General features: G+C 65.8%; 108 protein-coding genes, 4 tRNA genes, 1 pseudogene and 1 riboswitch (1 of these 114 only partly in view). Of the genes and pseudogenes, 62 read left to right on the plus strand and 51 right to left on the minus strand.

Annotation, left to right across the window (positions count from 1 at the left end; genetic code table 11):
* The first annotated feature begins 4 nt into the window (after positions 1-4).
* A tRNA-Gly gene (locus tag WEB52_09620) sits at positions 5-80 on the plus strand.
* A gap of 67 nt (positions 81-147) precedes the next feature.
* Positions 148-993, plus strand: a complete 846-nt coding sequence (locus WEB52_09625) for an MBL fold metallo-hydrolase (GenBank protein MEX2226694.1) — start codon at positions 148-150, stop codon at positions 991-993.
* Here WEB52_09625 and WEB52_09630 read toward each other — a convergent pair.
* A complete protein-coding gene (locus WEB52_09630) occupies positions 990-1,856 on the minus strand; it encodes a VOC family protein (GenBank protein ID MEX2226695.1) in 867 nt (288 codons plus the stop codon). The genes WEB52_09625 and WEB52_09630 overlap by 4 nt on opposite strands.
* A gap of 235 nt (positions 1,857-2,091) precedes the next feature.
* Between WEB52_09630 and WEB52_09635 the strand changes: the two genes are divergently transcribed.
* A complete protein-coding gene (locus WEB52_09635; protein MEX2226696.1) occupies positions 2,092-2,934 on the plus strand; it encodes a slipin family protein in 843 nt (280 codons plus the stop codon).
* On the opposite strand, the gene WEB52_09640 is transcribed toward WEB52_09635, so the two are convergent.
* Complete coding sequence (locus tag WEB52_09640) at positions 2,927-3,154, minus strand: hypothetical protein (protein ID MEX2226697.1); 228 nt, start codon at positions 3,152-3,154, stop codon at positions 2,927-2,929. The genes WEB52_09635 and WEB52_09640 overlap by 8 nt on opposite strands.
* 67 nt (positions 3,155-3,221) lie before the next feature.
* Between WEB52_09640 and WEB52_09645 the strand changes: the two genes are divergently transcribed.
* Positions 3,222-3,692, plus strand: a complete 471-nt coding sequence (locus WEB52_09645) for an SRPBCC family protein (GenBank protein ID MEX2226698.1) — start codon at positions 3,222-3,224, stop codon at positions 3,690-3,692.
* Here the strand turns inward: WEB52_09645 and WEB52_09650 are convergent.
* Entirely contained in the window at positions 3,681-4,460 is a 780-nt protein-coding gene (locus WEB52_09650) for a biotin--[acetyl-CoA-carboxylase] ligase (GenBank protein MEX2226699.1), read from the minus strand. The two genes, WEB52_09645 and WEB52_09650, sit on opposite strands and share 12 nt — an antisense overlap.
* A 247-nt stretch (positions 4,461-4,707) precedes the next feature.
* Here WEB52_09650 and WEB52_09655 point away from each other — a divergent pair, with 247 nt between their 5' ends.
* The 10 genes from WEB52_09655 to WEB52_09700 all read left to right on the plus strand — a co-directional run bounded on the left by WEB52_09655 (position 4,708) and on the right by WEB52_09700 (position 17,088).
* Entirely contained in the window at positions 4,708-5,244 is a 537-nt protein-coding gene (locus tag WEB52_09655) for a hypothetical protein (GenBank protein ID MEX2226700.1), read from the plus strand.
* Positions 5,245-5,609: 365 nt separating this feature from the next.
* Positions 5,610-7,394 carry a Z1 domain-containing protein gene (locus tag WEB52_09660; protein MEX2226701.1) on the plus strand — a complete coding sequence of 595 codons (1,785 nt, stop codon included), beginning with the start codon at positions 5,610-5,612 and terminating at the stop codon, positions 7,392-7,394.
* A gap of 1,735 nt (positions 7,395-9,129) precedes the next feature.
* Positions 9,130-9,837, plus strand: a complete 708-nt coding sequence (locus WEB52_09665; protein ID MEX2226702.1) for an acetate--CoA ligase family protein — start codon at positions 9,130-9,132, stop codon at positions 9,835-9,837.
* 368 nt (positions 9,838-10,205) lie between these two features.
* Positions 10,206-11,645, plus strand: coding sequence for a CoA-binding protein (locus WEB52_09670; GenBank protein MEX2226703.1), 1,440 nt, complete (start codon positions 10,206-10,208; stop codon positions 11,643-11,645).
* A 1,334-nt stretch (positions 11,646-12,979) separates the two neighbouring features.
* Positions 12,980-13,399, plus strand: coding sequence for a RidA family protein (locus WEB52_09675; GenBank protein MEX2226704.1), 420 nt, complete (start codon positions 12,980-12,982; stop codon positions 13,397-13,399).
* A gap of 170 nt (positions 13,400-13,569) precedes the next feature.
* Positions 13,570-14,562, plus strand: coding sequence for a beta-galactosidase (locus WEB52_09680; GenBank protein MEX2226705.1), 993 nt, complete (start codon positions 13,570-13,572; stop codon positions 14,560-14,562).
* 123 nt (positions 14,563-14,685) lie between these two features.
* Complete coding sequence (locus WEB52_09685; GenBank protein MEX2226706.1) at positions 14,686-15,033, plus strand: HIT domain-containing protein; 348 nt, start codon at positions 14,686-14,688, stop codon at positions 15,031-15,033.
* A gap of 175 nt (positions 15,034-15,208) precedes the next feature.
* Positions 15,209-15,790, plus strand: a complete 582-nt coding sequence (locus tag WEB52_09690) for a hypothetical protein (GenBank protein ID MEX2226707.1) — start codon at positions 15,209-15,211, stop codon at positions 15,788-15,790.
* A 41-nt stretch (positions 15,791-15,831) separates the two neighbouring features.
* Positions 15,832-16,401 (plus strand): hypothetical protein, encoded by a 570-nt coding sequence (locus tag WEB52_09695; GenBank protein MEX2226708.1) that lies wholly within the window; start codon positions 15,832-15,834, stop codon positions 16,399-16,401.
* Between the two features lie 87 nt (positions 16,402-16,488).
* Positions 16,489-17,088, plus strand: coding sequence for a hypothetical protein (locus WEB52_09700; protein MEX2226709.1), 600 nt, complete (start codon positions 16,489-16,491; stop codon positions 17,086-17,088).
* A 28-nt stretch (positions 17,089-17,116) separates the two neighbouring features.
* On the opposite strand, the pseudogene WEB52_09705 reads toward WEB52_09700, so the two are convergent.
* Together WEB52_09705 and WEB52_09710 are read right to left on the minus strand one after the other, a co-directional pair.
* Positions 17,117-17,506: pseudogene (locus WEB52_09705) on the minus strand (SRPBCC domain-containing protein).
* Positions 17,507-17,545: 39 nt separating this feature from the next.
* Positions 17,546-17,881, minus strand: coding sequence for a metalloregulator ArsR/SmtB family transcription factor (locus tag WEB52_09710; protein MEX2226710.1), 336 nt, complete (start codon positions 17,879-17,881; stop codon positions 17,546-17,548).
* A 157-nt stretch (positions 17,882-18,038) separates the two neighbouring features.
* Here WEB52_09710 and WEB52_09715 point away from each other — a divergent pair, with 157 nt between their 5' ends.
* Together WEB52_09715 and WEB52_09720 are read left to right on the plus strand one after the other, a co-directional pair.
* Positions 18,039-19,256 carry a hypothetical protein gene (locus tag WEB52_09715; protein MEX2226711.1) on the plus strand — a complete coding sequence of 406 codons (1,218 nt, stop codon included), beginning with the start codon at positions 18,039-18,041 and terminating at the stop codon, positions 19,254-19,256.
* Positions 19,257-19,952: 696 nt separating this feature from the next.
* The gene (locus WEB52_09720; protein MEX2226712.1) at positions 19,953-20,972 is read left to right on the plus strand and encodes a nucleotidyl transferase AbiEii/AbiGii toxin family protein; all 1,020 of its coding nucleotides are present in this window, start codon (positions 19,953-19,955) and stop codon (positions 20,970-20,972) included.
* Positions 20,973-20,976: 4 nt separating this feature from the next.
* On the opposite strand, the gene rpe is transcribed toward WEB52_09720, so the two are convergent.
* From rpe to WEB52_09740, 4 genes are read right to left on the minus strand one after another with little or no spacing between them, the layout of a single operon-like run.
* Positions 20,977-21,648 (minus strand): ribulose-phosphate 3-epimerase, encoded by a 672-nt coding sequence (rpe, locus tag WEB52_09725; GenBank protein MEX2226713.1) that lies wholly within the window; start codon positions 21,646-21,648, stop codon positions 20,977-20,979.
* A complete protein-coding gene (gene argH, locus WEB52_09730) occupies positions 21,645-23,153 on the minus strand; it encodes an argininosuccinate lyase (GenBank protein MEX2226714.1) in 1,509 nt (502 codons plus the stop codon). Before argH ends, rpe begins: the two co-directional genes overlap by 4 nt.
* Entirely contained in the window at positions 23,078-24,760 is a 1,683-nt protein-coding gene (locus tag WEB52_09735; protein ID MEX2226715.1) for a hypothetical protein, read from the minus strand. The genes argH and WEB52_09735 overlap by 76 nt, the downstream gene beginning before the upstream one ends.
* A 3-nt stretch (positions 24,761-24,763) precedes the next feature.
* Positions 24,764-25,603: an HAD family hydrolase gene (locus WEB52_09740; protein ID MEX2226716.1), complete on the minus strand. Its 840-nt coding sequence runs from the start codon at positions 25,601-25,603 to the stop codon at positions 24,764-24,766.
* Between the two features lie 51 nt (positions 25,604-25,654).
* Here WEB52_09740 and WEB52_09745 point away from each other — a divergent pair, with 51 nt between their 5' ends.
* Both WEB52_09745 and WEB52_09750 read left to right on the plus strand, forming a co-directional pair.
* Positions 25,655-26,167 (plus strand): plastocyanin/azurin family copper-binding protein, encoded by a 513-nt coding sequence (locus WEB52_09745; protein ID MEX2226717.1) that lies wholly within the window; start codon positions 25,655-25,657, stop codon positions 26,165-26,167.
* Between the two features lie 123 nt (positions 26,168-26,290).
* On the plus strand, positions 26,291-27,688 hold the full coding sequence (locus WEB52_09750) for an HD domain-containing phosphohydrolase (protein MEX2226718.1): 1,398 nt from the start codon (positions 26,291-26,293) through the stop codon (positions 27,686-27,688).
* A 69-nt stretch (positions 27,689-27,757) separates the two neighbouring features.
* On the opposite strand, the gene WEB52_09755 is transcribed toward WEB52_09750, so the two are convergent.
* From WEB52_09755 to WEB52_09770, 4 genes are all read right to left on the minus strand, one after another.
* On the minus strand, positions 27,758-27,970 hold the full coding sequence (locus tag WEB52_09755) for a hypothetical protein (GenBank protein MEX2226719.1): 213 nt from the start codon (positions 27,968-27,970) through the stop codon (positions 27,758-27,760).
* A 127-nt stretch (positions 27,971-28,097) separates the two neighbouring features.
* Positions 28,098-29,111 carry a P63C domain-containing protein gene (locus WEB52_09760; protein ID MEX2226720.1) on the minus strand — a complete coding sequence of 338 codons (1,014 nt, stop codon included), beginning with the start codon at positions 29,109-29,111 and terminating at the stop codon, positions 28,098-28,100.
* A gap of 150 nt (positions 29,112-29,261) precedes the next feature.
* Positions 29,262-30,866 (minus strand): alpha-amylase family glycosyl hydrolase, encoded by a 1,605-nt coding sequence (locus tag WEB52_09765; GenBank protein MEX2226721.1) that lies wholly within the window; start codon positions 30,864-30,866, stop codon positions 29,262-29,264.
* A gap of 105 nt (positions 30,867-30,971) precedes the next feature.
* Positions 30,972-31,688, minus strand: a complete 717-nt coding sequence (locus WEB52_09770; protein ID MEX2226722.1) for a Vms1/Ankzf1 family peptidyl-tRNA hydrolase — start codon at positions 31,686-31,688, stop codon at positions 30,972-30,974.
* A 71-nt stretch (positions 31,689-31,759) separates the two neighbouring features.
* Here WEB52_09770 and WEB52_09775 point away from each other — a divergent pair, with 71 nt between their 5' ends.
* The 5 genes from WEB52_09775 (at position 31,760) to WEB52_09795 (ending at position 37,134) form a co-directional block, all read left to right on the plus strand.
* Positions 31,760-32,566 carry an alpha/beta hydrolase gene (locus tag WEB52_09775; GenBank protein MEX2226723.1) on the plus strand — a complete coding sequence of 269 codons (807 nt, stop codon included), beginning with the start codon at positions 31,760-31,762 and terminating at the stop codon, positions 32,564-32,566.
* Between the two features lie 164 nt (positions 32,567-32,730).
* Positions 32,731-33,744 carry an iron ABC transporter substrate-binding protein gene (locus WEB52_09780; GenBank protein MEX2226724.1) on the plus strand — a complete coding sequence of 338 codons (1,014 nt, stop codon included), beginning with the start codon at positions 32,731-32,733 and terminating at the stop codon, positions 33,742-33,744.
* A 2-nt stretch (positions 33,745-33,746) separates the two neighbouring features.
* Positions 33,747-35,333 carry an iron ABC transporter permease gene (locus WEB52_09785; protein MEX2226725.1) on the plus strand — a complete coding sequence of 529 codons (1,587 nt, stop codon included), beginning with the start codon at positions 33,747-33,749 and terminating at the stop codon, positions 35,331-35,333.
* Positions 35,330-36,355: an ABC transporter ATP-binding protein gene (locus tag WEB52_09790; GenBank protein MEX2226726.1), complete on the plus strand. Its 1,026-nt coding sequence runs from the start codon at positions 35,330-35,332 to the stop codon at positions 36,353-36,355. Before WEB52_09785 ends, WEB52_09790 begins: the two co-directional genes overlap by 4 nt.
* A 77-nt stretch (positions 36,356-36,432) precedes the next feature.
* Positions 36,433-37,134 carry a metal-dependent transcriptional regulator gene (locus WEB52_09795; GenBank protein ID MEX2226727.1) on the plus strand — a complete coding sequence of 234 codons (702 nt, stop codon included), beginning with the start codon at positions 36,433-36,435 and terminating at the stop codon, positions 37,132-37,134.
* Positions 37,135-37,257: 123 nt separating this feature from the next.
* Here the strand turns inward: WEB52_09795 and WEB52_09800 are convergent, their stop codons facing one another.
* The gene (locus tag WEB52_09800) at positions 37,258-37,416 is read right to left on the minus strand and encodes a hypothetical protein (GenBank protein ID MEX2226728.1); all 159 of its coding nucleotides are present in this window, start codon (positions 37,414-37,416) and stop codon (positions 37,258-37,260) included.
* On the opposite strand from WEB52_09800, the gene WEB52_09805 reads away from it, so the two are divergent.
* Both WEB52_09805 and WEB52_09810 read left to right on the plus strand, forming a co-directional pair.
* Positions 37,415-38,203 carry a hypothetical protein gene (locus tag WEB52_09805; protein ID MEX2226729.1) on the plus strand — a complete coding sequence of 263 codons (789 nt, stop codon included), beginning with the start codon at positions 37,415-37,417 and terminating at the stop codon, positions 38,201-38,203. The two genes, WEB52_09800 and WEB52_09805, sit on opposite strands and share 2 nt — an antisense overlap.
* Before the next feature lie 142 nt (positions 38,204-38,345).
* Positions 38,346-39,209 carry an aldo/keto reductase gene (locus WEB52_09810; protein MEX2226730.1) on the plus strand — a complete coding sequence of 288 codons (864 nt, stop codon included), beginning with the start codon at positions 38,346-38,348 and terminating at the stop codon, positions 39,207-39,209.
* A 41-nt stretch (positions 39,210-39,250) separates the two neighbouring features.
* Here the strand turns inward: WEB52_09810 and ybeY are convergent, their stop codons facing one another.
* From ybeY to dnaX, 5 genes are all read right to left on the minus strand, one after another.
* The gene (gene ybeY / locus WEB52_09815; GenBank protein MEX2226731.1) at positions 39,251-39,709 is read right to left on the minus strand and encodes an rRNA maturation RNase YbeY; all 459 of its coding nucleotides are present in this window, start codon (positions 39,707-39,709) and stop codon (positions 39,251-39,253) included.
* A gap of 225 nt (positions 39,710-39,934) precedes the next feature.
* On the minus strand, positions 39,935-40,459 hold the full coding sequence (locus tag WEB52_09820) for a hypothetical protein (GenBank protein MEX2226732.1): 525 nt from the start codon (positions 40,457-40,459) through the stop codon (positions 39,935-39,937).
* Between the two features lie 355 nt (positions 40,460-40,814).
* Positions 40,815-41,426 (minus strand): recombination mediator RecR, encoded by a 612-nt coding sequence (recR, locus tag WEB52_09825; protein ID MEX2226733.1) that lies wholly within the window; start codon positions 41,424-41,426, stop codon positions 40,815-40,817.
* 73 nt (positions 41,427-41,499) lie between these two features.
* Entirely contained in the window at positions 41,500-41,823 is a 324-nt protein-coding gene (locus tag WEB52_09830; protein MEX2226734.1) for a YbaB/EbfC family nucleoid-associated protein, read from the minus strand.
* A gap of 13 nt (positions 41,824-41,836) precedes the next feature.
* A complete protein-coding gene (gene dnaX / locus WEB52_09835) occupies positions 41,837-43,615 on the minus strand; it encodes a DNA polymerase III subunit gamma/tau (protein ID MEX2226735.1) in 1,779 nt (592 codons plus the stop codon).
* Positions 43,616-44,152: 537 nt separating this feature from the next.
* On the opposite strand from dnaX, the gene WEB52_09840 reads away from it, so the two are divergent.
* The gene (locus WEB52_09840; protein MEX2226736.1) at positions 44,153-45,964 is read left to right on the plus strand and encodes a sensor histidine kinase; all 1,812 of its coding nucleotides are present in this window, start codon (positions 44,153-44,155) and stop codon (positions 45,962-45,964) included.
* A gap of 249 nt (positions 45,965-46,213) precedes the next feature.
* Here the strand turns inward: WEB52_09840 and WEB52_09845 are convergent, their stop codons facing one another.
* From WEB52_09845 to WEB52_09860, 4 genes are all read right to left on the minus strand, one after another.
* Positions 46,214-47,584, minus strand: a complete 1,371-nt coding sequence (locus WEB52_09845) for a glutamine synthetase family protein (protein MEX2226737.1) — start codon at positions 47,582-47,584, stop codon at positions 46,214-46,216.
* A 203-nt stretch (positions 47,585-47,787) separates the two neighbouring features.
* Positions 47,788-48,810 (minus strand): NYN domain-containing protein, encoded by a 1,023-nt coding sequence (locus WEB52_09850; protein MEX2226738.1) that lies wholly within the window; start codon positions 48,808-48,810, stop codon positions 47,788-47,790.
* A gap of 3 nt (positions 48,811-48,813) precedes the next feature.
* A complete protein-coding gene (locus WEB52_09855) occupies positions 48,814-49,866 on the minus strand; it encodes an Mrp/NBP35 family ATP-binding protein (protein ID MEX2226739.1) in 1,053 nt (350 codons plus the stop codon).
* A complete protein-coding gene (locus tag WEB52_09860; protein ID MEX2226740.1) occupies positions 49,863-50,522 on the minus strand; it encodes a hypothetical protein in 660 nt (219 codons plus the stop codon). The genes WEB52_09855 and WEB52_09860 overlap by 4 nt, the downstream gene beginning before the upstream one ends.
* 202 nt (positions 50,523-50,724) lie before the next feature.
* Between WEB52_09860 and WEB52_09865 the strand changes: the two genes are divergently transcribed.
* Positions 50,725-50,958 (plus strand): hypothetical protein, encoded by a 234-nt coding sequence (locus WEB52_09865; GenBank protein ID MEX2226741.1) that lies wholly within the window; start codon positions 50,725-50,727, stop codon positions 50,956-50,958.
* 118 nt (positions 50,959-51,076) lie between these two features.
* On the opposite strand, the gene WEB52_09870 is transcribed toward WEB52_09865, so the two are convergent.
* The 10 genes from WEB52_09870 to WEB52_09915 form a co-directional block, all read right to left on the minus strand.
* The gene (locus WEB52_09870) at positions 51,077-51,733 is read right to left on the minus strand and encodes a hypothetical protein (GenBank protein ID MEX2226742.1); all 657 of its coding nucleotides are present in this window, start codon (positions 51,731-51,733) and stop codon (positions 51,077-51,079) included.
* 158 nt (positions 51,734-51,891) lie between these two features.
* Entirely contained in the window at positions 51,892-52,197 is a 306-nt protein-coding gene (locus WEB52_09875; GenBank protein ID MEX2226743.1) for a putative quinol monooxygenase, read from the minus strand.
* A gap of 358 nt (positions 52,198-52,555) precedes the next feature.
* Positions 52,556-53,746 (minus strand): aminotransferase class I/II-fold pyridoxal phosphate-dependent enzyme, encoded by a 1,191-nt coding sequence (locus WEB52_09880; protein ID MEX2226744.1) that lies wholly within the window; start codon positions 53,744-53,746, stop codon positions 52,556-52,558.
* Between the two features lie 12 nt (positions 53,747-53,758).
* Entirely contained in the window at positions 53,759-54,079 is a 321-nt protein-coding gene (locus WEB52_09885) for a hypothetical protein (GenBank protein MEX2226745.1), read from the minus strand.
* A complete protein-coding gene (locus WEB52_09890) occupies positions 54,076-54,612 on the minus strand; it encodes a dihydrofolate reductase family protein (GenBank protein MEX2226746.1) in 537 nt (178 codons plus the stop codon). Before WEB52_09890 ends, WEB52_09885 begins: the two co-directional genes overlap by 4 nt.
* Before the next feature lie 67 nt (positions 54,613-54,679).
* Positions 54,680-54,979 (minus strand): hypothetical protein, encoded by a 300-nt coding sequence (locus WEB52_09895; GenBank protein MEX2226747.1) that lies wholly within the window; start codon positions 54,977-54,979, stop codon positions 54,680-54,682.
* Positions 54,980-55,052: 73 nt separating this feature from the next.
* Entirely contained in the window at positions 55,053-55,601 is a 549-nt protein-coding gene (locus WEB52_09900; protein ID MEX2226748.1) for a hypothetical protein, read from the minus strand.
* A gap of 150 nt (positions 55,602-55,751) precedes the next feature.
* Positions 55,752-57,212 (minus strand): Asp-tRNA(Asn)/Glu-tRNA(Gln) amidotransferase subunit GatA, encoded by a 1,461-nt coding sequence (gene gatA / locus WEB52_09905; protein ID MEX2226749.1) that lies wholly within the window; start codon positions 57,210-57,212, stop codon positions 55,752-55,754.
* Positions 57,212-57,499: an Asp-tRNA(Asn)/Glu-tRNA(Gln) amidotransferase subunit GatC gene (gatC, locus tag WEB52_09910; protein ID MEX2226750.1), complete on the minus strand. Its 288-nt coding sequence runs from the start codon at positions 57,497-57,499 to the stop codon at positions 57,212-57,214. The genes gatA and gatC overlap by 1 nt, the downstream gene beginning before the upstream one ends.
* Positions 57,500-57,621: 122 nt before the next feature.
* Complete coding sequence (locus WEB52_09915) at positions 57,622-58,176, minus strand: hypothetical protein (protein MEX2226751.1); 555 nt, start codon at positions 58,174-58,176, stop codon at positions 57,622-57,624.
* A gap of 256 nt (positions 58,177-58,432) precedes the next feature.
* On the opposite strand from WEB52_09915, the gene WEB52_09920 reads away from it, so the two are divergent.
* Both WEB52_09920 and WEB52_09925 read left to right on the plus strand, forming a co-directional pair.
* Positions 58,433-59,182 carry a class I SAM-dependent methyltransferase gene (locus tag WEB52_09920; GenBank protein MEX2226752.1) on the plus strand — a complete coding sequence of 250 codons (750 nt, stop codon included), beginning with the start codon at positions 58,433-58,435 and terminating at the stop codon, positions 59,180-59,182.
* Positions 59,183-59,185: 3 nt separating this feature from the next.
* Positions 59,186-62,026 carry a transglycosylase domain-containing protein gene (locus tag WEB52_09925; GenBank protein ID MEX2226753.1) on the plus strand — a complete coding sequence of 947 codons (2,841 nt, stop codon included), beginning with the start codon at positions 59,186-59,188 and terminating at the stop codon, positions 62,024-62,026.
* A 54-nt stretch (positions 62,027-62,080) separates the two neighbouring features.
* Here the strand turns inward: WEB52_09925 and WEB52_09930 are convergent, their stop codons facing one another.
* On the minus strand, positions 62,081-64,090 hold the full coding sequence (locus WEB52_09930) for a hypothetical protein (GenBank protein ID MEX2226754.1): 2,010 nt from the start codon (positions 64,088-64,090) through the stop codon (positions 62,081-62,083).
* Between the two features lie 159 nt (positions 64,091-64,249).
* Between WEB52_09930 and WEB52_09935 the strand changes: the two genes are divergently transcribed.
* From WEB52_09935 to WEB52_09945, 3 genes are all read left to right on the plus strand, one after another.
* Positions 64,250-64,334: transfer RNA gene (locus WEB52_09935), tRNA-Leu, on the plus strand.
* Between the two features lie 75 nt (positions 64,335-64,409).
* Positions 64,410-64,483 (plus strand) — tRNA-Cys (locus tag WEB52_09940).
* A 346-nt stretch (positions 64,484-64,829) separates the two neighbouring features.
* Positions 64,830-65,273, plus strand: a complete 444-nt coding sequence (locus WEB52_09945; protein MEX2226755.1) for a hypothetical protein — start codon at positions 64,830-64,832, stop codon at positions 65,271-65,273.
* Between the two features lie 109 nt (positions 65,274-65,382).
* Here the strand turns inward: WEB52_09945 and WEB52_09950 are convergent, their stop codons facing one another.
* Both WEB52_09950 and WEB52_09955 read right to left on the minus strand, forming a co-directional pair.
* Positions 65,383-65,550, minus strand: a complete 168-nt coding sequence (locus WEB52_09950) for a hypothetical protein (protein MEX2226756.1) — start codon at positions 65,548-65,550, stop codon at positions 65,383-65,385.
* 8 nt (positions 65,551-65,558) lie between these two features.
* Positions 65,559-65,963 carry an NYN domain-containing protein gene (locus WEB52_09955; protein MEX2226757.1) on the minus strand — a complete coding sequence of 135 codons (405 nt, stop codon included), beginning with the start codon at positions 65,961-65,963 and terminating at the stop codon, positions 65,559-65,561.
* A gap of 109 nt (positions 65,964-66,072) precedes the next feature.
* On the opposite strand from WEB52_09955, the gene WEB52_09960 reads away from it, so the two are divergent.
* The 3 genes from WEB52_09960 (at position 66,073) to WEB52_09970 (ending at position 67,895) form a co-directional block, all read left to right on the plus strand.
* A complete protein-coding gene (locus WEB52_09960) occupies positions 66,073-66,327 on the plus strand; it encodes a hypothetical protein (GenBank protein ID MEX2226758.1) in 255 nt (84 codons plus the stop codon).
* A 108-nt stretch (positions 66,328-66,435) separates the two neighbouring features.
* Positions 66,436-67,038: a hypothetical protein gene (locus WEB52_09965; protein MEX2226759.1), complete on the plus strand. Its 603-nt coding sequence runs from the start codon at positions 66,436-66,438 to the stop codon at positions 67,036-67,038.
* Positions 67,039-67,049: 11 nt separating this feature from the next.
* Positions 67,050-67,895 (plus strand): enoyl-CoA hydratase-related protein, encoded by an 846-nt coding sequence (locus WEB52_09970; GenBank protein MEX2226760.1) that lies wholly within the window; start codon positions 67,050-67,052, stop codon positions 67,893-67,895.
* Positions 67,896-67,969: 74 nt separating this feature from the next.
* Here WEB52_09970 and WEB52_09975 read toward each other — a convergent pair whose 3' ends face one another.
* The gene (locus tag WEB52_09975) at positions 67,970-69,109 is read right to left on the minus strand and encodes an acyl-CoA dehydrogenase family protein (GenBank protein ID MEX2226761.1); all 1,140 of its coding nucleotides are present in this window, start codon (positions 69,107-69,109) and stop codon (positions 67,970-67,972) included.
* Positions 69,110-69,326: 217 nt separating this feature from the next.
* Between WEB52_09975 and WEB52_09980 the strand changes: the two genes are divergently transcribed.
* From WEB52_09980 to WEB52_09990, 3 genes are all read left to right on the plus strand, one after another.
* Positions 69,327-72,581: a VWA domain-containing protein gene (locus tag WEB52_09980; protein ID MEX2226762.1), complete on the plus strand. Its 3,255-nt coding sequence runs from the start codon at positions 69,327-69,329 to the stop codon at positions 72,579-72,581.
* Positions 72,582-72,917: 336 nt separating this feature from the next.
* Positions 72,918-73,196 (plus strand): hypothetical protein, encoded by a 279-nt coding sequence (locus WEB52_09985; GenBank protein MEX2226763.1) that lies wholly within the window; start codon positions 72,918-72,920, stop codon positions 73,194-73,196.
* A 1,319-nt stretch (positions 73,197-74,515) separates the two neighbouring features.
* On the plus strand, positions 74,516-76,519 hold the full coding sequence (locus WEB52_09990; GenBank protein ID MEX2226764.1) for an ATP-binding protein: 2,004 nt from the start codon (positions 74,516-74,518) through the stop codon (positions 76,517-76,519).
* 23 nt (positions 76,520-76,542) lie between these two features.
* Here WEB52_09990 and WEB52_09995 read toward each other — a convergent pair whose 3' ends face one another.
* From WEB52_09995 to WEB52_10005, 3 genes are all read right to left on the minus strand, one after another.
* Positions 76,543-77,505: a nitronate monooxygenase gene (locus WEB52_09995; GenBank protein ID MEX2226765.1), complete on the minus strand. Its 963-nt coding sequence runs from the start codon at positions 77,503-77,505 to the stop codon at positions 76,543-76,545.
* A 67-nt stretch (positions 77,506-77,572) separates the two neighbouring features.
* Positions 77,573-77,905, minus strand: a complete 333-nt coding sequence (locus WEB52_10000) for a Rieske 2Fe-2S domain-containing protein (protein MEX2226766.1) — start codon at positions 77,903-77,905, stop codon at positions 77,573-77,575.
* Between the two features lie 439 nt (positions 77,906-78,344).
* Positions 78,345-78,605, minus strand: coding sequence for a hypothetical protein (locus WEB52_10005; GenBank protein ID MEX2226767.1), 261 nt, complete (start codon positions 78,603-78,605; stop codon positions 78,345-78,347).
* Between the two features lie 95 nt (positions 78,606-78,700).
* Here WEB52_10005 and WEB52_10010 point away from each other — a divergent pair, with 95 nt between their 5' ends.
* From WEB52_10010 to WEB52_10025, 4 genes are all read left to right on the plus strand, one after another.
* Complete coding sequence (locus WEB52_10010) at positions 78,701-79,312, plus strand: pyridoxal-phosphate dependent enzyme (protein MEX2226768.1); 612 nt, start codon at positions 78,701-78,703, stop codon at positions 79,310-79,312.
* A 1-nt stretch (position 79,313) separates the two neighbouring features.
* On the plus strand, positions 79,314-79,835 hold the full coding sequence (locus tag WEB52_10015; GenBank protein MEX2226769.1) for a pyridoxal-phosphate dependent enzyme: 522 nt from the start codon (positions 79,314-79,316) through the stop codon (positions 79,833-79,835).
* Between the two features lie 82 nt (positions 79,836-79,917).
* Positions 79,918-80,751, plus strand: coding sequence for a nickel-binding protein (locus WEB52_10020; protein ID MEX2226770.1), 834 nt, complete (start codon positions 79,918-79,920; stop codon positions 80,749-80,751).
* A gap of 61 nt (positions 80,752-80,812) precedes the next feature.
* Complete coding sequence (locus tag WEB52_10025) at positions 80,813-80,962, plus strand: hypothetical protein (protein ID MEX2226771.1); 150 nt, start codon at positions 80,813-80,815, stop codon at positions 80,960-80,962.
* Between the two features lie 74 nt (positions 80,963-81,036).
* A riboswitch (cyclic di-AMP (ydaO/yuaA leader) is annotated at positions 81,037-81,173 on the minus strand.
* Between the two features lie 317 nt (positions 81,174-81,490).
* Here WEB52_10025 and WEB52_10030 read toward each other — a convergent pair.
* Together WEB52_10030 and WEB52_10035 are read right to left on the minus strand one after the other, a co-directional pair.
* Positions 81,491-81,733 carry a hypothetical protein gene (locus WEB52_10030; GenBank protein MEX2226772.1) on the minus strand — a complete coding sequence of 81 codons (243 nt, stop codon included), beginning with the start codon at positions 81,731-81,733 and terminating at the stop codon, positions 81,491-81,493.
* Positions 81,734-82,260: 527 nt separating this feature from the next.
* The gene (locus WEB52_10035; protein MEX2226773.1) at positions 82,261-83,268 is read right to left on the minus strand and encodes an IS1595 family transposase; all 1,008 of its coding nucleotides are present in this window, start codon (positions 83,266-83,268) and stop codon (positions 82,261-82,263) included.
* 199 nt (positions 83,269-83,467) lie between these two features.
* Between WEB52_10035 and WEB52_10040 the strand changes: the two genes are divergently transcribed.
* The 4 genes from WEB52_10040 to WEB52_10055 all read left to right on the plus strand — a co-directional run bounded on the left by WEB52_10040 (position 83,468) and on the right by WEB52_10055 (position 91,108).
* The gene (locus WEB52_10040; GenBank protein MEX2226774.1) at positions 83,468-85,225 is read left to right on the plus strand and encodes a patatin-like phospholipase family protein; all 1,758 of its coding nucleotides are present in this window, start codon (positions 83,468-83,470) and stop codon (positions 85,223-85,225) included.
* Positions 85,222-86,331 (plus strand): FtsX-like permease family protein, encoded by a 1,110-nt coding sequence (locus WEB52_10045; GenBank protein MEX2226775.1) that lies wholly within the window; start codon positions 85,222-85,224, stop codon positions 86,329-86,331. Before WEB52_10040 ends, WEB52_10045 begins: the two co-directional genes overlap by 4 nt.
* Positions 86,332-86,333: 2 nt before the next feature.
* Complete coding sequence (locus WEB52_10050) at positions 86,334-87,101, plus strand: ABC transporter ATP-binding protein (GenBank protein MEX2226776.1); 768 nt, start codon at positions 86,334-86,336, stop codon at positions 87,099-87,101.
* A gap of 101 nt (positions 87,102-87,202) precedes the next feature.
* The gene (locus WEB52_10055) at positions 87,203-91,108 is read left to right on the plus strand and encodes an adenylate/guanylate cyclase domain-containing protein (GenBank protein ID MEX2226777.1); all 3,906 of its coding nucleotides are present in this window, start codon (positions 87,203-87,205) and stop codon (positions 91,106-91,108) included.
* Positions 91,109-91,111: 3 nt separating this feature from the next.
* On the opposite strand, the gene WEB52_10060 is transcribed toward WEB52_10055, so the two are convergent.
* Positions 91,112-91,981, minus strand: a complete 870-nt coding sequence (locus tag WEB52_10060) for an alpha/beta hydrolase (GenBank protein ID MEX2226778.1) — start codon at positions 91,979-91,981, stop codon at positions 91,112-91,114.
* A 47-nt stretch (positions 91,982-92,028) separates the two neighbouring features.
* A complete protein-coding gene (locus WEB52_10065) occupies positions 92,029-93,282 on the minus strand; it encodes an alpha-L-fucosidase (GenBank protein ID MEX2226779.1) in 1,254 nt (417 codons plus the stop codon).
* A gap of 140 nt (positions 93,283-93,422) precedes the next feature.
* Between WEB52_10065 and WEB52_10070 the strand changes: the two genes are divergently transcribed.
* A complete protein-coding gene (locus tag WEB52_10070; GenBank protein ID MEX2226780.1) occupies positions 93,423-93,869 on the plus strand; it encodes a DUF1232 domain-containing protein in 447 nt (148 codons plus the stop codon).
* On the opposite strand, the gene WEB52_10075 is transcribed toward WEB52_10070, so the two are convergent.
* Both WEB52_10075 and WEB52_10080 read right to left on the minus strand, forming a co-directional pair.
* A complete protein-coding gene (locus WEB52_10075) occupies positions 93,847-94,437 on the minus strand; it encodes a maleylpyruvate isomerase N-terminal domain-containing protein (protein MEX2226781.1) in 591 nt (196 codons plus the stop codon). The two genes, WEB52_10070 and WEB52_10075, sit on opposite strands and share 23 nt — an antisense overlap.
* Entirely contained in the window at positions 94,434-95,213 is a 780-nt protein-coding gene (locus WEB52_10080; GenBank protein MEX2226782.1) for an MOSC N-terminal beta barrel domain-containing protein, read from the minus strand. Before WEB52_10080 ends, WEB52_10075 begins: the two co-directional genes overlap by 4 nt.
* Positions 95,214-95,339: 126 nt before the next feature.
* Between WEB52_10080 and WEB52_10085 the strand changes: the two genes are divergently transcribed.
* Positions 95,340-96,191: an SDR family NAD(P)-dependent oxidoreductase gene (locus WEB52_10085; protein MEX2226783.1), complete on the plus strand. Its 852-nt coding sequence runs from the start codon at positions 95,340-95,342 to the stop codon at positions 96,189-96,191.
* Positions 96,192-96,359: 168 nt separating this feature from the next.
* Complete coding sequence (locus WEB52_10090; GenBank protein MEX2226784.1) at positions 96,360-96,893, plus strand: cupredoxin domain-containing protein; 534 nt, start codon at positions 96,360-96,362, stop codon at positions 96,891-96,893.
* A 73-nt stretch (positions 96,894-96,966) separates the two neighbouring features.
* On the opposite strand, the gene WEB52_10095 is transcribed toward WEB52_10090, so the two are convergent.
* From WEB52_10095 to WEB52_10105, 3 genes are all read right to left on the minus strand, one after another.
* Positions 96,967-97,809 carry a transglutaminase-like domain-containing protein gene (locus tag WEB52_10095; protein MEX2226785.1) on the minus strand — a complete coding sequence of 281 codons (843 nt, stop codon included), beginning with the start codon at positions 97,807-97,809 and terminating at the stop codon, positions 96,967-96,969.
* Between the two features lie 98 nt (positions 97,810-97,907).
* Positions 97,908-97,994: transfer RNA gene (locus WEB52_10100), tRNA-Leu, on the minus strand.
* Between the two features lie 47 nt (positions 97,995-98,041).
* On the minus strand, positions 98,042-98,239 hold the full coding sequence (locus tag WEB52_10105; GenBank protein ID MEX2226786.1) for a hypothetical protein: 198 nt from the start codon (positions 98,237-98,239) through the stop codon (positions 98,042-98,044).
* Between the two features lie 203 nt (positions 98,240-98,442).
* On the opposite strand from WEB52_10105, the gene WEB52_10110 reads away from it, so the two are divergent.
* From WEB52_10110 to yvcK, 4 genes are all read left to right on the plus strand, one after another.
* A complete protein-coding gene (locus WEB52_10110) occupies positions 98,443-99,024 on the plus strand; it encodes a hypothetical protein (GenBank protein ID MEX2226787.1) in 582 nt (193 codons plus the stop codon).
* Positions 99,025-99,050: 26 nt separating this feature from the next.
* Positions 99,051-99,443 (plus strand): hypothetical protein, encoded by a 393-nt coding sequence (locus WEB52_10115; GenBank protein ID MEX2226788.1) that lies wholly within the window; start codon positions 99,051-99,053, stop codon positions 99,441-99,443.
* A gap of 45 nt (positions 99,444-99,488) precedes the next feature.
* Positions 99,489-100,979 (plus strand): Asp-tRNA(Asn)/Glu-tRNA(Gln) amidotransferase subunit GatB, encoded by a 1,491-nt coding sequence (gene gatB / locus WEB52_10120; protein ID MEX2226789.1) that lies wholly within the window; start codon positions 99,489-99,491, stop codon positions 100,977-100,979.
* Between the two features lie 61 nt (positions 100,980-101,040).
* A complete protein-coding gene (yvcK, locus tag WEB52_10125) occupies positions 101,041-102,393 on the plus strand; it encodes a uridine diphosphate-N-acetylglucosamine-binding protein YvcK (protein MEX2226790.1) in 1,353 nt (450 codons plus the stop codon).
* Between the two features lie 58 nt (positions 102,394-102,451).
* On the opposite strand, the gene WEB52_10130 is transcribed toward yvcK, so the two are convergent.
* Entirely contained in the window at positions 102,452-103,132 is a 681-nt protein-coding gene (locus WEB52_10130; GenBank protein MEX2226791.1) for a MarR family transcriptional regulator, read from the minus strand.
* A gap of 515 nt (positions 103,133-103,647) precedes the next feature.
* A complete protein-coding gene (locus WEB52_10135; GenBank protein ID MEX2226792.1) occupies positions 103,648-104,529 on the minus strand; it encodes a tetrahydrofolate dehydrogenase/cyclohydrolase catalytic domain-containing protein in 882 nt (293 codons plus the stop codon).
* Between the two features lie 95 nt (positions 104,530-104,624).
* Here WEB52_10135 and acpS point away from each other — a divergent pair, with 95 nt between their 5' ends.
* Complete coding sequence (gene acpS / locus WEB52_10140; protein MEX2226793.1) at positions 104,625-105,062, plus strand: holo-ACP synthase; 438 nt, start codon at positions 104,625-104,627, stop codon at positions 105,060-105,062.
* A complete protein-coding gene (locus tag WEB52_10145; protein MEX2226794.1) occupies positions 105,059-106,678 on the plus strand; it encodes an NAD(P)H-hydrate dehydratase in 1,620 nt (539 codons plus the stop codon). The genes acpS and WEB52_10145 overlap by 4 nt, the downstream gene beginning before the upstream one ends.
* A gap of 83 nt (positions 106,679-106,761) precedes the next feature.
* Positions 106,762-107,955: a cysteine desulfurase family protein gene (locus WEB52_10150; protein MEX2226795.1), complete on the plus strand. Its 1,194-nt coding sequence runs from the start codon at positions 106,762-106,764 to the stop codon at positions 107,953-107,955.
* A gap of 37 nt (positions 107,956-107,992) precedes the next feature.
* Entirely contained in the window at positions 107,993-108,775 is a 783-nt protein-coding gene (locus WEB52_10155) for a hypothetical protein (protein ID MEX2226796.1), read from the plus strand.
* Positions 108,772-109,458 carry an aminoacyl-tRNA hydrolase gene (gene pth / locus WEB52_10160; GenBank protein ID MEX2226797.1) on the plus strand — a complete coding sequence of 229 codons (687 nt, stop codon included), beginning with the start codon at positions 108,772-108,774 and terminating at the stop codon, positions 109,456-109,458. Before WEB52_10155 ends, pth begins: the two co-directional genes overlap by 4 nt.
* 384 nt (positions 109,459-109,842) lie before the next feature.
* Positions 109,843-113,388, plus strand: a complete 3,546-nt coding sequence (gene mfd, locus WEB52_10165) for a transcription-repair coupling factor (protein ID MEX2226798.1) — start codon at positions 109,843-109,845, stop codon at positions 113,386-113,388.
* Between the two features lie 61 nt (positions 113,389-113,449).
* Positions 113,450-113,812: a DUF488 family protein gene (locus tag WEB52_10170; protein ID MEX2226799.1), complete on the plus strand. Its 363-nt coding sequence runs from the start codon at positions 113,450-113,452 to the stop codon at positions 113,810-113,812.
* Positions 113,809-114,309 (plus strand): DUF488 domain-containing protein, encoded by a 501-nt coding sequence (locus tag WEB52_10175; GenBank protein ID MEX2226800.1) that lies wholly within the window; start codon positions 113,809-113,811, stop codon positions 114,307-114,309. Before WEB52_10170 ends, WEB52_10175 begins: the two co-directional genes overlap by 4 nt.
* Positions 114,306-114,309, plus strand: partial view of a hypothetical protein gene (locus tag WEB52_10180; GenBank protein MEX2226801.1) — the beginning only. Its footprint extends 698 nt past the window's final position; only the first 4 of its 702 coding nucleotides appear in the window; the start codon lies at positions 114,306-114,308; the stop codon falls past the right edge of the window. The genes WEB52_10175 and WEB52_10180 overlap by 4 nt, the downstream gene beginning before the upstream one ends.

Below are 114,309 nucleotides of genomic sequence, written 5' to 3' on the forward strand. Positions count from 1 at the left end.
GCGAGCGGGGGTAGCTCAATTGGTAGAGCGCTAGCCTTCCAAGCTGGATGTTGCGGGTTCGAGACCCGTCCCCCGCTCCACTTTCCCGTCGCCCGTTGACCGCACCGCCTGAGCCTTCTATCGTCACGCAACCACTTGGAGGTGCGCATGCCGGACAACGTGATCAAGATTGGCAAGGTCGAAATCACTGCCGTCATCGATGCGGCGCTGCCGCGCGCGCCGCGCGAAGCCTGCTTCCCAGCGATCCCTGACGAAGCGTTCGCGCCTTTCCGCGAGTTCATGGCGGACGATGGCGTTTCGGTGCCGATCACGATCACGTCGTTCCTGGTGCGCTCGAGCGGCAACACCATCCTGGTCGACACCGGTATCGGCGGCAAGACGCGGCAGTACTTCCCGACCGGGCGCCTGCCGGACGCGCTCCGCGAAGCCGGTGTCGAGATGGGCGACATCGATATCGTGCTGGCGACGCACATCCACGTCGACCACGTCGGATGGCACACGGTCGCCCGCGGCGACGACTTCGTGCCGGCGTTCCCGAACGCGGCGTACGTCTTCAACCGACCGGAATGGGACTTCTTCACGTCACCGGAGGAGTCCGCGGGCGACGACCGCGTGTACGTGCGCGACTCCGTGCTGCCGCTGCGCGATTGCGGCGCCAACATCGAGCTTGTCGAAGGCGAACACCGGCTTACCGACGACCTGACCTTGATCCAGACGCCGGGACACACACCCGCGCACGTCTCCGTAGCAATCGCTTCGCAGGGGGAGGCGGGCGTGATCATCGGCGACGTCTGCCATCATCCGGCGCAAGTGACGAACACGGACTGGTGCCCGATCTTCGACATGAACCCTGTGCTCTCGGCGCAGTCGCGCGAAACGCTCATGCAGAAGATCGAAGATGAGCGCATGACGATGCTCGCCGGTCATTTCGCGACGCCGGGGTTCGGCCGCATCGTGCGCATGGAGGGACAGCGCTTCTGGCGCGGGCTCTAGTGCGGCGCGCGGGCGGCGGCCGGCGCCAGGTCGGGCCGGCCGGACCACGTCCAGGCGACGTCGGTGCGGCTCACGCCCATCAGCACACCGTGGAGCGTCGACGGGTGAAAGAAGAGGCCTTCGCTGAAGCCGCCATCGCGGTCGTGGCCGGCGAATCGCATGTCGCGCGCCTTCGCTCGCTCGACAATGGCTTCGATGTCCTCCGCTTCGATGAAGCACATGTAGAGCGTCTCGCCGCCGCGACGCTTCATGAAGCGGCCCATCGGGCGCTCCCAGTCTGTGATCTGCGATAGCTCGATGCGGCTCAGGCGGTCAGGCGGGTTGAAGAGCGTAAGCTGTCCTGCGTACCCGTAGTGCTTGCTGACGATCGGCGAAAAGCGCGTGGCATCGAGCCCGAACGCGTCGGCGTAGAACTTCGCGGCGGCTTCATGGTCGTCGATCAGGTTCGTAACTTCGTACAGGTATCCGACGAGCCCAACCGGCTGGCGCGCGACATCCTGCGAGATGACGATGCGCAGCCCCGGCGTCTGTTCCGGCGCGATGCACAACTGCCCGCCTTCATCGGCGAACTCGATGCCGCGATCGCGAAGGCGGGCAGCAAGTGCCGGAACGTCCGGTGTCGAGAAGCCCGCGGCGAAGAGTCCCTCGCCCCACTCCGACAGAAAATCCTGCACCGGCCCGGCGCCCGAAGGCGACAGCAGTTCGAACTCGCTGCGCCCCGCGTGCATCACACGGCGGTGGGCGCCGGCGATGCGAAGCTCGTCGTCTCGCACCTGCTGCGCCTCGAAAACATCGCGAAACGTCGCCGCCGCGCGATCGATGTCGTTTACGGCTATCTGGACACGGTCGACCTGCTCCAGCATGCAGTCCTCCATCCGGCGCGTTCAGGCGGTCATCGTAGGCAGCGGACTGTTCGTGTGCAATACCGCCCAGCCCCTAGAATGCACTCAGCCTTGTATCCGTCATCGCCTCGAAAGGAGATGCCCCGTGGCTACCCAGATCCCTCCCGAACTTCGACCGCCTCCGGCAGACGAGCGCGCGCGCGACGAAGGGGGCCTTTCCTCGGTCGTGCGCGTGATACTGACGGCGTTCTCGTTCCTGCTCCTGATTCCACCGTGGGGGTTCATCGTCTGGTTCTACTCCGTGAAGATCGTGTCGGAGTACGAACGAGGCGTGATCTTCCGGCTCGGCCGGCTCGTCGGCGCGAAGGGGCCGGGACTATTCGTGATCCTGCCGATCGTCGACCGCATGGTGAAGGTCGACCTGCGCACGGTGACGATGGACGTGCCAAGCCAGGAGTGCATCACGCGCGACAACGTGACCGTGAAGGTCAACGCCGTGATCTACTTCCGCGTCACCGATCCCGAGGACTCGGTCGTGGCCGTGCTGGACCATTTCCGCGCGACGTCCCAGATCTCGCAGACGACGCTGCGGAGCGTGCTCGGCCAGTCGAACCTGGACGATCTGCTCTCGGAACGCGAGCAGATCAACGCGCAGCTTCAGCAGATCATCGACGAGCAGACCGAGCCGTGGGGCGTCAAGGTCTCGACCGTCGAAGTGAAGGACGTGGAGCTGCCGCAGAGCATGCAGCGGGCGATGGCGCGCCAGGCCGAAGCCGAGCGCGAGCGTCGCGCCAAGATCATCCACGCCGAGGGCGAGCTGCAGGCGTCCGAGCGTCTCGCCGAGGCGGGTCGCATCATGGCGGCGGAACCGGCGACGATGCAGCTTCGCTTCCTGCAGACGCTATCGGAGGTGGCGGCCGAGAAGAACAGCACGATCGTGTTCCCGGTGCCGATCGATCTCCTGAACCTGGTGATCAACACTAGTCGCGCGAACGACGGCGGCGGCGACGGCGGCCGGCCGCGCGTCCGCGTCGGTGGCGGCGGCGGCGAGAGCCGTCCGGAGAGCGAGCCGCCGAGCCGCGAAGGTACGGTCAGTTAGCGCGCCGCGGCGGCGCCCACCGTCGCACTGCCAGTGCGGCGCCGAAGCAGATCGCGATGCCGGCGGCCATAAGCAGCGTCAGGCCCCACGTCCACGCGACGGCATCGCGCTCGACGAACGTGATGATGATGATGCCGGCAAGCAGGCGCGCGATCGCGAAGACCAGCAGCACGCGCAACGCGAACTGCAGCTTCGAGACGAATCCGCGCCACATACCCATGCGTCGATTCTATCGCGATCTCGCCGCGAGACGATCGCGGCGAACGCCGGACGGAGGGCGCTGAGACATGGCACGGCTTGACGTCCGCACGTTCATCGCCGCCGCGCCCGAGGTGGTGTGGGACGTCGTCACCGACCTGGAGCGCCAGCGCGACTGGATGGTCGACCTGCGCGCGCTGGAGATCGTCTCGGAGGCGAAGATCGGCGCCGGCGTCGTGATGCACGTGACGAGCGAGTTGTTCGGCATGCCCGTCGTGAAGGACGTGATGACGATCACGGCGTGGGAGCCGCCGCACCGCATGGACGTATCGCACAGCGGCCAGTTCTCCGGCACCGGCGCGTTCATCCTCGAACGGATCGACAACGGCACGATCTTCACCTGGATCGAGGAGTTCGCGCCGCCGCTCGGGCCGCTCGGCGAAGCCGGATTCGCGCTCGTCGTGCGGCCGCACATGGCGCGCGTCTTCCGGCGGTCGCTGGCCAACGTCAAGCGCATCGCGGAAGAGCGCGCGGGCGGCGCAGGGGCGTCATCGCCGTAGGGTGACATCGCCGGCCTCTACCATGACGAGTTGATTGTCCGAGGTGCGCACGATCAGCGCGCCGTGCTCGTCGACGTCTTCCGCAAGGCCTTCGACGATGCGGCCGGGCATCGTCGCCTGCACCTGCTGGCCGAGCGTCACAAGGCGCGCTCGCCACGCGTCGCGCGGCGAAGCGCCGGCCTTCGCTTCGTTGTAGAGCCGCTCGAAATGGAGCAGCATCGATGCCAGCAGCGGCTCGCGCTCGACCGTGCGGCCAAGCTCGACCGCGAGACTCGTGGCGATGTCGCGGATGTCTTCGTGGGCGCGAGGGTCGAAGTTCACGTTGAGGCCGATGCCGGCGAGCACCGCGCTGGCGCCGCCGTCGTCGATCTCCGACTCGATGAGGATGCCGGCGATCTTCCTGCCGGAGACTTGCACGTCGTTGGGCCACTTGATGGCCGCGCGGACGTCGGTCTCTTCCACGGCATCGGCGACGGCGAGCGGCGCAATCATCGCGACCTGGCGGAGGACGGGCGCGGGCGGCCGCAGGAGCAGCGTGAACGTCAGGTTAGCGGCCGGCGGCGTCACCCACGAGCGTCCCATGCGTCCGCGCCCGGCGGTCTGCTCGTCGGCGACGGCGACGGTGCCTTCGACGGCGTTGTGATGGGCGGCGGCGCGGGCGAGGTCCATCGTCGAGCCGACGACGGGCTCGAAAATCAGGTTGCGGCCGAAGGCTTCGGTGCGGAGGAGGTCGTGGAAGCGCGTCACGTCGAACGGCGGGTGGGTCATCGCCTGCCTCTCGCAACTTGATTGATCTGAAAAACGATTTTGCAAATCGGGGTCATCTGAACCTGCACGTGATTGTGTCGTTTTGATTGAGACGGCCGCGCGGCGTCCGGCGCGGGACTGCGGCTTCCCGACAACCCAAGACGAGCAACGACTACCATGGGGCGATCGTAGCATGGGGCGCGAGCCCGTTCGCAGCGTGGGTGTCACCGGGAACAAAGCGGCGCGGCGGGGCGTCAGGATGGGAGAGATGGTGAGCGGAAGGGGAGATGTCGTGGGGCCGACGGCAGACAGCAAACGGCAAACAGCAAAGGTCGGCTGGGAGACAGCTAACAGCAAACGGCAAACGGCAAAGCGCGTTTCGCTGCTGGTACTCGCTCTGGGCGCGGCGCTGGCGCTCGTGGCGTCCGCGTGCGGCGGTGACGACGCGGATAGCTCCGACGTGCCCGCCGCGACGCCGACACCGGGGCGCATCGTCGTCGACGCGCCGATCGACGAGGCGGAGCTGATCACGCGCGAGAGCTTCCCGCCGCAGTACGCCGTGCGCGTCGTCGTCGGCATCACCGACGGCTGCCACGAGTTCGAGAGCGTCGAGGCCGTGCGTGCCGCCGAGACGATCACGATCGTTGCGAAGGCGACGACGATCGACGACCGGGAGGCGGTCTGCACGCAGATCTACGGCACGCACGAAGAGACCGTCGAGCTGGGCAGCGATTTTGATGCCGGCGTAACGTACACGGTGGTCGCCGGCGACTTCACGTTCGAGATCGTCGGTGAGGGGGAGTAGAGTACTGTCTAACCGCGAGCGAGCGCCTTCGTGCTCGCTGACCTTTGCCATTACGGAGTGAACGATAAGGGCCAACAACGGCAGGTGGCTAGCATCGTTAGCGAGCCATCTTGTAAAATCTCCTCCGAGAGGGAGCATGGCCCATAACTCACACGGTTCAAGACCCGCGCCACCCCCAGCCTGTGTGCGGGCTGGCGCGAGCTCAATGAAAGACCGGTGCCAACAGGGCGACTCGTATCGGCGCGCGATTAATCAGCCGCTCGCAGCCGCGAGTTGTAGGAGAGCTGCGGATCACAATGGTAACTAACCGGACGCTGGCTAAGATCGTTTCGCGGCCGCCCGTCAACGACAGGTACAAGAGGCAGTTGACGCGCGTTAAGAAGCGGGGCGAGCAAATCGATAAGATTCACGCCGCGGTCGAGGAGGTCATCGTAAACCTCCCAGCTGCCACCCCCGGATCGTTAGTTGTGTATGGGGACCCCCAGAGTGGCAAGACGGAGATGATGATTTGCCTGACTGCTCGGCTTCTTGACAAAGGGCATAAAACGATCGTTCACCTCATGAATGACAGCGTCGATCTCCTCATGCAGAGCCTCGATCGATTCAAGTTGGCCGGACTTGCTCCAGCTCCCCGTAATGCGGCCGACCTCGCGAACTCGCCATTGGTACCGGGTCACAGCGCTGTTGTGTTCTGCAAGAAGAATCCGAAAGATCTGGAGAAGTTGATTGGACAACTCAAGCATTGTCGTCCTGTGGTGATCATCGATGACGAGGCGGACTATGCAACGCCCAACGCCAAGATCAACAAGAACGAGAAGACGCGTATCAACAGCTTAGTTGGGGACTTACTGGGAACGGACGGCAGATATATTGGCGTTACAGCGACACCCGCTCGGCTTAATCTGAATAACACCTTTGACAACAAGGCGGAAACGTGGGTCAACTTTGGACCGCACGATGCCTACACCGGACAAGATACGTTCTTCCCGGCGACAACCGCGGCGGCGTACCGCCTAATGCTGATCAAAGGGATTGGAACCGCGAATGACGCCCGGCGAGCTCTTGCCAGATTCCTTGTCACAGTCGCGTATCTCAATATCTTGGCTATGCGGAAAGGCGATGACGAGGGAAATTACAGCTTTCTCGTCCATACCAGCGGCAAGACGGACGATCACGCCGCCGACAGGAAGAACGTTGAAGCGCCGATGCAGGCTCTCATCAGCGGAAAGGGTCCTGCTTTCCACGCCTTCGTGAAGGTGATTTACGACCAGGCGACGGCGTTATACCCAATGGCTAACCCCGAGAAGCTGACCAGCTACGTCCTCTCCAACGCATCGCGCAGTTCATTCGTGGTCCTGAATAGCAAGCGAGATCGAGCCTCTGCCGGGGACAAACCAACCCTGCCAACCTGCCCGTTCACGGTGATTATAGGAGGAAACATCGTTTCTCGAGGAGTCACTTTCCCGAACCTCTTGGCCATGTTCTTCACACGTGACGTCCAAGCCAGACTCCAGCAAGACACGTACATCCAGCGCGCAAGAATGTTTGGGGCGAGAGGCGAATACTTGGAGCACTTTGAGCTCACGATCCCCGAACGCCTTTACGGCGACTGGCACCGCTGCTTCGTATTTCATCGGCTCGCACTTCAATCGATCAAGAACAATAAGGTCTCGCCCGTCTGGATAGGCGATGCCAGGATCTCAATCGCGGCCTCGTCTAGCATCGATCGCGGAACGGTGGACCCTAACAAGGGCGAGATGTCCTTTCAGATCTTCGTCTGTCCCGATCTTGCGAAGTTGGACCAGATCGTCGGGATCGATCCGACGAATCTCGAGACGCTTCGCCGTTTGGCTAGGGAAGTGGGCGAAGGCTTGCCGCCCTTCCTGATCGAGTATCTAAAGGCTGCTCTCAAGGTCGCGCCGGGCGCTTTGGCGATACACACGTCTAGTTCTATCGAAGGCTACAAGGCCGGAGCTGACCAACGGGCCATATCCCGAACGAAAGGATTCTTTGGGAACCCTCAACTAGAGCCGGCGAAGTTTCCTAATGCGATTCACCACGTAAAGATCTTTCACAACGGCAAAGGCAAGGCGCGCCTTTTCTATAAGAACCTAGGAGGTGTGCAGTTCGTTCAGAATCTCAAAGGATGACGCGCTTAGAGAGCGATCCAAGGTGTCCCTTGCCCCGCATGAAGCTCCCAATCGCGGGTGATATGACGAGATGTTGAGTGTCCATAAGCAGACCGTGTTTGAGGCGCTTGGGCGCAACCCTATCCATCCATTTCCCGCGCGAATGGCTCCCGGAATAGCGATGAAGGCGCTCGGCCAAGCTGGCCCCACGCTTAGGGTTCTTGATCCGATGGCCGGCTCTGGCACCGTGCTCGCCGTGGCGAGAGCCCAAGGGCACAGAGCCTTTGGAGTGGACCTAGATCCCCTCGCGGTGCTTCTTTCAGACGTCTGGACGCGGAGCATTGAGCCCGAGGACATTCGCGGTAGCGCGAGAATTGTGTTGCGCCGGGCAGAACGCGAACTCGTAGAGACGGGATCCGCGCGTGCGTATCCACGCCGTAGCGACCGAGAGACGCGCGATTTCATTCGTTACTGGTTTGACGCTCACTCACGCCGACAGCTAACGGCCCTCTCGCTCGTGATCTCTCGGATCCGTGAAGAGACGACACGAAAGGTACTTTGGTGCGGCTTCTCACGTTTGATTATCACGAAGCAGGCTGGAGCCTCGCTGGCGATGGACTTGTCCCACAGTCGCCCGCATAAAAAGTTTGACCGAGCTCCGATCGAGCCTTTTAGTCGGTTTGTCGCCGCAGTGGATGCGGTTGTTGCTAACTGTCCGCAAGTGGGCCGAGGACAAGTTGGACCCCCTGCAGTCGTTCGGGAAGGCGACGCCCGAAACCTTCCGATTCGCGACCGGTCGATCGATCTTGTGTTGACCTCTCCGCCCTATCTAAACGCGATTGATTACCTGCGTTGCAGCAAGTTTGCCCTGGTATGGATGGGTTACACAGTCGCCGACTTGCGCAAGATCCGAGGCATGTGCATAGGGAGTGAGGTGTCGCTAAGTGCGGGACGCGAGCCGGACTGGATGCCTGCTTTGTTAGACGAACTTCGTCTGCGCCCGCCACTATCGGATAGAAATCGAGCGATAATGGCGCGCTATATTACGGATATGGATCGTGCCGTGGCCGAAGTAGCGCGCGTGTTGAGGCCAGGCGGGCGCGCGGTCTATGTCGTCGGTGATTCAACCGTTCGAGGAACCTTTGTCCGCAATTCGACGGCCGTAGCCAGCCTTGCACGGCGACATGGCCTCTCGCTGATATCGCGTCAGTCAAGGTCTTTACCTCCGAATCGCCGCTACTTGCCACCGCCCACCAGTGATAAGGCATCACCGACACTCAGCGCCCGCATGCGTCGAGAGGTGGTGATGGTTTTTAGTCAGCCCGGCGAACAAACGGCGACCCGTCGCGTTATGCAAAAGCCATTGAAGCGCCACTCGCACAGCGCCTAGTACGAGAAAGTCGTTCCACAAGCCGGGGTCGGGTCGCTTCGTGGGTACGTGTACGCGCTCAGCTACGTCTACCGTCGCCGTCATGCGATAGGCACCCTTCTCCATGCACGGTCAGATACCAGACACCCCGTCCGCCTCGTGCGGCTGCCGTCGCATTCGGCAATGAACAGCGACCCTTCGATGCGTGATCCGCGCGTGGGAGTGTTACGCCCGTGATCCTTCGCGTGCGCTCAGGACGGACTGTCGCTTTGGCCGCTCAGGATGACTCGGCTTCGGCGCCGTCTGGCTCATGTTGCCGCTGTCGCATAGCATGTCGCCGGTTCGAGGCGAATCTGAGCGCCGGCGCGTGGCGCGGGTGAGGTGCGCATGGCGGGAAGTTCTATCGTGGAGAAGGCGCGGGCCGAAGGGCGCACGCTGCTGACGGAGATCGAGGCGAAGCAGATGCTCGAAGAGGCGGGGGTGCCGGTGTCGCCGGCGCGGCTCGCCACGACGCGCGACGAGGCGATGGCCGTCGCGCGGGAGCTGGGCTTTCCGGTCGTGCTGAAGATCGTGTCGCCGCAGATCACGCACAAGAGCGACGTCGGCGGCGTGGCGCTCGGGCTGACGTCGGCGGCGGAGGCGGGCGAGGCGTTCGACCGCGTGGTGGCATCGACGAAGCAGCACGTGCCGGACGCGACGATCGAGGGCGTGGCGGTGCAGCGGATGGAGCGCCAGGGCACGGAAGTGATCGTCGGCGTGACGAGGGACCCGCAGTTCGGGCCGGTGCTGATGTTCGGGCTCGGCGGCGTGCTCGTCGAGGTGCTGAAAGACGTCGCGTTCCGCGTCATCCCGATCAACGAGCGCGACGCGCGGCAGGTGATCCACGAAATCAAGGGCTACCCGCTGCTCGAAGGCTATCGCGGCAGCGAAGCGGCGGACATCGGCAAGCTGCAGGAATTGTTGCTGCAGGTATCGTCGTTCGTCGAGGCGCATCCGGAGATCGCGGAGTTGGACCTGAATCCCGTGTTCGCGTACGCGGACGGGGCGATCGCGGTGGATGCGCGGATCGTGATTGACGAGACAACAGACAACTGACAACAGAGGGAACAGCAAACAGCAAACGGCAAACGGCAGACGGCAAAGGGTTGGAACGGCACCGCGAACGTGCGAACTGGTGAGGGCTGATGCATAACGTCATCCTGAGCGAAGCTACGTCCCTACGATCGGCGCGCAACGATAGACGACTGACAACAGAGGGAACAGCAAACAACAAACAGCAAACACCAAATGGTTAGAACGACACCGCGAACGTGCGAACTGGTGAGGGCTGATGCATAACGTCCCTACGATCGGCGGATCGCGGCGGTGGGCGTTACGCACCGAGAGATGCTTCGCTTCGCTCTGCATGACGGGGCATGGTGTGTGCAGCACGCCAACGACGTAGAACTGATAACTGAGCACTTATGACTCAATCCTTCGATCTCAAGCGCGCATTGAACCCGAAGACCGTCGTCGTTGTCGGGTCGAAGCGCGCTGACGGGTATATGTGGCTGCGCAACTACGCGCCGTTCGGCGAGAACGGCGGCGCCCTGTACTCGGTGCAGATCGACCCGAACGAGATCCCCGGCATCGAAGAGATGGGCGTGAAGAACTTCACGTCGCTGATGGACGTGCCGGGCGACGTCGACTACGTGATGCTCGCGGTGCCGCGGCCGGTGGCGCCGCGTGTCATGGCGGACTGCGCGAAGAAGGGCGTGGGGGCCGCTGCGCTGTTCACGTCGGGGTTCGCGGAGACCGGCGAAGAAGAGGGCATCAAGCTGCAAGCGCAACTGTTGCAGATCGCGCGCGAGGGCTACATCGCGCTGATCGGGCCGAACTGCATGGGCCTGTACAACCGCAAGCTGGGCATCCGGCAGAGCGGCGAGCAGGGCGCGGGCGAGGCGGGCGACGCCGGCTTCATCTCGCAGAGCGGGACGCACGCGATCAACTTCGGGCTCGTCGGCGAGGCGCACGGCGTGCGCGTCAGCACGTCGATCAGCATCGGCAACGCAATCGTGCTCGATGTGCCCGACTATCTCGACTACCTAGCCGACGACGTCGACACGAAAGTGATCGCGATGTACGTCGAGGGGTTCAAGGACGGCCCGCGCTTCGTGCAGTCGCTCAAGCGCGCGACGGCGAAGAAGCCTGTGGTCGTCTGGAAGGGCGGCGTGACCGACGCGGGCGCGCGCGCGACGATGTCGCACACGGGATCGCTGGCGGCGTCGAACGCCGTGTTCAGCGCGATCGTCAGGCAGGCGGGCGCGATCGCCGCCGACAGCCTCGAAGACACGATCGACGTCGTAAAGGCGCTGCTGTACACGAAGCCGGCGACGGGGCGGCGCATGGGGCTGATGGCGATGACGGGCGGCCAGTCAGTGGTGATCACCGACGCGTTCGTGAACGCGGGGCTCGAAGTGCCGCGGCTGTCCGACGCTTCGTACGAGCAGCTTGCGTCGTTCTTCAACATCATCGGCGGCAGCTACCAGAACCCGCTCGACATGGGCGGCACGATCGGTTTCGGCGGCGCGCCGGGAAACTTGCAGAAGCTGCTCGACATCCTCGACGCCGACCCGAACGTCGACGCGATGGCGATGGAGATGGCGTCTGGCTTCCTGGCGCGGATGTGGCGCGCGAACCCGGCGAGCCTCGACAGCATGCTCGACACGCTGACGGCGCATCGCGACCGCTCGTCGAAGCCGTTCCTGGTGATCTTGCAGCCGCAGCACGTCGAGGACATCGTGCGGGAGGCGCGGCTGCGCGTGCAGGAGCGCGGGCTGGCGGTGTTCGCGTCGTTCGAGCGCGCGGCACACGCGCTGCGGAGGGCTGTGGAGTACCGGCGGTTCGCGGCGGGGATGGATTAAGTCCCGGTAGTGGCTCGAAGTCTGTCAGTTGTGCGTTGATGCGCCGGCCGGTGGGGTGCGACGGTACACCCGCGCGAGTGCCAAACTCGAGGCCAACGGAAGCGCGATCGATAGAGCGCCGACGCTCGCGAACGCCACCCGGTGGGACGTCTGACAGAGAAGGGCGTCTGCACTAGCCCCTGAGCATTCGTGGCGCGATGTTTCCGGCGAAGTAAACCAGACTACGGATATAGCGAGCACGCCTATAAGAATGGGCCGCAACGCCCCGTGGATGAGCGTGACTATGAATCCCAGCGGTGGGTTCCACATGAGCCAGCCAGCGCCCGGTGCCAGTGCGAGGAGGCTAGCCCAGAGAATCCAATTGGGTGCGGACCCTGGGAGTAACACCCCGGTTAGGACAACGCCGGTTACAAGCGCCGGAAGCAATTCAAACGTGAGTGCGAAGCGAAGGAAGGGTCTGCCCTCGGGATTCAGGAGGCCCTGCGCACGAAGGGCAAGCAGGACCCCCGACAATACGGGTATCAGCACAAGGATGCCAGCCAGTGCGAAGTAACCCCAGGCATCATCCTGCATCGCGGACAGACACTCTGCCTGACCGGCAGCTGTATCGCCGTAATCGAGGCAGATTGGGTCGCCTTCGATGTCGGTTGCACGCGCGCCAAGGGCCAATTGTTGAGCGTAATACAGCAGAAGTGCCACCATCATGAACCGATAGACACCGTGAACAACGGTAAACGGCATGCCGTACCGCAACGGCCGAGACACGAGCCAACCGATTCCAGGAAGTATCGCAACGGCGGCGAAGGAGATGGCAACGGGTTCAGGGATATCACCCGGAAGCAGAGCCGTGAGAACCAATAAGAGGAGCGCAGCACCCGGGAGCACTTCGAGCGCTACGGACAGTGTCACCGGGACGGGCGTGGGAGCCCCGACCGCCGGGCGCCGTGCGGCCAAGCCGCAACCGAAACACGGGGCGCCGTTGTCGTCGATGGGGCGACCACACAGGTGGCAGTGGACGCCATCGACACTCGCGGCCGGAGTGTCGCATCGCTGCCGCCGTGTGTGGCGCATACTGCATCCAAGCTCGTGCCGGTACTCCATCCTGCAAAGCGTAGGCACCTAGAAGCCCGATGACAATACCAAGCTACCGGAGGTTTGGCGCCCTCGACCGTGGAGCGTAGGTTAGGGCCCCCTAGGCTCCACGGCGGGCGCTGGTGCCGGCGATTGCGAGAGAGACCCTTCGCTTCGCTCTGAGTGACGGTTGATGGCACCCGCTTCGTCTGCGCGCGAAGCCGTACAATTCGCCATCGGCGGCGTAAGGGAGAGCGGCAGCTATGCGACGAAACATCAGCAGCGGATCGAAGTGGGAGCCGATCGTCGGGTATGCGCGGGCGGTGGTGGCGGGCGGCTACGTGCACGTCTCGGGCACGACGGCGACCGGCGCTGACGGCGAGATCGTCGGCGCGGGGGATGCGTACGCACAGGCGATGCAGGCGCTGCGAAACATCGAGGCGGCGCTGGCGCAGGCCGGCGCTTCGATGCGGGACGTCGTGCGGACGCGGATGTACGTGACGGACATCGAGCGCGACTGGGAGGCCGTCGGGCGGGCGCACGGCGAGTTCTTCCGCGACGTGCTGCCGGCGACGTCGATGGTGCAGGTGGCGCGGCTGATCGACGAGCGGATGCTCGTCGAGATCGAGGCGGACGCATTCGTTGGAAGCGGGATGCGGGAGGCCGGAGGCGGGAACTCGTGATTCGGCGTCAAGTTTGCGTTCGACCACGGGTCCCGCAACCGATGTTGCGATTGCTATCCCGTCCTGTGGCTTAGAATATGTTCAGTGGCGGCCGCGCGATCCAGACTGACCGCCGACCCGCTGACCGCTGACCGCTCGCCCCCGCAAGCGTGAAGGACTCTGCCTTGCACATGCCATTTCTGCCATCGCCCGGTGGGCGCTTCCGGATGCCGCTGTTCGGGTTGGCGTTGCTGCTGCCGCTGGCGTTCATCCCGCTGTCGCACTGCAAGTCGGACAAGCCGCCGCCGCCGCCGGGCCCGGTCGGCTACGGCGTGCTGGAGTTCGCCGGCAGCGAGGACAGCGACGCGCTCGAGCACGTCAACTCGCTCGGCATCAACGTCTTGTTCAACTGGTCGGAGCTGGAGCCGGAAGAAGGCGTGTACGACTGGGGCGAACTGGACGACGCGCTCGCCATCGCCGAGATACACGGGAAGCGCGTCGCGCCGCGCGTGTACACCAGCGCCAGCGACTTTGGCGAAGCGACGCCGGACTGGGTATTCGATGCCGGTGCCGAGGGTTACATCCCGGACGACGACAAGGAAGTCGTGCAGCCGGTGCCGACCGACCCGGTGTTCACGCAGAAGTTCGGCGCGTTCCTGCAAGCGCTCGGCGACCGCTACGACGGACACCCGGCGATCGAGTTCTTCCAGACGAACGCGGGCATGGGCACGTTCGGCGAGATGGTGTGGGGTGTGCCCGATCACAACAAGCCGGACGGCTGGTCGCCTGACGTGCAGATCGAGACGTCGAAGTACTGGATCGACGAGTGGCGCGAAGCGTTTCCGAATACGCCGCTCGTGTTGATGGAGAACTTCGTCGGATTCGGGATCCTCGAGGAAGTAGCGGAGCACGCCGTCGACCGCGGCTTTTATCTGCAGGCGAACGACCCGGACCAGCCCGACGAATCGATCGACGTCATGCGCGAGTACGACGGCGACACGAAGATCATCATGGAGATCGAGGACGCCGGCTGCCAGTCGGCGCTGGGCGACGAGTTCGACGAGACGGTCGAAGAGGTGTTCGCGATGGACTTTTCGATCGACTATCTGACGATCTGCGGCGAGACGTTCGAGTTCGAGTCGGAGCGCGTAGACCGGGCGATCGCGAAGCTGCGGCGGCCGTGAGTTTGGCGGCCGGATGCTGGATGCTGGATGCTGGCGCAGCACTTAGAGCCTCGAACCCGGAACCTGACTTAAAACTGAGAACTTAAAACTGACGCCTTAGCACTGCGACCGAAGGGAGCCACCATGCCCAACGACGCCTGTCTGTTCTGTCGCATGGCGTCCGGCGAGATCGATGTCCCGAAGTTGTACGACGACGACCTGGTGTTCGCGATCCGCGACATCAATCTCCGCGCGCCGGTGCATCTGCTGATCATCCCGAAGAGTCACATCGACGACGCGCGCGTCGTCGGCGACCGGCAGTCGGCGACGCTGGGCCGCATGTTCGCGGTGTCGTCGGCGCTGGCGGAGGGCGAGGGGCTGCGGGAGCGGGGGTATCGCATCGCGTTCAACGTCGGCGAGGACGCAGGCATGACGGTGTCGCATCTGCACATGCATGTGCTGGGCGGGCGGCGGTTGGGGGCGGAGGGGTAGGTGGCAGGGAGTTCGGAGGGCGGAGTTGGGAGAGAGAGCAAACGGCAAACGGCAAACGGTGAACAGCAAAGTGGACGACGGACAACAGACAACAGACAGCAGACAACAGACAACAGAGGGTACGTCGCTGACACCTGACACCTGACACCTGACACCTGACACCCTGGAGTGCACGATGCGGATCTCGTTGTTGTGGCTGTTCGTATTGGCGGCGCTGATCCTTCACGCCGGGCCACAACAGGCGTTCGCGTGTTCGTGCGGCGGCTCGCCCCCGACGGACGACGAGTTGATGCGGGCGCGGCTGGCATCATCGGAGCGCGCGCTGGTCGTCGCGATCGTCGAGGGGCCGGTTGAGGCGAAGCCGATCGATGGCAGCCGATATGCCACGCTTCCAGGCGCCGCCTTCCGCGCCGAGCGCGTGTATCGCGGCGACGTGCCGGCGCGCTTCGAGATGGGGTACGTCACATGCACGAGGCCGCCCGAGTTCACCCGCGGCAGCCGCTGGCTCGTCGAAATGACGCAATTCGAGGGTCGGTGGCAATCTGACCTCTGCTCAATCACGACCGAGGTCGGATCACGGCAGGGGCAGCGCTACGTCCCTTCGATCAATCGGATCCTGGGAACGCCGCCGCTGCTGCCGAACGATGACGGCGGCGCGTCGATGCTCACGGTGGCACTCGCAGTCGCCGGATTGGGCGCGGCCGCGGGTGCGGCGGGGTACGTTGCGCGGCGGTGGCAACGGGAACATCATTCGTGAGCGGGGCGTCATACTCGTAGGCAAGGCGGATGAGGTGGGCTATGCGCGTCCTCATGCCATTGGTGGCGGCGATCAGCGCGGTGGCGGTGCTGTTTCACGCGGGACCGCAGCAGGCGTTCGCGTGCATATGCGAAGAGATGCCACATGACGACGCAAGGACGCGAGAGGTACTGGCGGACGACCGGCTGGACACGAACTTCATCGTCGCACGCGTCGTTGAGGACCTGACGGTGCCCGGCGACGCGGCCGCCGCTGTGCGGACGCAACGCGTCTATCACGGCGGGACGCCGCCGTCGTTCGAGGTGCACCTGGTGGGCTGCAGCGGCGGCGCCGGGCCCTTTCGCGCAGGCGATGAGTGGCTCCTCGACGTGTGGCACGCGAGGGGCGAGTGGCGAGCGAGCGACTGCTGGTCCGGACCCGTGCAGTCCGGCCGTACGCAGCGATTCCTGGCGTCGCTCGACCGCGTGTCGCCGTCGCGACCGTTCGTGTGGACGGGAGAAGACGACGGCTGGCCGATGCCGGTCGCCGCCTCGGTCGCGGCGGCCGTCGCCCTGCTGACACTCGCGGGCGTATGGCGTGGCAACCGGGGTCGGCCGGACAGCGAGCGTTAGGGCGCAGTCGTCGTGCCCGAAGCGGAACTTCCGTCGCGACGTATTCGTCCTGCTCGCGCGGGCATCAGACGTCTCAGGAGGAACGCGATGCGATTCGTAATGCCGATGGTTGCGACGATCGCCGCGGTGGCGGTGCTGTTTCACGCGGGACCGCGGCAGGCGTTCGCGTGCACGTGCGCGCCGTTGCCGGACGGTCCAAGCCGCGCCCGGGAAGTCATGGAGTCCGTCGACGTGCTTGTGCTGGGCGAGGTCGACGAACGGACGAATGGCGAGCATGATCCGTATCCAACAGCGCGCGTGCGCGTCGAGCGGGCGTATGCGGGAAACATCGCGTCAGATGTTGCCGTGAGATCGGCGAACTGCAACGGGATCATCGTGGACTTCAAGAAAGGTCAGCGATGGTTGATGGCGTTGTCGGAGCGCGACGGCGGCTGGCAGGCGCATGGATGCAGCGCAGGCCTGGTAGACGGCGTACGGACCGGGCGCTACAACGACGGCGACGTGTGGCTCGCAGCGCTCGACCAGATCGTCCCGCCTCCAACCGTCGGCGATACCCCGCTGTCAGCGACAGTCATCGTGGATGACGAGGATGACGCACCCACTCTCGCGATCGCATCCACCGTGGTCGGGTTAATGACCGTGATGCTCGGGTGTGTGTACCTGGCGGGGCGGCGCGCGCGGGTGTGAGCGCTCCGCTGCGCCTTGCACCAGATCGCTAGCTGCGCGCAGCCAGCCCTGCCACCACCTTCGGCAGCGCGGCGAGCATGCGGTCCCATCCGTACTCGGCGCCGCGCAGCGCCTGCGTGCCCCACGGCTGCGTCATGTCGAAGCCCGACTGCTCGAAGAAGAGGCGCGTGCCGTCGCCGTCCGGCTCGAGCCGGTAGCTGACGCGGGTGTCGATGCCGCCGCCCGCCCACGAGTACGCGAGACGGCTCGGCTGCGCGCACTCGAGCACCTCGCAGCGGACGATGCCGTCGAAGCCGGCCTGCGGGTTCGGGTCCGTCTTGAACGTGAAGCGATGCCCGACGCGCGGCTCGAAGTCGTTCGGTATCAGCCAGCCAGCGAGCGCGGCGCTGTCTGTGAGCGCGCGCCAGACGTCTTCGGCGGGCGTGCGGGACGACGATCTCTCGTTGAATGCTGTCGGTCATTGTTCGCTCCCTTTCGTCAGTTGTTGCTGAAGACGCTGCAGGTGTTCGTCCCAGAACCGCTCGTAGTGCGCGATCCAGTCCCGCACGGCGCCGAGCCCCTCGGGCGCCAGCCGATAGCGACGCTCGCGGCCGTGACGTTGTTCGCTCACGAGACCGGCATCGAGCAGGATGCGGAGGTGCTGCGAGACGGCGGGCCGGCTCATGTCGAAGTGCCCGGCGAGCGCGTTGACGGGGCGGTCGCCCTCTGCGAGGAGATCGAGCATGCGACGCCGCGCCGGATGGCTGATCGCGCCGAAGACCTCGGGTTGGCGCTCGGCAGTCGCAGTGGCCATGCGGAGATTATAGGTAAGGCTTTGCTTACGTGTCAGCCGGCGTGCGGCGCCGTCTTCGCATGGCTGGCGCTGGCCCGGTGCCCGATTGAGGCGCCGCCGCGCCGCGTGCCACACTGATCTCGCGCACCACACCCGCGCCCGGTAAGCCATGACTCACGTGCTCTCCCGATTCGTCCCGCACGCGATCCTCGCCGCCGTGGCGGCGCTGTGCGTCGTCGTTTCGGCGGCGGTGGCGGCCGCGACGCCGCTGCCTTCGGGCGACGATTACAACTCGGCGGGATTCATCGTCCGGCACGCGTGGCAGAAGTTCGCCTACCAGGCGACGGACATCTTCCGCGACGACCTCAGCCGCGCCGGCGAAGATGCGCGGCTGGCGCGCTTCTTCGAGTTGAACCGGCTGATCCGCGACGGCGAACGCGTCGCCGGCGACCCCGCGACATCGACGTCGGCGGCGGCGGCGACGCACGCGCAGCTCGAGACGTGGCGCGACGAGCGCGCGGGCATCGAGAACAGCGTCGAGGTGATCCTCGAAGGCCGGCTGACGGCGACGGTCGAGGACCTCGGGCTGACGCGCCGGTTCGGCGGCGAGATCGTCTGGCCACCGGTGAACATCGAGTTCGAGGGCACGCCGTCGGTGCTGGTGCGCTCGCCGCGGTCGGAGATCCGCAAGGATTCGCAGCGGCTGCTGCAGGGCGACCTGCCCGTCGAGCGCGTGCAGGAGATCGAGGCGGCGGCGGAGCGCGACGGCGCGACGTCGGCGCTGGTCGTGCGCATCGGCGGCATCGCTATGTACCCGGCGATCATCCCGCCGTCGGAGGACTATCGCTTCGTGCTGCAGGACATCGCGCACGAGTGGCTGCACCACTACCTGTACTTCGCGCCGCTGGGGCGCCGCTACTACGAGAGCGGGGAGCTGACGACGCTGAACGAGACCGTAGCGAACATCGCCGGCAACGAGATCGGCGAGTTGATGTACGAGCGCTATCCGCTGCCGGAGACGCAGGCGAGCGCCAACGCGCAGCCGGCGCCGCCGGTCGCGCAGGCGCCCGCGTCGACGTTCGACTTCACGTCGGAGATGCGCGCGCTGCGTCGCGACGTCGAGGCGCTGCTCGCTAGCGGCGACGTCGTCGGGGCGGAGCGGCTGATGGAGGAGACGCGGCTGTACCTGGCCGAGAGCGGCCGCTACATCCGCAAACTCAACCAGGCGTACTTCGCGTTCCACGGCTTGTACGCCGATGGCGCCGCGTCGATCGACCCGATCGGCCCGAAGCTGGAATCGTTGCGCCAGCGCAGCGGATCGGTGGGCGCGTTCGTGCGTGCGGCGCAGGAGCTGCGTTCGGCGGGGGAGTTGGACGAGATGCTTCACGGGCCGTAAGGCCTCGCAGAAGGCTGGGCGTGAAAAAAATGGGTTGCTTTTTTCACGAATTAGATTCACAATGCCTCATGGGTGGACAGTGAGCACTACGGCGACGATCTCACATCGGATTCGAAAGCGCATTGATCAGCACCGTCCTGGCTGGGTCTTCACCCCGTTCGACTTCATCGACCTAGGATCACCAAGCGCCATCGGGATGACGCTGCAGCGGCTTCGACAAGAGGGGAGCATCCGTCGCATCGCACGGGGAATTTACGAGCTGCCGAAGTCGCACCCACGCCTTGGCAAACTCGCTCCCACTCCTGATGCGGTGGCCGAGGCACTTGCCCGCCGCAGCGGTGCGCATTTCCAGCCGTCGGGTGGGGCGGCGGCGAACATACTACGCCTGTCTGAGCAAGTCCCCGCCCAGCATATGTATGAAACTGACGGCAGAGGCCGGACGCTTCACATCGGAAACCAGACCATCACGCTTAGAAAGGCCGCGACGAAGAAGCTAACGGCTGCGCCGACAAGCAATCTGGTATTCGCTGCTCTTCGAAGCATTGGAAGACAGAACACAACGAAGAGGCGCGTCTCCCACCTGCGTTCAACATTATCTCCACGAGATCGGAGACAGCTACTCAAAGATCTCCCACGGGCTCCGGTATGGATGCACGAGCTGCTGCGCTACATCGCGATCGACTCCGGCGATGAACGATGAATTTTGCTCAACTGCCAATAGAGGAGCGACAGACCTTCATCGCCGAGGCAGCAGCCCGCCTTGGCGTCTCCGAGGTTCTTGTTGAGAAGGACTTCTGGGTTTGCTGGACTCTGGCGCGGATATTCGGCGTTCCTGAGATCGCTCCGCACCTCGTGTTCAAGGGGGGAACGTCGCTTTCCAAGGTCTTCAATGCAATCAAACGTTTCTCTGAAGATATAGATCTCTCAATCTCGCCTGGGATTCTTGGAGTTGAGGAGAGCACCCTATGGGAGGCACCGTCAAAGAAGCAACGCCAACAGCGCGTGGAAGCATTGGAGATTGCATGCATCGCCTACGTCCGGGACGACGTGCAGCCGAAGCTAAGGGCGGCGTTCCGGGACGTGCTGAACGGCTATAGCGAACAGTGGGAGTTGAGGTTCGAACTTGACGGCGCTGTCGGATCGCCGAACCTCTTGTTCTCATATCCCTCCGCCGGGACAACACCCGTCTCCTACTTTCGGAAGAGCGTCAAACTTGAGTTTGGCTCTCTCTGCGATCAGATTCCGTTCGACAAGCACGCCATCACTCCTCTGATTCAGCGGGTAATTGATGAGCCATTCGACGACTTCGAGATCCTAGTGATCGCGCTTGAGTTCGGGCGCACATTCTGGGAAAAGGCAACGATACTTCATGCAGAGAACCATAGACCAACGGATCGTCCATTCCGCGATCGGATCGCACGTCACTATTCAGACTTCGCGGCTCTTTGGAGCCATCCGTTGGCGGGGCGGGCTGTTGAGAACCGCGAGATGCTGAGATCCGTGGTTCGACACAAGCAAATGTTCTTCCCGTCGGGCTGGGCGAGCTACGACACGGCTCAGTCACCCACGATGCGGTTAGTCCCACCGAAACGTAGGCTTCGCGAACTAGAGACTGATTACCTCGCTATGCAGGAGATGTTCCTGAAGGCGCCTCCTGGCTTTGCCTTGGTTGTCGAGGAGTTGCAGCGCGCAGAGATCGCGATTAATTCGTCCTAACCGTCTACGCCCGCACCTTCGATGCAGCTTCGCGGAGCATCCGGAGGTTGGTTTGCGGCGAGGCTTCGCTGTTGAAGACGCTCGAGCCGCAGACGAGGATGTCGGCGCCCGCTTCGATGCAGGTGGCGACGTTGTGCGCCTTGACGCCGCCGTCCAGTTCGACCTCCGGCGCGACGCCGCGCATGGCGAGCATCGCGCGCAGGCGGCGCACTTTGTCGAGCATCGACGGCAGCAGCTTCTGGCCGCCCCAGCCCGGGTTGATCATCATCACCATCACCTGGTCGGCGACGTCGAGCACGTCTTCGATCGCGGCGAGCGGCGTCGCGGGGTTGATGCAGATGCCGGCGCGCTTGCGCATGGCGTGGATGCTGCGCAGCAGCCGGTCGGCGTGCGCGGTCGCTTCGACGTGGAAGTTGATCGTGTCGCCGCCGGCCTCGATGAACGCTTCGAACTGGCGCTCGGGGTTCGCGATCATCAGGTGGATATCGAGCGGCAGGCGCGTCACCTTGCGCACGGCCTCGACGACGATGGGGCCGAACGTGATCGGCGGCACAAAGTGTCCGTCCATGACGTCGAGGTGGATCATGTCGGCGCCACCCGCCTCGGCGGCGCGGATCTGGTCGGCGATCTGGCCGAAGTCTGCGGTGAGGACCGACGGTGCGAGCTTGATGCTCATCGCGGGCGCGATCGCTTCTTCTTCGGCGCGACGGCCGGCTTCGGGGCGAGCGCATCGATGCGCTTGCGGGCGCGGCGCAGCGCGGCGGCGACCTGTCGCGGCGCCGTGCCGCCGGGCACGTCGCGCGAGCGCAGCGACGCCATGACGTCGATGCCGAGCGCGTCCTTGTCGAACAGCGGCGAGAAGCGTCGCATGTCTTCGAGCGTCAGCATCTGCAATTCGACGCCGTTGCTCTCGGCGTAGCGGACGAGCTTGCCGACGGCCTCGTGCGCGTCGCGGAACGGCAGCCCCTTGCGCACCAGGTAGTCGGCGAGGTCCGTGGCGAGCGAGTAGTTCGCGACTGCGGCCTTGCGCGCGCGCTTCGCATCGACCTCGATGCGCGGGAGCATCGCGGCGAGCACGTCGAGCGTCGCCAACAGCGTGTCCTCGGCGTCGAAGAGGGCTGGCTTGTCTTCTTGCAGGTCGCGGTTGTAGGCGAGCGGCAGCCCCTTGAGCATCGTCAGCACGTTGACGAGCTGGCCGGTGACGCGGCCAGTGCGCCCGCGCGCCAGTTCGGCGACGTCGGGGTTCTTCTTCTGCGGCATGATGCTCGAGCCGGTGGCGAACGCATCGGGCAGGCGGATGAACGCGAACTCGGCGCTCGACCACAACACCACCTCTTCGGCGAGGCGCGACGCGTGTACCATTGTGAGCGCGGCGGCGCTGATGAAGTCGACGACGAAATCACGGTCGGACACCGCGTCGATGCTGTTCGCCGTCACGTCGCTGAAGTCCAACTCCTCGGCGACGGACGCGCGGTCGACGGGATACGGCACGCCGGCGAGGGCGCCGCTGCCCAGCGGTGACTGGTCCACCATCAGGTGCGCGAAGCAAAAGCGCGTGTGGTCGCGCGCGAACATCTCGACGTACGCGAGCATGTGATGCGCGAAGAGCACGGGCTGCGCGCGCTGCAAATGCGTGTAGCCGGGCATGACGGCTGTGCGGTTCGCCTCGGCGAGGTCGAGCAGCGCGGACTGCAGCGCGAGGAGCCCCGCCGCGGCGCGTTCGACGGCGTCCTTCGCGTACATGCGGAAGTCGGTCGCGACCTGGTCGTTGCGCGAACGCGCGGTGTGCAGCTTGCCAGCGACCGGGCCGATCTTCTCGGCAAGACGCGTCTCGACGTTCATGTGCACGTCTTCGAGGTCGGGGCGCAGCACAAACTCGCCGCGCGCGTACTCATCCATGATCTCGACGAGCCCGCGGACGATCGCGTCGGCGTCTTTCTTCGGGATGATGCGCTGGCGTCCGAGCATGCGGGCGTGCGCGATCGAGCCGGCGATGTCGTACGGAAGCAGGCGCGCATCGGCGGCGATCGACGCGGTATACGCTTCGACGAGCGCATCGGTCGGCTGCTCGAAGCGGCCGCCCCAGGGCTTCTGGCGGGCGCCGTTCAGGGACTGCGGGGCGGACTTGCCACGCTTGCCTGCACCGCGACCGGCTGGCGGCGGACCAGCATGTTGAACCAACGCCCCTCCTCGATCTCGACGCTGCGCGCTTCGTACTCGGCCCAGAGCCGCGGCCGGCTCAGCAGGTCGGCGCGCGCCGCGATGAGCGTGCCGCCCAGCGCGCTGTATGCCCCCTCATCGAAGGGATAGTCGGTGAGGGAGTCTGCGAGGATGATGATATCAGGCCGCCGATCGAGGACGTATTCCGAGTCGTACTTCTCGTGGCCGGCGGGCAGCAGGCCGACCTCGATGTCGCGGTGCGCGATGTGCTCGTCGTTGAGGCCGAGCATGTCGATGGTCTCGAGCCCCGATTCGTACGGGATAGCGCCCGCCGCGACAACGGCGATCAGCGTCTCGTCGGGGACGTTGTCGCGCAGCCAGCGGCCGATCTCGATGCGGTCGCGCATGGCGTCGCGTTCGCCGGTGAGCGCCGTATCGCGCGACGACGGGTGCAGCGTGAACGCCAGCAGGCCGGCGAACGCCACGGCGACGGCGACTTCGGCGAACCAGCGCGGCGGCCGGCGCTCGAAGTGCGCCTCGACGATCAGCGCGGCGGCCGCAGCGGCGACGGCGCCGTAAAACAACGGCGATATCGACGAGAAGAAACGCAGGCGCACGAGCGAATCGCCGCCGACGTAGACCACGTACGCGAACCAGGCGAGAAGCAGCACGAAGCTGTAGAGCGCGGCCATGCGGCGTATCGACGTCAGCGTGCCGGCGAGCGGCAAGAGCAGCACGAGCCACGCCGCATACTGCTGCGCGAACGCTTGCAGGTACTGGATGCCGCGCTCGTACTGGTCGACGCCGGAGCCGACCTTCGCGTAGTAGGTGTTCGGGAAGAACCAGTCGTACGCCGCGTAGCGCCAGGCGAAGTACGGCAGGTAGAGCACCGCGAAGCCGGCGAGCCAGAGCGCGAAGCGGCCCGCCTCTCGCAGTACCGCGCCGCGGACGTACGAACGGCGACGCAGCGCGTAGACGCGCGTACTTGCTTCGAGGATCTTGAAGAGGACCGACACGCCGAAGAGCAGCACGCCTTCCGGTCGCGTCATCGCAGCGAGCGCCCAGACGGCGCCCGACGCCGGCGGCCAGCCGTGCTCGAGCTCGCGGATGTGCAGCAGCACCGCGACGATGATCAAGAGCGCGAACATGCCGTTTTCCAGGCCTGCGCCGGACCACGCCGCGAACGGGCCGGAGGCAGCGAGGATCAACGCCGCGCCGATGCCGGCGATGCGCCCCGCGTCGCCTTCGAGCAGTTCGCGGGAGAGCGCGTAGGCGCCGCCGATCGCGCCCAGGCTGAGCGCGAAGCCCAACCAGCGCGCCGAGTCGGCGATGTCAGCGCCGGCCTTCGCGAGACCGGCGAGCGACACGACCCAGAGAAAGTTCGTGTAGCCCTCGACCCACTCGCCGCGGTTCCACACCAGGCCCATGCCGTCGGCGAAGTTCTGCGCGTAGCGATACGAGATGTACGCGTCGTCCGACGTGTAGTCGAAGTAGACGATGCCGTGCAGCCACAACACCACGCCGCCCCCGACGACCGCCGCGACAGCGTAGAGGTTCGTGACGCGCGCGAACGCCCACGCGATGGCCGCGATAGCCATCGTGAAGGCCACGAGTGCGGGGAAGGGCATCGGTTACGGAAAGATCGGGAGCTGTGTCAGCTCCGTGAGGGTCCAGATTGTGTAATCGGGCGTGACGCCTTCGCCGCCGCCCCACTCGCCGAGCGCGCGGCCGGTCTCGGCGCGAGTGGCGCCGGGCTTACCCTGCTGCGGCGGGCCTTCGCCGACCTGCTCCTTTTCGTGCGGCGGGTCGGCATTGTGGACGCGTCGCCAGATGGCGGTCATGCCGAGCGTCTGCGCCGCGGCGACGTCGGCGCGGAGCGAGTCGCCGACCATCGCGGTCTCCCTTGGATCGATCTTCATCTCGTCGATGACGTGCTGGAAGATCTGCGGATGCGGCTTCATGTAGCCCAGGTCGCACGAGACCGCGACCGACTCGAAGTAGGTGTCGAGGCGCAGTTCGCGCATCTCCTCGGCGAAGCGCGGCCCACCGAACACGCGGTTCGTCACGACGCCGAGACGGATGCCGCGGTCACGCAGCCAGTCGAGCACCGGGTAGGCGTCATCAAACATGGTGCGGCCCAGCATCAGGCCGCCGAGGTTCCAGGCGTCCCAGAGCTGCGCCGCCTGCTCGTGCGTGATATCGACCCCCTTGCCGGCGACGATCTGGCGGACCGCCTCGTTGAAGTCGGGGCTGACGCAGTCGGACTCGTAGGCGGCGCGGTCGGCCTTCTCGATGCCGAGGCGGATGTCGCGGCCGAGGAAGCGCAGTTCACCTTCGAAGGGCACGCCCCACGACTTCACGGTGTCGCCGACGCGCCGCACGGTCTCCATGCGGATGTGGTCGGTCGACGGCATCTTCGGGAAGTGCCAGAGCGTGTCGCCGAGGTCGAACAGGACGCTTTTGATCGCCATGGTGTCGAGGATAACGCGTCCGGGGGTTAGACGCTGCCTGCCGCCGGGGACGTGACGTTCCGTCTGGAGGATGATGCAGCGCATGGACGAACCCGTATCATTGGCGCACTGGGAGGCGCAGGCATGCGTAAGGTCGTGATCGGAATCGCGCTGGTGGCCGGGTTACTCTTCGCCGGATGCGGTGGTGTCGACGTGCCGGATCATCCCGATCCCCTGGGTCATCGACCTGAGACCACCCACGAGCTGCGCGTTCAGGCCAGGGCGGCGACGTTCATTCCGGCGGAACTCACCGTGAAGGTCGGCGCGACGACGCAGCTAACATTCGAGAACGTCGATGAGGCCGAGCACGACTTCCAGATTGACCAGATCGATGTTGATGTGATGGAAGGCGAAGTCGAACACGAAGCCGGGCACGAGAGCGGCGACCTGGTGGTCCACACGCAGGGCGGCGAAACGGATACCATCACGTTCGTGATCAACGAGCCGGGCACGTATGACTTCTACTGCACCCTCCCGGGCCACAAGGACGCAGGTATGGCAGGGACACTCGAGGCGACATCGTAGCTGCACGAGGTAACCGGAACGACCAACCTTGAAGCAGCCGTGCTGGCACGTAGGGAAATCCATACTCAAAAGTCCATACCGCCTGTCGATACTCCCGAAAGCGACGATTGGGAGGAACCTGCGATGGCAAGCGGACGCATATGGATTGTGGCTGGTGCTGCCCTGCTCGCACCGCTGGCGCTGCTGGCGGTGTTCCGGGCGTTCACCGAAGCTGACCGCCTGATCATGGGCGACGGCCTGCACTTCTGGTCGGTCGGCGTTACGGCACTCGCCGCAGCCGTCGCGTGCGCCATCGTCGTGGCTTCCGCGCGGTCGCTTCGGGAGACGCGGCTGCTGTTCCTGGCGCTCGCATTTATGTCAATCGGCGGCGTCTTCTCGATTCACGGCCTGCTGACGCCGGGCGTCCTCGTACACCAGTTCCACCCCGCGCTTGTCGTTTCGAGCTGGGTGAGCATCCTCTGCGGCTCGGTGTTCGTCGCGATGAGCGCGATGACGCTGCCGCAGGCCTTCGACCGCGGCGTCCGCCGCGCCGGCACGACGATCTTCGCCTGGGCGACCGTCGCCATCGCCACCTACATTGCGATGAGCTTCGCGTACCCGGGCTGGCTCGACTGGGCGCCGACCGACGACCGCACGGTGCAGTACTTCCTGACGGCGCTCGCGACCGGGCTGTTCGCGTTTGGCGCGCTGCGCTACTGGCAGGCATACCAGTTCGCGCGGCTTCCATCGCAGGGCGCGATGGTGGTGGCGCTCGTGCTGCTCGCGCAGGTGCCGGCGATCCTGCTCTGGGGCGTCGTCTGGCACGCGTCGTGGTGGATGTATCACGTCGTCTACGGCGCGGCGTTCTGCGTGCTGTTCGCCGGCTGGGCGGTCGAAGTGCGGCGCGCCGGCTCGCTGAAGGTGATCTCCGAAGGGCTTTCGATGCGCGACGCGCTCTCGCAACTGGCGCGCGGGCAGGACGCGCACGTGCTGGAGCTGGTCGACGCGATCGAGGCGAAGGACCACGCGACGCTCGGCCACGTCCGGCGCGTGAGCGCGTACGCACTCTCGATCGGTCGGAAGCTCGGGCTTTCGGCGCCGGAACTGCGCTCGCTGGCGATCGCGGCCGAACTGCACGACGTCGGCAAGATCGGCGTGCCGGACTGGATCCTGGGCAAGCCGTCGAAGCTCACGGAAGAAGAGTTCGCCGAGATCAAGAAGCACACCGGCCGCGGCTACGAGATCGCCACGCGCATCGACGTCCTGCGCGAGATCGCGCCCGTGATCCGCGCGCACCACGAGCGCATGAACGGCAGTGGCTACCCGGACGCCCTGCGCGGCGACGACATTCCGATGGCGGCGCGCATCATCGCCGTCGCCGACACGTACGACGCGATGACGTCGACGCGGCCGTACCGCCCGGCGATGACGCACGACGCAGCGATCGCCGAACTGCGGCGCGTCAGCGGCGTGGAACTGGACGCGCGGTGCGTCGATGCGTTCCTGTCGTCGTTGGATGAAGAGTTGGCGGCCGCGGCGTAGCGCGCGAGTTGTTATTTGTCGGTCTCAGCTTCTCGTTTTTGACTACGTTGGCGCTTAAGTCAATTCAACCTACGCGCCTACAAGCAAGTCCGAAGTTAGGCGTCCCTGCACTATCCATGCGTTGTCCCATCCGTCACCCATAGGCAGGTGCGGCGTGAACTCAACGAGATAGATGTGCATGGGGTCGGGGATGTCCACCACGGTCGCGGGAGCATCTCGGTGTTTTGTACGCGGGTCGATCTTCTGAAGCTGTACGGTCACCTTGTCGCCGATTTGGAACATCTGAACCTCCATCTCGATTATGTCGCGATGTGCTTCCAGTATGCCAGATTGGTGAGACACGAGTGGCGGAACTCGTCACCGAACGTGCGGTTAGCCGTAGCTCGAAGAGCGGCGAGAAGCGCCGGGACTACAGGCCCTTACCGTCGTCGTCATCGAACTCGATCACCATCGGCAACGTTGCGTCGTACCTTGGGTGAATCCGATCGAGCTTGGCCTGAAAGTCTTTCCAGTCTCCACTCAACTTCATGAGTGTCACAACCGAGCCCAAGTGCTCGCGCAACTTGGGATAACCGAGATTGGATGTTAGTCGCTGAAAGTAGCGATGCTTGGGTCGCCCGTCCTCTGTCCTGGGCGTCACCTTCTTGAGTTCGTCGAGCACGCCGGGTGCTAGGCGCTTGTAGATAAAATCGTTCGTGAGGTGCCCGAAGTATTGTGGTCTGCGCACCGAGTCAGCCGGGTAATCCAACCCTCGAAGTCTGAATAGATGCCGGTAGTAGTCGTCGGGGAAGGTTTGCACCCACGCTTGAATCTCCTTCGCGACGAACGCCTCCAGAATGCGCGCCAATGCATCCTTAGCGCGGAGTTCTTGAAATCCGGTGGCCTCATCGACAAGTGCGATGATCCCGGTGTGGGCCAGACCTCGAACGAGGATTTCGGCCTGCCGTGCAACAGGCCGTTGCTGATGGGGCAGGGCCCCGGCATCGTTCGCTCGCAGATAGATGTCACAGACCAAAGGCAGCAACTCGGCGCGATAACCACTCGCGCGGCTCCCACTCGGCGTGTGAAACGTGATGGGCCTGCTTTTCTCCACAACCTCGTCGGGGATGAACGGACGGATCGCCTTTCCTTGTAGGATTGCCGGTAGCTGCTCTTCTCCTTCCTTGCGGACGTTGGCCTTTCGGTGGCGACCGAGCGCCTCAAGGAACCCCGCCTGGGATAGGACACGTGTGCCGTCCTCCAACACGTAGCACTGGATCTCGACTTCTCCGATTCTGATCGGTCGGTCCGGCGATCCACACACGGCCTGCGGCAGCTCTTGCTGCCACCTGGCAGCCGCCGCCCGCCGTGCGATCTTGTTGCGCTCCTCTTGTGTAAGGCTCTTCGCTCTCGCGACTCCGCCCCTCGCTCTTCCGACCACCATTGGCATTCCCTCCTTGTGCTTGCATTATCGCCCTGGTAAGCGGATCTTGCAAGCATGACATGGCCCATGCTTGCATTTCTCTCCTCTCTGCCCCAACAGGGGCGAAGTCTGTGGGCCTTCGGGAACCAGGGGGCTCACGCTGGCCGGGCGTTATGCCCGCAACAGCCGTCCTTCGTTCGGCGCCAGTTCGATCCGGCGTGCAGCCGGCGCATTGCCGTGCGTGCTTGCGATCATCTCCGCCCGCGTCATTCCATCCGGCAGGTCGAAGGTCGCCGCATCGTTCGTGAAGTTCAGCGTCACGAGCAGCCGCTCATCGCCGTGCGTGCGGGTGTACGCGAAGACGCCCTCGGGCACGCCGTCGACTGCGGCGTAGTCGCCGTGCGTCAGCGCCTTCGACGAGCGGCGGAACCAGATCAGCCGCCGGTACAGCGACAGCAGCGAGCCGTCATCTTTCGCCTGGTCTTCGACGTTCACGCGCAGGTCGCCGTACGGAAGCCACGTCGTCGCGCCGCGGCTGAAGCCGCCGTCACGTGACCATGGCATGGGCGTGCGCTCCGGATCGCGCCCTTTCGCGAAGAAGCGCGCCGGATCCTGCAATTGCGCCTCCGGCACGTCGACGTCCTCCATGCCGATCTCTTCGCCGTAGTAGATGAATGGCGTGCCGCGCAGCGTCAGCAGCAGCATCGCGCCGACCCGCGCGCGCGCCTGCCCCAGCCCGTCGCCGTCGACGCGCGATGCGAACCGGGAGACGTCGTGGTTGCCGAGCACGTAGTTCGGCCACAGCGACGGCGGCAGCGCCGCCTCGAACTGGTCGATGCGCTTGCGCACGTGGTCGGCGCGCCAGCGTTCGGTGAAGATGCGCACGAGCGGAAAGTTGAAGGCCAGGTGCAGGCCATCGGCGGCCTCACCGCCGTAGTAGCGCACGATGTTCTCCGGCGGCCCGAACACTTCACCGATGGTCATGCGCTCCGGGAACTCGTCGACCGTCCTGCGGATGCGCTTCACCGCGTCGAAGGTATCGGGCCAGTCGCGGTCGTAGATGTGCCGCTGCAGCATGGTCTGCGCCAGCACGCGGAAACGCTCGTCGGTCTCGGGCGGGTTGTCGCGCAGTTGCTCGTCCTTGATGATGCGGTCCATGACGTCGATGCGGAAGCCGTCGATGCCGCGTTCCATCCAGAAGCGCAGCACGTCGTGCATCGCGCGCTCGACGTCCGGATTGCGCCAGTTGAGGTCGGGCTGCTCGACGAGGAACGAGTGCAGGTAGTACTGCTGCGTCTTCTGGTCCCATTCCCACGCCGGACCGCCGAACGCGGCGATCCAGTTGTTCGGCGGACTGCCGTCGGGTTTGGCGTCGCGCCAGACGTACCAGTCGCGCTTCTGCGAATCTTTCGACGAGCGTGACTCGATGAACCACGGATGCAGGTTCGAGCTGTGATTCGGCACGAAGTCGAGCAGCACGCGGATGCCGCGCTTGTGCGCCTCTCCGATCAGGCGGTCCATCGTCTTCAGGTCGCCGAAGTCGGGGTGGACGCCGCTGTAGTCCGAGACGTCGTAGCCGAAGTCCTTCATCGGCGAAGGAAACGTCGGCGAGAACCAGATGGCGTCGACGCCCAGCGACGCCGGCGTGCCGTCGTTCAGGTAGTCGAGACGCTCGATGACGCCCGCCAGGTCGCCGATGCCATCGGCGTTCGAGTCCATGAAGCTGCGCGGATAGATCTGGTAGATGATGCCGTGCTTCCACCACAGGTAGTCCAAGCGGTTCTCCCGTGCTCGTTGGCGTTCCGTTGGGGGCAAGTGCATCAGGTTGGGAGCGGAAGCGCAACGGTGGTGGAAGCGGGAAGCGAGAAGCGGGAGGCGGGATCAGGTTGAGACGGTGTAGACGTCTGACGACGTGACCTCGCGGGGCATGGATTCGAGCATCGCGAGCCGCGGGTCGCCGTGCGCCGCCAATATGCGCGACAGCAGGCGGTCGCCGAAGCGCTCGAAGTAGGAGCACTCTTTGCGAAACGCGAGCAGCGTGCGACGGTCGCCGCCCAGCAGCACATGTTCGATCTCGTCATCGTACGGCGTCAGCTTCTCGTGCGACGTCTCGCACGCCTTCTCGAACAGTTCGTGTACCTGCTTGTCGCGGATGCGGGCGAAGCGCGTCGAGGATTGGCCGCCCTTGCGATGCTTGTTCTTCACGAAGCGCTGGTCGACCTTCGAGTCGACGAGCTTGTTGCCGCGAAAGAAGCCGACGGCAAAGCCGCCGAGGCGCAGCAGGAAGACCGCGTACGCCCGCTGGCGCTCAAGCGATTCGACGAGCGGCGCGACGTGGACCTCGTCGAAGGCGCCGTCGCGGTCGAGCCGGAAGGGCGGCACGACGAGCGTCACGCCGCCCGCATGTTCGAACAGGACCGATCCCGTGTCCGACGCCGCAGCGATCTCCTCGAGCCGGGCAGCGTCGTCGGGATCGATGACGGCCGTCAGCGAGAGAGCGTCGCCGGGATTCGCATACACGGTGCGGCCGGCGCTGCCGTCGGGGGGCAGTGTCGCCAGCACGCGCTGCTTCGGCTCGTGAGTGCGCTCGATGGCCATTGGCGGCAGCGTACCGGTCGCGCCGCGCGGCTGCTCGCCGCTAACGGCGGCTCGCTGTACGGTAGCGCGACATGGCAAGCGAAACGAGCGGAGGTGCGCGCGTGCGGACGTTGGTGAGGGACGGCGTAGGCCTGGCCGTCGAGGAGGCGGGTGCGCCTGACGCGCCGGTGCTCGTCTTCGTACACGGCTGGACGTGCGACCGGTCGCACTTCGCGCCGCAGGTCGCGCACTTCTCGCCGGCGTATCGCTGCGTGTCCGTCGACCTGCGCGGCCACGGCGAAAGCGACGCGCCGGAGCAGGATTACACGATCGAAGCGCTCGCGGATGACGTCGCGTGGATCTGCGACAGCGCGAATGTCGCGGACGCGGTGTTCATCGGGCACAGCATGGGCGGGACGATCGTGCTGGCGTTATCGCACGCGCGTCCGGACCTGGTGCGCGCGCTTGCGCTGTTCGACCCGGCAATCCTCTTTCCGCCCGACGTGCAGACGCTCGCCAACCAGCTCGCCGATGCGTTCGCCGCGCCAGGCGGCATGGACACGGTGCGCCAGTTTGAAGATCAGCGATTCTTCACGTCGACGAGCGACGCGACGCTCAAGCAGCGCGTCGTCGATGCCGCCTGCTGCACGCCACAGCACGTGGTGGCGTCGGCGTTCAGGAGCGTCGCGACGTGGGATGCGCGGCCGGCGCTCGAAGCCGTGCGCGTGCCGATGCTGTACGTCGGTGCGGAGCCTCAGACCGCCGATATGGCGGTGCTTCGCGAACTGGCGCCGAAGACGATGATCGGCAACACCGTGGGTTCGGGGCACTTCCACCAGCTCGAGGTGCCCGAGCAGATCAACGCGATGCTCGCGCGGTTTCTGCAGATCGCCGGGTAGGAAGAAGGCCGCCACCGTCTCCGAAATTCGCACATATGCGCCTGAATCCGCGTAAACCTCGCGGCGCGGGCGCGACGGTTGACGTACGGCCCTTGTCCTAAGCCTCTGCACACCCAACACTTAAGTACATACTAATACTTGAGTGCTTTGGGACGGTTTACCCTATGAAGAGACTACGAATCCTGGCGGCGGCCGGCGTGGCGCTGCTTACGCTCGCAGCCGCCGCCGCTTGCGGTGGCGACGATCGCTCGACACTCACCGTGTACTCCGGCCGCTCGGAGAGCCTCGTCGGGCCGCTGCTCGAGCGCTACGCCGACGAGACCGGCGCCAGGGTCGAGGTCCGATACGCCAGCACGGCCGAACTCGCCTCGACGATCCTCGAAGAGGGCGGCAACAGTCCGGCGGACGTGTACTTCGCGCAGGACGCCGGAGCGCTCGGCGCGCTCGCGAAGGAACGGCGGCTGGTGGCGCTGCCGCAGTCCATCCTGGACCTCGTCGACGCGCGATTCCGCTCCGACGATGGTCGCTGGGTCGGGATCTCGGCGCGGGCGCGCGTCGTGGCGTATAACACGAACAACGTCGATCCGGCGGATCTGCCGGCTTCGATCCTGGACTTCACGGATCCGAAGTGGAAGGGCCGCATCGGCTGGGCGCCGACGAATGGTTCGTTCCAGGCGTTCGTCACGGCGCTGCGTCTCACGCAGGGCGACGCCGGCGCGCGCGCATGGCTCGAGGGCATCGAGGCCAATGACCCCGTCGCGTTTGACGGCAACCTGCCCGCGCTCGTAGCCGTCGCGAGTGGCGAACTCGACGTCGCGTTCATCAATCACTATTACCTGTACCAGCTTCGCAGCGAGACCGACGGGAACGTCGATGCGGCGAACTACTTTCTGCCGGGCGGCGACGCGGGCGCGCTCGTCAACGTCGCCGGCGCCGGCATTCTCGATTCCGCCGACAGCAGCGAAGAGGCGGAGCGGTTCATCGAGTGGCTGCTGACCGACGAGTCGCAGCAGTACTTCGCGTCGGAGACGCACGAGTACCCGATCGTCGACGGCGTGCCGGCCGAAGCTGAGCTGGTCGCGCTGAGAGATATCCAGACGCCGGCCATCGACCTGAGCGACCTGGATGACCTCGAGGGCACGCTGGAACTGCTGAGGGATACCGGAGTCATCCCGTAGCGATGGCCGCAATCACCGTACGCACCAGGCGTCCGCTCGACATCCCGATCGCATTGATCGGGACGTCCGCGCTTGTGGCTGCGGCGATGCTGCTGCCCATTGCGTACCTGGTCGTGCGCGTGTGGAACGCCGGCGTGTTCTGGGATGAAGTGACGGCGCCAGCAACGCGCGACGCGATCGTGCGCACGGCACTTCTGGCTGCGGCGACGACGGCGGGTGCGATCGCGATCTCGCTGCCGCTGGCGTGGCTGACGACGCGCACCGACCTGCCGTTCCGGCGCGCCTGGTCCGTGCTGCTGGTGTTGCCGCTCGCAATCCCGTCGTACGTCGGGGCGTTCACGTTCATCGCGGCATTGGGACCGCGCGGGATGCTGCAGGATGCGCTGGAGCCGCTGGGCGTCGACCGCTTGCCGGAGATCTATGGCTTCTGGGGCGCGTGGGCGGCGTTGACGCTCTTCACGTTCCCGTACGTGATGATGCCGGTGCGGGCGTCGTTGCGCGGCATCGACCGCTCGATCGAGGAAGCGGCGCGCGGGCTTGGCGCGGGCAGTCTTCGCGCATTCGCGCGCGTCACGCTGCCGCAACTGCGGCCGGCGATCGCGGCGGGCGGGCTGCTGGTGGCGCTGTACACGTTGAGTGACTTCGGCGCCGTGTCGCTGCTGCGCTTCGATTCGCTGACGCGCATCATCTACGTGCGATACACGTCATCGTTCGACCGGTCGTCGGCGGCGGCGCTGGCGTTGCTGCTGGTGGCGTTGACGCTCGTCGTTGTGACGCTGGAGAGCGCGACACGTGGCCGCGCGCGGTACCACGCCACATCGCGCCATCAGCCGCCTTCCGTCGTGCGGCTGGGGCACTGGCGCTGGCCCGCGCTGGCGTTTTGCAGCTTCATCCTGACGGTGTCGCTGTTGCTGCCCGTCTCGGTGATCGCGTACTGGCTCTTCCGGGGCATCGACGCCGGCGAGCCCGTAGGCTTCGTCCGCGAAGCGGCGTACAACTCGGTCTACGCGTCAGGGTTCGCGGCGGTGGCGGCCGCGATCGCGTGCATGCCGGTGGCGATCCTGGCGGTGCGCTATCCGAGCATGCTGAGCAGCGCCATCGAGAAGATCACCTACTCGGGATTCGCGCTGCCGGGTATTTCGATCGCGCTGGCGCTGGTGTTCTTCGCCGCGAATTACGCTGAGCCGGTGTACCAGACGCTGCCGCTGCTCGTGTTCGCGTACGTCGTACGGTTTCTGCCGCAGGCATATGGCGCCGTCCGCGCGTCGCTGTTGCAGGTCAACCCCAACACAGAGACGGCGGCGCGAGGGCTCGGGCGCGGCAAGGCGTACGTCTTCTGGCGCGTGACGCTTCCGCAGGTGCTGCCCGGGGTGTCCGGAGGGGCCGTGTTAGTCTTTCTTACGGTCATGAAAGAACTGCCTGCGACACTCATTCTCAGCCCGATCGGCTTCGATACGCTCGCCACCCGCATCTGGTCCGCGACCTCGGAGGGGTTTTACACGCGCGCCGCATTGCCGGCGCTGATCCTTGTGGCATTGTCGTCCTTGCCGATGCTGTTCAGCGTATTGCGCGAGGAGCGCCGCGCATGAGCGACGGCTTCCTGCGCTGCGAGGCTGTGACGAAGCGCTTCGGCAGCGTGCCTGCGGTCGATGGCGCCTCGCTTGACGTCGAACGCGGCCACACGCTGGCCCTGCTGGGCGCGAGCGGCTGCGGCAAGACGACGCTCCTGCGCCTGATCGCCGGATTCGAGCGCCCCGATGCCGGCGTCATCGAACTGGGCGGGCGCAGGTTGAACGGTCCGGGCACCTTCGTCGCGCCCGAGAAGCGGCGCGTCGGGTTGGTGTTCCAGGACTTCGCGCTGTTCCCGCACCTGAGCGTCGCGTCGAACGTGGCGTTCGGCATGACGGGCCGCAACGGTCGCCGCGCGCGCATCGAGGAGTTGCTGGCGCTGGTCGGGCTCGAGGGCCTGGGAGCGCGCATGCCGCATCAACTCTCGGGCGGACAGCAGCAGCGCGTGGCGCTCGCGCGTTCGCTCGCGGCGGAGCCAGAGCTGATCCTGCTCGACGAACCCTTCTCGAACCTCGACTCGGCGCTGCGACAACGCGTCCGCGCCGAAGTGCGGCAGATCATCGAGACGCTCGGCACAACGGCGATCTTCGTGACGCATGACCAGGAGGAGGCGCTGAGCCTCGCCGAGCACATCGCCGTGATGATCGAGGGCCGCATCGAGCAGGTCGGGCGCCCGGAAGAGGTCTACGGCCGCCCGGCGACGCGCGCCGTCGCCGAGTTCTTGGGCGACGCTAACTTCCTGCGTGGGGAGGCGCGCGAAGGCGCCGTCACGACGTCGATCGGCGTGATTTCGGCTCCCGAATCGCCGGCGGGCGCCGTAGAAGTGATGGTGCGCCCCGAAGATCTGCTCCTGTCATCCGAAGGTGGCGCGCCCGTGGAAGTCGTGAGCCACGAGTATTACGGCCACGATCAGATGGTCACGGTGCGCCTCCAGGGCGGCTCACTCGTGAAGGTGCGCGAGATCGCCGGGCACGCGTTCACGTCGGGCCAGAAGCTCGGCCTGCAGGTGCGCGGCCGCGTCGTGGTGTTTCCGGACCGCTAAAGCTTAGACGCACTCCGGCTTCTCCCCAAGACGATCGATTAGCATATACTCATCCCCAACCCCCAAGGAGCGCATCGATGGCGAACGCAGCCACGACGAACGATCACCCCACCGACACGATCGAGGACTATCTCCAGACGATCTACAGCCTGGAGACGGAAGGCGAGAAGCCGATCTCGGCGCGGCTGGCGCGCTGGATGAACGTGACGCCGCCGACGGCGTGGGCGACCGTGCAGCGCATGCACCGCGACGGGCTGGTGGAACTGGACGAAAAGAAGGTGATCCACCTCACCGAGCACGGGCGCGAGCTGGCGATGAGCGTCGCGCGGCGCCACCGGCTCGCGGAGCGCTTTCTGACGGACGTGCTAAAGCTCGGCTGGGCGGAGGCGCACCACCAGGCGCACCAGTTCGAGCACGGCATGACGCCGCTCATCGAAGAGCGGCTCTTCAAGCTGCTCGATAATCCGATGACGTGCCCGCACGGCAGCCCGATTCCCGGCACAGGCGCGGTGCTCGGGCCCGACTGGGTGCCGCTCGACACGCTCGCGCCCGGCGATGGCGCGGTGATGAAGTTCATCTCGGAGGAGCTTGAAGAGGACACGGAACTGCTCGGCTACTTGGACCGTCACAACCTGAAGCCGGGACAGGAGATCCGGATCGTCGAGAAGGTGACGTCGACGGGGCTGATCTCGATCGATAACGGCAACGAAACGGTGTCGCTGGGGTTGGCGGTGGCGGGGCGGATGCGGGTGTTGCCGGTCGACGGGACGAGCGAATAGCGGATGAGGGACGACGAAGCAAAAACGCAAACGGCAAGAGCAATCGGGAATCATCAAGGCTACCTCGATGAGCATGCTTGGCGGTACAACCATCGCTCTGACGAGCGGGCGCAGTTTGGGACGTTACTTCGGCGGGCACTTGCGCGGTGACGCTTTCGACACCTTCCGCAAGTCCTTCATGAAGTCGCTGCGCTTGGGAACGGGAATCTCCGCGCCCTGCTTCGTGCGCTGCTTCGTCTTGTCTTCGCGCTTGCCGTTGTTCATGAGGTGAGTTGACTCCATGCCCATAGCAGAGTTGGTCGGCGTAGCGTTGCGGCTCGAACGAGCGTACGAGCACATCGATGCTCTCAAGCACGAATCGCGGATGTTCATGATGGAGCTTCCGCAGCCCTATGCCATCACCATCGATAGTGAACTCGAAGGCGGAGAGCATATCGTGAGGGCCAAAGTGTTCCGTCGCCCGCCAGCGCGTCTCGGCATCCTGGCCATCGATGCTGCGCACAACCTCCGCGCGGCACTCGACATGGTTGCGTGGGAGTTGGCCCTCAAAGGGGATGATCCGCCGCCCCGAGACGATAGCCACACAGCGTTCCCCATTTGCACTAAGCCAGAGTATTGGGAATCGAATGGCACAAAGCGGAAGATCGAGCGAATCCCCTCTGAAGCGGTTGAGGTCATCAGGTCGTTTCAGCCGTACAACCGCTCACACACCGAGCCGCCCCGTCTCAGAGTGGTGCAATCGCTGGATAACTGGGGCAAGCACAAAGCTATACCAGAGATCACGAGTTTCTACATCGGACGCCTCACCATCCTGTCCGGATATGAACTCATCTCGTTCAACACCCGTGCGTTCGAGGACGGCGACGAAGTAGGCCGCGTCCGACGGATTGGCCCGCGGAATGATACGAATGAGCGCTTCCACGCGGAGGCCCTGTGCCACGTAGGGTTCTCTGTTGATGGCCCCGCGTATGGCTGGCCCATCGACTTCCTTGAGAACGCCTACAAGACGATCAGTGACGAGATAGTGCCAGCCTTCCAGCGATTCTTTGAGATCGTGCCGGGTAACTAGCCTGCCAAGCGTTTGCATGTTGACTCCTTAGTCCTTATACAGACAAAGGATAATTGCAACAGCCAACCGTCAATGGCGAACAGCGAAACAGCCAACAGCACAACAGAAAGACCACAGAGGCGCACGTCACAGGAGCTACGCAATGATTCCTGCGCAGCCTTTCGGGAAGACCGGGCACCACAGCACGAAGATCATCTTCGGCGCGGCGGCGATGTGGGGCGCGAGCGATGCTAGCGAGACGGCGCCGGTGCTCGACGTGCTGCTGCGATACGGCATCAACCACATCGACACGGCCGCGAGCTACGGTCGCTCGGAGCGCCGCGTCGGCGAGTGGATGGGCGCGCATCGCGACAAGTTCTTCCTCGCGACGAAGACCGGCGAGCGCACGTACGAAAAGGCGCGCGACCAGTTTCGACATTCGCTCGAGCGGCTGCAGGTGCAGAGCGTCGACCTGCTGCAACTGCACAATCTCGTCGATCCCGGCGAATGGGAGACGGCGCTGGCGCCCGGCGGCGCGCTCGAAGCGGCGGTCGAAGCGCGCGACGCGGGCCTGACGCGCTTCATCGGCGTGACCGGGCACGGCGTTACGGTCGCGGCGATGCACCTGCGCAGCCTCGAGCGCTTTCCGTTCGACTCCGTGCTGCTGCCGTACAACTACGTGATGATGCAGAACCCGCAGTACGCCGCCGACTTCGAGCAGCTCTCGAAGCTGTGCGCGGAGCGCGGCGTCGCCATGCAGACGATCAAGGGCATCACGCTCGGCCCGTGGAGCGATGAGCAACAGCGCACGCACACGACGTGGTACGAGCCGCTGACGGAACAGCGCGACATCGACCTCGCAGTGAGCTACGTGCTCGGCCGCGACGGCATCTTCCTGAACACCGTCGGCGACCTCTCGCTGCTGCCGCGCGTGCTCGACGCCGCGTCGCGCGCTTCCGGGCGGCCGGCGGACGCCGACATGCGCTCGCTCGTCGCGAGCCGCGCCATGACGCCGCTGTTCGTGTGAGTGGAGTTCCAAGTCTTAGGTTTAAGTTCTAAGTGCGTCGTTCAATGATGATGCGCTTCGCCCAGGATCGCGTCTTCGCGCACGCGCATGTTGCGCTCGTCATCGGCGATCTCGTGGTCGTAGCCGAGCAGATGCAGAATGCCGTGCACGAGAAGATGCGAAACTTCGTCCTGCAGCGACAGTCCGTACTCCTCCGCCTGGCGACGCGCCGTATCGATCGAGATGATGACGTCGCCGAGATGCGGCGACGCTTCAGCCGGACGCGCGAAGCCGTCGCCTTCCGTCTGCGAGAATGACAGCACGTCGGTCGGCGCGTCGATGCCGAGGTACTCGCGGTTGAGCGCCTGCACCATGGCGTCGCCGGCGAGCACGATGCTCAGTTCCGACGGCTTCACGACATCCTCCGCCTCGAGCACACGATGCGCGAGCCGCTCCAGTTCATGCGCATCGACGCCCGCTTCGCGCGCGTCCGACTGGAACTCGATGACGTAGCCGCTCATGCACGGATCGTATGTCGTGGGCGTGAGCGGAGCCAGTGCGGGGCGGTGCGGGCGCCGCCCGTTCGTCGCGACGCTGAAGCGGCCGCCGCCGGCCGCATCAGCCCACAATCGGTGAGAAGGAGGTGGATACTCCGCATCCGCGCCGGCGCCCGCACGGACGATCTACGTGCGGGTGAGTGCGCCGGTTCTTGAGCCGCGTGCCCCGGCACGATGTGGAGGGCCTCGCTACGGGGCGTCCGCCGCGTGCTGGGACCGGCGCGATGCAGAAACGGTCTGCCCGAGGTTCTTCGGGCCATCGCTGAGCGTGGCGGCCTCCGCGGCGGAGAGTGACTTCTTCAACTGGCCAAACGCGAAGTTGTGCTCACCCGTCGTCGCGTCGACCGGGATCGTCGCGAGCAGTTGTTCGACGGTCATCGCCTTCGCGCCGGCGATGGCGTAGAGCTTGAAGATCGCGCCCAAGCCGATGCCCCGGGCGTGCAGTGCGGTGACCTCGTCGGGTTGCACGCCGTAGGCTTCTGCGATGATCGCGGCCATGTCGACCGGCGTCTCGCCGTCCTCCTGCTGCTCCTGGAGGTTGCTGCTTACCGCCGTCTCGTGATCCGCCGCGTCGCTGCGCCGTTCCAGCGCCACCGCCGCTGCGTGCTCATCGCTGCGCCCGCGGTCGGAGAACGCGTAGGCGCTGCCGCCCGCGAGCATCGCGACGAGCGCGAGCGCAGCTACGCCGCTCCCGATGATCCAGCCCTTGGTCATGAGCATCCTCCGTTTGGTTAACGACTCAAGTGTCGGATCCGCGACGGGCGCGCGTCAACCCCGGATGGCGCGCAAAAGCCGGTTCGGCGTGTCGCGAGTCAAGAAACGAGGCTGGCGCGCCGGTCGCCTCACCCCGCCCCTCGCGCGGGAACATCCGCGTCGCGGACGCAGCTAAGGCGGCAACTCGCCACACCCCACCCCCCTGTGCGCGGGAACATCCGCGCGCGGACGCAGCTAAGGCTACGTCCCTACGATCGGGTCGATCGCGACGATGGCGTGGGACAACGACTTGCTGGAGCTACGTCCCTACTATCGCGTTCGATCGCGGAGACCGCGTGGGGAATGACTTGCGCGATCAGACGTCCTGGCGGTTTTCGATCGCGCGCGAGAGCGTGACGTCATCGGCGTACTCGAGGTCGCTGCCCATCGGCAGGCCGCGCGCGAGCCGCGTCACGCGGACGCCGAGCGGCGTCAGCAAGCGGCTCACGTACATCGATGTCGCTTCGCCTTCCAGGTTGGGGTTCGTCGCCATGATCACTTCGTGCACGGAGCCGCCTCGAATGCGCGCCAGCAACTCGTTGATCTTGAGATCGTCGGGGCCAATGCCGTCCATCGGGGAGATGACGCCGTGCAGGACGTGGTAGCGCCCGTGAAAACCCCGCGTGCGCTCGACGGCGAGAATATCGAGCGGCTCCTCGACGACGCAGATGACCGAGCGGTCGCGGCTGTCGTCGCGGCAGACGGAGCAGGGGTCCTCTTCGGTGACGTTCTGACACGTCGAGCAGAGGACCGTGCGCTCCTTCAGGTCGATGACGGCCTGGGCCAGCGCGAGCGCTTCGTCCGGCGGGATGCGCAGGAGATGGTACGTGAGGCGCTGTGCGCTCTTGGGGCCGATGCCCGGGAGCTTGTGGAACTCTTCGATGAGCTTGGCGACGGGTGCGGGTGCGGCGGTGAGCGGTTCGTTCATCGGATGCGGCCGGTTCCGGCGCTCCGATGCGCGGGTGGCGCATGTGGCAGGCCGGTCGCGACGCCGTCTCTTCCTAGGGCTGCAAACCCGGTACGCCGCCGATGCCGAGGCTCCCCGCGAGTCCGGCAAGCTGCGACATCTGCATCGACTGCACCTTCGCGAGCACCTCGTTGAGCGCCGCCGTCAGCATGTCCTCTAGCATCTCCGGGTCATCGGGATCGATCACTTCCTTATCGATGTGGAGCGAATCGATCTTCATGCCGCCGGTCACGGTGACCTTCACCATGCCGCCACCGGCCGAGCCTTCGGCTTTCTGCTCGGCCAGATCCGACTGCGCCTTCACCAGGCGCTCCTGCATCTGCGCGAGCTTCGCCATCATGTCGCGGTTCATGGCCATGGGCCGGGGCTCCCTACTCGTCCGTCACGATCTTTGCGCCGTGGTTCTGCACGGCGTGCTGCACCAGCGGGCTCTTCGATACCGGCTTCGCGGACTTCTCGACAATGATACATCGCAGCGTCACCGGCGCGCCGAGCAACTCCGACGCGATCGCTTCGTATTGCTTGCGGTTCGCCGCCTGTTCGACTTCCTTCTTGTGATGCGCATCCTGGTAGAAGCCGAGCGTAAGCACGCCGTCCTCGAACGACACCGCGTGGCACGAACCGTTGAGCAGCGCGTCGAGCTTCACCGTGCGCTTGCGGGCTTCCGGCCGCAACTGCGCATCGACGAACGAAGCGAGATCGATGCTGCCGTTCGACGTCTTGCCATTCGCAGCCGCGGGCGCGGCGGCGTGCGTCGTCGGAGCCGCAGGTTCGACGGGCTCGTCCGCCGCCTCCGGGATCACCGGCGAGGTGCTGCCAACCATCTTCGCGATGTCTTCGGGCGAAGCGCCCGTGATGTTGTCCTTGCGCAGGTCGGCCGGCACACGGTCGGCGGCGGGCTTCGTCGCGGGCGCTGGTGGCGTCGGGCGCGCGGGCGCGGGACGCGCGTTTGCCTGCGGGCGGTTCGAGAACTCCGGCACCCGCGTCGGTGGCGGCTGCCGCTGCGCCTGTGGGCGCGCCGCCGGCTCCGGCGCCGAGCGCACCGATACGTCGGGCGCCACGGTCGATTCGGCGAGCGCGATCTCGAGCGGCAGCGGCGACAGCGGGTCCTGTCGCAGATCCGCCTGGCTGAGCAGCTTCAATACTTGCACGATCTTGTCGCGCGACACGTTCTCGACGCTCGCGCGCGCGTCCTGCACCTGCTCGGGCGTCAGCAGGCCGCCTGCCTCAGCGCCCGCTTGCACGAGCAGCAGTTCGCGGAGGCGCAAGAGCACTTCCTTCTGGAACTGGATCAGGTTGCGCCCATCGTCGCGCACGGCGTTGACGATCTGGAGCGCGCGCGCCAGGTCGCCCTTCACCGCCGCGAGCGCGACATCGCTCGAACGTTCGTCGGCGACGAGACCGAGGCCTTCGCGCACCGCTTCGAGCGACGCGTCGGCGCCGTAGGAGTCGCAGATCTGTTCGAGCAGGTTGATCGCGTCCCGCAGGCTGCCGGTCGCGGCGCGCGCGATCAGCTCGAGCGCCTCGCGCGGGATGTGCAGGTCTTCCTGCTGCGCGATGTACTCCAGCCGGTCGGTCGTCGCCGACAGGGGGATGCGTTTGAAGTCGTGCCGCTGGCAGCGCGATACGATCGTCGCCGGCACCTTGTGCGCGTCCGTCGTCGCCATGATGAAGACGATGTGCGGCGGCGGCTCTTCCAGCGTCTTCAGAAGCGCGTTGAACGCCGGGTCGGTGAGCATGTGCACCTCGTCGATGAGGTAGACCTTGTGCGCCAGCGCGCCGCCGGTCGGCGCGTAGCCGATCTTGTCGCGGAGCTGGCGGATCTCTTCGACGCCGCGGTTGCTGGCGCCGTCCATCTCGACCAGGTCCAGCGCGCGTCCCTCGTCGTACGCCACGCACGATGCGCAGGCGTTGCACGGCTCGCCGGGGCTTTTCTTCTGGTCGACGGCGTTCTTCTCGCAGTTGATCGCCTTCGCGAGCAGCCTGCCGACAGTCGTCTTGCCGGTGCCGCGCGGCCCGGAGAACAGGTAGGCGTGCGACACCTTGTGCGATGTCAACGCGTTGATCAGCGTGCGCGTGACGATCTCCTGACCGGAGACGTCGGCAAAGCGCTGCGGGCGCCATTTTCGATAGAGAACTTCGGTCGGCATGCGGGCTCCGAAATGCGGTCAACCGATGGGGTACGGGCAGTATAAGTCAGCCCGCCGCGAGGTGGAACGCCTGTGCGAAAACCCGCCATAACGTGCGATCGGGAACGATGTGCGACGGGCGGCGCCGTTCGTTACTTGGGACGGCGAGGGCACTGGCTGGAGTCGTCGAACTCGCCGGTGGCCTGCACGAGGCCGCAGGCCGAGCAGATGCGGCCGAGGGCGATGGCCGTCCAGCGGTGCGGGTTGGCAGGGAGCTTCCTCGGCGGCTTGGGGTCAGCGGGCACCGGGCGTCCTCTCGGGTAAGCGGGTGACGTCAAGTACAGGATTGCGATTTCATCGCAGTATCGCAAGTAGACATTGCGATTCCGTTTCACGGCCATCCAGGTTGAATCCGCGGTTCCACGAGGCAAATCGTGCCTGCAATGCAGCCGAATGCTCTCCGATGTTGCTGTGATGGTTTTGAGATGGTGTCGAGGGCGATGATCCCGCAAGATGCGGCGTAACGCTCTTTTGATAGGCGGTGCTGGATCGGCAGGTATGACCCTTCCCACACCCTTGCGCAGCATCCGGGCGCGCCTCGCCGTCATCATCGTGCTGGCGATGACGGCGCTCGTCGGATTCTTGGTCTACCAGGCGGTGCAGGACCGCTCGGACGAAAAGGTTCGCGCGCACGATGATCTTCAGCGTCTCGCGGTGTTCGCGGCGCACGCGGAGCGCGAACGCTTCGAAGCGACGGAACGGCTGCTGAAGCTCGTGACGGCGGCCGAGGCCCTGCGCAACGTCGCGCAGGATCCCACCAACCAGGAATACTTCGATGGCTGCACGCGGTCGCTGTTCATCATCGACCAGTTGTTGCCGGGCACGCGCTCGTCGCTGTACGACACCTCCGGCAACGTGCTGTGCTCCAGCCGCGCCGCTGAGCGCGGCGAATTCAGCGCCGCCGATAGCCCCTGGTTCACGACAGCCGTCGAGCGGCAGGACTTCGCCACCGGTGGCTTCGAGTTTCATCCTCAGACGGGCGAGCCGGGACTGACGTTCGGCCTTCCGCTGCAGGATGCAACCAGGACAAACGTCGTTGCCTACCTCTCGTCGCAACTCGAGGTGAGCGAGACGGCGGAACTGCTCGAAGGCAACAACCTTCCGAACAGCGGCCGGCTCTCGGTGGTCGATGCGAACGGCATCGTCATCAACTCCTCGGGGTTCCCACCCGGCGAGGCGCTGCCGTGGTTCCCGGCGGCGTTCGGCAATCTGTCTACCTACCTGGATGCGGAAGTACTGGAAGGTCAAGGCCGCACAGGCGCCGGCGTCCGCATCACGGATGGAGGCGACGCGCTGGTCGCGGTCGTTGTTTCCGGCGATACGGACGCCCTGGTGACGCCGCTGTTCGAATCGTTGAGGAACGACCTGCTGCCGGTGGCGATCGTCACGCTGTTGACCCTCATCGCTGTATGGATGCTCAGCCACCAGTGGATCGTGCGCCCCGTCGGCTCGCTGGTCCGCGCGAGCGATCGGCTGGCCGCCGGCGAACTGGGCGCGCGCGCGGAAGTCGTCGGAGGCGTGAGCGAATTCCAGCGACTGGCGGCGGCGTTCAACGAGATGGCCGATACCCGCGAGCGCGCCAGCGAGGCGAAAGACGAATTCCTCGGCCTCGTGTCCCATGAGTTGAAGACGCCGATCACGACGACGCTGGGCAACGCGGAGATCCTGCGCTATCGCGGCGAGCAGCTCGACCCGGAGTTGCGCCAGACAGCGCTCGACGACATCCACGAGAGCGCGCTGCGTCTTGCATCGCTCATCGACAACTTGCTGGTGCTGGCGCGGCTCGAGCGCGGCGTCGCGCTGGAGACCGAGCCGCTGGCGTTGATGCGCATGGCGCAGGAAACCAGCGACCAGCTATTGCGAAGCCATCCAGACCGGCACGTCGTCGTGCGCGGCGAGAGCAAGGTCCTCGCGCTCGGCGGCGAGACGTACGTCGAACAGGTGGTGCAAAACCTCATCGCCAACGCGGTCAAGTACAGCCCGCACGATGAACCCGTCGAGGTGGTCGTCGAGGACGACGGCGGCATGGCGGTCGTGCGCGTGCTCGACCGCGGCCCCGGCATCGAGGAGGCAGAGCGAGAGGCGATCTTCGAGCCGTTCTACCGGTCCGAGCGCACGGCGGCGGCGGCGGAAGGTATCGGCATCGGCCTGTCCGTATGCCGCAGACTGATCGAAGCCATGGGCGGCACGATCTGGTATTCGGAACGGCCCGACCGCGGCGGCGAGTTCGCGTTCAGCCTGCCGCTCGTCCCGGTGGAAGAGAACCTGCGCGTCCTTGACGACGAGCAGCTCAAGGTCGTCACTGCGTGACGGACGAGTCGTAAGTGTTCAGTGTTGTAAGTTTTAAGTAGGACGTCGGGGCGGTCACACCACCACGCGTAGCAACCCGAAGCGCACGCTCCGAAAGCGGAAAGTAGGGACGTAGCTTTAGCTGTGTCCGCGCGCGGATACTCCCGCGCGCACGGGCGGGGGCGACGTGCCTCGATTGCCCGACTTCACTTAAGACTTACAACTGAAAACTGACAACTAACTGCAGACTTACAACTGACAACTCGCCCCTCACACCTGCTCGAAGTAGCGGCGGCGCTCCCATTCGGTGACGGCGCGGCTTCCCTTGTCCACCTCCCACCGCCGCATGGCGACGTAGTGGTCGACGAAGGCGTCGCCGAAGCAGTCGCGCGCCAGGCTGCTCGCTTCGAAGAGCGCTATCGCCTCGCCGAGCGTGGCGGGCAGCGGCGTAAGGCCTTCTGACTTGTACACGTCGGACTGCATCGGCGGCGGCGGCGCCAGGTTGCGCTCGATGCCGGACAGGCCGCCGGCGATGCACGCGGCGAACCCCAGGTACGCGCAGACGTCGGCGCCCGGCGTGCGGTTTTCGACGCGCATGCCGGTCGCGTTCGGCGCGATCGCACGGATCGCCGCCGTGCGGTTCTCGATGCCCCACGTCGCTGCCGTCGGCGCCCAACTGCCCGCGACGTAGCGCTTGTACGAATTGATGTTCGGCGCGTAGAGCGCCATCAACTCCGGCAGAGTTTCGAGCAGTCCGGCGGCAAACGACGACATCACCGGCGCGATGTGGTGCTCCGCCGCACCGTCCCAGAACGCGTTCGCGCCGTCGCGCCAGAGACTGACGTGCAGGTGGCCGCTGCATCCGTCCATGTCGTCGGCGTACTTGGCCATGAATGTCGGAGTACAGCCTGACTGCGCGAGGATCTCCTTCGCGCCGGACTTGAAGAGCATGCCGCGGTCCGCCGCTTCGAGCGCCGGCGCGTACCGCATATTCATCTCGTACATGCCTTCTCCGTGCTCGCGGTTATAACCTTCGATCTCGATGCCGTACGCGTCCATGTAGCGCCGCACCGCGCCGACGACCGGCTCGTCGATGCTGGCGTGGCTGATCGAGTAGCAGTTGAGGCCGGGATTGAGCGGGCTGATGCCCTGCGGCGCAGGGGCGTAGTCCTTCTCGCGCAGGGACTGCTGGTCCTCGCGGAAGATGCGGAACTCGTACTCGGCCGCCATCTCGGCGCTGTAGCCGAGTTGCGCGGCGCGGTCGACCATACGGCGCAGGACGGCGCGCGGCGACTGCTGCACGACGTCGCCGTGCTCGTCGTAGACGTCGCAGATGACGGCTGCGGTCGCCGGCTCCCACGGCACGATGCGGAACGTCGCGAGGTCGGGGCACAGCAGCACGTCGGCGAAGCCCGTATCGGCGCTGCCGAGCGCGAGCTTGCGGCCCGTGATCACCTCTTCGGCGATGTCCCAGCCGAAGATCACGTCGCACTGCGCGAAGCCGGGGCCGTCGCAGCCGGCGAGGAACTGCTTGGTGGAGACGCGCTTGCCGCGGTAGACGCCATCCATGTCGGGTGTACCGATCTTCACGGTCTCGACGCCGTGGTCGCGGATCAGGCGAGCGATGTCATCGCGGGTCATGGTGGGGAGCATGATATACGGTTCGTCAGTTGTCAGTTGTCAGTCGTCGGTCGTCAGTCGTCAGTGGAGACGGGGCCGCCGACTCTTCGAGCCACGCCGCAGCCGCAGCGCAGGTGGAGAACAGCCGCCCTCGGCTGTTGCGCGGCGCAGCCGCGAATCCGCGACCACTTACAACTGATTACTGACCACTGAAGACTAAAAACCTACTTCTGCGCCTTGAAGGCCTCGAGTTCGGCGCCGATGTCAACGTACTTGTCGGCGACGGCTTTCAGTTCCGCCGATGCGGTCTCGCTGAAGGCGGCGACCTCGACGCGGACGCCGCGGCTCGCGATCAGCTCGACGAGGCGCCGGAAGTCGCCATCGCCCGACATCAGCACCACGACGTCGAGGCGGTCCGACATCGTCAGGATGTCGATCGCCAGTTCGATGTCGAAGTTCGCTTTCATCGAACCGTCGGCGAAGCGCTTCAGCGGCTTCGTGACAATGCGATAGGGGTGCCCCATGAAGTGGTGCACAAAGCGCTGCTGCTCGAGCTTCGCCTGCGGGTCGTCGGTGATCGGCGCGTAGGCGCTCGCGCGTACGAGTTGGCGGTCGCGCGTGAAATAGTCCAGCACACGGCCGAAGTCGAGCGTGACGTTGCGGCGCTCCGCCGCGTAAATCACGTTCGGGACATCGACGAACAGCGCGACGCGCGGATGCGACGTCATTGCCGGGCGGTGCGCCACCTGGCCCTGCAGGTCGCCGACGGTCTGTTGCAGGTTGCGGATCGCGGCGGTGACGTCTTTCGCGAAGGCCTCGAGCGTCGACACTTGGCGGGCGATCAGGATTTCGAGCGTCGCCGGCTCGGCGAGCGCGTCTGCCTCTTCGACGTCGACGCCGTCTACTTTGGCGCCGGGCTTCTTGCGGCCGCGGCCGCCGCGCGTGCCACGGCGGCGCTTCGTGGGGGCCGCGCCGTTGGCGTCGGAATCTGCGTCCTCGGACTCAGAGCTTGCTTGCGAGGAGGCCTTCGGCGCCGGGACATCCAGCGGCAGCGATGCTGCTTCGGCGGCCCAGTCGCGCCGTGGCGGGCGCGCGGGTGCGCGTCGCGTGCGGGTGCGCGGTGTTTTTTCGGTAGTCGTGGCGGGTTCCTTTTCGATTTTGGGGGGCGCCGGGGGCGCCTCGTCCGCGGTCTTGGACTTCCGCGTATCGCGGATCGTCTTGCGCGGCCTGTTGAAGAATTTGACCAATGCTTATGCCCCTGCGGCGTACTCTAGCACACTGCACCGCGCCGCCACTTGCTTCGCGACGGCGAGGAATGCCTGCGCCTGCAGGCTCTCCGGCGCGGCGTGTACGATGGGCTCACCCTCATCCGAGGCCTTGCGCGTCGCCGGGTCGATCGGCAGTTCGCCGAGGAACTCCAGCCCGAGATCTTCGGCGGCCGAGCGGGCGCCGCCGTGACCGAAGATCTCCGTGCGCTCGCCGCAGTGCGGGCAGGCGAAGTAGCTCATGTTCTCGATGATGCCGAAGATTGGCACGTTCAGCTTGTCGAACATCGACACGGCCTTCGCGGCGTCTTCCAGCGCGACGTCTTGCGGCGTGCTGACGACGACGACGCCGGAGATCGGCGCTTCCTGCGCCATGCTCATCGAAGCGTCGCTGGTGCCCGGCGGCAGGTCGATCAGCAGGTAGTCCAACTCGCCCCAGTCGATGTCGTGCAGCAACTGGCGCACCGCCGTCCCGATCATCGGGCCGCGCCAGACGACGGGCGTGCCGCGCGGCAGCACGAAGCCGATCGAGCAGACCTTCACGCCGTAGCGCTCTTCGACGCGCAGTCCGCCGGCCTCGACCTGCGCGCCCTGGCCGATGCCCATCATCGTCGGGATGTTCGGGCCCGTGATGTCGGCGTCCATCAGTCCGACGCGCGCGCCGAGGCGCGCCATCGCCACGGCGAGATTCGCCGCCACCGTCGACTTTCCGACGCCGCCCTTGTTGCTGGCGACGGCGATGATGTTGCGCACGCCTTCGATCGGGTGCTGGCCGCCGGGGCGGTGCTGCGCGACGTTCGCCTCCATCGTGACGTTCGCCTCGCGCACGCCGGGAAGTTGCAGCAGCAGTTCGCGCGCCTCGGTCTCCATCTTGTCGCGCACCGGGCACGCCGGCGTCGTGAGGACGATGCGCACGCTGACGGTGTCGCCATCGATGTCGGGCTTCTGCACGAACCCGAGCGAGACGATGTCACGGTGCAGGTCCGGGTCTTCGATCTGGCTGAGCGCGCGCAGGACGTCCTGTTCTGTGATGCTCATGCGTTACCTCTGTTCTGGGCGAGCACGCTGGCGGCGATCACGTAGCGGCAGCACATGGCGCAGCCGTCTTCCGGCCGCATTTCGAGGCGCACCTCCGCGCCGAAGACCTCCGAGAGGAAGGTCTGGTGCCACTCGCAGGGGCCGCTGCCGACGTTCTCGCGAATGATGCAGTTGAAGTCCCGAAGCTCGAATCCGTCCTCGTGCTCGTGGAACTCCGCGAAGCCCCCGTACGTCTTCAGGATAGCGACCACGCGCTCCATCTTGTCCAATCCGACGGCCGCAGCGACATCGGCGCGGTGCCGGTTGGCGAGGGCGCGGGCGGCGCGGCGGACCAGGGCGTTGCGGCGCTCCACCGGTGCCGGACCGGCGACCTCGCCGGGTTCCAGCGCTCCCGCCTCTTCGATGAGCAATGCGACGAGGCGGTCGTAGCCGTCGGAGATGCGGCGGTGACCCTCGTCGGTGAGGCGGTAGCGGAAGTGAGGGCGGCCCGTCGCGCGGCGCACCTCATCCGCCTGCACCAGGGCGTCGCGCTCGAGGGCCACCAGGTGCTGGCGGACGGTCATAGAAGCGAGGCCGATGGAGGTGGACAGATCGTCGACGGTGGCGCCGTCGGAGCGTTTTAGGAGGGTGAGGATCTCGGTTTTGGTCGAATGCATAGATAGAAATCGAACGTTTGCGCTCCCAGTATAGCTACGATTCAGCTTAGCAGGGATGGAAATGTGGCTAATTTGTAAAGGTTTTCCAGTAAAAACCGGAGGTAGCTTGACGGGGTAAAAAGTAGTGCGCCATAATAGGGCTCCAGAACCCGCTCCAGCACGTAGGGAAGGTGACGAGCGTTGGGGGATGGAAGGAGGCGCGATGAGTGACGTGGCAGTGCAGGAGACCCAGGAGACCGGTGAGGTACAGGCGGTCTGCGTCCATCGCTGGGTGATCGAGAGCCCGAACGGGGCTACCAGTCACGGCACGTGCCGGAACTGTGGCGCCGAAAAAGAGTTCCCGAACTCGGCTGAGGACTACCTCTGGGAGCGCGACGTCCCGCAATCGCGCTGGACCGGGCGCTCCGACTGGAAGCCCAGCTCAGAGGGATTCTAAGCCGCCAGCGTCACAATCGAATAGCACCGCCAGGGGCCGCGCTCGCGCGGCCCCTTTGGCTCCCCATCGGCCACCGCGCGGTTCAAGGCGCCAGCGGCCGACCGGGAAGTGGGGACGCTTAGCGGCGCGGGCGCGCGACCCTTACCAACGCGAGCGAGCCGGCACCAACCACCAGTGCGGCGGCGGCCAGTCCTAGGAATGCAATTCGGTTGATGCCCGTGTCCGTTGCACCGCCGCCCGTGCCGGGTAGGACGTCCGCCGAAACACGCGTCCCAGTGGCAACAACCATGCAGCTCTCGGCGCGAAAGTTCGCGCTGAATCCGGCGACCACGACGCCGTCGGCGTCCCGCGCCGTGATCTCGAGCGGGTCGTAGCTGATCACCAACCACCGATCCGCGACCGGGAGCGACGGAAGCGGGAGAACGAACGATGTCGCCGTTCCCGGCAGGGTCTCGTCGAGCGTGAGTTGCTCTCGCCGGACCTGCGAAACAGGTCCGCAGACGTTACTTGCGTTGATGTTGATCGCCGAGACGCGGCCGGTAATCGATATCGATGCAGCTCCCGGAACCGGGGGCCATGTGATGCCCTCGTTGGTCAGGGCGGCGTTGATTTTCGCGATAGGCGGAGGCGTAGCCACCGTGGTCGGGGTAACAGCCAGGCTGGGAGTCTCAGCCTGACCAGCTTCCAAGCGACCAGGCGCAGCGGCTTGCGCGAGTGCTATCAATATGGCCGCGAGCAAGGTAATCGAGAAGATCGCCAATAGCGGCGCCTTCATAGGTGTGATGCTCCTACTTCAAAAGATTAGGGATTGACAAACTGAATGGAACGCGGACACACCTGTTGATTCCCTCACGAGACTTGGCCCCGATAACGAGACACTGGGCAGATAATCTCGCGCCTGAACCGCCGCGGATCGGGGCAGCTAACGCCAGTTCACGAGCCCCAGGGTTCCGAGGAGGAGACATGAAAGAGCGTCGCCTCCGGTTCTGCAGCGAGAACCTCTTCGAGGAGCGCGATCGCCTTCTGGACCGTCGGCAGCGCCTCCTGACGCTCGAGTGCGGCCCGGTCCTCGAACACCTCAAAGGCAATGAACGAATCGGGGTCAGAGAGGTCGCGGCCCATGTCGAAGCTGACAACGCCGTGCAGAATCCGGCTCGCGGCGACGACTTCGCGGAAAGCCGCCATCGCTTCTTCACTCTTGTCGGGCTGACACTGCACCTTGAAACGGACGACGATCACTGCCTACCTCCAGACCTGAGCTTACCCCAGTTTCCCGGACTGCTTGCTTCTTGGCGCATCGTGCCGCACTGCTCCTGCTCGTGAGCGCAGCAATGATAGCCCAGTATCCTCAGGCTGGGGGAGCAGCCGAGGAGGAGCCAGCCCCTACTCCTGCTGAAACACCCACCGCGCTGGCCGAACCGCCGGAGCCGAGCCCAGCGAAGGTCTGCGATTCCCCGCGGCCAGACAGGATAGATCCCAACAGGTTGACGGCGGCCCAGCGCGGCCCTCTTACTACGCCTATCGAGGAATCTCAGGCAAACAAGGGCCGGACTTGCGGCGCACGCAGGGTTGGCCGCACCAATCAGTTGAACAGAGCCTACTTCGAGCTCAGCCGGTGGCGCGAGACGAAGTTCCGCATACGCTCCATGGCCTGCTCGATCTGGTCGTAGCTCTGCGCGTAGCAGATGCGCACGTGGCCGGCGCCGCCCTCCCCGAACGCCGAGCCGGGGATGACGGCGACGCGTTCTTCCATCAGCAGGCGTTCGGCGAAGGTCTCGTCGTTCATGCCGGTGCCGCCGATCTTCGGGAAGGCGTAGAAGGCGCCGTGGGGCTCGGCGCACGGCAGGCCCATGGCGTTGAGCGCGTTCACGACGAGTTTGCGGCGGCGATCGTACTCGCTGACCATGCCGCGCACGTCTTCTTCGCCGTGATTGAGCGCCTGCAGCGCCGCGAACTGTGCCGGCGTCGGCGCCGACATCATGACGTACTGGTGTACCTTCATCATCGCTTCGGTCAGTTCGTTGCGCGCGCAGGTGTACGCCAGGCGCCAGCCCGTCATGGCGTACGCCTTCGAGAAGCCGCCGAGCAGGATCGTCCGCTCACGCATGCCCGGCAACGACGAGAAGCACACGTGCTCGGTCTCGTAGACGAGGCGGTCGTAGATCTCGTCGGAGATCACGAACAGGTTGTGCCGCTCGACGATCTCGGCGATCCGCAGCATGACGTCGCGCGAGAGCACGGCGCCCGTAGGATTCGCCGGGTAGCCGATGAGCAGCGCCTTCGTGCGCGGCGTGATGCGCTGCTCCAATTCGGACGGGTGCAGCGTGAAGCCGTCGGCGGCGTGCGTCGGGACATGCGTGTACGTGCCCCCGGCGATCTGGACGCACGGCAGGTATGCGACGTAACCGGGATCGGGGCTCAGCACCTCGTCGCCGGGGTCGATGATCGCTTCCAGCGCGATGTTCAGCGCCTCGCTGACGCCGGCCGTCACGATGATCTCGGTGCCGGGGTCGTAGCGGACGCCGTACAGGCGAGAGAGGTGGCGCGAGATCGCCTGCCGCAGCGCGACGATGCCGTAGTTCGACGTGTAGTACGTCTCGCCGTCCTCGATCGACTTGATCGCTGCCCGCCGGATGTGGTCCGGCGTGACGAAGTCGGGCTGGCCGACGCCGAGTGAAATGACGCCGTCCATGCTGGCCAGGAGGTCAAAGAAGCGTCGAATGCCGGACGAGGGAATCGCCTGGACGTGCTGGGAGATGTTTCCCCGGTGGGTGACGCCTTCGTGCATGCGCTCAGGCCGTCAGGCCCGGTCCTTCCTCCTGGCGGCTCGATGTGGCGCCGGCGCAAAGGGGATGCCGGACCAGAGATCGAGTTCCGGCACATAATACAACAGCAACAGCGAACCATCCTGAAGCCGCACGCGGAAGCCGATCCGCTCCTCTTCGCGCCACGCGGCGAGCACTTCTTCGACGCTCAGGCGCTGCCCTTCGCGCAGCACCCATTCGGGGCGCTCCGGGTACGACGCGCCCGCGTAGGCGCCGACTTCGACGGCGAACGCACGCAGGCCCGCTTCTTCGCCGTTGTCGATGGGTGGAGCGCCCTGCGCGCCGCGATCCGTCATCCCTTCGGGCCGTATTTGAGCACGACGATGCCGGTGCTGAAGGTGGTCGTGTCCTTGAGTGTCAGGTGCGTGGTGTCGATCCCTTCGAACAGGCGCTGACCGCCCCCGACGGCGACGGGAAACAGCCAGAAGTGAAACTCATCTACCAGGTTGTGTTCCATCGGCGCGCGGTCGAACACGCCCGTGCCGAACTTCAGCAGATTCTTCCCCGGCCGCTCCTTGAGCGTTGCGACCTCGCCCGCCACGTCACCGCCGATGATGCTGGCATTCCACGTGGCGTCCTTCAGCGTGTTCGACGCCACGTACTTCGGCATGGCGTTCATCTTGTCCGCCATTTCGTCGCCGCTGCGCGATGGCCACGCCTGCGCAAAGACCTCGTACGTCACGCGCCCGAGCAGCAGCGCATCCGCATCGAAGAGCAGGCCGCGCGCGTAGTTCGCGTGCTCGTCGTTCCAGTACGGCGGCCCCCATTCCTGAGGTGAGCCAATCACGCCGTCGAGGGTCACGAACGTCGATTCAACCAGTTTTCGCACTTCAGGGCTCCTTCATCCGTTGCAAACACCGCGGCTGTCCTTGCATCCCCAACGCCGACAACATCCGTTACGCGTTGGCGATCGTGTATGCCCCGTCATCGATGCGCACTTCGACGATAGATCCCCGCTCGAAGTCCATGCGGTCGCGGAAGTGGTTCGCCTCGAGATGATAGTGCTGGTGCGGCGGCGGCACGCAGTCGCAATCTTCGGCGACGATGCGCGTGAGAAAGCGCGCGCCGCCGACGCTCACCGCGAATTCGCGCATGGGCGGCGGAAAGCGGTGCCAGCGGGACTTCTCGATCAGGATGCTGCCGGTGGCGGCGTCTTCCGCCGAGAGATTGCGCCGGTACGTAATCGTCGGGGCCACGCCGCAGTATAGGCGGACGCGAAGACGGACGGCCGTGATGGCCGCCCGTCTCTACGGAGGTGAGGCCTCTGCGTTACGGCTCTGCGACGAACCAGACGCCGGCGACTTCGTGGCCGTTGGTGTCCCCCGGCGCGGTATCGCTGGCGAAGTAGTACAGCGGCATGCCGTCATACGTCACCTGCGTCGTGCCGTCCGTGCGCTCGATCGTGGCGATCTCGCCGTCGACGCCTTCGCCTGCCGTCGCATCCCCATCGACGGTGAGCGCCGGCCACAATGTAGCGCAGTTGTCGTAGCAGGCGCTCTCGCCGCTGCCCGCCGTGTCGGTCGTGAACGTGTACAGCGTGAGGCCGTCCGGCCCGACGAGGATCGTGCCGAGTTCGGCATCCTCCGCCGTGGACAGCGTCTCGTCGCCGCCGGCTGCGGGCGCCGTCGCATCGTCCGCCGGCTCTGTCGGTTCGTCGGCCGGTTCCGTCGCGGTCGTGGCCGGCGTGTTCGCGGCGGGCGTGGTGCCGCCGTTGTCGTCATCATCGTCGTCGCCGCACGCCGCGGCGAAGATCGCCCCGATCGCGAGCACGGCGACGGCCAGCATGGCGATCCATCGCCAGTTGTTATGTTGTGTCATCCATTCCTCCTCGGTACTCAACCTCTGTGGTCTCTCCAACCACAAAGGTACGGCTGCTATCGCTATGTGGATGTTTCGGGATGGTAACGGCGCGTCGCCCACGGCGTGGCGCACCGCAACGCGACCTTTCAAATTCGCGTACACATTGAATTACAACGCTGGACGCTGATGCCGCCACTCCGTCGTCTGCTCGTAGGCATACGCTGCGCAGAGCACTGTCGCTTCGTCGAACGGCCTGCCGATGATCTGGAGGCCGACCGGCAGCCCATCGACGAATCCCGCCGGCACCGACACGCCCGGCAGGCCGGCGATATTTACCGGCAGCGTGAAGACGTCGTTGAGATACATGGCGTACGGGTCTGCCGTCTTCTCGCCGATCTTGAAGGCCGGCGTCGGCGTCACCGGCGCGGCGATCACGTCGTACCTTTCGAACGCGGCATCAAATTCGCGCCGGATCACGGTGCGCACCTTTTGCGCTTTCAGGTAGTACGCATCGTAGTAGCCCGACGACAGCGTGTACGTGCCGATCATAATGCGGCGTTTTACTTCGGCCCCGAAACCGAGTCCGCGTGTCTTCTCCATGTTCTCCCACATCGTCGCTCCCTGTTGATATGAGAGTCCGTACTTCACGCCGTCGTATCGGGCGAGGTTCGCCGAAGCCTCGCTCGGCGCGATGATGTAGTAAACGGCGAGCGCCGCCTCCGTGCTCGGAAGCGCCAGGTCGCGGTCGATCTCCGCGCCCTGCGCCTGCAGCGCCGCCAACGCGTCTTCGATGCGCGCGCGCACGCCGGCATCGAGCGTGTCCGGCATGTACTCCTTGGGCACGCCGACGCGCAGTCCTCGCACGCCCTTCTTGAGGTCCGCGGTAAAGTCCGGCGTCTCCACCGGCGCCGACGTGGAGTCGCACGGATCGTGGCCGCAGATCGCATTGAGCACGATCGCGCAGTCCCGCACGTCGCGCGTGAACGGGCCGATCTGGTCGAGCGAGCTCGCGAACGCGACGAGGCCGTAGCGGCTGACGCGGCCGTACGTCGGCTTCATGCCGACGACGCCGCACAGCGCGGCCGGCTGGCGGATGCTGCCGCCGGTGTCGGAGCCGAGCGCATAGATCGCTTCGCCCGCTGCGACGGCCGCCGCACTGCCGCCCGATGAGCCGCCGGGCACGCGGTCGAGGTCCCAGGGGTTGCGCGTCGGGAAGAACGCGGAGTTTTCGGTCGACGAGCCCATCGCGAACTCGTCCATGTTCGTCTTGCCGGCCATCACGGCGCCGGCGTCGAACAGGCGGCGGACGACGGTGCCGTCGTACGGCGGCACGAAGTTCTCGAGCATCTTCGAGCCGCACGTCGTCGCGACGCCCTTCGTCACCATCAGGTCCTTGATCGCGACGGGCACGCCCAGCAGCGCACTCCGTTCACCCTTCGCGAGCCGCGCGTCGGCGGCATCAGCCTGCGCCAGCGCAAACTCCGGCGTCGCGCGGATGTACGCGCGCACCTTCTCGTCTACCGTATCGATGCGGTCAAGCACGCCCTGCGTCAGTTCGCGCGAAGAGACTTCGCGCGCGGCGAGCTTCTCCGCCGACTCGTGGATCGTGAGCCAGTGCAGGTCGGGCATTACTCGAGCACCGCCCTGACGCGCAGGTAGCCGTCCTCGACGTTCGGCGCCATCTCCAGCACCTCGTCCTGCGTCAGCGACGGCCGCGAAGCGTCAGCGGCGAGCACGTTGCGCAGCGGCAGCGTGTGCGCTGTCGGCTCAACGCCGTCGGTGTCGACCGCGTTCAGCACATCGAAGTGACCGATGATCTCCGAAAGCTGGCTCGCGTACGTCTCGATCTCGTCGTCCGTGAGGTCGATGCGGGCGAGGCGCGCGATGTGCTGGACGGATGCGCGGTCGAGTTTCATCGGCGACAGCGTAGCGCATGGCCCGGATTCGGGCAGCCGCGGCAAGTTAACCAAACAGCATCGCCCGGTGTTCTATCAGCACAGCGATCCGATGCGAAAGGGACGTAACTGTCATGGGGATCTCACTCGTTGCACTCGGGTGCGCGGCGCTGCTGCTGCTGGCGGTGTCCACGGCGCACGCCGGCGAAGAGACGCCGTCTCCGCTGCCGACGATGATCCCGGTCGCGGAGGGGGAAATTCGCCTGCGCGTCGTCAACGATGCGAATGGCGATGGCCTGGCGCAGGTAGACGAAATTGGCATCAGCGGCGTCGACATCATCGGCGGCTGCAGCGACGCGCTGTCTCTCTATACCACGGGCGACGGCGGATACGTAACGGTGTCGGCGAGCGTGAGGTGCTTCAGCCTCGAGCGCGCGTTCGGCTGGTTGCCGACAACGCCGGCGCGTATCGAAGTCGACGCAGCGCAGATCGATCGAGACTTCCCTGTCTTGTTCCTGATCCACGACCTCGGGACAACCGTCATGGAACTGCACGGCGAAGTGATCGTGGATGGACTCCCGGGCGACCCCGCGGGCCTCGGCCAGCAAGCGCCGCCGTTCAGCGGCGCGGCAGGGTGCGTTGAGCGAGCGGACGATCCGTTCGCGCCGTCGGTGCTGATCGTCGTCGGCGCCGACCAACGCACGGGCTGTCCGACGGGAGGGTCGTCGTTTGGCATTGTGCTGAACGGCGAGACGATCGCGAGGAGGTTCGCATTCGCCCCCGCACACACGCTGGTGACGACCTTCGTCCTCGGCCCCGACTCGATGCGATTCTTCGCGATAGACGTCGACGCGGCGGCGGTGATCGATGCGGGCGGATATGGTGTAAAGGCACCATCTGAGGCCGCCAGGGCATCTGTTACCATAGTCTGCGGCAGGGGTACTGGAAGGATCTATGGTCAACGCGCCCGACAGGGCGGAAGTAGCCCTCGGGAACCCGAGTTTCGTGTGGCGGTTCGGTCAGGACCGCCGGCTCAATCTCATCCGCCACTACGCACCGCTCGAAAACGCGCGCATCCTGGACATCGGCTGCGGGCTCGGCGTCTACGTGCGGAAGTTCCGCGAGTTCAGCGACCGCGTCTGCGGCATCGACATCGATGCCAAGCGCCTGCGCGAAGGGGCCCGCACGACGCCGGGGCTGATGCTGGCGGTCGGCGAACACCTGCCGTTCCGTGACGGCGCCTTCGACGTCGTGGTGCTGAACGAGGTGATCGAACACGTGAACGATGACGCCGCGACGATGCGGGAGGCGCTCCGGATCCTGGGGCCCGGCGGCCGCGTCGTCGTGTACGCGCCGAACAGGCTTTACCCGTTCGAGACGCACGGCATCTATATCGGGGAGAAGTTCATTTTCGGGAACATTCCGCTGATCAACTGGCTCCCGGACCCGCTGCGCAACCGGCTGGTGCCGCACGCGCGCGCCTACACGAAGGGCGGCATTCGCAAGACGTATCGCGGCCTCGGCGCGCGCGTGCTCGCGGAGACATACGTCTATCCGGGATTCGACAACGTGATCGCGCGGAGGAAGCGCCTGGGCGGCGTGCTGCGTTCGGTGCTCTACCGCGCGGAGCGGACGCCGCTGAAGATGTTTGGGCTGTCGCACTTCGTGGTGCTGCAAAAGCACGACCAGGCGGCGGGGAGGTAGGGAGTGGCGAAGAACATCGCGACGCGGCGGCTGCTGCGGAGCAGGCTGCGGGGGCAGGACAAGGGCTCGAACCATCGCCCGAGCGCGCCGCGTTGGGCGCAGCTCTTGATCGCGGCGGCGGGCATCTTCGTCGTCATGTTCGCGATCGCCGGCGCGACGGGCTATGGCGTCTACCGGTCGTACGCGAACGACCTGGAACCGCCGGATGAGGTGATCGCGTCGCAGCCTTCGGGCGGTGCGAAAATCTACGACCGCAACGGCAAGCTGCTCTACGAGTACGTCGACGACAAGTCGGGCCTCCGCTCGCCGGTCAAGCTCGAAGACATCTCGCCCTGGATGATCGCCGCGACAATCTCGACGGAGGACTGGAGCTTCTGGGACAACCGCGGCGTCAACGAGAAGGGCCTGGCGCGCGCCGCGCTCGAGACGCTCGGCCTGCGCGATTCCGGATCCAGCAACACGACGGGCGGCTCGTCGATCACGCAGCAACTCGTCAAGAACATCTACATCCCCGTCGAAGAGCGCTACGAGCGTTCGTACGAGCGCAAGCTCAAGGAGACGATCTACGCCGTCGAGCTGACCAATCGCTACTCCAAGGACCAGATCCTGGAGTGGTACCTGAACCAGATTTCGTACGGCGGCTTGTACAACGGCGTCGAGGCCGCTTCGCTCGGTTACTTCGGCAAGCAGGCGAAGGACTTGAACCTCGCGGAGGCGGCGCTCCTGGCGGGCATTCCCGCCAGCCCCACCGAGTACGACCCGATCAACAACCCGCAGGCGGCGGTCGACCGGCGCAACCAGGTGCTTCGTCTCATGCACCGCCGCGCGGAAACGACGGAGGAGATCGACGGCCAGAACGTGACGGTCTCCGAGTTCCAGGTGAACGACGACGGTACGAAGATCACGGCCAGCGACCCGGCGTTTTATCTCTCGACGATCGCGCCGGTGAACATCGTGCCGCAGCGGTTCCCGGTGCAGGCGCCGCACTGGGTCTTCGACTACGTCGAGAAAGAGTTGATCCGGTTGTTCGGCCGCGACGCGCTGTACAGCGGCGGCCTGCGCGTCACCACGACGCTCGACCTCGACTTGCAGCAGAAGGCGCAGGTTGCGCTCGAGACGTGGATCAGCGAGTTCGAAGTCTCCGCCGACGGCCACAACGGCGCGCTCGTCGCCATGGACCCGCGCACGTCGGAGATCCTGGTGATGGTGGGGTCGCGTGACTACTTCCGCGACGACATCGAGGGGCGCAACAACAACGCGACGTCGTACAACTCACCGGGCTCGACGCTCAAGCCGTTCGCCTACGCGGGCGCCTTCGAACAGCTCGGCTGGGGCACCGAAACGCCGATCCTCGATACGCCGATCAGCTTCCAGGACGGCGACAAGGTGTTCACGCCGCGAAACCCCAACGGCGGCTTCGTCGGACAAATCAGCATTCGCAACGCGCTGGGCAACTCGCTGAACATCCCGGCGTTCAAGACGGCGCTCTACCTGGGCGTGCCGAACACCGTCGCGGCGTACAAGAAGTTCGGCCTCACCGGCCCCGCCGAAGACGGTGTGACGCCGGCGCCGCTCGATTCGCGCACGCTAGGGCCGTCGCTGACGATCGGCGGCATCGACATTCGTCTCGTCGACGTGACGTACGCCTACACCGTACTGGCGAACAACGGCGTCATGCGCGGCGTCCCGACGACGCTCAACCTGGATGACACCAACCGCAAGCTCGATCCCGTCTCGATCCTGCAGGTGACGCGCGAGATCAGCGGCGACGTGCTCTACCCGACGACGGAAGATCACCGCGTGAAGGTGCAGGAAGAGCGCGTACTCGACGCCCCGTACGCGTACATGATCAACGACATCCTCTCCGACCCGAACGCGTTCTGCATCACGTACGGCTGCGGCTCGCTCTCGATCGGGCGGCCGTGGGGTGTGAAGACCGGCACCAGCGAGCCGTTCGAAAACAGCCGCGCGATCGGCGAGACGTGGACCTACGGCTACACGCCGGAACTCGTCGCCGGCGTCTGGGCCGGCAACTCCGACAACTCGCCGATGTTCAACATCACGTCGACGTCGATCTCCTACCGGGCGCTGCGCGACTTCATGGTGGCAGCGCTGGAAGAAGTGCCGGCGAGCGACTTCACGCGGCCACCGGGGCTCAAGGAAGTCGAAGTCTGCATACCTTCGGGCATGAAGCCCGACGCCGACTGCGCGCGAAAGGTCAAGACGCTGCTGCCCGACGCGAAGGCGCCGAAGGACGATGACGACTGGTGGCGCCGCGCGAAGATCGACATCCGCGACGGCCTGCTGGCGACGGAACTGACGCCGCCGCAGTTCGTGCAGGAGCGCTTCGGGATCGTGATCCCGGACGGTCTCTCGGAGTTCGCGATGGGGCAGGCACAGGAATGGGCGCGCAGGCTCGGTGCGGGCTCCGTACCGACGCAGCGCAGCACAGGCGAAGCGCCGGTGCGGATCGTCACGCCGCGCTCCGGCGAGCGTCTCGATCAAATCGTCGAGATCACCGGGCAGGCGGCTTCGGAGGGGTTCATCGCGTATCGGCTCGAGTTCGGTCTCGGCGATCCGCCCGCCGGATGGACGCTGATCATGCGCTCGGAGACGCCGCAACCAGGTGGTGGGCTGGGGCTGTGGAACACGGCGGACCTGCCGGCGGGCGAGTACACGCTGCGCCTCGTGCTCGAAGATCGCGATCGCGGCGAACTTTCGACGTACGTCGTCGTGCGCGTCGGCAACGCCGGCGACAACGGCGGCGATGATGAAGATGACGACGATGACGATGACGACGACGACGGACCGGGGCGAGGGCCGCCGAACCTGCCACGTAACTGATGTTCCAAGGACGGCGCGTGTACACGCGCCGTTCTTGCTTTACGGTTGCCGCGACTACGGGATCGTCTGGATCTTCGACGGATCGTCGGCGTTGATATCGTAGCCGTGCTCGTCGTGTTCAAGGTTCGCGACCGCGGCCGTGAACGGCGGTTCGGCGGCCAACGCGCCGCCCGCAATCGTCGCGAGGCAACTGCCATCGGCGCCGGTGACGCATGCGCTCGTCGTCAGGGCATCCTCGGGCAGTGCGTCTTCAAGCGGCACGCCTTCCCACAGGACGATCACGCGCACGGCCGGTAACGGCGCGCCTGCGGCGTCCTGCACGCGCACGAGGAGTTGCAGCGTGCCGCCGGTGCTCGACGCGTCGGCCGACGCGACGTGCATGGCCCGGGCAAACGGCGGCAGGCCGTCGGGGGCCGGCGAGCGGCGCGCCGGCTGCAGGAAATCTTCGTAGGCGGTCATGGCGTAGAGCCACATGCCGTCGTTCGCCAGCGCCGTCTCGCCGGCGGCGAACCCGTCATCATACGCAAAGTCTGCGCGAAAGCCGTTGACGATCGTGCCGTGGCGCCGCGGGCGCAGCCATTCCCATATGGCCCACGGCCGGGCGGTGCTCACCGGCAAGCCCGTCAAGAATGAAGCCGCTTCGACCTCCGACGCACCGTCCGTCGTCCGCACGCGCTCGACGGGGACGCCGGGATTGAGGCCGGTGATCCATCCGATGCCTGCGGCCGCCATCACGCCGAGGTTCGCATCGCCGGTCATATCCGCGAGGTGCGCCGCGTCGATCGCGCGCGCCATGAACCACGTGTTGAGGAGCGCGCCGTCGTCGCCTGCGCCCGGCGGCGGCTCGGTCGCGACTTCGTCCCACTCGGCGATAGCGTTGGTGTCGAACTCCTCACTGGTAATCCCGGGCGGCACGATCGCAAACGGATTGGCCTGGAAGATCTGCATGTACTGCGCGGCGATCGCCGTGGCCGCGTTGGCCCAGAGCTGACGGTCGGGATGCGACGTCAGGTCGCGCCACATGCGGTACAGGCCTTCGACGTGCGGCAGCGAGTCGTCGCTCGGGCGCTCCATCGTGCGCAGGTCATACGTCCCGATTTGCTCGCGCAACGCCGCCGCGGCGACGTCCATGTACGTATCGATGAGGGCGTATCGGTAGAAGTCGTAGTTCACCGTCGCGCGCAGTGCGGGCGGATACGCGTCCGGTGCGTTCGCCGCCAGCCACAACTCTGCGACCAGGGAGCGCCGATGCGCGCGCTCGGCCTTCACCGGATCTTCGTTGTGGAACGCGACGGCGTATCGCGCCAGCGCGCGCATGCCCATCGCCGTGTTGTGCGGCCCGGTGATGCCGGCTCCGCGCGTCGGCGATGTGGACCGAAACTCGCCCGTCGCCGGATCCGCGAGCAACAGCAGGTAGTCGACCGAGCGTGAGATCGCGTCGCGCATCTGCCGCCGCTGCTCCTCGGTGATGACGTTGCGCCGCCGCTCGTACGCCTCGATCAGCCCGACGAGCCAGTCCGCGTGCGCGGCGGCGGAGCCCGTCTTGCCGTTGCTGTCGTAGAAGCCGTAATCGAGTTCGATCGGCGCCTCGCGCGCGGCCGCGTTCTGGATCGCGACGGCGTCGAACGTCGTGCGGAACAGCAGGAACTCGTCGACAGCGAACTCCTGCGTCGCCAGCCGCACCTCCGGGGCTTCGACGACGATCCGGTAGCGTCCGGCTTCATCGAGCGCGCTGAAGTCGACGGTCCAGATCGGGATGCCCCAGCCGGTGCCGCTGTACGCCGCGCGGCCTTCGAGCGCGACGCCGTCGCCGTCATCGACCAGGCGCCACGAGAAGGAGAGGCCCTCGCTGACCGCCGCATCGACGTCGTTCTGGCGAATCAGGACGCGCTTCGCGCCGGCGAGTTCGTAGCCGAGCGTGCTGTACAGCAGCGTGTATTGCGCGTCCGAAGTCTGGTACGACGCCGGGATCTCGAAGCTCTTGCCTTCGCTGCACGAGGCGGCGGAAAGGAGGACGGCGGCCCCGGCGAGCAGCGCCAGGCAGCGGCGGGCGAAGCAGCTCATACGATAGTGTCGGCTCCCCGTGCGGCCCGCGGCATGGCGTCGGGGCCGGGGCGAGCGCATGGTAGCGGAGGCGGCGGCGGCGGGCGACGCGCGCTTTATCGCGCCGGTGCCGACGGGGTATACTGGGTGGCGGAACGCGCTGGCGCAGCGCGTTCTTTCGCCGAGGTGGTGGAATAGGCAGACACGCGGTCTTGAGGGGGCCGTGCCGCAAGGCGTAGGAGTTCAAATCTCCTCCTCGGCACCACAGAGGATACGACCGTACCCGCCCGGCGCCTCCGGGCGGCTCGTTTTGCGAGGCGGCGGGGCGGCGGACACACATGGCGACGTGGCCAAGTGGCAAGGCAGGGGTCTGCAAAACCCCGATCACCGGTTCGAATCCGGTCGTCGCCTCCATAGAAAACAGATTCGGGATCGGCTATTTCGGCCGGTCCCGATCTCGTTTCCGCGACGCGACTTCTGACGATCTTCTAACGGCGCTCTCGATACAGCCCCGTATACCGCTGTACAATCGCGCCGATGCCGATCCCCAGCGGATAAACCTTACTTCGTGGCGCAATCGCACACTGTAGTCCGTTGGCCACCGACGAGGGGTTCGCGGCTTCAGTTGGCGCTCAAGGACTTTTTTGCTCATGGAGTGAGTTTGAGCCATTCGCGGGAATCGCTGGGCGCGAAGAGGTGATCGATGCCATCACGTATAGCGAGCCACCATAACTGCAGTGACTGTGCGCTGCTGGCCCTGATGGAAGACGATAAAGACAGCGCGCGCATTGATAGTCGCGAGGTGAATCCATTCGATCGGTTCGATGGTGCAACGTCATTTCCCGTCTGCATGGTCTCGGCCTTTGACCTAACGGGAGAGCTTCCGGATCTTCCCGCGGCGGAGCCTGACACACATGCATGGTTTAGACGAGAGACCAAGAAGGTGTTCGGAGTCGACCGTACCTGTGACGAGTGGATTGAATTCAGGCCGGGTGAGACACCGCGAGGAGGATTGCGGAGGCGCGACGAGATGCGGCAAGATCGATTCAATGCCATGTATCAGCGCCGGCTCCTGATCTTGACCGTCGCAACGGCTGGGGTGGCGGTGGCCGCGCTGATCGCGGCGCTGCTACCTCTTGCGTACCCTGATGGCATCGGATACTTCGTTGACCACACGCCGGGTCAAGCTCAATCGCGTCCTTGACTAGGCAGCAGAAAGGACTGCGACAGTCGCGCCCTAGTCGTCACTCGAATAAACTTTCGGGCAACCTCGCCCCGCCATGGTTACAACTCCCGGCGGTCGAACGCGACGATCACCGCAACCACACGACCCGCACAGGATTCAACTGCACCCCACCCGCCTGCGCCGTCCACGACGTCGTGAGCGGCAGCAACGTTCGCACCTGGAACACCAGTCGTCCCTGCTGGTCGGTGCTGGTGGCCCGCGGCACGATCGACGTCAGCAGGCTGCCGCCGCCCATGAGTATCGCTACGCATCGAACCGGTCCAGCCGTTCGAGCAGCGACAGCGCGCCGTGCACGCCCGCCCCGAGCGCCGTCGCGCGGCCGGTGAGATCGCGGTCCGACGTGATCACTTCGAACGCGCGCGGATCCGACTGCGCGCGCAGGAACTCGACGATGCGGTCGTCGGCGGCGTTGCGGCCTGAGCGCGCCGCGTAGAGCACCTCCACGCCCTCGTGGTCGCCCTCGGGCAGTCCGGAGATCGGCCGGCCATCGACGATCACCGTGATCCCGTGTGCGTCGGCCGCAGCCAGCGCGCGCAGCCGGTCGACGAGCGCGCGCACGGCGCCGTCGCGGTCGCGCCACCAGCCCGTTGGGCGCGCGCCGATCACGTTCATGGCGTCGACGACGAGGTCTAGCGGGCGAGCAGACAAGGATTACTCCGTCGGTACGGCCATCGCAGCCGTCCGTGCGAGCGATGGCTCGGGCGGCTGCCAGGATCTGTCAGTAGGCGGGAATCCGTAGTCAAGATAAGATCGGCGCATGAAGCACGCTACACCGATCGCGCTCGACGCGCTGGAGCCGCTGCTCGATCAGCTACGCGCGCTCGACGGCGTGACCGAGCGCAAGCGCGGCGTGTTCTATCGCAAGTCGCAGGCCATGCTGCACTTCCACGAGGATCCGGCGGGCTTCTTCGCCGACCTGCGCCTGCCGCCCGGCTGGGTGCGGCTGCCGGTGAACACCGCGGCGGAACGTAAGCGGCTGGTGGCTCAGCTTCGAACGGCGCTCAAGGCCTGACCGGCTGACGCCTGAAAGGATGGACGACCCAACGGACGCACGGTGACCGGCGGCCGTCCGACCATCGCCCGGGACGACAGCCCGCGACCGGCGGCGTATGCTACGCGCGTGGAAGAGACCTGGGACGACTACGAGGACGAAGGCCCCCACACGCACTCGGCGTTCGAGACGCGACTGGGCCTGATCTTCTATCACGACGCCCGCCCCGACGCAGGCGCCGGCCACCCTGTCTACATGCGCTTTCGTACGGCCCCGGTGCTCCTGGCGGCGACGGTCTGGTTCATCGTTGCGTGTGCCGTGCCGTTTTACGGCGTGCGGGACGGCGCCATCGACGCCGCCGCACTGGTCATCATCGTCGCGGCGCCGGTCGTGCTCGCGAACTTCTGGTGGTTCGACTACGTGCGCATCGACGAGACGACGGTCGAGCGCAGCCACCTGTTCGGCTTCGTGCGCCATCGCGGTCGAATCGACGTACTGCGCGATGTGCAGTCGCGGCCGCTGCGCGGCCTCTACGGCATCACCACGCCGTCGATGCGCTTCGTGTTCCCTGACCAGCGCTTTGAAGTACGCGCCGCGGCGTATCACTGGGTCGACGGCCGCAAGCTGGCGATGCGGCTGCACAAGCGCGGCATCGCGATCGCGCCGAAGCTGATCCAGCACTTCGAACTCGACGATCCGCCGCCAACAGCCGGCGCGGAGGACTGGAAGTAGGAGGCACGCGTATGCGCACAGGCACCTTCCGCGGCTTCGACGTCGAGATGCACGACCGCGGCATCTGCGTCATCACGTTCAACCAGCCGGAACGTCTCAACGGCATGACCCAGACGATGAAACGCGACCTCGTCGAGACGATCGCGCAGTCGCAGATGCACGACGACGTGCGCGTCGTCGTCGTCACCGGCAGCGGACGCGCGTTCTCGGCCGGCGACGACATCAGCGGCCACGGCCGGGGCGGCGGCACTGACGCCGAGGCCGAGGCGCTGGCGCAGGACATTCCGGGCGGCCATCGCGACGCGGTCGGCACGTACGAAGGCCTGCGCTGGATCTCACAGCCGCTGAACGCCGCCATGCGCGCGCTCGACAAGCTCTCGATCGCGGCGATCAACGGCGTCGCGGTGCAGACCGGCTTCTCGCTGGCGCTGTCGTGCGACTTTCGCATCGCATCGAGCGAAGCGCGCGTCGGCAGCGGCACGCTGCGCTTCGGGCTGCTGCCGGACGAAGGCGGCCAGTACCTGCTCGTGCACCTGCTGGGCGTCGCGAAGACGATGGACTTCCTGATGCGCAACCGCCTCGTCATGGCAGACGAAGCGCTGGCGCTCGGCCTCGTGCACGAAGTGACGCCGCCGGACGCGCTGATGCCCCGCGTCATGGAACTTGCGCGCGAACTCGCCGAAGGGCCGCAGGCGGCGCAACGTCTCCTCAAGCGCTCGATCTACAACGCCGCGCACCAGACCTTCGAGCAGGCCTGCGACGACATCGCGGCGAAGACGGCGATCACGGACCACCTGCCCGACGCGCGCGAGGGTGTGCGCGCCTTCCAGGAAAAGCGCAAGCCGAACTTCAGCTAAACACGGCGCGGCCTGCTACGGCGGCGCCGATGCACGGTTAACGGCCGTGCGTTCGCGTCCGCGACCAGCGCCGATCAGGCGTCCGCCAACCCCTCCCGCACGCGGCTGCCGATGATCTGGTGCGACACCGGCGCCGACGGCGGGTGAAAGCGGCCCGCTCGCACATCGCGCGCCAGGCGTTCGAGCGGCGACTTGCGGAAGTACGCCGTGCCGCCGGCGATCGCGACGGCCTTCTCCACCGTCTCGATCGCGCGGTCCACGACGATCTCCTTGAGCGTGATGCTCAACGCCACTACTTCTTCCACCTCTGCCTCGGCGAGGCGCGGCGCCAACTGGTTGCGCACGGCAGACGCCGTCGTGAACGCCACCTCCATCTCGCCGAGCAGCACGTCGGTGAGCACGGGGTCGCGGAAGTTGCTGTTGCGCGCCTTCTGCAGCGACTGCAGCGCAAAGTGGCGCGCCTCCTCCGCGACGCCCAGGTACACGCTCGACATCAACGGGTAGAACCAGCGCATGATCGCCGCGTACTGCGGCGTGCGCAGCGGCTCCTTGCCGGCCAGCCGCGCACCGACCGCGCTCTCGGGCACGGTCACATTTTCGAACACGACCTCGTGGCTGGCGGTCGCGCGCATGCCCGTCGTGTCCCACGTCGGGTCGATGCGCACGCCTTCGAGGTTGCACGGCACGGCGACCACGATCAGTTCGCCCGTCTCCGTGTCCACGGCGTTGACACGCAGCACGTTCACCCCGGGCGCCTGCGACACGAAGTACTTGCGGCCGTTGATGACGTAGTTGCCGTCCTTCTTCTCCGCCCTTGTCGGCGTGCTCCATTCGCCGGCGACGATGGCCTCCGCGCCCGCCGAGCCGAGCACGATGCCCTCATCCGCGACGCGGCGCAGCGGCGCTTCATTGGCGCCGGTCTTCAGGAAGCCGTCGCGGGCGGCGCCGACCTGGAACAGGTGCATGTTCACCGCGAGCGCCGTCGATGCGCAGCCCCGCGCGAGCGCCTGCTGTGCCTGCGCCATCTGAGGCAACGTCGCGCCGAGGCCGCCGAGCTGCTCGGGGACGGGCGCGCGCAGGTAGCCGGACTCCCGCATGCGGTCGTAGTTCTGCTTCGGAAACTCGCCCGTGCGGTCGTACTCGGCCGCGCGCTCCCGGAATTCGTCCGCGAGGTCCTTCGCTATAGTGACTGCGTCTTTCGTCATCGTGGTCATCGTCGACCTCCCTACTGCTCATACACGCGCCGATTGTTACGAAGTGCGGCGGCGCGGCGCTATGAACGCGTTCACAGAACGCGTTCACACGTCTACGTTACGCCGATCGCGGTGGCGTATTCCAGCCCCAATTCGTCCGCGCGCGTCGCTGGCGCCGGACGACCGAGGCGGCTGATCGCAGGCTCGTTCGAAGCTAAACCGCTGGCTATACTCAACGGTGGCCCTCGACCAGCAGTTTCTCGACGAAGTTGAGCGAAAGCTCACGCAGCATTCGCCTTCGCTGGCGACCGAGTTCCGCCGCGCCTCCGAGGAGCTGATGCCGCTCCTGGACGAAGCCGACTTCCGCACCTGGGCGGACGAAGGCGTCGAGCTGGCTGGCCACTCTCTGCGGTCCTGGGAGGCCGCCGTCGACTACTTTCGCGTCTCGCCTGAAGTGCTGAAGGTGCTGCCTTCGGCCGGATTTCGGCGCTGGGCGCATGCCGGCCGCTCGCTGGCCGAGTACTCCTCGGTGGTCGCCGCGGCGTTCCTGCGCGCGAGTCCGGACACGGTGCGCTACCTCGACGAGCATCAGATCGTCGAGTGGGCGACGCTGGGCCAGCGTCTGTACAAGGGGCACTGGAAGTCGATCTCGCTCACGACGGTCTATTTCAGCGCCAGCCCCGGCCTGCTGACCAGCATGACGATGGGCGAACTGGCCCGGCTCGTGACGCTCATCGAATCGGTGGCCGAGCGCTCGTACGAGCTGGCGTCGGCGTGCCTCGATGCGGCGCCGCACCTGTTCCGCTCGCTCGACAAGTCCGACCGCGGCGCGTTCCTGACGCTCGCGACGGCGGTCGGCGATGCGTCGTGGGCCGACGTGCGCATCTGCTTCGAGCGCGCGCCGAACCTGCTCGCACCGATCGACGCGTCGGCGCGCAGCCGCTTCCTCACGCTCGCGTCGAACGTCGCACGGCAGAGCGGGCGCCACGCCTACTCGCTCTTCGCCGAGGGCGCGATGGCGCTCGAATCCGTGCCGCAGGACAGCCACCACGACCTGCTGTCGATGGCCGAAGAGCTGGCGACTGCGTCGCCGACGGCGGCGATGGAGTTTCTGAAAAGCTCGCCCGAAGTGCTGAAGCGCATCCGCATCGCCGAACTGGCGCGCTGGCACGAAGCGGGCACGCGCATCCTCGGCCAGAGCGTCGAGGGCGGCGAAGCGTACTTCCGCCTCGAGTCCGGCAAGGGCGAGGAAATGCTGCAGACGCTGTCGTCGCGCGTCGAACTGACGCGCGTCGGCGAAGTGCTGCGGCTCTACTGCAAGGCGCTCACCGGCACCAACGTCTCGATCCATCCGGTGTCGTATCTCGCGGAAAAAGGCATCGGCTGGGTGAGCGAAAATCGTCCGAGCACCGAGGGCACGACGGTCTACCTGCCGGAGTTCGTCGAAGAGTACGTCGAGCGCGCGCAGAACTTCTCCGTGTACAAGGTGTTCGCGACGCACCAGGCGGCGCACCTGGAGTTCGGCAGCTTCTTCTTTCGCTGGCTGCGCCCCGGCTCGCTCGTCGAGACGAAGCGCCAAGAGCGCGAGCGCGCGCGCATCGTGTCCGGCGCGCAACAGGCGCGCGAGCGCGGCTATCTCACCGACATGGAGCGCTTCTTCGACCTCTTCGACGACCGGCTGCTCGCGTCGGACCTCTTCGCCGTCGTCGAAGATACGCGCATCGACACAATGGTGCGGCGCGAGTACGGCGGCATCCGCAAGGCGTGGCAGCGCACGCAGGAGAACGAACTGGAGACGCGGCGGCTGCCGAACCAGATGCCGCTGCGCCAGGCGCTCGTGGAAAACCTGATCCGCGCCAGCCTCGACGGCGCCGACACGATGATCTGGCCGCGGCTCCTGCAACCTGTGCTGCAGAGCGCGATTCAGGCGCTCTTCGTCATGAAGGAGAAGGGCGCGACGATCGAAGACGCGTCGGAGACGACGCTCGCGCTGTACGAGATCGTCGCGAAGGTGCCGAACATCGCGCCGGACGACCTCGACGACTTCGACTGGGAGACCGTGTCGGAGGAGGCGCTGCAGATGATGATGTCCGCCGGCGGCGAAGGTGCGGAGGGCGGCGAGCCCTCGCCGATGCCGCAGGGCATGGAGCAGGACTACGAGAGCCCTGAGGCCGTCGACTTCCGCGGCGACTTCAAGCCCGAACTGGTGCAGCTTCTGATGCGCTTGCGCCTCAAGGACGGCGAAGTCAGCCAGGACGGCACGCTCTCGCCGCTGACGCAGGAGCAACTGCAGGAGTTGTTCGAGAAGAGCGTCGAGATCACCGTCGGCGCCATGGCCGAAGGCGATCTGGCGTCGACGATGGGCCTGTTTCTGTCGAACCTCGAGAAGGAAGCGGGCACGCCGATCGGCGACCAGCAGCAGGGTGAACTGAAGGACGGCACGCCGGGCGTCGAAGACGGCGCCGACGACCAGGAGTTGCCCGTCGAAGTGAAGTCGTTCTACTACGACGAGTGGGACTTCCGCGCCGCCGACTACAAGCCGAACTGGTGCCGCGTCCAGGAGCGCGTGCTCGACGAGGGCGAGGACACGTACTACGAAGAGACGCTGCGCGAGCACGCCGCGCTCGTCAACGAGACGCGCCGCCAGTTCGAGCTGCTGAAGCCGGAGCTGTACCGCAAGATCAAGAGGCTGCTCGACGGCGAGGAGTTCGACCTGGACGCGGTCGTCGACTGGGCGATCGAGCGCAAAGCCGGCACGTCGTACACCGACAAGGTGTACTGGCGGCGCAACAAGATCGAGCGCGACGTCGCCGTCGCGTTCCTGCTCGACATGAGCGCATCGACCGACGAGGAGATCGAAAAGCGCAAGCAGAAGTACGCCGACGACGATGACTTCGATGACGACCCGCGCAAGTACTTCCAGTGGCTGGCACAGCGCCGCGCCGCGCAGTCGATCGCGCCGCCCAAGCGCATCATCGACCTCGAGAAGGAGAGCATCGTGCTCTTCATCCGGGCGCTGGAGACGATCGGCGACAGCTACGGCATCTACGGATTCAGTGGCTACGGGCGCGACAACGTCGAGTTCTACGTGATCAAGGACCTGGAAGAGACGTTCAGCGACAAGGTGAAGAAGCGCATCGACAAGGTGGCGCCGATCCGTTCGACGCGCATGGGCCCGGCGATCCGCCACGCGGTCGCCAAGCTCGACGCGTACGACGCGAAGGTCAAGATCATGATGCTGGTGTCAGACGGCCGGCCGCAGGACCACGGCTACGGCCGCGACCGCACCGAGAAGGAATACGCGATCCACGACACGAAGCAGGCGCTGCTCGAAGCGCGCCGCAAAGGCATCACGCCGTTCGCGCTGACCGTCGATAAAGAAGGCCACGACTACCTGGGCCAGATGTGCGAAGACATGGGCTACGAAGTCGTCGCCGACATCGAACAGCTACCGCAGCGCCTGCCGACGCTGTACCGGCGGTTGACGGAGTAGGTCTATTCTGAGGACGTCGGCGGCGAAACTCGCCAGATCGCGCCGCGGAACCGTAGCCACTTGGGATCACGCTTGCCGCTCGCGCCGATGGAACCGTCGGGACGCAGGTACTCATGCGCCATTGCATGAGCAACCCCGGTAGCATCCAGATACACTACCATGTGGCTTACGGTGCCAGGGGGTTCACCCAAGCGCGGTCTAGCAGGACGTTCCGTGCCTCGCTTGACCACGAGGGTAAGTTCGCCCGACGACAGCCGGTCCTCTACCTGCGCCTCATCGAAGAGAGAACGTAGCGTTGCAGGACTCACTTCATGGATTGTTTCGGGAGGGATTGTCATGACAATCGCAGACGAGCTCGTAACAATGGCGAACGATTACATATCAGGGCGCATGAAGCTAGCACCAATCCATCGATTTATTCTCGATCACGTCGATGAGTCTCTCGAACTGGATGAATCGGCGACTGCAGAGGCACTGTTATTTGGATTTATTCAAGTGCGCCTGGCAGAGATGGATGATGGTCTCGAAGAAGCAGACGTGCGAAAGGAGATCACCGAATACCTCAGTGAGCATGGCCTCCTTCGTCCCTCTGCTGCGCGACGCGCGACAGGGTGACGCGCTTCGCCGACATCGAACAACTCCCGCAGCGCCTGCCAACGCTCTACCGCCGGCTGACGGAGTAGTGCGAGCCGCGGCCGCAGCGAGCAGTGCACGAGCCGCGAGACGGCCAACCCCACAACGCCATGGGGCGTCGATTGAATCCTTGGCGGAGGATTGCATAGAGTGTTTAACCGATGGTCTCTGGTTGCGCAGTGCAGGGGGCGTTTCGGCGTCTCCCCCCACGTCAAGCCTCCGGCTCGTGGACCTATTTTGCGGTTGCGGGGGATTGTCGCTGGGCGTTAGGGAAGCTGCCCGGCGGATTGGTCTCAACTTAGACGTGCGCCTGGCAGTTGATCTCGATCCGGACGCCATGACCGTCTACCAGACAAACTTTCCTCATGCAGCTACGGAAGCTTGTGACGTGCGCGATCTATTTGACGGATCGGTGGGGTCACGCGTCACGACGCGCGAGAAGCGCGTGCAAGCGCGCGTGGGAAGACTTCATCTCCTGGCGGCGGGACCACCATGCCAAGGTCACTCGGATCTAAACAACCACACGCGACGGGACGACCCGCGCAACGGCCTCTACGTCGTACTTGCCCGAGCGACGGAGGTTCTTCAACCCGATGCCGTGCTGATCGAAAACGTGCCGGCGGTGCGCCACGATAAGGGTCGCTCACTCGACAAAACGAAGGCGAGATTGGCAGCGCTTGGTTATAGCGTCAAGGACGACGTCGTACCCTTGTGGCGTTTGGGAACCCCACAGCTGCGCAGAAGGCACTTGCTCGTCGCCGCAAAACCGTCATCACAACCCTTGGAATCCATATTGGACACCGTTACGGCGGCATGCGCACACGCCTCGCCACGCTCTGTACGCTGGGCAATCGACGATCTCCGTTCAAAGGAACGGAGAACCTCCGCAATCTTCGACTCAGCGAGCACCCCTTCAACGTCCAACCAAAGGAGGATCGCGTGGTTGTTCGACAACAAGCAGTCGAACTTACCCAACAGCCTTCGCCCGGTATGCCACCAATCCGATCACAGCTATCACTCAATGTATGGCCGCCTACGGTGGGGAGAGCCCGCACAAACGATTACCACGGGGTTCGGATCAATGGGACAGGGCCGCTATGTACATCCCTCGCAACGCCGGACCCTGACGCCGCATGAGGCGGCTCGCCTTCAGACATTCCCTGATTTCTTTGACTTCAGCAGAGTCAAGCACAGATCGGCTCTGGCACGTATGATCGGTAACGCTGTGCCGCCGCTTATGGCGCGCGAACTCGTTTCTCGGATGTTCGCGGTCGGGGCAATCGCGGCAAAGGGCGACTAGGATGGCGACGACGAAGGTGGACAAGCGCGAGTACAGGCTCACACTGAGCCTCAGCGTGCTCGATGATCTGGGTCGTAATCTTTACAGCAGTATCCCCGCAGTGTTGTCCGAGGCCGTCGCCAATGCGTGGGATGCCGACGCGAACGCCGTCGCAATCACGTTCAATTTCTCGAAGGGCACAATCACTATTCTCGACGATGGCATGGGTATGGATTACAACGAGGTCAACGATAAGTATTTGACGGTTGGGTACCACCGGCGTGAAAACAAGTCGGTGCTCACTCCGGCCAAACGTCATCCGATGGGTCGCAAAGGAATCGGCAAGCTTTCGTTGTTCGCTATTGCAGACCGCATTGAGATTCAGACCGTCAAGCTGGACAAAAACCAAAAGATTGCGGACAGGAATGGTTTCGTGATGAGGACAGCGGACGTGGCAAAGAATGCCAAGGCTGGCAAGGTCTACAACCCGATAGCGCTAGACCCGGCCAATGTCACACTCACGAGAGGAACGCGCATTGTACTTTCCGCACTCACAAGAACTCCGACCGCACCAACGATCCCTGCGCTGAGAAAGCGGCTCGCCCGTCGCTTCAGCGTAATAGGCGCTCAGCACAATTTTGAAGTGCTGATTGACGGCAAACCCATCGGTGTCACCGATCGGGATTACTTCGATCAACTCCAATACCTGTGGTCGATCGGCGAGGTCGGCGATACATACGACAAGCTAGCAGCAAACGCGGAGAAGAAGATCACGCTTGCGGGCGCCATCGAATACGGGGGTAAGACATATTCCGTTAGCGGCTGGGTTGGCACTTTCCAGCATCAACGGAGCCTCAATCCTGAAGAAGGCGACAACACTGTGTCGGTGTTGGCTTGGGGCAAGGTCCTTCATGAAGACCTACTCCCTGAGATCAAAAAGGCGGGGATATTTACGAAGTATCTGATCGGCGAGATCCGGGCGGACTTTTTAGATTTGGACGACCAGCGCGACATCGCGACGAGTGATCGTCAACACGTTCAAGAGGACGACCCCAGATTTCAGGCACTGTCGGGGTGGTTCAGAGCAAGCGTCTTGGGACCGGTTGAGAACGCATGGGGCGCTTGGCGCGCTGACTCTGCGCTTGAAGATGCACTCAAGATCCCTTCGATTCGCGACTGGCATGACCAGTTGTCTAAGGATCACAGGCGATTTGCTAAGCAGCTCTTTGCGAAGATAGGTCGGCTTCACGCCGCCGACATCGAGACTAGGGCAGAGCTTTACAGAAACGCGATTTTAGCATTTGAGCGACTCAAGCTGAAGGAAGCACTGTCCGACATTGACAAGCTTCCGGAGCAGCCCGACTTCGAAACGCTCTCAGCGATATTCCAAGGCATCGACGAAATTGAGGCCGCCGAGTACCACCGCATCACCACCACCCGGGTCGAGGTAATTCGCACGTTGGCGAAGCTTGTCGATCAAAATGAGAAGGAGCGGGTAATCCAGGAGTACTTATTCGATCATCTATGGCTGCTCGATTCATCCTGGGAACGTGCGTCAACCAAGCCTCGTGTTGAGCAGCGGGTATCGAAGGAGTTCGACAAAGTGACCGCGAAGTTGAGTGCCGAGGAACAGAAGGCGCGCCTCGACATTCGATACAAGAGTGCGGCAGGCAAGCACATAATTGTCGAGCTAAAGCGCTCTAGTGTTTCCGTCAACGTGCACGACCTTCTGAAGCAACTGGACAAGTACCGGAGCGCGCTAGAGAAGTGCCTCGAAAAGTACTTTCCCGATGAGCCCAAAGAGATCGAGACCGTCGCAGTAGTCGGGAAAAAGCCCACCGGCGGCGGCGTGGATGACCAAATGCGCGTCGCTCATGCTCGCTACGTGACTTACGATGGTTTGATCGGCGCCTCGCTGGAGGCATATCGGGACTACACGACCGCCGACGAGAAGGTTGCTGGACTTAACGCGATCTTGTCCAACATCGAAGACGAACTACACAAGTTGGCCGACTCCCAGGCCTAAGGTGTGGCGCCATTCGAAGAGCTTCAACCGCGCGGCAACCCCCGCACCACCGACTCCGCCTCACGCATGACGTCTGCGATGATCTGCGCGGCGGGCTTCACGTCGCGCACGAGGCCGGCGGATTGGCCGGCGTAGGCGGAGTGCGCGCGGTCCGGCACGGCGCCGCCGGCTTCGTCGATGATCGCTTGGCGGTGATCGTGCAGTTCGGTCTCGCGCCCGTGCCACTCCTGCGCGAACGGCGTGCGGATCGATCGGCCGGAGATGCCGTCCGGCCACTTCATGCCGTCCATGATGTCGAAGACATCGGTGAAGACCGTGTCGTCGGCGGTCGCGGCGATGATCTGCTCGCGATGCGCGTGCGCCTCCGGCTGTGATTCTTCGGCGGCGACGAAGCGCGTGCCCATGATCACGCCCTGCGCGCCCAGCGCCAGCGCCGCGACGAGCCCGCGGCCGTCGGCGATACCACCCGCCGCGATCACCGGGATGCCGCCCGCGACGTCGACGGCCTGCGGCACGAGCGCCATCGTCGCGACGGCGCCCGTATGGCCGCCCGCCTCGCCGCCCTGCGCGATGATCGCGTCGACGCTCGCTTCGGCGGCGCGCTTCGCCGCGGCGACGGTCTGCACCTGGTGCAGGACCACCATGCCGGCATCCTTCGCGCGCCGGGCGTGATCGCCGGGGTCGCCAAAGCTCAGCGTCACCGAAGGCACGCGCTCTTCGATGCACACGTCGAGGAACTGCGGCGCGACGTCGAGCAGGAAGATCCAGAGATTGACGCTGAACGGCTTCGACGTGAGGTCGCGCGTCGCCTGGATCTGCGAGCGCAGGTACTCGGGTCCCTCGCGGTAGATGCCGCCGAGTCCGCCCAGGCCGCCCGCGTTGGAGACGGCCGCGGCGAGATCGGCGCGCGCCGTGCCACCGGCCATGCCCGCGCTGCAGATCGGTACATCGATCCCGAGCAGGTCGCAGAGAGGCGTGCGGATCATGATGAGATTGTCCACTCAGCGACGGCCTCTGGCAAGCGTCGGCCCATCTTCCGCGGCGCGTGTAACGTCAGCCTACGTCTTCGCCCCAGGCAAAGACGTAGGTCAGCACGCCGTCCCGGATCTCGGTCGGCAGGAGCATGAGCCCCGAGCCCTCCGCCGCTGGCCCGGACATGCGGCGGCCATCGCAGGCATCAAAGGTGGCGCCGTGCCACTGGCAGACGAACTGCCCGTCGGAGCAGACGAGCGTGCCGCCGAAGTGGACGCACACGTTCATGAACGCGGCCGGGCCGCCCTCCGCTCCGCGCACGATGTGCAACTCCCTGCCAAAGAACTCGACGATCTTGCTGCCTTCGCTGGGGATCTCGTGTACGGGGGTCAGGGGGACTTCAACCTTAGGCATCGCACCCTCCTTCCAGGCGCATCGGCCGGTTGGGGCTGATGCGGCGAAGGATGGCACGCGTCCGGCAGCGCGGCTATGAACGCGCTCACAACGGCACGAGTTGATGGACTGCGCAACGATACCGGTGCGACGTCAGGCGAAGATCGCGATCGCAATCCAGATCGCGATCATCACCAGGACGAGCGCCACGGCGACGCCCCAGGCGCGCAGGGGGCTCGACATCGCGATCGGCACACGTCGGGGCGGTAGGAGGCGCGGTCATTGGGGTCTGCGCCGGATGCGTCGTGCGGTTTCGATACGTCGCCGCGACCGATCGCCTCGTACAGGCGGCGATCATCGGGAAGCCGCCAGCGGTATGCGCCGAACGCCACGATGAACCCGGCGAACCCCAGCACGTACAGGCGCATGCTCCACCAGAGCCCGTTGTAGACGTGCGGTCTCATGTCAGCAGCACCAGCAGGAGCCAGCCGCCGAAGAGCAGCGCCATCACGCCGATCAGCAACAGCCATCCAAGCGCCGGGCTCGGCGGCGCTAGATCCTCCGACGCCGGCGTCCGCGGATTGGCGGAGGGCTGATTCGTGGTGCCGAACGGGCGCACCGGCAGCCGCCACGTCGCCGGCCAGCGCCAGGCGAACAGCCCGGTCGACAACACGGCGATCACACATGCGAGTACGAAGCTTCGAAGCGCGAGCCAACGCATACGGCCTCCTTTCGCTTCGTTTCAAGCTAGCGGCGGCGGCGAAACACGCCCGGAGCATTCGCGGCCGAAGGCGTGTATCTTGCATCGCATCTGCCATGCCACGAGTCTTCTTCAACCCGCACGCACGCGAACGCATCGTCGAGCGCGGATCCGGGCGCGAGCCAATGCGCTTCCACGAGCGGCTACCCGGCTACGCGCCGACACCGCTCGTGGCGGCGCCGGGACTCGCAGAGCGCCTCGGCGTGGCGTCGGTGCTCGTCAAGGACGAATCGTCGCGGCTCGGCCTGCCGGCGTTCAAGCTGCTGGGTGCGTCGTGGGCGACGTATCAACTCGCGATTCGGCGGCTTGGCCACGAGCCGCAATGGCGCACGCTCGACGAGTTGCGCGCGCACTTCGCCGTGTTGCGGCCACTCGCGCTGACCACCGCCACCGATGGCAACCACGGACGCGCCGTCGCGCATGTCGCGCGGCTCTTCGGGTTCGAAGCGCGGATCTTCGTGCCGGCGGGCACGGCGCAGGCGCGGATCGATGCCATCGCGTCGGAAGGCGCGACGGTTACGGTGGTAGACGGCAGTTATGACGACGCAGTGCGCCGCGCCGCCGAAGAAGCAGGCGACCGGTGCATCGTCGTGTCGGACACGTCGTGGCCCGGCTACACGGAAGTCGCCGCCTGGGTGAACGGACGGATACTCCACGATCCTGCATGAGATCGACGATGCACTAGCATCGAACGGCGCGCCACCTCCGGATGTGGTGATGGCGCAGATCGGCGTCGGGTCGCTGGCGGTGGCGATCGTCCGGCACTATCGCGGACCGGGTGCGCCGCACATTGCACGGATCGTCGGCGTTGAGCCGGAAGCGGCGGCATGCGCACTGGCGTCGGTTGAGACGGGCCGCATCGTCAGCGTCAAGACGGGCGAGTCGGTGATGGCGGGACTGAACTGCGGCACGCCCTCGATCATCGCGTTCCCCGCGCTGCGCGACGGCATCGACGCCTACGTGACGGTCGATGATGCGCGCGCGATCGAGGCGATGAGGGTGCTGGCGGACGAGGGCTTCGTGTCCGGCGAGACCGGTGCCTCGGGTGTGGCTGGCCTGCTCGAACTCCTCGAAGGCGCAGCGGCCGACGAAGCCCGCGCGCGCCTCGGCATCACGGGAACGACCCGAGTGCTGCTAGTCTCGACCGAGGGCGCGACGGATCCCGCATCGTACCGTCGCGCAATCGGCTGAGGCCCGCCCGACGTAGTCGGTATGCGGTGATTTGGGGCATACTTGGGTTCTCGGATCGCCGAACGGCGCGGGAGGTGACGCGATGCCGCTCTACATGGACATTCACCCGGATCTCGCCGGCGCGACGCCGGCGGAGGTGCAAGCCGCGCACGAGCGTGACCTGGGGGTGCAGGACAAGTACGGTGTGCGCTTCCTGACGTACTGGTTCAACGATCGCGAGGGCCGGGCGTTTTGCCTGGTCGAGGCCCCGGACACCGGGACTGCGCTCGCCGTGCATCGTGAGGCGCACGGACTGATGCCGGGCAACATCATCGAGGTCGACACCCCGGCGGTCGAACAGTTCCTGGGGAACTACCGGGACTTCGTTCCGGACGCCGCGAGGCTCGAAGGCAAGAACGATCCGGGCGTCCGGGGGATCATGTTCACGGACATGAAGGACTCCGTGGCTCAGAACGTCCGCATCGGTGATGACGCGGCGCTCGAGGTGGTACGCATTCATAATCAGATCGTGCGCGCGCGGCTTGGCACGCATGGTGGGCGCCAGGTCAAGCACACGGGCGACGGCATCATGGCGTCGTTTACGTCGGTCTCGCGCGCCGTCGAATGCACCATGACGATCCAGCGCGCGATCGACGAGCACAACGTGCAGAACGCCGAGGTGGCCATTCTCCTGAAGATCGGACTAAGCGCTGGCGAGCCGGTGGAGGACAGCGATGACTTGTTCGGCGTCTCGGTGTCGCTTTCGGCGCGGATGTGCGCGCACGCGACGGCCGGGCAGATCTTGATCGCCAGCGTCGTGCGGGACCTCTGCATTGGCAAGAAGTTCGCGTTCAACGACCTGGGGCAGATCCCCTTCAAGGGTTTTAGCGACCCCGTGCACGTGTACGAAGTGAACTGGCAGAGCGCGCCGGTCTGATCGCGTCTATCGGGCGTGCAAGCCCTCGCCGCGCTCGTACGCTTGCCCGGCCGAGAGTTCCGTGCGCGGCAGTCGCACGAAGCTCGGCCGCACCCGAAGCACGTACCTGGAGACCGACGACGATGCGGCGGTGTGCCCGGGCACGCCCGGCTCGGCGCTCGATTCGCGTTGGGCGGTGGTGCGGCGTGGATCCATGGGGTCGGTGCTGTGACGGAGCATGACGTTCCCCTTCCCTCACGACGGGACGGAAAGCGTGAGGGCAGATCGCCGATCTGCCTCGATGCGCCGTCCCCTCTCATGTGCCTGCGAGGTTAGCTGTCGGGTTCGGTCTGAGAAGGTTGACCTACTCGCGCTAGCGCGAGACTCACCCCCGGAACTGGTTCCCCCGCCCCGCCTTGCGGCGAGTTCGGCCCTGTGCGCTGATTATAGATCGTTGCGTCAAGCATCAGGCTAGCCAGAAGCCCGGGCGCGACGAGGGCAATGCAGCGGGCGCCACCCCTGATGTTGGCAATTATCCCCTTTGCACACCCAACAACGAGGAGGGTACCGTTGAAACGCATTGCGAGCGCAGCGTAAAATGAAAGGGACTCGTTGGCGCGAGTCCCTTCTGACGTTCACAGATTGTTGGCGCGACTTCTGACGCGGTGAGTTTACCACGTCTGGAGGTTCGTCATGCAGAAGCTGTACGCTGCCACCGTCGATGCTGTCTACTCATGGGACGGCAACCGCGCCCGCAAGATCAGCTCCCGTTCAATGGAGTCCCTACCGCAGGACGTTTCGCAAGAAACGTTGTCGCTATCTGATCCTGAACAACGGACTGCGAGTGAGAAACTATCTCCCAGCCGCCGCCGTCGAGTCCGTCAAGAAACGCGGTGACTTCGCCCAACACTACAGGGACACCCATCGCGAGGCTCTTGGCCAGATCACCTGATGGTGACGGCATTGGCTGTGTCTTGATCATCATGGTGTAGTTGTGGTTCATCCTAATCCTTTCCTTCGGACGGATCGGGGGGTTGCCCCTTGCGGGGCGGATCACGGTCTTATAAGAAGTGGGTGCGTCACATCGCCGGTATTAGCGGCGAGAGGTGACCACCCGAAGGTCAGGGACCGCATCGGGACTTCCCTTCCCGGAGCCACGAATGATACTCGTGGCTCCTCTGCTATCCCGCACTATGCGGGACTCGGCATCGGGCATCCTGCCCGGTGACGGCAACAAAAGAGCCGCCCCAACATGGGCGGCTTCCGGGCAAGGGTACGGGGTCGCAGAAGTGGTATACTGACTTCAAACGAGCCTCGTATCGGTTGCGCCTGGAAAGCTTCCCGATGCGGGGTTCGTGCCATTTACGGCACGAATGGGTTCTAGGCCGAATTATAGATCACGGCGTAGGTGCCTACGCAAGTAGACAGAAATCATGGCCAACACACCGAAGCCGATAAGCCTGCACCCCCTGACCATCGAACAGGCGTTGAAGAAGGCGCTGGATGCCGGCCCGATGCCTGAGAAGGAGCCTAAGAAGGCTCCGAAGAAGTCAGGTACCAGTCCAAACGTCCGGAAACGTTCGCCAAAAGCGCGTTGAACCGCTCCGTATCGGTTATGTGGCGCGTGTTGTGGCGGAACGCGAATTCCTGCACGTACTGGTTCAAGTAGCCCTGATCGACGTGATGGTAGGTGCTCGTGAGGCCGCGCTTTAGCTGGCTCCAGAAGCCCTCGATGCCCTGCGTGTGAATGTCGCCCCTGACGTACTCGGAGTAGTGGCGAATGACGCCATGCGGGAACGCGCCGCTTATCCAGTGGTAGTATTTGTGCTCGTCGGTCATGAGTTGGGTCTTGCCGCGCTTGAGGTTGGCCAGTAGCACCCGCTCGACCTCGCGCTGAGACAGGTCAGGCATCGCCATAGCCCTGACCTTCCCCCCGCGTTCGAGTATCCCGAACACAGGCGTCTTGCGCTCCATCGCTTCGATGCGCGGTGACTTCTCGCCCCTGTACCTCGCCCTCGCGGTGGCTGCGGCGCGGTGGAAACGGTGACCGCGCGGCTTGCCGCCGATGTACGTCTCGTCGGCTTCTACGGTGCCTTCGAGTATGGACGGGTCTTTCTCGAACATGGCGAAGCGGATGCGGTGCGCCATGAACCACGCATTCTTGTAGCTCATGCCGAACTCGCGGTGAACCTGGAACGCGCTGAGTCCCTTCTTACTGGAGCACATGCGGTACATGACGAGTATCCAGGTCCGTAGGGGGATCTTGCTGTCCTCGAAGATCGTCCCCTTCGTGACAGAGAATTGACGCCGACACGCCTTGCACTTGTACAGGTGACGCGGAGAGACGGCCTTGCCGTTCTTGCGCTGCGAAGCCTTCACTTCGATCCGGTAGACCTCAGCGCCGCCGCAGTCCGCAAAGACACACACGAGACCGTCAGGCCAGCGTATGCGTTCGAGCATGGCGCGGGCGTCTGATTCGGTCAGCGTGCCGTCCGTGATGCTGAATAGTTGTCCCTTGCGTGCTGGTTCTTTGTGCATGGCTGTTACCTCACCCACATACTCTCATAGATTCATGGGTGTGTCAACGGGATAATTGCCAATTCCAGCGCCCGTCTAGGATGCGCATAACGGTGTCGTGTGGCAAGGCCCAATCGGTTGCCCTTGTATTGCGTCAGGCAGCGCCGGGTGTAGACTCAACATTCCGTCAACCGCAAGCGAGCGCCCCACGGGACACGTCATGGCCGGGATCACATCGTCGCCTGAAGGCGTCATCGGCCTCGAACATCTGTTGTCCGAGGACGATTGGCGCGACCTGCTGTCTTGCATGGACGTGCAGCACTTTGCACCGGGCGACCATTTGGTGCTCCAGGGCGCCATGGAACCGCCGTTTTTCATCATCGGCGACGGCGTCGCTTCGGTCGTTGCGCAGGGGCCGAACGGCGATTTGCGCGAACTGGGGCGCATCGGGGCGGGCGAATGCGCGGGCGAGATGTCGCTGTTGACCGGCGACCCCGCGTCGGCGAACGTCGTCGCGCTGACGGCGGTGCGGGCACATTCGGCATCGCAGACGAAGCTTGCCTCGCTCGACCGGCTGCGATCGCGCGTCATCGAGGCGCTGTCGGCGATCCTCGCAACGCGGCTGAAGCAAGCGAACGCGCGGCTGCTGACGCTTTCTTCGGCGACCACGCATGTGCTGGTTTGCGGGCCGGGCGCTATCGACGCCCTGAGAAAGCTCCCCGAAGCAGTCGCCGACACCTCCGGTGAACGCGTCCTCATCGTGCTGCTGGGCGGACATGCCGCAGTGAGCGGACTGGAGAGCGAACGTGTATCGGTGCGCGTCGTCGCGCCGGACGAGGCCCTCGACCTGAGCCGCATCCTGCACCGGGCAGCCCACGAGTACGGCGAGATCTTGATTTTCACGGAACGGCCGGCGCTTGCGCAGATCAGCATCGACCCGGCGACGATGGTGTACGTGACGCGCGCCGAAGATGCGCGCGACATGCCGCCGGACGTGCCGGTGACCACGCGCGTAGCGATGATGCGCCCGGCGGGCGGCACGGAGACGTGGACGCAGCCCTCGATCCGGCGGCTTTCCGACGCGTGCGGGCGGCAGGTCGTCGCCGTGCTGCCATCGGGCGGTGCGGACGACGACGACGGGACGGCGATCGCGCGTTTTGCGCGCACGCTTACCGGCAGGCAAGTCGGATTGGCGCTCGGCGCGGGTGCCGCGAAGGGGCTTGCGCACCTCGGCGTGCTGCGCGCACTCGCCGAGATGAAGGTGCCGATCGATATCGTCAGCGGTTGCAGCATCGGTTCGGCGATCGCGGCGGGCGTCGCCGCAGGCATGGAACTCGACGAGCTGACGGAGTTGACGACGCAGGCGGCGGGGCGGGCGATCCGCCCGACGCTGCCCGTGCGTTCGTTCATGAGCAACGCCGGCGTGCGCGAAGAACTGAAACGGCTCGCCGAGGAGCGCCGCATCGAGGATCTCGACCTGCCGCTCGCTGTCGTAGCGACGGACCTCTTTCGCCGTTCCGAAGTGACCTTCACGACGGGGCTGTTGTGGCCGCGACTGCTGGCGAGCATGGCGATCCCCGGCGTCTACCCGCCGAGCGCGGCGCTGGGCAGTTATCTCGTCGACGGGGGTGTGCTGAACCCGGTGCCGGTGCGGCAGTGCCGCGCGCTGGGCGCGGGCGTCGTGATCGGCGTACGGCTCACCGCGACCCGTACGTCGCCGCGCGAACGGCTGGAGTACAAGCCTTCGATGCCGCTGGCCATCGAGACGATCATGCGCACGTTCGAGATCATGCTGAACCGGATCTCGGAGGCGAGCCACGAGCACGCCGACGTGAACATTGAAGTGTGTGTCGATGGCGACGGCGGCGTGCGCGACTTCAAGCGCGGCAAGGAGATCGGCGAGCTGGGGTATCGTGCTACGATGGGCGCCGCCGCATCGTTGACGGCGGCGATGCCGTATCTGAAGGCCGCCCGTTGATCCTGCTTGCCCTTCGCAACCTTATCTCCGAACGAACTCGATTCGCGTTTTCGGCAGCGGGCATCGGCTTTGCGGTGTTCCTGATCACGGTGCTGCTGGGCTTGTACCAGGGCTGGAACGAGAAGGTCGGCGGCTTCGTCGAAGAAGTAGATGCTGACGCGTGGGTGGCGCGCGAAGGCACGACGGACTTCATCAACGCGGCATCGATCCTGCCGCGCGCGCGCGGTGACGAGACGCACGCGCGCGACGACGTCGCGGCGGTGTACCCGCTCATCGTGCGGCCGATGCTGTTCTTCGAGGGCGACAAGAAGGTCGAGGTCCACCTCATCGGCTACGACGTGGCGTCGGGCGTCGGCGGGCCGCCGAAGATCACGGAGGGCCGCGGCGATCCAGCGGACGGTGAGATCGTCGTGGACGATGTGTTGTCGCGGACGCTGAATGTGAGCGTGGGCGACACGCTGACGAGCGGCGACTCGCGGTTCGACGTCATCGGCGTCACGTCGGGAGGGAACTTCGCGTTCACGCAGGCGGCGTTCATCAGCGTCGAGTCTGCGTCGGCGCTGCTCGACATGGGTGATCTCGTCACGTTCTGGCTCGTCGACATGGAAGACGGCGCGGTGGTCGAGACGCTGGCGTCGGACGTCGCGGCGAACACGGACGGCGTGGTGGTGTTCTCGTCCGATGAGTTCGCTTCCGCGACACGTCACCGCATCCTGGACAACGTGATCCCGATCATCGGATTGATCCTGGGACTGGCGTTCATCGTCGGCATCGCGATCACGAGCCTGACGATCTACACGGCGACCGTCGAGCGGACGCGCGAGTTCGGGATCATGAAGGCGGTCGGCTTCAACAACTACGACCTGTACAAGCTGGTGATCATCCAGAGCTTTATTACGGGCAGTGTCGGATTCGTGTTTGGCGTGGCGCTGACGCTGTTGATGAGCCGGTTCGTCGACCGGCTCGCGGCACAGTTCATCCTGTACGTACGCCCGATCGACGTGCTGTTCGTGCTCATCGCGACGATCGTGATGGCGGCGTTGGCCTCGATCGTGCCGGCGCGGCGGGTTGGCGCCGTCGATCCTGCGGTGGCGTTCAAGGGGTAGGCATGAGCGAGCGAGCAGTCATCGAGCTGGTGAACGTCAGCCAGCAATTCGGCACGAAGGACAATCCGACGCACGCGCTGCGGTCGGTGTCGATGCAGGTGCCGGAGCGGCAGGTCGTGATCATCATGGGGCCATCAGGCGCTGGCAAGTCGACGCTGCTCGCCATCGCGGGCGCGCTGCGAAGGCCGACGTCGGGGGAAGTGCTCATTGATGGCGAGTCGCTTTCGTCACTGGGCGACAGCAAGTTGTCCGGCGTGCGATTGCACAAGGTGGGCTTCGTCTTCCAGGAGTTCAACCTGCTGGATGCGCTCACCGTCATGCAAAACCTGGAACTGGTGCTCGCGAGGGCCGGTGTGCCGCGCAAGCAAGCCCACGCGCGGGCGTCCGAGATCCTGTCGATCCTGGACATGACGCATCGCAAGGATGCTTATCCGAAGACGCTGAGCGGCGGCGAGCGGCAGCGCGTCGCGATTGCGCGAGCGCTGGTGAATAATCCGGTCGTGATCATGGCGGACGAGCCGACGGCGAGCCTCGATGGCAAGCGGGGCGCGGAGGTGATGTCGCTGTTGCAGATGATCGCGCACGACATGGGCACGGCGGTGGTGATCGTGAGCCACGACCACCGCACGCTGCAGTATGCGGACCGCATCGTCTGGCTCGAAGACGGGCACCTCGAAGACCGCGAGCCGGCGTCGATGGCGTCGATGGCAGCGAGCGACGCTCCCGGCCCAGTAGATCGCGCGCGCTGGCCGACTGGCAGCGCAAGCTAGCGGCCCGCCCATCGGGCTCATCACCGGCCTCCCGGCAAGATAGTTGTTGAAAAGCTGGCGGGCTGCGTTCGCGGCGACCTCGCCGGGAGTAAGATCGGCGCGTGGCGGCAGAGCTCTCATCACCTGCGAGCGCAGCGGCGCTTCGGCCGTACTTGCCCGAGACGCTCATCGAACAGTGGCACGGGGCCGAACGGCCCTCGCCGGTCTGGTACGAGTGGCTGGACGGCGCGCTGATGCACTGCGACATCACCGGTTTCACGTCGATGTCGGAGAGCCTCCAGTCGTTGGGGCGCGAGGGCGCCGAACTCATGGCAGGCGTGCTGAATCGTTTCTTCGAAACGATGCTCGGCGTCGCGGACCGTTGGCAAGGCGTGCAGATGAAGTTTGGCGGCGACGCCATGCTGCTCTACTTCGACGCCGCCGACGGGGCGGCGCGCGCCGCCGCCTGCGGGCTCGAGATGCAGCGAAACATGCCGCAGTTTCGACGCGTCGAGGTGGCGGGGCAGGCCTACGTGCTGCGCATGCGCATCGGCATCCACGCCGGGCGTTTTTTCTCCGCGTCGACGGGGAATGGTGACGGCGTGTTGCAGTACCTGCTGCTCGGGCACGACGTGAACGAGACAGCGGCGGTCGAAGCGGCGGCTCAACCGGGCGAGGTCGTCGCGACGGAAGCAGCAGCGAGCGCCATGGCATCGGCGGCGCGGACCATGCCAACGGACAGCGGCGTGTGGCGCGTGCAGTCGACAAACGTCGCGGCGCCGATGGCGCGGGACAAACGGGTTCTTACGGGTGACAGCGTGCTGCGGCGCTACGTGCTGCCGGCCGTGGCGGACGCGCTCGAGGACGGTGTCGGCTTGCCGTCGGAGCAACGGCGCGTAACGTCGATGTTCGTGACACTGCTCGGAACGACGGAGTTGCTCGCGCGCTCGGGTGAAGATGAGACGCTGCGGCAGGTCAACGCGTACGCCAACATCCTTGCAACGGCGGTCACACGGCACGGCGGCGTGCTGCTCGGCAACGACGTCGCCGACCATGGCGACAAGTTCATCGTGCTGTTCGGCGCGCCGACGCTCACGGAGGAGCACGAAGCGAACGCGATACGGTGCGCGATCGAGCTGTCGGCGGCGCTTGCCGGATCCGGGCTCGATCTCCGGCAGCAGGGTGGTGTCCATACGGGGCCGGTGTTCGCCGGAGAGATCGGCTCGCCGGCGCGTCGCGAGTACACCGTGATCGGCGATACCGTCAACCTTGCGGCACGGCTCATGGCGGCGGCCAGGCCGGGAGAGACGCTGGTCTCGGAGAGCACGGCGCAACGACTCGGCGGGGCGTTTACGTTGCGGCGTCGCAAGGCGATCCGCGTGAAGGGAAAGAGCGCGCCGGTCCGGTTGTTCGCGCTCGCCGGGACGTCGGGGGCGAGCACGGAGGCGCGCACGCCGCAGGGGCTGCCGTTCGTGGGACGCGCGGCGGAAGTCGACGCGCTGCTCGCAGCGGCCGAGCGCACGCGCGGAGGCGAGCCTGCGTGGTGCGCCATTTCCGGCACCGCGGGGATCGGCAAGACGCGGCTGGCCGCCGAGGCGGCGCAACGGCTCGCCGGCTGGAGCGTGTTGCACGCGACCGCCCGCAGCCACACCTCCGGCACGCCGTTCGGGGCGTGGCTCGCGCCGTTGCGGCGATTGGCCAGCGTCGAGGAGGGTGCCGAGCGCGAGCAGGCGGCTGCCGCGCTTCGAGCCGAGATCGCGCGGGCGGTGCCGGCGCAGGCGCAGTTCGCCGGCGTGCTCGCCGATCTGTTGGGGCTGCCCGTGGGCGCCGACGAACTTTTCACATCGCTCGACGCGAAAGCGCGACGCGACCGGCTGACGTCGCTCGTCGTAGCGGTGGTCGAGGCGAAGGCGCATGAGACGCCGCTGCTCTTGCTGTTCGAGGACGCGCAGTGGAGCGACGCGGCGTCCATCGAGCTGCTGGCGGAGGTCTTGCAGCGCGTGCGGGCGCCATTCGCGGTTTACGTGACGACGCGCGAGCCTGCGCTGCCGGAGCCGCTCGCCGCGCGTCCGCCCGAGCAGCACATACGGCTGGAGGGCCTTCGACCCGCCGAAGCGCGCGAGCTGATCGCGCCGCTCGTCAGCGACGATGCCTCCGCCGGCGCGATCGTCGCGCGCGCGCAGGGCAATCCGCTGTTCATGATCGAAATGGCCCAGGCGCCGGCGGGCTCGTCGATGCCGGAGACGGTACACGACGTGGTGCTGGCGCGTCTCGACGCGCTGCGACGTTCGGACCGCGAAATGTTGCGATTGGCGTCGGTGGTGGGGCCGTCGTTCGCACTGGCTTCGGTGCTGGCACTGGAAACGTCGGTGACGGAAAGCTACGTTGCGGGCGCGTGCAACCGGCTGCTGGCCGCCGGCTTTTTGCAGCGCGATGACAGTCGCTACGCGTTCGCGCACACGCTCACGAGCGAGGTGGCATACGAGACGCTGCTGTACGCCGACCGGCGGCGTCTGCATCGGACGCTCGCGCAGCACATCGAGCAGCGGGAAGATGCTGGTGCGATGGCGGAGACGCTGCTGCACCATTTCGGTGCGGCGCGGGATTGGGGGCGGGTCGCGCGGTACGGCATGGTGTCCGGCGACCGCGCATCGGCCATCTTTGCCACGGAGGAGGCCGCGAACCACTACCAGGCGGCGCTGGAGGGTCTCGACGAGATCGGTCCGCAGGCCCGCATCGACCGGAGCATCGTGCTGGAGCGTCTTGGCGATGCGCTCGATTCGGCGGGACGCCACCGCGAGGCGGGTGATGCGTACTTCACCTCGCTGGGCGAGTGGCTGACGCGCGGCACCGCGCGGCGCGCCCGCTACGTACACGCGGACCTGCGGACGAAGGCACGTGAGGCGCTGATCTGCCGCAAGATCTCCGTCTCGTACGAGCGGCGCTCCGACTACGAGCAAGCGCTGTCGTGGATCGACCAGGCGCTGGAGCGGCTGCCATCGGGGCCGGCGAGCGTGGCCGCGGAGGTGATGGCATCGAAGAGCGTGACGCTCTTTCGTCGCGGTCAGTACGCCGAGGCGACGGACTGGGGCAAGCGCGCCGTGACGCTCGCGCGGCGGAGCCGCGACCGGCGCATCATGGCGTACGCGCACAACATGCTGGCGAACTCGTACATCGAGCAGGGAGCGTTGAAGGAGGCGGTGCGGCACCTGACGTCGAGCACGCGCCTGTATCACGAGCTGCGCGATCTGCGGGGGCAGTCGGCGGCCGGCAACAATCTCGCGTCGTGCTATCAGCTTCTCGGGAACATGGACCAGGCGCTGTACTACTACCAGGACGCGCTGCACGCGGACGCGCGACTCGGCAACGTGACACACGCGGCGATCATCCACAACAACATCGGCGAAGTGCTGTTGGCACTTGGCCGTGTGCAGGAGGCGGAGGAACATTTGCGCGACGTGCTGACGACGCACGCGGCGAACCCGGGGCTTGCGGCACTGGCAGGGTTGTCCGAGGTGAATCTCTCGCGCGGGGCGTTGATCCGCGGCGATGCCGGCGCGGCGGACCTTCACGTGATGCGCGGGATCAGGCTGCTGCGCCAGGTCGGGGCGGCGGGCATGCTCGACGAGGCAGAGTTGCAGCTCGTCGAGGTGCGGCTGGCGCAATCGCGGTGGCGGGATGCGCTCAAGCGCGGCACCGACGTCGTCGAACGGTCGCGCGCGTCGGGCGCGAAGCTGATGGAAGCGCGCGGCGAGCGGCTGATCGGCGTCGCGCAGCGAGGACTGGGCAACGCCGAAGCGGCCACGACGCACCTGCGGGAAAGCGCGGCGCTCGCGCGCAAGATCGGCGCGAGCATCGAGGAGGCGAGCGCGCTCGTGGAGCTTGCCTCGCTGTTCGTCGATACGGGGCGCGTCAAGCAGACGGGGCGGATCATCGATCGCGCTGAGCGCATCGCAAGGCGGATCGGCGATGCGCGCCAGATCGAAAGGCTGCGGAACTTGCGCGAGCGGGCCGCCGCGCCGAAGTAAGCGCTACGGAAGCGCCGTCGCGAAGTCTTTCAGCGTCTGCGCCAATTGCCGCGGCATCTCGTGGGGGATGTCGTGGCCGCACGGCCACCACACGCACTGCACGTTCGGGAATCGCTCCGCGATCGGTACGGTGGCGTCGCGGCTGAACCCCCACGGACCCAGCCGCGGATCGCGGTCACCTGGACTGTGCTCCCCGCCGATGAGCAATACCGGACACTGGATGCTTGCGTACAAGTCGGTCTTCAGCACGACGCCTTCTCGGTCGATCGTACGCTGGATCGCGACCAGTTCGGGGACGGAACGCCGCCACCGGTACAGCCCGTCATCACACTCGACGAACTGACGGCCCGCGACGGCCACCGCTGAATCGCCGTATAGCCTCTGGACCTCCCTAAGCACGTGTGCCAACTCATCTGCCGTACCAACGAAGCGGAGGAAGGGGTCCTCCGCGTACGACTCTTCGATCGACCGCCACACGTCGTCTCCTAGCTCGGTCGAGACGTCTGTGATCCAGCCATCGATCCCGACGACGCCGCCGCACGTGTGCCGGGACGCGTAGCAGACCGCGAGCTGTCCACCCCACGAGTGCCCGACGACGAGCGGCGCGACGAGGTCGCAGTGTTCGACGACGGCGTGAATGTCGGACGCGAGCGCCTCGTACGAGTAGTCGTCTGCATCGCTCGACGCGCCGTTGCCGCGCATGTCGAGCGCGATGGCGTGTATGTCGGCGTCCATCAACGGGATGAAGTGGTCCCAGGTCGCCAAATTCTGACCCGGGCCGCCGTGGATGAATACGGCGTCGCGACCCCTGCCGCCATAATCCCGAGCGGCGATACGCACGCCTGCATGATCGACGGTGAAATCTCGCCACATCCGACGATTATAGGCGGGGCCCGCGCCGCCGCGCGAAGTGATCGCTGCTAGGAGACCGGCGCCTCTGTAAACTCGATCGCGATCACGGTCGCGTGCTCATCGATCGCATCCTGCGGCACCGCGATGGTGAGCTCTCCGAGCGGATCGCGGTTGAGCAGCGTGTCGACGATCGAGGCGCGGCCGGAGAACGCGACCTTGGCGCCGTTCGAGAGGGCGCGGACCGAGCGCACGCGGTTGATGCGCACGCCGCGCACCGTCACGTCATCGTAGGGGCGCATGAGCAGATGCGCGTAGGTCACGTTGTCGCGCCGTGTCGACGGCCCGTACCACTGCCAGGGCTCCAGCCCGGGCGCCGTGCCGGTGATGCTCTCGCCATTGCGTCGCAGCCACGCTTCGATGACGTCGAGACGCTCGACCAGCTCCGGCATCAGACGCCCGTCGCCCATCGGGCTGACGTTGAGCAACAAGTTGCCGCCCTTTCCCGCCACCTCACACAGCGTGTGGATCAGCCGTCGCGCGGACTTGAACTCCGTATCCGACGGGTTGTAGCCCCAGCTCTCGTTGATCGTGAGGCACGTCTCCCAGGCGCGGTCGAGCGGCTGCGGCGGCACGAACTGCTCGGGCGTCGTGAAGTCTCCGACGCCGGGCAGGCGGTCGTTGATCAGGATCTCCGGCTGCAGTTCGCGGATCATCGTTTCAAGCTCTATCGAACGCCACTGCGGGATGGAGCGCTCCCAGCCGCCGTCGAACCAGATGACGTCGATGCGGCCGTAGTCCGTCAGCAGTTCACGGACCTGCGCGAACATGAACTCCGTGTAGCGCGCCCACTGTTCGGCGGAGGGCTGGCGCCATTTCGCGAACACGTAGGGCTTGTCCGTCTCCTCGAACGCCGGGTAGTCGGGATGGTGCCAGTCGATCAGCGAGAAGTAGACGCCGATGCGAATGCCTTCGGCGCGCATGGCATCGCAAAACATGCGGAAGATGTCTTTGCCGCACGGCGAGTGCATGACCGAGAAGTCCGACGCCTTCGTGTCATACATCGCGTAGCCGTCATGGTGCTTGGCGGTGAAGACGGCGTACTGCATGCCGAGCCGCTTCGCGCGGCGCGCCCAGTCCGCGGGATCGTACGCACGCGGGTCGAACGTCGCCGCGGACGAGTGATACTGCTCGACCGAGACTTCCGTGCAATTCGGCAGCGCGGCGTGACCGCCGGCGAGCGGCCATGACAGTTCGATGCCCTGTTGGCTGCTGTGGCCCCAGTGCACGAACATGCCGAAGCGCGCGCTATCGAACCAGGACATGCGATCTCCTTCACGCGAGTCGCCGCATGGTGGCGGATCGCGTGACTAGGATCGAGAGCGAACGCGATGAACCTGTTAGGAAGGCCAGCCGAATCGCGCGGCGGCGCGCCCGTGGAAGCGATAAGCGATAATCTCGAACTATGGACCTGGCGTGGTGGGAGACCGCCCTGATCGTCGTGCTGGGCACGATCGCGGCGCTGCTGCTGGCGGCGCTCATCGTGTGGTGGCTGGCGTCGAAGCGCACGAAGGCGATCGCCGGGCGCGTGAAGGAGTTGCCGTGGCGACACAAGCTGATGCTTGCGCGGCGGTTGCTCCAGGACGAGCGCATCCCGCTGCTGGTGCGGGCGCTGCTGCCGGCGATCGTCGTGTACCTGGCGTTGCCGATCGACCTCGTGCCGGACTTCATCCCGGTGATCGGGCAGATTGATGACGTGCTGGTGCTCGTCGTGGGCATGGCGCTCCTGGTGCGCATGACGCCCGCGCGCGTGCTGGACGAGCATCTCGCGGAGGTCGAGCGCGAAGCGATCGACGCGACGGCCGTCGAGGCGGAGCGCCCGGCGCGGCCTACACTCCCGCCCGGTTCATAATCGCCTGGTAGCCGGCGACGAACGGGTTGTCGAGCCATTTGCGCAACTCGACGTCGTTCACCCGCTCGGGTAGCGCTCTGAGCATGTCGGCGACGTGGATCGGATCGTGCTGGGCCCATCCGACGAGAAACGTCTTCAGCGGCAGGTCGCCGGGGCGCCGCTTGGCGTCGCCGGCGAAGTGCATCGGCCTTTCGACCTGCTCGTCGGTGAGCGCGCGCAGGCCATCGATGAGTTCGCGGCGGTTTTGTTCGGCCTCTTCGAAGACGCGCGACGTTGGCCATGCGCGGCGCTCCGCAACGTGCTCATCGTTGAACGCGTCGACGTCGAACGCGCTGCCATCGGCGTTGCGCGTGGCGTCGAGCGACTCGCCGTCGGCAGCCAGCGCGCGGAGCCAGCCGATGATCGCGCGATCGAGCGTATCGAGATGCGACGCGAAGTCCCGCACGATCCAGGTGCTGTTTGGCACCGGCCGGTTCAGTTCGTCTTCGCTGAGCGAATAGCAGAAGGCCTCGAAGCGGCGGCGGTTCTCGACGATCGCCGTCACGATCGCGTCCATCGTTTCACTCACGAGGCAGCCTCCTCGACACCCGGCGAAGGCACGACGTCATCGCCGACGGCGATCGCGCCGGGCGTGACGACGTCGCAGTAGACGCCGAAGTTCACTTCCTTTGGTTGATCCGTGCGATACGAGGCGATCATCTTCAGCGTGTCGATGTCGGTCTCGCCGGTGTCGGGATCGTGCGTGGTGATGACGCAACGGGAGTCCCGCATCAGCACGCCGACCGTAGCACCGCCGATGCGCACGTTGCGGCCGATCCATGAGTCCTCCTCGTGCGCGAGGGAGGCGCCGGAGACGTACACGTTCTGCCGGAACCGACGCTCGTCGAGCGCAGCGAACGCAGCGATGGAGCGCAGGTGCGCGACGGACGCGGCGGTACACATCGACAGCGGGTGGGCGTCGAACGCATGGCTGTGTTCGTCGACCTTCGCGAGGCGGAGGGGCTGGCCGGCGAACACGGAGAGTTTGTCATCGAACGGCCCGGCGACGGCTTTCGCCTTGATCGGAGAGCCGTAAAAGCTGCCTTCAAGCGTGCCGCCGGTCACCACGTTGCTTTCGACGGCGCCGTCGGGGAACTCCAGTCTCAGGCGGTCGGCCGTGATGTCGTATGCGGCGACGATGCGCGTCATCGGCGCGCATTCGCGTTGCGTGAGCACGCGACCGCGCGCGTAGACGATGATGAACGCGCGGTCGCCGGCGATCCCGCGCGGGGTGACTTCGGCCCGTTCGAGGCGGCTCAGTCCGAGCGATTTCACCGGCGCGACGTAGATGGCTTCGACCTTCATGCCGATCATTGTGTCGCGCGCGCGGCGATATGTCGATGCCTTCAGAGGCGCGGCGGTCGGCGTAAGGCTTCTTGCGGCTGATGCCTCATCGTGTGAGACTCGGCGAGCAAGTGAAGGAGGCCTCACATGGGCAAGCTCGAAGGTAAGGTCGTGGTCGTCACGGGCGCGAGCCGCGGTATCGGCGCGGAGATCGCGCGCGTCTTCGCCGGCGAGGGCGGCAGGGTCGTCTGCGCCGCGCGCACCCTGCGCGAAGGCGAGCACCAGTACGAAGGCTCGCTGGAGACAACCGTGAACGACATCAAGAAGGCGGGCGGCGAAGCAACGGCCGTCGCGGCGAACATCTCCGAACCGGAGGAGTGCGAAAGGCTGGTCGCGGCCGCGCGCGATGCCTACGGCCCCGTCGACGTGATGGTGAACAACGCCGCGCTCACGTATTTCGTGCCGGTGAAGGACTACCCGATCAACCGCTGGATGCGCTCGTGGGCGGTCAACTTCCACGCGCCGTTCGTGCTGAGCCAGCTCGTGCTGCAGGACATGGTGCCGCGCAAGAGCGGCGCGATCGTGAACATCTCATCGTCGGCGGCGATCGGGCCCGGGCGCGGGCCGTATTCCGGCCAGGCGCTGCTGTATCGCGGCTCGGTCTGCTACGGCGCGGAGAAGGCGGCGCTCGAGCGCTTTAGCCAGGGGCTGGCCGCGGAGGTGTACCAGGACGGCGTATCGGTGACGTGCTTCTCGCCGTCGCAGGTCGTGCCGACGCCGGGGACGGTACACCACAAGCTCGTCAGCGGCCTCGACGACCCGCGCGGCGAGCCGCCGGAGATCATGGCGAAGGCGGCGTTGCTGCTGGCGACGGAACCGCTCGACAAGGTCACCGGACGCGTGACGTACAGCCAGCAGATATTGAAGGAGTTCCGCTGGATCGAGGAAGGGCGCGGCGTCGGCATCGATGCGCCGGGCACGGGGTACAGCCAGATCTAGCTATCACCGACTGCTGCGGCGTGCGTTCTTGGCGGCGTTCTCCTTTCGCGTTCAATGCGGGATCGGACGAGTTGCAACGTCTCCTCCACGGCTAGCGTCCCCACGCGCCCGTTGGCACAAGCCGGTGCTCCTACACTGAGTAGCAAGATCAGTCTCGGGAGGAAAGCTATGCACAGGAGATTCCGGTTCATCGCGGCCGTCGCGATGTTGGTCCTGGCGTCCGCGTTCGGGGCGGCATGCGGCGGCGACGACGATGACGATGGCGGGCCGATCGCTGAACTGACCGAACAGGCAGGCGACGGCGGCGTCGAAGCGACGAGCGAAGCGACGGAATCGGCGGCCGAAGATACGCCGGCGGGCGCCATCGAAACGCCAGCGGACGGTGCGGTCACGCCCGGGGCTGGCGGAGGCGCCGGAGCGGCCGAAGTCGAGATAGCGGCGGAGAACGCCGATGATTTCACGGAAAGCGAGCTGACGGCGCCGGCGGGCAGCGTGACCATCGTCTTCGAGAACCGCGATGACGGCGTCACGCACAACTTCGCGTTGTACGACTCGGAGGATGCGCCGGAGGACCCGATCGACGCGACGGAACTGGTGGCGGGTCCGGCCACGAGTGAGATCATGGTCGACCTCGAGCCGGGGGTGTCCTACTACAACTGCCAGGTGCATCCGCCCATGGAAGGGACGTTGACCGTCGAATAGCGGGAGCGCGCCTGTACCCGAGAGGAACGGTCTCTGGAGGGACGAGCCTCTGGCGTCGCCCCTTCGGCTTGCCTCACGAAACAGTTGCAGGCAGCAAGGACGGAGGCACCTGCAAGTCGCCGTTGCGGTCGTAGAGTTCGCCGATCGCGTCGAAGTCCCCGCCGCTGATCACAGCGCTTACCGCGTCGAGCATCTCGTCGTAGGCGGCGTCCGTCTCGCCGCGGTAAGCGGCTTCCATGCGGCCCCAGGTGTCCCACGGCAGCATTTCGTGTTGGTTGAGCGCGGCGAGGTCGAACAGCACGCTCCCGCGGACCTCGCCGATGCCCCAATTGACGCCGCCCATGTTGCACCGGTCCGGGTCGAGTTCACCGCGGCGGCATCGCTGCCAGGCTTCGCCTCCCGACCAATACATGCTCCCAGCCAGAGACTCCGACGTCGCGTCCGGGTCACGAGTCTTTGCCCAGGCGTCGCCCCACTGCGGATCGACTCTGACCCATCGCTCTTCTGACGGGCGCCAGTACTCGATGATCCAGTGGTCCGCCCACGTGTTCGGCTCGAAATATCCGGCAAAGCCGGCGCGCACGCGGGCGGGCATCCGCTGGCGACGCAACAGCGCGCAGGTGAGCGTCGCGAAATGACGGCAGTTGCCGACGAAGCGCTTGTGCGGCGGACGCGGCTCCACGAGCGGGGACGGATCGAGCTGCTGGATGCGCTCGACCATCGATGCGGCGGGCCGGATCTGCGGGTCCGTTCGGTCCTCCGGCGCGGGCAGGGCGGCGACGACCAGGCGGCGGACGACCTTCATGAGTTCATCCGGCGCCTCGGGCAGGCCATCGAAAGCGTCTCGCGCGCACCGCGATAATTCCGTCATCGGACCCGGCGTCGCGTAGTATTCCAACTCGCGGTTGTTCTGCATCGCTCGAGTTCCTTTCGGGACGAGCTGTGGGAGTGCGCTTGCTGGCGTCGTTGTGCCCGCGGGCGATGACAGTGCGATAGCCAGGTTACCCCGCTACGTGGTGCCGGGGGTGGGGATCGAACCCACAAGGCCTTGCGGCCGGCGGATTTTAAGTCCGCTGCGTCTGCCAATTCCGCCACCCCGGCCGGGGCATCATGAGGATCATACCAACTGAAGCCGGGGCGGCTTGGGGTCAGTCCGGCCAGAAGATGATCGTGCCGGCGATAGCGGCGATCGTCGCGACGAGCAGCAACGCGACCATCCACATCGCGAAGCTGCCGTAGCGCCCGCGCTCTTCCTCGAAACGCTCGACATCCGGACTCGGGCGGCCATCATCATCATCATCGGGCCGTCTGCGTTCCGTCCGCATGTATCGTTGTCGTCGGCTCATGGCTTCCCTCACGCACGATGCTGCACGTACATACGCAGTCTCACAGCCGCCGCCTGCCCGCTGAGTCAACGCGCGTATCGCGCGGATCGCAAGATTGTGCCATCGCGCGGGAGAGCGTTTGCCGCCGGTTCGTAAGCATGGGCGGGAGTGCGATGCTGAATCGCAAGGGAGCGTCGGCGATGATGCCAGAAGGAGGATGCTCGATGCCTCATGACACGCGCAGGCGAGAGACCATAGAAGCGCACACGGAACCGCCCACCGGCACGCGTGGCGGAGTCGATGACAGCGCGCTCGACTTCGAGGCGTACGACTACGTGATGCGCCACGCCGATCCGGAGTTGCTGCCGGAAGAGGAGCGATCCGTCGAGCGAGGAGCGGTGGGGCGGGCCGCCGAAGCGTTCACGCGGACGGAAGAGCCGGTCGCGCTCGCGCAGGGGATCTTCTTCATCGCGACGGGCGTGTGGCCGCTCGTCCACATGCAGTCGTTCGAGGCGGTCGCCGGGCCGAAGACCGACCGCTGGCTCGTGAAGACGGTGGGCGCTCTCGTGACGATCGCCGGCGCCGCGATCGCATCGGCGGGGCTGCGGCGCAGGATCACGCCGCAGACGCGCGTGCTTGCGCTGGCGAGCGCGCTCGCCCTGGCGACGATCGACGTGGTGTATGCACGAAGGAAGCGGATCTCGCGCGTCTACTTGCTGGACGCCGTCGCTCAGGCGGGACTCGTGGTTACGTGGCTGACGGCGATCTCGCGGCAACCCGACGAGCGCAGCGCCGTCGCGGCATAGCGGGCGAACTGCGATACCATGGACGCATGACCGCCACCGTCGTGATCGCCGTGTCGGACCTGCTCTTCCAAACGCGGATCGAGGGAGCGGTGGCCGCCATGGGACTGACGCCGCTGATCGCCGATACGGCTCAGCGGCTGGATGCTGCGCTCGAGTCACGAGTGCTGGCTGCTGTCTTCGACGTACACGAGGCGGCGTTTGCGCCAAACGAGGCGATCGCCCGCGCGAGCGCGGCGGGCACGCGCGTGCTGGCGTTTGGGCGCCATACGTCGCCGAAGGATCTGCGCGCCGCTCGAGTCGCCGGCGCCGAGATCGTCGTGCCGCGGTCGGAGCTGGTCGATCGCCTGCCGGAGTTGCTGCGGCGGTTGCTGCCCGAGGACGACGCCGACATCGTCGAGGCGGATTCAGCTTCGTTGTAGCGCGATCCGGGCGCTGTTATAGTGCGGACGGGCACCCGGCTGAACATGACCACAATTTCAGGTACGACCTACGAGACGATCATCGGTCTGGAAGTACACGTGCAGCTTCTGACCGAACGGAAGATGTTTTGCGACTGCAACGCGTCGTATGCCGACGCGCCGCCGAATACGCACGTCTGCCAGGTCTGCATGGCGCTCCCGGGCGTGCTGCCCGTCACGAACGCGAAGGCCGTCGAGTACACGGTGATGACGGGGCTGGCGCTGAACTGCGAGATCCCCGATTTCGCGAAGTTTGACCGCAAGAATTATCCCTATCCCGACCTCCTGAAGGGCTACCAGATCTCGCAGTTCGACCTTCCGCTCACCCGGGATGGCTGGCTGGAGATCGAGGTGGAGGGCGAGCCGCCGAAGCGCGTCGGGATCACGCGCTGCCACCTGGAAGAAGACACGGCACGGCTGACGCACCGCACGGACCAGACCGGCGAAGGCTACACGCTCATCGATATGAACCGCGCCGGTGTGCCGCTGATGGAGATCGTCGGAGAGCCGGACCTGCGTTCGGCGGAGGAGGCGAGCGCATATCTCAAGAAGCTGCGCCAGATCCTGCGCTACATCGGCGTGAGCAAGGCGAACATGGAAGAAGGCAACTTCCGTTGCGACGCGAACGTATCACTGCGGCCCGGCGGCGCGCGCGCGTACGGCGCCAAGGTCGAAGTGAAGAACATGAACAGCTTTCGCGCGGTGTACAACGCGCTGCGCTTCGAGGTCGAACGCCAGACGAAAGCGCTCGACGCCGGTGAGCGCATCCCGCAGGAAACGCGCGGTTGGGTCGACGTTGATGCCGTGACGGTGTCGCAACGCTCGAAAGAAGAAGCCCACGACTATCGCTACTTTCCGGAGCCGGACCTGCCGCCGATCACGCTGACGCCGGCACAGGTCGACGAGATTCGCGCGCGCCTGCCGGAACTGCCGGATGCAAAGATGCACCGCTTCGAGGCGCGGTACGGGCTGGCGCGGTACGAGTCTTCGCTGCTGACGGAGACCGCCGGGCGTGCTGATTACTACGAGCGTGTGATTGCCGCCGCCGGTGATCTGGACGATGCAGCGCGAACGCACATCGCGAAGAAGGCGGCGAACTGGATACTCGGCGACTTCGCGCGGTTGCTGAATGCGGCGGGACTGGACATCGTCGATGCGCGCATCTCGCCGGCCGATCTGTATGCTATGATCGCGCTCGTCGAAGAGGGGACGATCACCGGTAACACGGCGAAGTCTGTGTTCGAGGAGATGTTCCGGAGCGGCAAGGCGCCCGCGACGATCGTCAAGGACCTGGGCGTCGAACAAATGAGCGGCGAAGACGAGATCGCCGCCATCGTCGGGAAAGTGATCGCTGCCAATCCCAAGCCCGTGGAGGATTACCGGGCGGGTAAGCAGGAAGCCATCAAGTTCCTCGTCGGGCAGGCGATGCGGGAGACGCGGGGACGCGCCAATCCGGAGACCCTGACCGGCATCCTGAAGGCGAAGCTGGAAGCATAGGCCTCAGAATTGATCAACAGACTGCTCGGATCAGCGTACGCATGATAAACTGGCGGCCAGCATGCGTACCCTGATCAAAGATCCGAGCTTCATCAAGTGGTTCTATTTCGGCATGCACATCAAGCGGTGGCTGCTGTTGCTGCTGCTTGGTGTGGCGATCATGGGCCTCGGCATCGGTTATTTCCTGCGGGAAGTCTACGTCTCCTACACCTTCCCGGGCTTCGTCTATTACCTGACGCTGCAGTTCTTCCCTCGCTGGGTACGTGGCTCGATCTTCGTGACGGCGAGCCTGGGACTGATCGGGTTCTCCGTCTGGAAGCTCAATCAGTCGTTGCTCTCGGCATTCATCAAGCCTGAGCGGAACGAGAGCATCGTCGACATCATCTACAACCACCGCTATCTGAGGCGCGGGCCGAAGATCGTCGCGATCGGCGGCGGCACCGGCCTCTCGACGCTGTTGCGCGGCCTCAAGGAGTACACCGGCAATATCACCGCCATCGTGTCGATCGCCGACGATGGCGGCAGTTCGGGGCGCCTGCAGCGCGAGTTGGGTGTGCTCCCGCCGGGGGACATCCGCAAGAACATCGCCGCGCTCGCCGATGCTGAGCCTCTTATGTCACGTCTGTTCGAGTACCGCTTCAAGGAAGGCGAGGGGCTCGAGGGCCATAGTTTCGGCAACCTGTTCATCGTCGCGATGACGGAGGTTGCCGGCAACTTCGAAGAGGCCGTGCGCGAAACGAGCCGCGTGCTCGCCGTCCGCGGGCAGATTCTGCCTGCCACGCTCTCCGCGCTGACGATCTGCGCGCGTACGGACCGCGGTGAGATCGTGCGCGGCGAGTCGGCGATCACGGAGCACGGCCACGTGAAGGAGATCTTCCTCGACCCGCCGACGGTGCAGGCGAATCCAGATGCGATCCGCGCGATCCTCCAGGCCGATCTGATCGTGGTAGGACCGGGCAGCCTTCTCACCAGCGTGCTGCCCAACGTCATGGTCGAAGGTATCCGTCGCGCGATGGAAGTCTCGGCGGCGCTCAAGGTGTACGTCTGCAATGTCGCGACGCAACACGGCGAGACAGACGCATTCAAGGTCAGCGACCACTTCAACACGCTCAAGGGGCACCTCAAGGGCAGCGCGCCGTTCGATTTCGTGCTCGCCAACAGCAACACCGATGGCATATTGCCGGAAGAGTGGCACTCGGAGCCGGTCATTATCGACAGCTCGACGCTCGATGGCGCGCGCGTCATCCGGGGCGACGTGATTGCCGAAGAGAACCGCTACCGGCACGACTCAAAGAAGCTTGCCGACGCGCTGGTGCGACTCTACTACGAGCGCAACCAGGTGACCGAATCCGATGCACCCGCCCTGCCGGAGCCGGCCGAAGCCGAGGAGCCACAGAAGGCCGGCGTCGGATAGCGGCGAACCCCGCACGGCAGCACGCCTGGCACCGCAGCGGATATCGGGAGCGCGTCTGCTAGCCGGGCGTCGACAGCCGCTTGAGCCCGGCGACAGCGACATCGACGAGTTGATTCGGTAACTTCCACTCGCCCGGCGACCAGCGCGGAAATGCGCGCAGCGCGTCGAAGTCGATCGTGTACGTGTTGCGCCGTCCCTGCTTGTTACGTGTGACGACGCCGGCGGCCTCGAGCTGGTTCAGGATCGCGACGACGGCGCGTTCCGTGACGCCGATGCTCACTGCAAGCTCGCGCACCGTGCTCTGCGGATCCATCGCGATCGCGAGGAGAAGCAGAGCGTGGTTCGTGAAGAATCCCCACGTACCGATACGCGGCTCGAGGGCGCCGGTATCCGGCGCGGCACCGTTGCCAGCCGCTCTTTCGCCGCCGTGGTAGTTGGAAATCGAGAGCAAGGTCTGGATCAACCCGTCCACGAAGACGCGCGGCGTGACAAGCACGGTGCCCTCGCGCCGATACGCCGCAAGGACATCGAAGTTGACGGAGTAGGTGTTGCGGCGCCCGTCGCGATGGCGCACGACGATGCCTTCGTCGCTGAGTTGACGCAGGATGGCCAGGGTCGCGCGCTCGGTGACGCCGACACCGGTCGAGATCTCGCGCACCGTTGAGTCGTTATGGCGCACGACGTAGATCATGATCAGGGCGTGGTTCGTCAGGAATCCCCAGGTTGGCGTCTGCGTCATGCGGACCTCCGAGCTGCCGCGTGCGGGCGACAAATTTTTGGAAATTCCTCCTCCGGGGGTATTGACAGAGGGATTTCGCGAATTAAAATACATGCAACGTCAATCAGGCTTCCCAGTTCATGTGCTGGATTTCACGAAGTGGTTCACTTGTTATGCCAATCAGTTCTTGCACATCATGCATCACCGTTCATGGATTTTCAAGCGCTGAGACCGGCATAACGTTGCGAATATCGAAGATTCTGGCCGCCAGCATCGGGTGCGGGGGACATGGAGGATGTGCAGCGGCGGACCCACACGCGGAGGGTCCCGGGAGGTAGCCGTCGCAGAGACTTGCCGGACGCCTTGGCAGCAATCAGGCGGGGGAAGCCGGCAAGTGACAGACGACTACCGGGGCGGTTTGGCCGGCCGCCCTTCCCTGTAGACACCAGGTGGGTCGGACCAACGGAAGAACGTGAAGAAACCGGTATCAGGAGGACCGGTTTCTTCTCGTTTTCGCGGCGCCGCGTCCTGAACCGCTAGCGGGGGCCGCCGGAAGCCGCGAGTACGGTGTTGTAGAGCAGCATCGCGCGCGTCATGGGACCGACGCCGCCCGGCACCGGCGTGATCGCCGCCGCCTTCCGCTTCACGGCATCGAAGTCGACATCACCGACGAGACGATAGCCGGACTTCTTGGACGCATCATCGACGCGGTTGACGCCGACGTCGATGACGACTGCGCCCTCCTTCACCATGTCGGCGGTGATCGTGCGAGGCCTTCCCATGACGGGGATGAGGATGTCGGCGCGCCTGGTGTGCGTGGCGAGATCGGGCGTGCCCGTGTGACACATCGTGACGGTTGCGTTAGCGCCCTCGGCCTTCTGCATCAGGAGGCCGGCGAGCGGCTTGCCGACGAGGTTTGAGCGTCCGCACACGACGACGTGCTTGCCCGCAGGGTCGTGACCCGATCGCAGCAGCATCTGCTTAACGCCGTGCGGCGTACACGGGTACAGCGCGCGCTCACCACGGAAGAGGCGCCCGACGTTCACGGGATGCAGGCCGTCGACGTCCTTCTCCGGCAGCACGGCGCCGGTCACGACGCCCTCGTCGATGTGCGTCGGCAGCGGAAGTTGCACGAGGATGCCATGCCAGCGCTCGTCCTGGTTGAGGTCGGCGACGAGTCCGAGCAGTTGTTCCTGCGTCACGTCCGCCGCGATACGCAGCGTCTCCGAGCGCATGCCCACTTCTTCGACGTCGCGCGTCTTGCCGCGGACGTAGGAGACGGACGCAGGGTCTTCGCCGACAAGCACGACGACGAGCCCGGGATCGCGCCCCGATGCCTTGAGGCGCTCCACTTCGACCCGCACCTCATCGCGGACCTGTTGGGCGATGGCGTTGCCATCGATGATGGTGGCGGTCATGGGGGCTCCGTCGCTCGTCGGGATGGCTGGCGCCGCAGTCTACCTAGCGCGCGTCGTTGATACCGCGACGCTGGAGGCACGCGTACAATCGCCGTATGGAGTACGCCGTCGGCATCGACGTGATCGAGATCGCGCGCGTGAAGAAGGTGCTCGAGCGGCACCCGGAGCGCTTCCTGCAGCGCGTGTTCACGCCGGAGGAAGTGGCGTTCTGCCGCGGACGGGTGCCGGAGCTGGCGGCGCGCTTCGCGGCGAAGGAGGCCGTGATGAAGGCGCTGGGCACGGGCGCGCGAGGGCTCGCCTGGCGCGAGATCGAGGTGCTGCCGAACCGGCGCGGCAAGCCGCTGATCTATTTGCACGGCGACGCGAAGCGGCGCGGGGAAGCGATCGGCCTGCGTGGCGTCGACATCAGCCTGACGCATTCGCACGATCTGGCAATCGCGGCGGTCGTCGGCGCCGCCGATGATGCGCCGATCGACCGCGCGCAACACCGCGAGCGGCTGGTCGCCTGGCTGAGCGAGCAGGGGCGGCTGTGAAGCTCGTCACGTCCGCGCAAATGCGCGCGCTCGAACAGCAGGCCGTCGATGCGGGAACATCGCTGGATGCGCTGATGGAGGCGGCGGGGCTCGCGGTCGCGCAGGAAGTGTGGCTGTCGCGCGGCGTCGTCGCCGGGCGCCGCGTGCTCGTGCTCGTCGGGCCGGGCAACAACGGCGGCGACGGGCTCGTCGCCGCGCGGCATCTTGCGGAGTGGGACGCCGATGTCGCCGTCTACATGTCAGGCGCGCGCGACGACGAGAAGCTAACGCTCGTGCGGGCGGGCAGCGCGGCGGTGTTTGTCGCCGCCGACGACCATGACTACGCGACTCTGCAGGAAGCGCTTGAGGGCGCCGAAGTGGTCATCGACGCGCTGCTCGGTATCGGGCGCGCTCGACCGATCGAAGGGACGCTCGCCGAGATCCTCTCGCGCGTGCGTGCGTCACGGGAGCGGCCGCGGCCGCCGCAGGTCATCGCGATGGACGTGCCGACGGGCGTCGATGCGGACACCGGGCGCGCCGACGCGTTGGCCCTGCGCGCAGACATGACGATCACGTTCGGACTGGGAAAAGTCGGCCTGTACGCCCTGCCCGGCTCGGAGTACGCGGGCAGCGTCCAGGTCATCGACATCGGCCTGCCGAAGGCGGCGGCCAACGACCTGCCGATGGACCTGCTCGATGCAGCGTGGGTGCGCGAGCGTCTGCCCGCGCGGCCGGCATCGAGCAACAAGGGCACGTTCGGGCGCGTCCTGGCGGTAGCGGGTTCGGCGAACTATCCGGGCGCCGCGAGGCTCGCGACGGAGGCGGCGTATCGCGTCGGCGCCGGACTCGTGACGCTCGCGTGTCCGGACAGCCTGCGGGCGATCGTCGCGCCATCGACGCCGGAAGTGACGTATCTGCCGCTGGGCGATGCGCCAGCGCTCACCGGCGAGTCGTCGCGCATGATTGTCGATGCGCTCGGCGCGTACGACGTGCTGCTGCTCGGGCCGGGGCTCAGCCAGGCCGATGGCGTGCAGGAGGCGGTCGCCAGCGTGCTGACGCAGATCCCTGCCAGTGTGCGTTCGTGCGTGGTCGACGCCGACGGACTCAATGCGCTCGCCAGGTGGGAGCGATGGCACGAACGCGTCGGGGCTTCGCTCGTGCTGACGCCGCATCCGGGCGAAATGGCGCGCCTGCTCGGCACGAGCGTGACGGAGATCCAGGACGACCGCCTGGGCGCGGCAACGCAAGCGGCACGGACGTGGAATCAGATCGTGGTCTTGAAGGGGGCGCACACCGTCGTCGCAGCGCCCGACGGGCGGGTGGCGATCAGTCCTCATGCCAACTCGCTGCTCGCGACGGCCGGCACGGGCGACGTGTTGGCGGGCGCCATCGCGGGGCTGATCGCGCAGGGCATGGATGCGTTCGCGGCGGCCGCCTGCGGTGTATATCTCCACGGCGCTGCGGCCGAAGAGATCGGCGATGATCTCGGCGACCGCGGCCTGATCGCCAGCGACCTGCTTTCGGCGCTGCCTCGCGCCATCCGGACCGTGCGGGAGGGCAAGGTGTCGAGGGCGGCGCCGTCCTTCCGGGGCAGACCGGGCCTCGAGGGGCTCGCGAAGATGCTCGGACCGCAGTAGGAGGCGCTTTACTTCTTCAACTGCCCGATCTACGCTCGATCGCGGGCCGCGGGCTCTCGTATCAGCTTCAGTAAGGCGCCCAATTGAACGACGAACGCTTCGTCTACCTCGACCACGCCGCTACTACGCCCTTGCATCCGGGCGTGCTGGAGGCGATGACGCCTTACCTGACGTCGGCGTACGGCAATCCGTCGGCGACGTACCGGATGGCGAAGCAGGCAGCGGACGCCGTACAGCGCTCGCGTCGGACGGTGGCATCGATCCTTGGCGCGCGTCCGACGGAGATCGTGTTCACGGGCGGCGGCACGGAGTCGATCAATACCGCGATCAAGGGCGTCGCGTTCCAGCAGAAGCTCGCCGGCGGGGGCGCGCACATCGTAACATCGACGGTGGAGCATCACGCCGTGTTGCACGCGTGCCAGTACCTGGAGCGCTTCGGCTTCGACGTGACGTATGTGCCCGTCGACGAGGCCGGGCTCGTCGACCCCGACGACGTGGCGCGCGCGATCAATGCGCACACCGCGCTGGTCAGCATCATGATGGCCAACAATGAGGTCGGCACGATCCAGCCGATAGCTGAGATCGCGTCGGCGGTACGGGAGCGTGCCCGCACGCTTGGCAAGCGGATTCCGTTCCACACGGACGCTGTGCAGGCGCCGAACTCCATCGATATGGCCGCCGCGCGCGACGATATCGACATGATGAGCCTCGCCGCGCACAAGTTTCGCGGCCCCAAGGGCATGGGCGTGCTGTACGTCCGGCGCGGCGTGCCATTCCTGGCCCAGCAAAATGGCGGCGGCCAAGAGCGCCAGCGTCGGGCCGGGACGGAGAACGTCGCCGGGATCGTCGGCACGGCGGAGGCGCTGCGCATGACGCAGGAGTCACTCGAAGCCGACCGTGCGCGCATCGGCGCCCTTTCGGCGCAGCTGCGAGCAGGCATCGAGCAGCGGATCGGACGCGTGCGGCTGAACGGACACGCGGAGCGACGGCTGGCGAACAACGTGAGCTACAGCTTCGACGGCGCCGACGCGCAGGAACTGTTGCACGACCTCGATGACGATGGGATCGCGTGCAGCGCCGGCGCGGCCTGCGGCGCGACCACGATCGAGCCGTCGCACGTGCTGCTGGCGATGGGCATCTCGCTCGAGCAGGCGGCATCGACGCTGCGTTTCAGCCTGGGCCACGATACGACGGCGGGCGAGATCGACTACGTGCTCGACCGGCTGCCGGCGATCGTCGAGCGGTCGCGCGCGAAGAAGATGGTCGCGGCGGGTTAAGCGCGTCGTAGCGGTCGCACCCTGTTATGATCTGCACATGTCCGAACGGCGCTGGAGCTTCGTCGTACAAGACGCGCGTGCCCGCAGGCATCGAGGCATCGTCACGTGGGGTGACAGCGCGCCGGCGTCCATCATGTCGCCGGATGCACCGGCGGAGTTTCGCATCGCCATGCTCTCGCAGCCGGCTGAGGTGCGGGAGGCGCCGGGCCGGGTCGCGATCTGCGTGCCGGGCGTCCCGCGGTTGCGGGCGTTGCGACCGGTCGAGCACGACGCGCTCCCCCGCAGGATCGCCGACCTGACGCTGCCGCCGCACAAGATGGCGGAGTACGCGTCGGGTCGTATCGTGATGGCGGCGGAGGGCATCATCGATCCCGACGACGTGTTTCCCGCCCACAGCGACCATCCGCGCCTTGACCGCCTCGCGCTGACCCTGATCGAAGCGGCGGCGGCGGAGGAGACGGCGCCCTACGCGGCGATCATCCGTCACGAGCTGGGGCTGCGATCGAGCGCCGATGCGTTGGCCGCGCTCGGCGAACGGCTGGCGCCGCCCGAGGTTTCGGCGCGCCCGCCCGCGCGCGCCCCGGGCGTCTTGCGCCTCGCGCGCGCGTTGAAACGCCTGCGCGATGGACACGCGCCGGCAGATTCGCTGGAGCAGTTAAGCGAAGACCTGCGCTTTCTCCGGCTCTTCGACGTCGACGATCAGGTGCTCAAGCCGGACGCGCTCGAGCGGCTCCTCGATGATGTGACGCCGCCTCCGGACACGGAACAGCGCCCGCCGGCGAAGATCGTGCAGCTGCGGCCGAAGCGAGACGGCGATTGAGCGGCCTGCTACGGCGCTTGCTAGGCGGCACCGAGGAGGACCGCGGCGATGGGCGTGAGCCGCGCATCCGGCTGATCGTCGGCATCGGCAATCCGGGCAGCGAGTACGCGAACACGCGTCGTAACGTGGGCTTCTGGGTGGCGAACCGGCTCGCGCGGAAGCATGGCATGGAGTTCAAGACGAAGACGGGCAGCTATCACCTTGCGGAAGGTGACATCGAAGGCCACACGGTCGCGATCGCGAAGCCGCGCACGTTTGTGAACGCGAGCGGCGGTCCGGTGGTGCACTTGATCCGGCGGCTGAAGCTCGACGACGCGCAGGAAATGCTCGTGGTGTCGGACCACATCGACCTGCCGGCCGGCAAGGTGCGCCTGCGACGCAAGGGCGGCGGCGGCGGCCAGAAGGGCATCACAGACATCATCAACAAGACGAAGACCGACGAGTTTCCTCGCGTGCGGATCGGCATCGGCCGCCCGGCGGTCGACGGCGAGCCGACGTGGGCGCCCGACATGGTGGCGGACTGGGTGCTTTCGGACCCGACGCCGGCCGAGCGCGAGGTGCTCGATGCCGCCGTCGCGCGTTCGATCGAAGCGATCGAGTGTGCGATTCGTGATGGCATCGAAGCGGCGATGAACCGGTATAACCGGGACGATGCGGTCTCCACGGGGGATCCGACCGAGTGATAAGCTATGGCTCGGAGGTCCGCCGGTTGAAGTTACAACGCACTGTCCAGGCGATTATCCGTCGAGACGATGAATCAGGCTGGGTTGCGGAGTGCAGTCAGCTTCCTGCCGTGACGCAGGGGGATTCTCTCGATGAGGTCACGCGCAACCTCCGAGAAGTAGTGGCGCTCGCATTGGAGGACGAAGATCTCAAGGCGTTGGGTCTCGCTTCGTCCCCCGTGATCGTCGTGAGCCATCAAGTCCGGCGCACCGGTCGATAATTCCTCATCTTCTCACCGAGTAAGCGCGACCGCACACGGCAAGCGCGCAACCACACTGCTACAATGACTGCGCCAAGGGACTGATCGCGAGATCAGCCCCTGCTTTGGCTGTTTTCGGAGGTTTGTGGACCTTTCCGCGCTGCTTCCGCTCGTCGATGAGGCGGTCGACATCGACCGGCTGCGCCGCCGCATGGCCGAGCACCGGGCACTGATGGTGGGCGTCAGCGACGGCGCGAAGGCGACGGTGCTCGCGGCGCTCGCGCGTGACGCCGGCCGGGCGATGCTGATCATCGTGCCGAAGCCGCAGCACGCCGACGCGCTCGCCGAGGAGTTGCAGGCGTGGCTCGGCACGCAGGGTCGCGATCGCGTCATGCTCTTCCCCGAGCGCGACGCGTTGCCGTACGAGCGACTGTCGCCCGACCCTGACGACGTGCGCCAGCGGCTCAACGCGCTCGATGCGCTAGCGGCGTCCGCGGTGATCTCGCCGATCATCGTCGCGCCGGCGGCGGCGGTCGCGCAGTGCACGCTCACACCGGAAGAAGCGCGCCGCTCGACGATCGCGATCGCGCGCGGCGAACGCATCAACATGCAGGACTTCTTGCGCGCGCTCGACGCCGGAGGCTACCGCATCGAGCCGCAGGTGACGGCGCCGGGCGAAGCGAGCCGGCGCGGCGGCATCGTCGATGTCTGGCCGCCGGCCGAAGATCTGCCATTGCGCATCGAGCTGTTCGGCGATGACGTCGAGAGCATCCGGGCGTTCGACGCCGCGACGCAGCGCTCGGAAGCCCAGCGCGAAGCCGTGCGCATCGGGCCCGCACGTGAGTTGGCGATCGACCCGCAGCGGATGCGGGCGCTCGCGGACCACATGCAGGTGGCCAATCTTCGCGGCGAGCAGCGCCAACGGTTCGACCATGAAGTCGAGTTGTTGGGCGAAGGTCTGCCGTTCCCCGGAAACGAGTACTATGTGCCGTTCCTCGCGCACGGCTCGTTGCTCGACCACCTGCCGGACGACGCCCTGCTCGTCGTCGATGAACCGGCGGACGTCGCATCGCTTCAGCGCGAACACGACGAGCAGGCTGTCGAGGCGCGCCGGGAATTGGAGATGCGCGGCGAGCTGCCGCATGGCATGCCGGCGCCGCAAGTCCCGTGGCCGGAGATCGACGAGGCGATCGCCCAACGACCGCAGCGCCTTAGCCTGTCGCGGTGGGCGACCGGCGAGGCCGAGTCCGGCGAAGAGCAGGCGGCGGTACGCCTGCCCTTCGGCCCAGCGGCGGCGTACGGCGGTCGCCTGCGGGCACTCGCCGATGAGCTGACGCAGCAACTGCGCCGCGGCCAGCAGGTGGTGATCGTTTCGACGCAGTCGCGCCGGCTGGCGCAGCTCCTGGAAGAGCACGACGTGTTCGCGCTGGAAACGTCGGCCATCGCATCGACGCCATCGCTCGGGCGCGGGGCGCTGACGATGATCAACGGTTCGCTGCCGCACGGTTGGACGGTCGGCGAAGAAAGGCGCGGCCTGACGCTGCTCACGGATGCGGAGGTGTTCGGGTTCAGCAAGCAGCGGCGGGCGCCGCCGCGCAAGGGAGCATCGCGGGCTGCGTTCCTCGCCGACCTGGCGCCCGGCGAATACGTCGTACACATCGAGCACGGGATCGCGCGATTCGCGGGACTGATGCGGCGCGGGATCGATGGCGAGGAGAAGGAGTTTCTCGAGCTGCAGTATGCGGACGGCGACCGCCTGTTCGTGCCGACGGAGCAGGTCGACCGCGTCAGCCGGTACGTCGGGCCGAGTGAGCACCGGCCGTCGCTGACCCGGCTTGGATCGCAGGAATGGCCGCGTGCGAAGGCGCGCGTGCGCCGCGCCGTCCAGGAACTGGCCAAGGACCTGCTGCAACTCTACGCGGCGCGGCAGGTCGCCAAGGGCCACGCGTTCTCGGCGGACGCGGCGTGGCAGTCGGAGTTGGAAGCGTCCTTCCCGTACGTCGAGACGCCCGACCAGGTCTCCGTGATCCGCGACGTCAAGCAGGACATGGAAGCCGAGCGCCCGATGGACCGTCTCGTCTGCGGCGACGTCGGATACGGCAAGACGGAGATCGCGGTGCGCGCGGCGTTCAAGGCCGTCATGGACGGCATGCAGGTGGCGGTCCTCGTGCCGACGACGGTGCTCGCGCAGCAGCACTTCACCACGTTTCGCCAGCGTCTCGCAGGCTTTCCGGTGAAGGTCGAGATGCTCTCGCGGTTCCGCAGCGACAAGGACCAGCGGCGCATCGTCAGCGACGCCACCAGCGGCAACGTCGACATCGTCATCGGCACGCACCGCCTGTTGCAGAAGGACGTGGCGTTCAAGAACCTGGGGTTGGTCATCATCGACGAGGAGCAGCGGTTCGGCGTCGCGCACAAGGAGCGCCTCAAGCAGATGCGCAACGAGGTCGATGTGCTGACGCTGACCGCGACGCCGATCCCGCGCACGCTCAACATGGCGCTCACGGGCATCCGCGACATGTCCGCGATCGAGACGGCGCCCGAGGAACGCTTGCCGATCAAGACGTACGTGACGGAGTTCGACGACCACCTGGTGCGCGAGGCGATCCAGCGCGAGCTGGAGCGCGGCGGCCAGGTCTACTTCGTGCACAACCGCGTACACAACATCGAGCTGGTGGCGTCGAAGGTGCGCGAGATCGTGCCGGACGCAGATGTGCTGATCGGCCACGGCCAGATGCACGAAGACCTGCTCGAGAAGGTGATGTTCGACTTCACGGAAGGCAAGGCCGACGTGCTCGTCTGCACGACGATCATCGAGTCGGGACTCGACATTCCGAACGTCAACACGATCATCATCAACCACGCCGACCGCTTCGGACTGGCGCAGCTCTATCAACTGCGGGGGCGCGTCGGGCGTGGCGCCGCGCGGGCGTACGCGTACCTGCTGTACGAAAAGCACCGCGCGCTGAGCGAAGTCGCCCAGAAACGGCTACAGACGATCTTCGAGGCTACGGAGCTCGGAGCGGGCTTCCAGATCGCGCTGCGGGACCTCGAGATTCGCGGCGCGGGCAACCTGCTTGGCGCCGAGCAGAGCGGGCAGATCGGCGCGGTCGGCTTCGACCTGTACGTGAAAATGCTGCACGATGCGGTCGACGGGCTGAAGGCGCTGTCCCGCGGCGAGCCGCCACCGCCATCGACGATTCCGCAGCCGATCACGATCGACGTGCCGCTCTCGGCGTACATCCCGGAGAGCTACATCGGCGACATCAATCTGCGGTTGTCGCTGTATCAGCGCATGGCGAGCGCGGGCGACGCGATGAACGGCCGCGCCGCGCTCGATGCGCCGGCGGACCTCGAGCGCGAGCTAAACGACCGTTTCGGGTCGCCGCCATCGCCGGTGCGCAACCTGTTGTACATCGTGCGCCTGCGCGCGCTCGCCAAGATTGCCGATGTGACGTCGGTGGCGCGGGAGGACCGCGAAGGGCGCGAGATCTTGGTCGTGCGCTCGCGAGAGGGCGTCGACCTGCGGTCGCGCGTGCCCGCCAGCAGCCGCCGCGACCTGGAACGCATCGACGGCGTGACGGTCGGTCACAATCAGATCCGCATCGACCTCGATGTCACCGCCGACTCCTGGCGTGAGGTGCTGGTGGAGGCGCTGGATGCCGCGGCGGGGGTGGTGGCGGCGGCGTAGGCCACAAATTTTCCGCTCTCAACCGCTAGAATTTCTGTTCTACGAGTGCTAAGATCCGGTCATGCCCGTCAAGTCCAAGAGCATCTACGACCCGGCCGAGCCTGGGGACGGCGTGCGCGTCCTGACGACGAACTATTGGCCGCGGGGCATCAGCCGAGAGCGCGCCGGCACATACAAGCGCGTGTTAGGCCCCTCACGTGAGCTGCTTCGCGCCTTTAAGGATGGCCTTATCGACTGGGCGGGATACGAACCTCAATACCTGGAGCAGATGCGGGGCGAAGCGCAACAGACGGAAATCCAGGCACTCGCACAACTTGCGGCAACCGAGACCATCACCGTGACGTGCGTCTGCAGGGAAGAGGCTGAGTGTCATCGACGGCTCTTGCGGGATCTCATCGAGCGAGAAGTGGAATCGCCATCATGAAGCTCTTCACCCTTGGCCATAGCATCGCGACTCTCCAGCAGTTGATGGACATCTTGTCCGACAACGCTATCGATGTGCTGGTCGACGTCCGTAGCAAGCCGCGAAGCCGGTTGGCGCATTTCGACCAGGTACCGGTACAGACGGCTGTTGAAGGGGCTGGCATGCGATACCGCTTCCTCGGTGATCGTCTCGGCGGCGTGCCGCGCGATCCCGAAGTGCAGCGTCGCTGGCGCCAGGGGCACCTCGACCCCGTGATCGTCTCTCATCTGCGCGGCACCGACGAATGGATCGACGGCATCGGCGAACTCGTCGGATTGATCGCCGCGGCGGGCGGGAGCAACGTCTGCATCATGTGCAGTGAAGGCGACCCGAACGAGTGCCATCGCAAGGCAGTTGCGCTCGATGCCGCTGCCGCGATTCCAGATCTCGAACTTGTACATCTTTCTATCAAGAAGTCCGCGCCGAGCGAGGTGGGCGTCCAAGAAGTCCTGATGTGA

Source organism: Dehalococcoidia bacterium, from assembly GCA_040902535.1.
Lineage (GTDB): Bacteria > Chloroflexota > Dehalococcoidia > DSTF01 > JACRBR01 > JBBDXD01.

Coding starts and splice junctions, on each gene's coding strand:
- WEB52_09625 (MEX2226694.1), top strand. CDS start 148: ATGCCGGACAACGTGATCAAGATTGGCAAGGTCGAAATCACTGCCGTC.
- WEB52_09630 (MEX2226695.1), bottom strand. CDS start 1,856: ATGCTGGAGCAGGTCGACCGTGTCCAGATAGCCGTAAACGACATCGAT.
- WEB52_09640 (MEX2226697.1), bottom strand. CDS start 3,154: ATGGGTATGTGGCGCGGATTCGTCTCGAAGCTGCAGTTCGCGTTGCGC.
- WEB52_09645 (MEX2226698.1), top strand. CDS start 3,222: ATGGCACGGCTTGACGTCCGCACGTTCATCGCCGCCGCGCCCGAGGTG.
- WEB52_09650 (MEX2226699.1), bottom strand. CDS start 4,460: ATGACCCACCCGCCGTTCGACGTGACGCGCTTCCACGACCTCCTCCGC.
- WEB52_09655 (MEX2226700.1), top strand. CDS start 4,708: ATGGTGAGCGGAAGGGGAGATGTCGTGGGGCCGACGGCAGACAGCAAA.
- WEB52_09665 (MEX2226702.1), top strand. CDS start 9,130: ATGGCGGGAAGTTCTATCGTGGAGAAGGCGCGGGCCGAAGGGCGCACG.
- WEB52_09670 (MEX2226703.1), top strand. CDS start 10,206: ATGACTCAATCCTTCGATCTCAAGCGCGCATTGAACCCGAAGACCGTC.
- WEB52_09675 (MEX2226704.1), top strand. CDS start 12,980: ATGCGACGAAACATCAGCAGCGGATCGAAGTGGGAGCCGATCGTCGGG.
- WEB52_09680 (MEX2226705.1), top strand. CDS start 13,570: ATGCCATTTCTGCCATCGCCCGGTGGGCGCTTCCGGATGCCGCTGTTC.
- WEB52_09685 (MEX2226706.1), top strand. CDS start 14,686: ATGCCCAACGACGCCTGTCTGTTCTGTCGCATGGCGTCCGGCGAGATC.
- WEB52_09690 (MEX2226707.1), top strand. CDS start 15,209: ATGCGGATCTCGTTGTTGTGGCTGTTCGTATTGGCGGCGCTGATCCTT.
- WEB52_09695 (MEX2226708.1), top strand. CDS start 15,832: ATGCGCGTCCTCATGCCATTGGTGGCGGCGATCAGCGCGGTGGCGGTG.
- WEB52_09700 (MEX2226709.1), top strand. CDS start 16,489: ATGCGATTCGTAATGCCGATGGTTGCGACGATCGCCGCGGTGGCGGTG.
- WEB52_09710 (MEX2226710.1), bottom strand. CDS start 17,881: ATGGCCACTGCGACTGCCGAGCGCCAACCCGAGGTCTTCGGCGCGATC.
- WEB52_09720 (MEX2226712.1), top strand. CDS start 19,953: ATGAATTTTGCTCAACTGCCAATAGAGGAGCGACAGACCTTCATCGCC.
- rpe (MEX2226713.1), bottom strand. CDS start 21,648: ATGAGCATCAAGCTCGCACCGTCGGTCCTCACCGCAGACTTCGGCCAG.
- WEB52_09735 (MEX2226715.1), bottom strand. CDS start 24,760: ATGCCCTTCCCCGCACTCGTGGCCTTCACGATGGCTATCGCGGCCATC.
- WEB52_09740 (MEX2226716.1), bottom strand. CDS start 25,603: ATGGCGATCAAAAGCGTCCTGTTCGACCTCGGCGACACGCTCTGGCAC.
- WEB52_09750 (MEX2226718.1), top strand. CDS start 26,291: ATGGCAAGCGGACGCATATGGATTGTGGCTGGTGCTGCCCTGCTCGCA.
- WEB52_09755 (MEX2226719.1), bottom strand. CDS start 27,970: ATGTTCCAAATCGGCGACAAGGTGACCGTACAGCTTCAGAAGATCGAC.
- WEB52_09760 (MEX2226720.1), bottom strand. CDS start 29,111: ATGGTGGTCGGAAGAGCGAGGGGCGGAGTCGCGAGAGCGAAGAGCCTT.
- WEB52_09770 (MEX2226722.1), bottom strand. CDS start 31,688: ATGGCCATCGAGCGCACTCACGAGCCGAAGCAGCGCGTGCTGGCGACA.
- WEB52_09775 (MEX2226723.1), top strand. CDS start 31,760: ATGGCAAGCGAAACGAGCGGAGGTGCGCGCGTGCGGACGTTGGTGAGG.
- WEB52_09780 (MEX2226724.1), top strand. CDS start 32,731: ATGAAGAGACTACGAATCCTGGCGGCGGCCGGCGTGGCGCTGCTTACG.
- WEB52_09785 (MEX2226725.1), top strand. CDS start 33,747: ATGGCCGCAATCACCGTACGCACCAGGCGTCCGCTCGACATCCCGATC.
- WEB52_09790 (MEX2226726.1), top strand. CDS start 35,330: ATGAGCGACGGCTTCCTGCGCTGCGAGGCTGTGACGAAGCGCTTCGGC.
- WEB52_09795 (MEX2226727.1), top strand. CDS start 36,433: ATGGCGAACGCAGCCACGACGAACGATCACCCCACCGACACGATCGAG.
- WEB52_09805 (MEX2226729.1), top strand. CDS start 37,415: ATGCCCATAGCAGAGTTGGTCGGCGTAGCGTTGCGGCTCGAACGAGCG.
- WEB52_09800 (MEX2226728.1), bottom strand. CDS start 37,416: ATGGAGTCAACTCACCTCATGAACAACGGCAAGCGCGAAGACAAGACG.
- WEB52_09810 (MEX2226730.1), top strand. CDS start 38,346: ATGATTCCTGCGCAGCCTTTCGGGAAGACCGGGCACCACAGCACGAAG.
- ybeY (MEX2226731.1), bottom strand. CDS start 39,709: ATGAGCGGCTACGTCATCGAGTTCCAGTCGGACGCGCGCGAAGCGGGC.
- WEB52_09820 (MEX2226732.1), bottom strand. CDS start 40,459: ATGACCAAGGGCTGGATCATCGGGAGCGGCGTAGCTGCGCTCGCGCTC.
- recR (MEX2226733.1), bottom strand. CDS start 41,426: ATGAACGAACCGCTCACCGCCGCACCCGCACCCGTCGCCAAGCTCATC.
- WEB52_09830 (MEX2226734.1), bottom strand. CDS start 41,823: ATGGCCATGAACCGCGACATGATGGCGAAGCTCGCGCAGATGCAGGAG.
- dnaX (MEX2226735.1), bottom strand. CDS start 43,615: ATGCCGACCGAAGTTCTCTATCGAAAATGGCGCCCGCAGCGCTTTGCC.
- WEB52_09840 (MEX2226736.1), top strand. CDS start 44,153: ATGACCCTTCCCACACCCTTGCGCAGCATCCGGGCGCGCCTCGCCGTC.
- WEB52_09845 (MEX2226737.1), bottom strand. CDS start 47,584: ATGACCCGCGATGACATCGCTCGCCTGATCCGCGACCACGGCGTCGAG.
- WEB52_09855 (MEX2226739.1), bottom strand. CDS start 49,866: ATGAGCATCACAGAACAGGACGTCCTGCGCGCGCTCAGCCAGATCGAA.
- WEB52_09860 (MEX2226740.1), bottom strand. CDS start 50,522: ATGCATTCGACCAAAACCGAGATCCTCACCCTCCTAAAACGCTCCGAC.
- WEB52_09865 (MEX2226741.1), top strand. CDS start 50,725: ATGAGTGACGTGGCAGTGCAGGAGACCCAGGAGACCGGTGAGGTACAG.
- WEB52_09870 (MEX2226742.1), bottom strand. CDS start 51,733: ATGAAGGCGCCGCTATTGGCGATCTTCTCGATTACCTTGCTCGCGGCC.
- WEB52_09880 (MEX2226744.1), bottom strand. CDS start 53,746: ATGCACGAAGGCGTCACCCACCGGGGAAACATCTCCCAGCACGTCCAG.
- WEB52_09885 (MEX2226745.1), bottom strand. CDS start 54,079: ATGACGGATCGCGGCGCGCAGGGCGCTCCACCCATCGACAACGGCGAA.
- WEB52_09900 (MEX2226748.1), bottom strand. CDS start 55,601: ATGACACAACATAACAACTGGCGATGGATCGCCATGCTGGCCGTCGCC.
- gatA (MEX2226749.1), bottom strand. CDS start 57,212: ATGCCCGACCTGCACTGGCTCACGATCCACGAGTCGGCGGAGAAGCTC.
- gatC (MEX2226750.1), bottom strand. CDS start 57,499: ATGAAACTCGACCGCGCATCCGTCCAGCACATCGCGCGCCTCGCCCGC.
- WEB52_09920 (MEX2226752.1), top strand. CDS start 58,433: ATGGTCAACGCGCCCGACAGGGCGGAAGTAGCCCTCGGGAACCCGAGT.
- WEB52_09930 (MEX2226754.1), bottom strand. CDS start 64,090: ATGAGCTGCTTCGCCCGCCGCTGCCTGGCGCTGCTCGCCGGGGCCGCC.
- WEB52_09945 (MEX2226755.1), top strand. CDS start 64,830: ATGGAAGACGATAAAGACAGCGCGCGCATTGATAGTCGCGAGGTGAAT.
- WEB52_09950 (MEX2226756.1), bottom strand. CDS start 65,550: ATGGGCGGCGGCAGCCTGCTGACGTCGATCGTGCCGCGGGCCACCAGC.
- WEB52_09960 (MEX2226758.1), top strand. CDS start 66,073: ATGAAGCACGCTACACCGATCGCGCTCGACGCGCTGGAGCCGCTGCTC.
- WEB52_09970 (MEX2226760.1), top strand. CDS start 67,050: ATGCGCACAGGCACCTTCCGCGGCTTCGACGTCGAGATGCACGACCGC.
- WEB52_09975 (MEX2226761.1), bottom strand. CDS start 69,109: ATGACCACGATGACGAAAGACGCAGTCACTATAGCGAAGGACCTCGCG.
- WEB52_09985 (MEX2226763.1), top strand. CDS start 72,918: ATGACAATCGCAGACGAGCTCGTAACAATGGCGAACGATTACATATCA.
- WEB52_09990 (MEX2226764.1), top strand. CDS start 74,516: ATGGCGACGACGAAGGTGGACAAGCGCGAGTACAGGCTCACACTGAGC.
- WEB52_09995 (MEX2226765.1), bottom strand. CDS start 77,505: ATGATCCGCACGCCTCTCTGCGACCTGCTCGGGATCGATGTACCGATC.
- WEB52_10000 (MEX2226766.1), bottom strand. CDS start 77,905: ATGCCTAAGGTTGAAGTCCCCCTGACCCCCGTACACGAGATCCCCAGC.
- WEB52_10005 (MEX2226767.1), bottom strand. CDS start 78,605: ATGCGTTGGCTCGCGCTTCGAAGCTTCGTACTCGCATGTGTGATCGCC.
- WEB52_10010 (MEX2226768.1), top strand. CDS start 78,701: ATGCCACGAGTCTTCTTCAACCCGCACGCACGCGAACGCATCGTCGAG.
- WEB52_10020 (MEX2226770.1), top strand. CDS start 79,918: ATGCCGCTCTACATGGACATTCACCCGGATCTCGCCGGCGCGACGCCG.
- WEB52_10030 (MEX2226772.1), bottom strand. CDS start 81,733: ATGAACCACAACTACACCATGATGATCAAGACACAGCCAATGCCGTCA.
- WEB52_10035 (MEX2226773.1), bottom strand. CDS start 83,268: ATGCACAAAGAACCAGCACGCAAGGGACAACTATTCAGCATCACGGAC.
- WEB52_10040 (MEX2226774.1), top strand. CDS start 83,468: ATGGCCGGGATCACATCGTCGCCTGAAGGCGTCATCGGCCTCGAACAT.
- WEB52_10050 (MEX2226776.1), top strand. CDS start 86,334: ATGAGCGAGCGAGCAGTCATCGAGCTGGTGAACGTCAGCCAGCAATTC.
- WEB52_10060 (MEX2226778.1), bottom strand. CDS start 91,981: ATGTGGCGAGATTTCACCGTCGATCATGCAGGCGTGCGTATCGCCGCT.
- WEB52_10065 (MEX2226779.1), bottom strand. CDS start 93,282: ATGTCCTGGTTCGATAGCGCGCGCTTCGGCATGTTCGTGCACTGGGGC.
- WEB52_10070 (MEX2226780.1), top strand. CDS start 93,423: ATGGACCTGGCGTGGTGGGAGACCGCCCTGATCGTCGTGCTGGGCACG.
- WEB52_10080 (MEX2226782.1), bottom strand. CDS start 95,213: ATGAAGGTCGAAGCCATCTACGTCGCGCCGGTGAAATCGCTCGGACTG.
- WEB52_10085 (MEX2226783.1), top strand. CDS start 95,340: ATGGGCAAGCTCGAAGGTAAGGTCGTGGTCGTCACGGGCGCGAGCCGC.
- WEB52_10090 (MEX2226784.1), top strand. CDS start 96,360: ATGCACAGGAGATTCCGGTTCATCGCGGCCGTCGCGATGTTGGTCCTG.
- WEB52_10095 (MEX2226785.1), bottom strand. CDS start 97,809: ATGCAGAACAACCGCGAGTTGGAATACTACGCGACGCCGGGTCCGATG.
- WEB52_10105 (MEX2226786.1), bottom strand. CDS start 98,239: ATGAGCCGACGACAACGATACATGCGGACGGAACGCAGACGGCCCGAT.
- WEB52_10110 (MEX2226787.1), top strand. CDS start 98,443: ATGCCTCATGACACGCGCAGGCGAGAGACCATAGAAGCGCACACGGAA.
- WEB52_10115 (MEX2226788.1), top strand. CDS start 99,051: ATGACCGCCACCGTCGTGATCGCCGTGTCGGACCTGCTCTTCCAAACG.
- gatB (MEX2226789.1), top strand. CDS start 99,489: ATGACCACAATTTCAGGTACGACCTACGAGACGATCATCGGTCTGGAA.
- yvcK (MEX2226790.1), top strand. CDS start 101,041: ATGCGTACCCTGATCAAAGATCCGAGCTTCATCAAGTGGTTCTATTTC.
- WEB52_10130 (MEX2226791.1), bottom strand. CDS start 103,132: ATGACGCAGACGCCAACCTGGGGATTCCTGACGAACCACGCCCTGATC.
- WEB52_10135 (MEX2226792.1), bottom strand. CDS start 104,529: ATGACCGCCACCATCATCGATGGCAACGCCATCGCCCAACAGGTCCGC.
- acpS (MEX2226793.1), top strand. CDS start 104,625: ATGGAGTACGCCGTCGGCATCGACGTGATCGAGATCGCGCGCGTGAAG.
- WEB52_10155 (MEX2226796.1), top strand. CDS start 107,993: ATGTCCGAACGGCGCTGGAGCTTCGTCGTACAAGACGCGCGTGCCCGC.
- WEB52_10170 (MEX2226799.1), top strand. CDS start 113,450: ATGCCCGTCAAGTCCAAGAGCATCTACGACCCGGCCGAGCCTGGGGAC.
- WEB52_10175 (MEX2226800.1), top strand. CDS start 113,809: ATGAAGCTCTTCACCCTTGGCCATAGCATCGCGACTCTCCAGCAGTTG.